At 48.5% G+C, this 115,343-nt stretch carries 100 protein-coding genes (2 of these 100 running past the window's edge); 85 read left to right on the top strand and 15 right to left on the bottom strand.

The window, feature by feature from the left end; all coding sequences use genetic code 11:
* The 6 genes in view from C7R92_RS10880 to C7R92_RS10855 are tightly spaced (at most 40 nt apart) and all read left to right on the top strand, a layout consistent with a single transcriptional unit that may run on beyond the window.
* Positions 1 to 315 carry the 3' portion of a peptide ABC transporter substrate-binding protein gene (locus C7R92_RS10880; RefSeq protein ID WP_106834266.1) on the top strand. The gene continues 1,353 nt to the left of window position 1, outside the view, so 315 of the gene's 1,668 nt are visible here — the last part of the coding sequence; the start codon falls outside the window, past its left edge; it ends in the stop codon at positions 313 to 315.
* Positions 316 to 336: 21 nt separating this feature from the next.
* A complete protein-coding gene (locus C7R92_RS10875) occupies positions 337 to 1,482 on the top strand; it encodes a branched-chain amino acid ABC transporter substrate-binding protein (protein WP_106834265.1) in 1,146 nt (381 codons plus the stop codon).
* Between the two features lie 40 nt (positions 1,483 to 1,522).
* A complete protein-coding gene (locus tag C7R92_RS10870; RefSeq protein ID WP_106834264.1) occupies positions 1,523 to 2,425 on the top strand; it encodes a branched-chain amino acid ABC transporter permease in 903 nt (300 codons plus the stop codon).
* Positions 2,426 to 2,428: 3 nt separating this feature from the next.
* Positions 2,429 to 3,436 carry a branched-chain amino acid ABC transporter permease gene (locus C7R92_RS10865; protein ID WP_106834263.1) on the top strand — a complete coding sequence of 336 codons (1,008 nt, stop codon included), beginning with the start codon at positions 2,429 to 2,431 and terminating at the stop codon, positions 3,434 to 3,436.
* On the top strand, positions 3,399 to 4,175 hold the full coding sequence (locus C7R92_RS10860) for an ABC transporter ATP-binding protein (RefSeq protein ID WP_106834262.1): 777 nt from the start codon (positions 3,399 to 3,401) through the stop codon (positions 4,173 to 4,175). Before C7R92_RS10865 ends, C7R92_RS10860 begins: the two co-directional genes overlap by 38 nt.
* Positions 4,172 to 4,888: an ABC transporter ATP-binding protein gene (locus C7R92_RS10855; RefSeq protein ID WP_106834261.1), complete on the top strand. Its 717-nt coding sequence runs from the start codon at positions 4,172 to 4,174 to the stop codon at positions 4,886 to 4,888. Before C7R92_RS10860 ends, C7R92_RS10855 begins: the two co-directional genes overlap by 4 nt.
* 639 nt (positions 4,889 to 5,527) lie before the next feature.
* On the opposite strand, the gene C7R92_RS10850 is transcribed toward C7R92_RS10855, so the two are convergent.
* A complete protein-coding gene (locus C7R92_RS10850) occupies positions 5,528 to 7,288 on the bottom strand; it encodes a sigma-54 interaction domain-containing protein (protein WP_106834260.1) in 1,761 nt (586 codons plus the stop codon).
* 134 nt (positions 7,289 to 7,422) lie between these two features.
* Here C7R92_RS10850 and C7R92_RS10845 point away from each other — a divergent pair, with 134 nt between their 5' ends.
* From C7R92_RS10845 to C7R92_RS10765, 17 genes are all read left to right on the top strand, one after another.
* Positions 7,423 to 8,616: an NAD(P)/FAD-dependent oxidoreductase gene (locus tag C7R92_RS10845; protein WP_106834259.1), complete on the top strand. Its 1,194-nt coding sequence runs from the start codon at positions 7,423 to 7,425 to the stop codon at positions 8,614 to 8,616.
* Positions 8,613 to 9,638 (top strand): 4-hydroxyproline epimerase, encoded by a 1,026-nt coding sequence (locus C7R92_RS10840; protein ID WP_069848238.1) that lies wholly within the window; start codon positions 8,613 to 8,615, stop codon positions 9,636 to 9,638. The genes C7R92_RS10845 and C7R92_RS10840 overlap by 4 nt, the downstream gene beginning before the upstream one ends.
* A 33-nt stretch (positions 9,639 to 9,671) precedes the next feature.
* Positions 9,672 to 10,556 (top strand): dihydrodipicolinate synthase family protein, encoded by an 885-nt coding sequence (locus C7R92_RS10835; protein ID WP_106834258.1) that lies wholly within the window; start codon positions 9,672 to 9,674, stop codon positions 10,554 to 10,556.
* A 13-nt stretch (positions 10,557 to 10,569) separates the two neighbouring features.
* On the top strand, positions 10,570 to 12,009 hold the full coding sequence (locus tag C7R92_RS10830) for an aldehyde dehydrogenase family protein (RefSeq protein ID WP_106834257.1): 1,440 nt from the start codon (positions 10,570 to 10,572) through the stop codon (positions 12,007 to 12,009).
* A gap of 43 nt (positions 12,010 to 12,052) precedes the next feature.
* Entirely contained in the window at positions 12,053 to 13,057 is a 1,005-nt protein-coding gene (locus C7R92_RS10825; protein WP_106834256.1) for a proline racemase family protein, read from the top strand.
* A gap of 153 nt (positions 13,058 to 13,210) precedes the next feature.
* On the top strand, positions 13,211 to 13,576 hold the full coding sequence (locus C7R92_RS10820; protein WP_106834255.1) for a YisL family protein: 366 nt from the start codon (positions 13,211 to 13,213) through the stop codon (positions 13,574 to 13,576).
* A gap of 158 nt (positions 13,577 to 13,734) precedes the next feature.
* The gene (locus C7R92_RS10815; protein WP_106834254.1) at positions 13,735 to 20,289 is read left to right on the top strand and encodes a carboxypeptidase regulatory-like domain-containing protein; all 6,555 of its coding nucleotides are present in this window, start codon (positions 13,735 to 13,737) and stop codon (positions 20,287 to 20,289) included.
* A gap of 145 nt (positions 20,290 to 20,434) precedes the next feature.
* The gene (locus C7R92_RS10810; RefSeq protein WP_106834253.1) at positions 20,435 to 21,328 is read left to right on the top strand and encodes a MurR/RpiR family transcriptional regulator; all 894 of its coding nucleotides are present in this window, start codon (positions 20,435 to 20,437) and stop codon (positions 21,326 to 21,328) included.
* 89 nt (positions 21,329 to 21,417) lie between these two features.
* The gene (gene nagB / locus C7R92_RS10805; RefSeq protein WP_106834252.1) at positions 21,418 to 22,182 is read left to right on the top strand and encodes a glucosamine-6-phosphate deaminase; all 765 of its coding nucleotides are present in this window, start codon (positions 21,418 to 21,420) and stop codon (positions 22,180 to 22,182) included.
* Between the two features lie 122 nt (positions 22,183 to 22,304).
* On the top strand, positions 22,305 to 23,057 hold the full coding sequence (gene hemQ, locus C7R92_RS10800) for a hydrogen peroxide-dependent heme synthase (protein ID WP_017252188.1): 753 nt from the start codon (positions 22,305 to 22,307) through the stop codon (positions 23,055 to 23,057).
* Positions 23,058 to 23,173: 116 nt separating this feature from the next.
* On the top strand, positions 23,174 to 24,847 hold the full coding sequence (locus C7R92_RS10795) for a YcdB/YcdC domain-containing protein (RefSeq protein WP_244195716.1): 1,674 nt from the start codon (positions 23,174 to 23,176) through the stop codon (positions 24,845 to 24,847).
* 97 nt (positions 24,848 to 24,944) lie between these two features.
* Positions 24,945 to 25,934 (top strand): aromatic acid exporter family protein, encoded by a 990-nt coding sequence (locus tag C7R92_RS10790; protein ID WP_083261649.1) that lies wholly within the window; start codon positions 24,945 to 24,947, stop codon positions 25,932 to 25,934.
* A gap of 225 nt (positions 25,935 to 26,159) precedes the next feature.
* Complete coding sequence (locus C7R92_RS10785) at positions 26,160 to 26,534, top strand: DUF2642 domain-containing protein (protein WP_106834251.1); 375 nt, start codon at positions 26,160 to 26,162, stop codon at positions 26,532 to 26,534.
* A 14-nt stretch (positions 26,535 to 26,548) separates the two neighbouring features.
* The gene (locus C7R92_RS10780) at positions 26,549 to 26,746 is read left to right on the top strand and encodes a hypothetical protein (RefSeq protein ID WP_106834250.1); all 198 of its coding nucleotides are present in this window, start codon (positions 26,549 to 26,551) and stop codon (positions 26,744 to 26,746) included.
* Positions 26,746 to 28,254, top strand: a complete 1,509-nt coding sequence (locus C7R92_RS10775) for a glycosyltransferase family 2 protein (RefSeq protein WP_244195715.1) — start codon at positions 26,746 to 26,748, stop codon at positions 28,252 to 28,254. Before C7R92_RS10780 ends, C7R92_RS10775 begins: the two co-directional genes overlap by 1 nt.
* Before the next feature lie 46 nt (positions 28,255 to 28,300).
* Positions 28,301 to 29,008 carry a glycosyltransferase family 2 protein gene (locus C7R92_RS10770; protein WP_106834248.1) on the top strand — a complete coding sequence of 236 codons (708 nt, stop codon included), beginning with the start codon at positions 28,301 to 28,303 and terminating at the stop codon, positions 29,006 to 29,008.
* A 4-nt stretch (positions 29,009 to 29,012) separates the two neighbouring features.
* Positions 29,013 to 31,193 (top strand): polysaccharide pyruvyl transferase family protein, encoded by a 2,181-nt coding sequence (locus tag C7R92_RS10765; protein WP_106834247.1) that lies wholly within the window; start codon positions 29,013 to 29,015, stop codon positions 31,191 to 31,193.
* 62 nt (positions 31,194 to 31,255) lie between these two features.
* On the opposite strand, the gene C7R92_RS10760 is transcribed toward C7R92_RS10765, so the two are convergent.
* Positions 31,256 to 31,444, bottom strand: coding sequence for a small acid-soluble spore protein H (locus tag C7R92_RS10760; RefSeq protein ID WP_069848211.1), 189 nt, complete (start codon positions 31,442 to 31,444; stop codon positions 31,256 to 31,258).
* A 145-nt stretch (positions 31,445 to 31,589) separates the two neighbouring features.
* Here C7R92_RS10760 and C7R92_RS10755 point away from each other — a divergent pair, with 145 nt between their 5' ends.
* The 5 genes from C7R92_RS10755 to C7R92_RS10735 all read left to right on the top strand — a co-directional run bounded on the left by C7R92_RS10755 (position 31,590) and on the right by C7R92_RS10735 (position 34,564).
* Positions 31,590 to 32,066 (top strand): MarR family winged helix-turn-helix transcriptional regulator, encoded by a 477-nt coding sequence (locus tag C7R92_RS10755; RefSeq protein ID WP_106834246.1) that lies wholly within the window; start codon positions 31,590 to 31,592, stop codon positions 32,064 to 32,066.
* Between the two features lie 76 nt (positions 32,067 to 32,142).
* Positions 32,143 to 33,327 (top strand): ArsA family ATPase, encoded by a 1,185-nt coding sequence (locus tag C7R92_RS10750; RefSeq protein WP_106834245.1) that lies wholly within the window; start codon positions 32,143 to 32,145, stop codon positions 33,325 to 33,327.
* Positions 33,324 to 33,518 carry a hypothetical protein gene (locus tag C7R92_RS10745; protein WP_106834244.1) on the top strand — a complete coding sequence of 65 codons (195 nt, stop codon included), beginning with the start codon at positions 33,324 to 33,326 and terminating at the stop codon, positions 33,516 to 33,518. The genes C7R92_RS10750 and C7R92_RS10745 overlap by 4 nt, the downstream gene beginning before the upstream one ends.
* A 30-nt stretch (positions 33,519 to 33,548) precedes the next feature.
* Positions 33,549 to 33,899, top strand: a complete 351-nt coding sequence (locus C7R92_RS10740) for a DUF6463 family protein (RefSeq protein WP_106834243.1) — start codon at positions 33,549 to 33,551, stop codon at positions 33,897 to 33,899.
* A 113-nt stretch (positions 33,900 to 34,012) separates the two neighbouring features.
* Positions 34,013 to 34,564, top strand: coding sequence for an NADAR family protein (locus C7R92_RS10735; RefSeq protein ID WP_106834242.1), 552 nt, complete (start codon positions 34,013 to 34,015; stop codon positions 34,562 to 34,564).
* 109 nt (positions 34,565 to 34,673) lie between these two features.
* On the opposite strand, the gene C7R92_RS10730 is transcribed toward C7R92_RS10735, so the two are convergent.
* Positions 34,674 to 35,831: a serine hydrolase domain-containing protein gene (locus C7R92_RS10730; protein WP_106834241.1), complete on the bottom strand. Its 1,158-nt coding sequence runs from the start codon at positions 35,829 to 35,831 to the stop codon at positions 34,674 to 34,676.
* A gap of 279 nt (positions 35,832 to 36,110) precedes the next feature.
* Positions 36,111 to 36,710, bottom strand: a complete 600-nt coding sequence (locus tag C7R92_RS10725) for a hypothetical protein (RefSeq protein ID WP_106834240.1) — start codon at positions 36,708 to 36,710, stop codon at positions 36,111 to 36,113.
* A gap of 213 nt (positions 36,711 to 36,923) precedes the next feature.
* Between C7R92_RS10725 and C7R92_RS10720 the strand changes: the two genes are divergently transcribed.
* From C7R92_RS10720 to C7R92_RS10635, 17 genes are all read left to right on the top strand, one after another.
* Complete coding sequence (locus tag C7R92_RS10720) at positions 36,924 to 37,646, top strand: amino acid ABC transporter ATP-binding protein (protein WP_069848194.1); 723 nt, start codon at positions 36,924 to 36,926, stop codon at positions 37,644 to 37,646.
* Between the two features lie 50 nt (positions 37,647 to 37,696).
* Positions 37,697 to 38,509, top strand: coding sequence for an ABC transporter substrate-binding protein (locus C7R92_RS10715; protein WP_069848192.1), 813 nt, complete (start codon positions 37,697 to 37,699; stop codon positions 38,507 to 38,509).
* 65 nt (positions 38,510 to 38,574) lie between these two features.
* The gene (locus C7R92_RS10710; protein ID WP_017252169.1) at positions 38,575 to 39,264 is read left to right on the top strand and encodes an amino acid ABC transporter permease; all 690 of its coding nucleotides are present in this window, start codon (positions 38,575 to 38,577) and stop codon (positions 39,262 to 39,264) included.
* Between the two features lie 27 nt (positions 39,265 to 39,291).
* Entirely contained in the window at positions 39,292 to 40,023 is a 732-nt protein-coding gene (locus tag C7R92_RS10705) for an IclR family transcriptional regulator (RefSeq protein WP_106834239.1), read from the top strand.
* Between the two features lie 129 nt (positions 40,024 to 40,152).
* Positions 40,153 to 41,202, top strand: a complete 1,050-nt coding sequence (locus tag C7R92_RS10700; protein ID WP_106834238.1) for an ornithine cyclodeaminase family protein — start codon at positions 40,153 to 40,155, stop codon at positions 41,200 to 41,202.
* A 33-nt stretch (positions 41,203 to 41,235) separates the two neighbouring features.
* Positions 41,236 to 43,221 carry an aminotransferase gene (locus tag C7R92_RS32835; RefSeq protein WP_106834237.1) on the top strand — a complete coding sequence of 662 codons (1,986 nt, stop codon included), beginning with the start codon at positions 41,236 to 41,238 and terminating at the stop codon, positions 43,219 to 43,221.
* A gap of 145 nt (positions 43,222 to 43,366) precedes the next feature.
* Positions 43,367 to 43,645: a hypothetical protein gene (locus tag C7R92_RS10690; protein WP_017252164.1), complete on the top strand. Its 279-nt coding sequence runs from the start codon at positions 43,367 to 43,369 to the stop codon at positions 43,643 to 43,645.
* An 800-nt stretch (positions 43,646 to 44,445) separates the two neighbouring features.
* Entirely contained in the window at positions 44,446 to 45,624 is a 1,179-nt protein-coding gene (locus tag C7R92_RS10680; protein WP_069848182.1) for an ROK family protein, read from the top strand.
* A gap of 24 nt (positions 45,625 to 45,648) precedes the next feature.
* A complete protein-coding gene (locus tag C7R92_RS10675) occupies positions 45,649 to 46,773 on the top strand; it encodes an extracellular solute-binding protein (protein ID WP_106834236.1) in 1,125 nt (374 codons plus the stop codon).
* 123 nt (positions 46,774 to 46,896) lie between these two features.
* Positions 46,897 to 47,973 (top strand): ABC transporter ATP-binding protein, encoded by a 1,077-nt coding sequence (locus C7R92_RS10670; RefSeq protein WP_017252161.1) that lies wholly within the window; start codon positions 46,897 to 46,899, stop codon positions 47,971 to 47,973.
* Between the two features lie 14 nt (positions 47,974 to 47,987).
* Entirely contained in the window at positions 47,988 to 49,715 is a 1,728-nt protein-coding gene (locus C7R92_RS10665; RefSeq protein ID WP_106834235.1) for an ABC transporter permease, read from the top strand.
* 54 nt (positions 49,716 to 49,769) lie between these two features.
* A complete protein-coding gene (locus tag C7R92_RS10660) occupies positions 49,770 to 52,289 on the top strand; it encodes an NEW3 domain-containing protein (protein ID WP_412678980.1) in 2,520 nt (839 codons plus the stop codon).
* A 120-nt stretch (positions 52,290 to 52,409) separates the two neighbouring features.
* The gene (locus tag C7R92_RS10655; protein ID WP_106834233.1) at positions 52,410 to 54,941 is read left to right on the top strand and encodes an NEW3 domain-containing protein; all 2,532 of its coding nucleotides are present in this window, start codon (positions 52,410 to 52,412) and stop codon (positions 54,939 to 54,941) included.
* A 109-nt stretch (positions 54,942 to 55,050) separates the two neighbouring features.
* Positions 55,051 to 56,559, top strand: coding sequence for an argininosuccinate lyase (argH, locus tag C7R92_RS10650; RefSeq protein WP_069848172.1), 1,509 nt, complete (start codon positions 55,051 to 55,053; stop codon positions 56,557 to 56,559).
* Positions 56,559 to 57,575 carry an N-acetylglucosamine kinase gene (locus C7R92_RS10645; protein WP_069848170.1) on the top strand — a complete coding sequence of 339 codons (1,017 nt, stop codon included), beginning with the start codon at positions 56,559 to 56,561 and terminating at the stop codon, positions 57,573 to 57,575. The genes argH and C7R92_RS10645 overlap by 1 nt, the downstream gene beginning before the upstream one ends.
* Before the next feature lie 10 nt (positions 57,576 to 57,585).
* Positions 57,586 to 58,323 carry a PIG-L deacetylase family protein gene (locus tag C7R92_RS10640; RefSeq protein ID WP_069848167.1) on the top strand — a complete coding sequence of 246 codons (738 nt, stop codon included), beginning with the start codon at positions 57,586 to 57,588 and terminating at the stop codon, positions 58,321 to 58,323.
* 143 nt (positions 58,324 to 58,466) lie between these two features.
* Entirely contained in the window at positions 58,467 to 60,992 is a 2,526-nt protein-coding gene (locus tag C7R92_RS10635) for an SEL1-like repeat protein (protein ID WP_106834232.1), read from the top strand.
* Positions 60,993 to 61,052: 60 nt separating this feature from the next.
* Here C7R92_RS10635 and C7R92_RS10630 read toward each other — a convergent pair whose 3' ends face one another.
* Complete coding sequence (locus C7R92_RS10630) at positions 61,053 to 61,433, bottom strand: RidA family protein (RefSeq protein ID WP_106834231.1); 381 nt, start codon at positions 61,431 to 61,433, stop codon at positions 61,053 to 61,055.
* Positions 61,434 to 61,500: 67 nt separating this feature from the next.
* On the opposite strand from C7R92_RS10630, the gene C7R92_RS10625 reads away from it, so the two are divergent.
* The 4 genes from C7R92_RS10625 (at position 61,501) to C7R92_RS10610 (ending at position 63,478) form a co-directional block, all read left to right on the top strand.
* Entirely contained in the window at positions 61,501 to 61,761 is a 261-nt protein-coding gene (locus C7R92_RS10625) for a hypothetical protein (RefSeq protein ID WP_208636196.1), read from the top strand.
* An 81-nt stretch (positions 61,762 to 61,842) separates the two neighbouring features.
* Positions 61,843 to 62,400, top strand: coding sequence for a nitroreductase family protein (locus tag C7R92_RS10620; protein WP_106834230.1), 558 nt, complete (start codon positions 61,843 to 61,845; stop codon positions 62,398 to 62,400).
* Between the two features lie 37 nt (positions 62,401 to 62,437).
* On the top strand, positions 62,438 to 62,785 hold the full coding sequence (locus tag C7R92_RS10615; protein ID WP_069848161.1) for a DUF1801 domain-containing protein: 348 nt from the start codon (positions 62,438 to 62,440) through the stop codon (positions 62,783 to 62,785).
* Positions 62,786 to 62,863: 78 nt separating this feature from the next.
* Complete coding sequence (locus C7R92_RS10610; RefSeq protein WP_069848159.1) at positions 62,864 to 63,478, top strand: PH domain-containing protein; 615 nt, start codon at positions 62,864 to 62,866, stop codon at positions 63,476 to 63,478.
* A gap of 231 nt (positions 63,479 to 63,709) precedes the next feature.
* Here the strand turns inward: C7R92_RS10610 and C7R92_RS10600 are convergent, their stop codons facing one another.
* Positions 63,710 to 65,404 carry a PucR family transcriptional regulator gene (locus C7R92_RS10600; protein ID WP_069848157.1) on the bottom strand — a complete coding sequence of 565 codons (1,695 nt, stop codon included), beginning with the start codon at positions 65,402 to 65,404 and terminating at the stop codon, positions 63,710 to 63,712.
* A gap of 215 nt (positions 65,405 to 65,619) precedes the next feature.
* Between C7R92_RS10600 and C7R92_RS10595 the strand changes: the two genes are divergently transcribed.
* The 15 genes from C7R92_RS10595 (at position 65,620) to C7R92_RS10525 (ending at position 79,723) form a co-directional block, all read left to right on the top strand.
* On the top strand, positions 65,620 to 66,228 hold the full coding sequence (locus tag C7R92_RS10595) for an ankyrin repeat domain-containing protein (protein ID WP_069848155.1): 609 nt from the start codon (positions 65,620 to 65,622) through the stop codon (positions 66,226 to 66,228).
* Positions 66,229 to 66,236: 8 nt separating this feature from the next.
* Positions 66,237 to 67,148 (top strand): oxamate carbamoyltransferase subunit AllH family protein, encoded by a 912-nt coding sequence (locus C7R92_RS10590; RefSeq protein ID WP_106834227.1) that lies wholly within the window; start codon positions 66,237 to 66,239, stop codon positions 67,146 to 67,148.
* Positions 67,130 to 68,674, top strand: a complete 1,545-nt coding sequence (fdrA, locus tag C7R92_RS10585; RefSeq protein ID WP_106834226.1) for an acyl-CoA synthetase FdrA — start codon at positions 67,130 to 67,132, stop codon at positions 68,672 to 68,674. The genes C7R92_RS10590 and fdrA overlap by 19 nt, the downstream gene beginning before the upstream one ends.
* A 2-nt stretch (positions 68,675 to 68,676) precedes the next feature.
* The gene (locus C7R92_RS10580; protein WP_106834225.1) at positions 68,677 to 70,098 is read left to right on the top strand and encodes a YlbE family protein; all 1,422 of its coding nucleotides are present in this window, start codon (positions 68,677 to 68,679) and stop codon (positions 70,096 to 70,098) included.
* 85 nt (positions 70,099 to 70,183) lie between these two features.
* Positions 70,184 to 71,665 (top strand): cytosine permease, encoded by a 1,482-nt coding sequence (locus tag C7R92_RS10575; RefSeq protein WP_106834275.1) that lies wholly within the window; start codon positions 70,184 to 70,186, stop codon positions 71,663 to 71,665.
* Between the two features lie 18 nt (positions 71,666 to 71,683).
* Entirely contained in the window at positions 71,684 to 72,634 is a 951-nt protein-coding gene (arcC, locus tag C7R92_RS10570) for a carbamate kinase (protein WP_106834224.1), read from the top strand.
* Positions 72,635 to 72,661: 27 nt separating this feature from the next.
* The gene (locus C7R92_RS10565) at positions 72,662 to 73,114 is read left to right on the top strand and encodes a nucleoside deaminase (protein WP_106834223.1); all 453 of its coding nucleotides are present in this window, start codon (positions 72,662 to 72,664) and stop codon (positions 73,112 to 73,114) included.
* A 216-nt stretch (positions 73,115 to 73,330) separates the two neighbouring features.
* Positions 73,331 to 74,386 carry an ankyrin repeat domain-containing protein gene (locus tag C7R92_RS10560; RefSeq protein ID WP_106834222.1) on the top strand — a complete coding sequence of 352 codons (1,056 nt, stop codon included), beginning with the start codon at positions 73,331 to 73,333 and terminating at the stop codon, positions 74,384 to 74,386.
* A gap of 521 nt (positions 74,387 to 74,907) precedes the next feature.
* Positions 74,908 to 75,537, top strand: coding sequence for a YcdB/YcdC domain-containing protein (locus tag C7R92_RS10555; RefSeq protein WP_244195714.1), 630 nt, complete (start codon positions 74,908 to 74,910; stop codon positions 75,535 to 75,537).
* Positions 75,538 to 75,680: 143 nt separating this feature from the next.
* Positions 75,681 to 76,247 (top strand): SLOG family protein, encoded by a 567-nt coding sequence (locus tag C7R92_RS10550; RefSeq protein WP_106834221.1) that lies wholly within the window; start codon positions 75,681 to 75,683, stop codon positions 76,245 to 76,247.
* 363 nt (positions 76,248 to 76,610) lie between these two features.
* Positions 76,611 to 76,730 carry a polymorphic toxin-type HINT domain-containing protein gene (locus C7R92_RS33270; RefSeq protein ID WP_328138458.1) on the top strand — a complete coding sequence of 40 codons (120 nt, stop codon included), beginning with the start codon at positions 76,611 to 76,613 and terminating at the stop codon, positions 76,728 to 76,730.
* A 129-nt stretch (positions 76,731 to 76,859) separates the two neighbouring features.
* Positions 76,860 to 77,147, top strand: coding sequence for a barstar family protein (locus C7R92_RS10540; RefSeq protein ID WP_106834220.1), 288 nt, complete (start codon positions 76,860 to 76,862; stop codon positions 77,145 to 77,147).
* A gap of 273 nt (positions 77,148 to 77,420) precedes the next feature.
* The gene (locus C7R92_RS10535; protein WP_106834219.1) at positions 77,421 to 77,933 is read left to right on the top strand and encodes a hypothetical protein; all 513 of its coding nucleotides are present in this window, start codon (positions 77,421 to 77,423) and stop codon (positions 77,931 to 77,933) included.
* Positions 77,934 to 78,136: 203 nt separating this feature from the next.
* Positions 78,137 to 79,024, top strand: a complete 888-nt coding sequence (locus C7R92_RS10530) for a sugar nucleotide-binding protein (protein ID WP_106834218.1) — start codon at positions 78,137 to 78,139, stop codon at positions 79,022 to 79,024.
* A 6-nt stretch (positions 79,025 to 79,030) separates the two neighbouring features.
* The gene (locus C7R92_RS10525) at positions 79,031 to 79,723 is read left to right on the top strand and encodes an aspartate/glutamate racemase family protein (protein WP_106834217.1); all 693 of its coding nucleotides are present in this window, start codon (positions 79,031 to 79,033) and stop codon (positions 79,721 to 79,723) included.
* Between the two features lie 94 nt (positions 79,724 to 79,817).
* Here C7R92_RS10525 and C7R92_RS10520 read toward each other — a convergent pair whose 3' ends face one another.
* Positions 79,818 to 80,288: a pentapeptide repeat-containing protein gene (locus tag C7R92_RS10520; protein ID WP_106834216.1), complete on the bottom strand. Its 471-nt coding sequence runs from the start codon at positions 80,286 to 80,288 to the stop codon at positions 79,818 to 79,820.
* Between the two features lie 231 nt (positions 80,289 to 80,519).
* Between C7R92_RS10520 and C7R92_RS10515 the strand changes: the two genes are divergently transcribed.
* The 7 genes from C7R92_RS10515 to C7R92_RS10485 are packed head-to-tail and all read left to right on the top strand — an operon-like array spanning position 80,520 to position 88,288.
* Complete coding sequence (locus tag C7R92_RS10515) at positions 80,520 to 81,596, top strand: putative 2-aminoethylphosphonate ABC transporter substrate-binding protein (RefSeq protein ID WP_106834215.1); 1,077 nt, start codon at positions 80,520 to 80,522, stop codon at positions 81,594 to 81,596.
* 17 nt (positions 81,597 to 81,613) lie between these two features.
* Positions 81,614 to 82,663 carry a putative 2-aminoethylphosphonate ABC transporter ATP-binding protein gene (locus C7R92_RS10510; protein WP_106834214.1) on the top strand — a complete coding sequence of 350 codons (1,050 nt, stop codon included), beginning with the start codon at positions 81,614 to 81,616 and terminating at the stop codon, positions 82,661 to 82,663.
* A 5-nt stretch (positions 82,664 to 82,668) separates the two neighbouring features.
* Positions 82,669 to 84,378 carry a putative 2-aminoethylphosphonate ABC transporter permease subunit gene (locus C7R92_RS10505; RefSeq protein WP_106834213.1) on the top strand — a complete coding sequence of 570 codons (1,710 nt, stop codon included), beginning with the start codon at positions 82,669 to 82,671 and terminating at the stop codon, positions 84,376 to 84,378.
* Positions 84,379 to 84,381: 3 nt separating this feature from the next.
* Complete coding sequence (gene phnX / locus C7R92_RS10500) at positions 84,382 to 85,176, top strand: phosphonoacetaldehyde hydrolase (protein ID WP_106834212.1); 795 nt, start codon at positions 84,382 to 84,384, stop codon at positions 85,174 to 85,176.
* Positions 85,173 to 86,291 (top strand): 2-aminoethylphosphonate--pyruvate transaminase, encoded by a 1,119-nt coding sequence (gene phnW / locus C7R92_RS10495; protein ID WP_106834211.1) that lies wholly within the window; start codon positions 85,173 to 85,175, stop codon positions 86,289 to 86,291. Before phnX ends, phnW begins: the two co-directional genes overlap by 4 nt.
* A gap of 19 nt (positions 86,292 to 86,310) precedes the next feature.
* A complete protein-coding gene (locus C7R92_RS10490) occupies positions 86,311 to 87,474 on the top strand; it encodes a saccharopine dehydrogenase family protein (protein ID WP_106834210.1) in 1,164 nt (387 codons plus the stop codon).
* Between the two features lie 25 nt (positions 87,475 to 87,499).
* Positions 87,500 to 88,288 (top strand): DeoR/GlpR family DNA-binding transcription regulator, encoded by a 789-nt coding sequence (locus tag C7R92_RS10485; protein ID WP_106834209.1) that lies wholly within the window; start codon positions 87,500 to 87,502, stop codon positions 88,286 to 88,288.
* 56 nt (positions 88,289 to 88,344) lie between these two features.
* Here the strand turns inward: C7R92_RS10485 and C7R92_RS10480 are convergent, their stop codons facing one another.
* Positions 88,345 to 89,991 (bottom strand): AraC family transcriptional regulator, encoded by a 1,647-nt coding sequence (locus C7R92_RS10480; RefSeq protein ID WP_106834208.1) that lies wholly within the window; start codon positions 89,989 to 89,991, stop codon positions 88,345 to 88,347.
* 126 nt (positions 89,992 to 90,117) lie between these two features.
* Positions 90,118 to 91,104, bottom strand: coding sequence for an ABC transporter substrate-binding protein (locus tag C7R92_RS10475; protein ID WP_106834207.1), 987 nt, complete (start codon positions 91,102 to 91,104; stop codon positions 90,118 to 90,120).
* Between the two features lie 274 nt (positions 91,105 to 91,378).
* On the opposite strand from C7R92_RS10475, the gene C7R92_RS10470 reads away from it, so the two are divergent.
* The 7 genes from C7R92_RS10470 (at position 91,379) to nagA (ending at position 99,879) form a co-directional block, all read left to right on the top strand.
* Complete coding sequence (locus C7R92_RS10470) at positions 91,379 to 92,353, top strand: ABC transporter substrate-binding protein (protein ID WP_106834206.1); 975 nt, start codon at positions 91,379 to 91,381, stop codon at positions 92,351 to 92,353.
* A gap of 129 nt (positions 92,354 to 92,482) precedes the next feature.
* Complete coding sequence (locus tag C7R92_RS10465; RefSeq protein WP_106834205.1) at positions 92,483 to 94,075, top strand: AraC family transcriptional regulator; 1,593 nt, start codon at positions 92,483 to 92,485, stop codon at positions 94,073 to 94,075.
* Positions 94,076 to 94,206: 131 nt separating this feature from the next.
* Positions 94,207 to 95,262 carry a FecCD family ABC transporter permease gene (locus C7R92_RS10460; protein ID WP_106834204.1) on the top strand — a complete coding sequence of 352 codons (1,056 nt, stop codon included), beginning with the start codon at positions 94,207 to 94,209 and terminating at the stop codon, positions 95,260 to 95,262.
* 2 nt (positions 95,263 to 95,264) lie between these two features.
* The gene (locus C7R92_RS10455) at positions 95,265 to 96,296 is read left to right on the top strand and encodes a FecCD family ABC transporter permease (protein WP_017252095.1); all 1,032 of its coding nucleotides are present in this window, start codon (positions 95,265 to 95,267) and stop codon (positions 96,294 to 96,296) included.
* A gap of 205 nt (positions 96,297 to 96,501) precedes the next feature.
* Positions 96,502 to 97,536 carry a VOC family protein gene (locus C7R92_RS10450; RefSeq protein ID WP_106834203.1) on the top strand — a complete coding sequence of 345 codons (1,035 nt, stop codon included), beginning with the start codon at positions 96,502 to 96,504 and terminating at the stop codon, positions 97,534 to 97,536.
* A gap of 48 nt (positions 97,537 to 97,584) precedes the next feature.
* The gene (locus tag C7R92_RS10445) at positions 97,585 to 98,664 is read left to right on the top strand and encodes an NAD(P)H-dependent flavin oxidoreductase (RefSeq protein ID WP_017252092.1); all 1,080 of its coding nucleotides are present in this window, start codon (positions 97,585 to 97,587) and stop codon (positions 98,662 to 98,664) included.
* A gap of 45 nt (positions 98,665 to 98,709) precedes the next feature.
* A complete protein-coding gene (nagA, locus tag C7R92_RS10440; protein WP_106834202.1) occupies positions 98,710 to 99,879 on the top strand; it encodes an N-acetylglucosamine-6-phosphate deacetylase in 1,170 nt (389 codons plus the stop codon).
* A 90-nt stretch (positions 99,880 to 99,969) separates the two neighbouring features.
* Here the strand turns inward: nagA and C7R92_RS10435 are convergent, their stop codons facing one another.
* From C7R92_RS10435 to C7R92_RS10420, 4 genes are all read right to left on the bottom strand, one after another.
* Entirely contained in the window at positions 99,970 to 101,091 is a 1,122-nt protein-coding gene (locus C7R92_RS10435) for a Ger(x)C family spore germination protein (protein ID WP_106834201.1), read from the bottom strand.
* Positions 101,088 to 102,185 (bottom strand): GerAB/ArcD/ProY family transporter, encoded by a 1,098-nt coding sequence (locus C7R92_RS10430; protein ID WP_106834200.1) that lies wholly within the window; start codon positions 102,183 to 102,185, stop codon positions 101,088 to 101,090. Before C7R92_RS10430 ends, C7R92_RS10435 begins: the two co-directional genes overlap by 4 nt.
* Entirely contained in the window at positions 102,163 to 103,632 is a 1,470-nt protein-coding gene (locus tag C7R92_RS10425; RefSeq protein ID WP_106834199.1) for a spore germination protein, read from the bottom strand. The genes C7R92_RS10430 and C7R92_RS10425 overlap by 23 nt, the downstream gene beginning before the upstream one ends.
* 211 nt (positions 103,633 to 103,843) lie before the next feature.
* A complete protein-coding gene (locus C7R92_RS10420; RefSeq protein ID WP_106834198.1) occupies positions 103,844 to 105,700 on the bottom strand; it encodes an SgrR family transcriptional regulator in 1,857 nt (618 codons plus the stop codon).
* A 148-nt stretch (positions 105,701 to 105,848) separates the two neighbouring features.
* Here C7R92_RS10420 and C7R92_RS10415 point away from each other — a divergent pair, with 148 nt between their 5' ends.
* Positions 105,849 to 107,078, top strand: coding sequence for an MDR family MFS transporter (locus C7R92_RS10415; protein WP_106834197.1), 1,230 nt, complete (start codon positions 105,849 to 105,851; stop codon positions 107,076 to 107,078).
* Here the strand turns inward: C7R92_RS10415 and C7R92_RS10410 are convergent.
* Positions 107,059 to 107,430: a VOC family protein gene (locus C7R92_RS10410; protein ID WP_069848308.1), complete on the bottom strand. Its 372-nt coding sequence runs from the start codon at positions 107,428 to 107,430 to the stop codon at positions 107,059 to 107,061. The two genes, C7R92_RS10415 and C7R92_RS10410, sit on opposite strands and share 20 nt — an antisense overlap.
* A gap of 98 nt (positions 107,431 to 107,528) precedes the next feature.
* On the opposite strand from C7R92_RS10410, the gene C7R92_RS10405 reads away from it, so the two are divergent.
* The gene (locus C7R92_RS10405) at positions 107,529 to 108,455 is read left to right on the top strand and encodes a serine/threonine protein kinase (protein WP_106834196.1); all 927 of its coding nucleotides are present in this window, start codon (positions 107,529 to 107,531) and stop codon (positions 108,453 to 108,455) included.
* Here the strand turns inward: C7R92_RS10405 and C7R92_RS10400 are convergent.
* Positions 108,436 to 110,466: a VWA domain-containing protein gene (locus C7R92_RS10400; RefSeq protein ID WP_106834195.1), complete on the bottom strand. Its 2,031-nt coding sequence runs from the start codon at positions 110,464 to 110,466 to the stop codon at positions 108,436 to 108,438. The genes C7R92_RS10405 and C7R92_RS10400 overlap by 20 nt on opposite strands.
* Before the next feature lie 550 nt (positions 110,467 to 111,016).
* On the opposite strand from C7R92_RS10400, the gene C7R92_RS10395 reads away from it, so the two are divergent.
* The 5 genes from C7R92_RS10395 to C7R92_RS10375 all read left to right on the top strand — a co-directional run.
* The gene (locus tag C7R92_RS10395) at positions 111,017 to 113,185 is read left to right on the top strand and encodes a transcriptional regulator (RefSeq protein WP_106834274.1); all 2,169 of its coding nucleotides are present in this window, start codon (positions 111,017 to 111,019) and stop codon (positions 113,183 to 113,185) included.
* Positions 113,186 to 113,335: 150 nt separating this feature from the next.
* A complete protein-coding gene (locus C7R92_RS10390) occupies positions 113,336 to 113,761 on the top strand; it encodes a membrane-associated protease 1 (RefSeq protein ID WP_069848092.1) in 426 nt (141 codons plus the stop codon).
* A gap of 102 nt (positions 113,762 to 113,863) precedes the next feature.
* Entirely contained in the window at positions 113,864 to 114,310 is a 447-nt protein-coding gene (locus tag C7R92_RS10385) for a J domain-containing protein (RefSeq protein ID WP_106834194.1), read from the top strand.
* A gap of 189 nt (positions 114,311 to 114,499) precedes the next feature.
* Positions 114,500 to 115,054 carry an FHA domain-containing protein gene (locus C7R92_RS10380; protein WP_106834193.1) on the top strand — a complete coding sequence of 185 codons (555 nt, stop codon included), beginning with the start codon at positions 114,500 to 114,502 and terminating at the stop codon, positions 115,052 to 115,054.
* A gap of 71 nt (positions 115,055 to 115,125) precedes the next feature.
* Positions 115,126 to 115,343, top strand: partial view of an FHA domain-containing protein gene (locus C7R92_RS10375; RefSeq protein ID WP_017252081.1) — the 5' portion only. The gene runs 313 nt beyond the window's last position; 218 of the gene's 531 nt are visible here — the first part of the coding sequence; it begins with the start codon at positions 115,126 to 115,128; its stop codon lies beyond the right edge, outside the window.

Genomic DNA, 115,343 nt, shown 5'->3' with positions numbered 1-115,343 from the left:
GGGCGTCTTGGCTGGTCGGGTGACTTCAACGATCCGATCAACTTCCTGGAGCTGTTCAAGGAAAAGGACGGAGGAAACAACGATACGCGTTGGGAGAATCCGAAGTTCAAAGAGCTGTTGAACCAGTCAGCCACAGAGAGTGATCCGGAAAAGCGCAAGGCGATTCTGCGTGAAGCCGAACAAATCATGATGGACGAAATGCCGATTATGCCGATCTACTTCTATACGCATACATGGGTGAAGAATGACAAGGTAAAAGGAATCTTCCAGGATGGTCTAGGTGCAATCGACTGGAAATGGGCATCAATCGAATAATATTCGAATGGGGGATGGGCTATGAAAAAATGGGGAAGTGTGATCGTCGCAGCGATGTTGACTCTAACGCTTACTGTAGCGGGATGTGCCAATCAAGGATCTTCTACTGGTGGTGCAGACGCTAGCGAGATACTCGTCGGCGTGATTTTACCAGTAACTGGTAATAACGCAACGGATGGAAAAGACATGCAAAACGCCATCGAAATGGCTGTCAAAAAAATAAACGACAGCGGTGGAGTTGTTGGAAAAAAATTGAAGGTCGAAGTGGCTGATGATGGTTGCGATCCACAAATGGCGACGACAGCAGCCAATAAGCTGGTCTCCCAAAACGTAGTGGCTGTCGTCGGTGGCTACTGCTCAGGCGCGACACTCCCCTCATCGGGTGTATTCAAAAACGCCAACATTCCCATGATCGTTCCCGCAGCCAACTCAGCCAAATTACCTGCTCAAGGCTATGACACCCTCTTTTTGATCAATGGCCTAACCCCAGATCAGGCACAAACCGCAGCGGATTACATGGCAGCGAACCAGGCGAAAAAAGTTGTGCTCATCCATGATAATTCTGCCTACGCGAAAGACTTGGCTGATTTTGCCAAAGCGTCCGTTGAAAAATCCGGCGGTACTGTCATTGCGTATGAAGCAATCAATCCAGAAGAAAAAGATTTCAGTGCGCTGGTAACCAAAATAAAAGGCCTCCAGCCGGACGCGACGTATTTTACCGGCTATTATGCGGCAGGCGGACTCATGGTCAAGCAATTCAAGCAAAAAGGCGTATCTGGTCTGTTCTTCGCAGGCGATGGCTCATTCAGTGAGGACGTCATCAAGATTGCAGGCGCAGACAATGCGGAAGGGCTTTTGATTACTGCGACACCTACAGCAGAATTCATCGAGGGAGCAGAAGCTTTCACTTCTGATTACAAGCAGACGTACAACAACTTGGCACCGGGTCCTTTCTCTGCGTTGAGCTACAATGCGGTCAATCTACTGGCAGATGCGATCGGACGAGCGAACTCGACTGATCGTGACGCCATCAAAAAAGCGATCAAAGAAACAAAAGATTTCAAGGCACTCGGTCAAACAATCTCGTTTAACGCCCAAAATACGCTGGATAACTCCAACTTCGCCGTCTTGAAGGTGACGGGTGGCAAGTTCACGTTAGCGAAGTAGGACATACGTCAATCTTGCTTCAAATAAGGATGGTGGAGGAATGGACATTCTCGTCCAAACGCTGGCGGACGGACTGGTCATCGGTGCTTTTTACAGTTTGATTGCATTGGGCTACACGATGGTTTTTGGCATTATCAAGCTGCTCAATTTCGCGCATGGCGATTTGTACATGCTCGGTGCATTTGTCGGATATACCTTGCTCAGCGTGCTCGGCGGAGACTCTTCCGGAGGAGGCTTGATGGGAATATTGATTGTCTTGTTGCTGACGATGGTGATTGTCGGCGTCATCGGGATGGGGATCGAGAGGGTGGCTTATCGACCGCTCCTGTTGGCTCCACGACTTTCTATCCTGATTACGGCAATTGGTGTCTCTCTCTTTTTGGAAAACGGCTCGATGATTGTTTGGGGCGCGCAGTATCAAGTGTATCCCTTGCAGCTTTCTCACGACGGCATTAGCCTCTTAGGGGCCAAAATCACGTATGTCCAAATCGGTCTTGTCTTCATCTCTGCGCTTTTAATGCTGGGCTTGCATCTTTTCATCAATCGCTCCCTGTACGGCAAGGCTATGCGGGCGATTGCGCTCGATCAGACGGCTTGTCATTTAATGGGCATCCATGTGCATAAAGTCATTGGCTTGACCTTTTTCATTGGTGCTTCGCTTGCAGCAGGTGCAGGCACGATGGCAGGTGCTTATTACGGAACCGTCAATTTCATGATGGGCTTTGTCATTGGACTCAAGGCGTTTACGGCGGCGGTTTTGGGGGGGATTGGCAGCATTCCGGGCGCGATGTTGGGTGGGCTGCTGCTCGGTATGATGGAGACAGCCGGAACATTTATTTTCGGCGGTTCATGGAAGGACGTCGTGGCGTTTTCCTTGTTGATCATGATTCTCGTATTGAAGCCAACGGGGATTATGGGTGAGAAAGTGACAGAGAGGATGTAGCGGATGAATCCATCTCGAAAAAAAATCGCTGTTGTCCTGTTGCTCGCCGTCGCGTGTGTACTGCCTTTTCTGTCCAATAACTACTGGCTGGATGTTGCGACACTTGCCTTGTTCTACGTTGTCTTGGCCCAGGGGTTGAATGTGGTAGTCGGCTTTGCTGGATTACTCGATTTGGGCTACGCCGCCTTTTTTGCGGTAGGCGCTTATACGACAGGCATTCTGATGACGGTGTATCAATGGTCGTTTTGGCTGACCTTGCCTGTGGCCATGGTATTTGCGGCTATTGTGGGTGTGATCATCGGTGCGCCGACACTTCGACTGCGCAGTGACTACTTGGCAATCGTCACCCTCGGGTTTGGGGAAATTATTCGTATTTTAGCGATCAATCTTACTATTACCGGATCAGCTTCAGGCATTTACGGAATCCCGCGTCCTTCTATTGGGGGCTATGTTCTTGGAGGACAGATCGACTTTTACTATTTGAACTTGATCATTGCCGTTTTGGCGGTCGTGGCTGTAAAACGGTTGGGCACATCCCGCATCGGCAGGGCGTGGATGTATATCCGCGAGGACGAGGATGCTGCCGAGGCGATGGGCATTAACCGGATCAATATGAAGCTGCTGGCGTATTCGATCGGAGCTGTCATCGGGAGTCTGGCTGGTTCTGTTTTTGCTGTCAAAATGAGTGCGATTGCGCCGCTCAGCTTTAGCTTTACCCAGTCCATCATGATACTTCTGGCAGTGGTATTGGGAGGCTTGGGCAGCATTCCTGGCGTCGTCTTGGGCGCCGTGCTGGTCATTGCCTTGCCGGAGCTGCTGCGCTCAGTGGAAGATTGGCGGTATTTGATCTTCGGCGCCGCGCTGGTCGCGATGATGCTGTTTCGCCCCCAAGGACTGTGGCCTGCCCGCTATGAGATGAAACGAGGCGCTAGACGTAGCAAGACCGAGGAGGCTACGGAAGGGGGCAGTGGTAATGACGTCAAGCTTGACAATGAAAAATGTAACGCTTAAATTCGGAGGTCTGACTGCGGTAAACGATTTGTCTTTTGATATCAGCCGAGGCTCGATCAGCAGTATCATTGGCCCGAATGGAGCGGGGAAAACATCCGTCTTCAACATGATCACCGGATTTTACCGTCCGACTGCGGGGCAGATCATCCTTGCAGGCAACCAGCTCGTAGGAAAAAAGCCAAGCCAAATCACACGGCTCGGCATGGCGCGAACGTTTCAAAACTTGCGGCTGTTTCCGAATTTGACGGTCTTGGATAATGTCAAATCAGGCATGCACAGCCGCACGAGTCAAACCGTCTGGGGAGCACTCTGGCAGACAAGGGCACAGCGCCGAGAGGAACAGTTGATCGAGGATACGGCAAGGGACTGCCTTCGCTTCGTGGGGATGGAAGACAGTTGCTGGCGCATTGCCAAAAACTTGCCGTATGGCGCCCAGCGGTATTTGGAAATCGCGCGGGCCTTAGCTACCAAGCCGCGAGTGCTGCTCCTCGATGAGCCTGCTGCGGGGCTGAATTATGAGGAGAAGGAAGACCTGATTGCTTTGATTAAGCGAATCCGCACCCATTACGAGTTGACAGTGTTGATTATCGAGCACGATATGGGTTTGATCAAAAAAATCTCGGAAAAAGTAATCGTCCTCGACTACGGACAGAAGATCGCAGAGGGAACTCCCGAGAATGTGCTCAGCAATCCGCGTGTCGTAGAAGCCTACCTGGGAAAGGAGGAGGAGGCGATATGACACCACTTTTGACAATCCGCGGCATTCATTCGTTTTACGGGAAAATTGAAGCGCTTAAAGGCATCGACCTACAGGTACATGAAGGAGAGATTGTCGCATTGCTAGGAAGCAATGGTGCAGGCAAGAGCACGACACTCAAAACGATTTCTGGAATCGTTCGACCAAGCAGTGGAGATGTCTTGCTTCATGGACAGAGTCTCGTAGGCTGGGCTCCTCACCAAATTGTCGAGGCAGGCATCATCCATGTACCAGAAGGCAGGCGGATTTTTGCTGGCTTGACTGTGCGTGAAAACTTGGAGCTAGGCGGTTTTACACAGCGAAAAGAGAAGGCGGCCATCGCAGAGGGGATTGAGCAGGCTTTCGCGCTGTTCCCTCGATTGAAGGAGCGGAGTGAACAAATGGGAGGAACGCTGAGCGGAGGCGAGCAGCAAATGCTCGCAATCTGCCGCGGTCTCATGGCACGTCCAAAGCTCTTGATGTTAGATGAGCCGTCGATGGGGCTCGCCCCGATTATTGTGGTTGAGATCATGAATATAATCAGAGAAATAAACAGGCAAGGCACGACGATCCTTTTGATCGAACAAAATGCCAAGGCAGCGTTGAAGCTTGCTCATCGCGGCTATGTAATGGAGACAGGGCGCATCGTCATGGAAAATAAAGCAGACGTGCTTCGGGCCGACGATACAATCGTCAAGGCGTATTTGGGCGCGTAAGTAAGTGCCCGATGACAAAGGAGGAATCAAACATGGAATTGATCCGTATTTTGTCTGAGGTGTTGCCGCCTAAAGAGGGGCGACGTTTTCCTGGTTTTTGTTCGAGGTGGCGTGCGTTGTTTAAAAAGAGGCTGTAGTGGGGGGAAGAAGCGTATTTCCAGTCTGCGCTTCGGCCTACGCCCCGCAAGAGGGGATTGACTGCCCGCTTCGGAATGAATGGCGGGAGCGCTTCAAACGTAGAAGTTTCGAAGACGTATTCCATAAGTGAAGCTTAAATTCCCCGCCATTCCTTTCTACGCTAGGTAGGGCTCCAGAGGCGCTTGGACTGGAAATCCGCTTCTTCTTACGCGGCTTTTGTAAAACATGATTGCAAGTCGATTCAAGAAGGATAATTGACTGTTCGCAAAGCATTGACTTTAAAAACGAACCACTAGTTCTTCACAGTCATAATTCGATAACGCAAGAAGGAATCTCCCTTGAGCTGACCCAAAAAAGATTTGAAAAAGCAGGACCACACCTAACTGCTCGAAAGCCCTGTCACATGTTTGGAAGGAGACCGCCCGAACGAAGAGAGGATACAGGCGACTGGAAAACATGTGGCAGGGCTTCCCCCAACACAACCGTTATGAGACAACGTTTTTACTTCCCCAATTTGTTATAGAGCGTGGCCCGCGATATGCCAAGTCTTTTCGCAGCGGCTTGCTTGTTGCCGTTTTCCAGCTCGATGGCTCGCAAAATGACACGGCGCTCATGCGCTTCGATTTCTTCTTGCAGAGAAAAGAGATCGGGAGGGAGCTCAATCGGTACCTGTTTCGTCTGACCTTGCAAGGAATACGGCAAATCTTCTTCTTTAATAATACCGTCTGTCGCAAATACCACCAATCGCTCAATGGCATTTCGCAGCTCGCGAATGTTGCCTGGCCAGTCGTATTGGAGCAGGTTTTGCATCACATTTTGCGAGATGGCATGAATGGGACGGTTGTAACGTAAAGAGAATTCATAGAGAAAAAAGTGGGCGAGTTCAATCGTATCTTCAATGCGTTCTCGAAGAGGAGGAATTTTCAGCGTCACGACATTGAGCCGATAGAACAGGTCTTGGCGAAACTTTCCTTCCTTCACTAACTCCTCCAAATTTTTATTCGTGGCGGCAACCACGCGGAAGTCCGCCTCAATCTGCTTGGTCCCTCCGACCGAATAATATTTTTTCTCTTGAAGCACGCGAAGCAGCTTCACTTGCATATCGAGCGGCATTTCTCCTACCTCGTCGAGAAACAGCGTTCCACCACGTGCTAGCTCAATCATTCCTTTTTTCCCTTTTTGATCCGCACCAGAAAAGGCACCTTTCTCGTACCCGAACAGCTCACTTTCAAACAAAGTAGGCGAAATCGCACCGCAGTTGATGGCGATAAAGGGCGCATTGGAGCCTTCCCGTACATCATGCACGGCTTTGGCGAAAAGCTCCTTGCCGACGCCACTTTCCCCTGTGATCAAGACGGTTGCTTGTGTAGCGCTGAGCTTTTGGATCATGGACTTGATATGGCGAATGGGGAGACTCGTTCCCTTGATCTGTGCAAATGGATCAGGGGTCGGACTGAGCTTCGCCATTTCTTGCTGTAAGTGGTTCACTTTTTTGTTGGCGTTCAACAGCTCCTGATTCAGTCGGACCTGGCTCGTGATATCGGTTTCCGCCGCGACAGCACCGATGATTTTGTCATGCAAATAGATCGGATTGGTATTGATGAGCACGACGAGATCCTCCCGCGGCTGATGCTGATGACGGTAGAGAGACTGTCCGCTTTGCAGAGATTTGAGCGTTTCGAGCATCTCGAGCGGGAAAAATTCGGTGATCGGGCGACCAATCGTTTCTTTTGCTTTCAAGGAAAAGATTCGTTCAGCCCCTTCTGTCCAAACCATCACACGTGCTTTTTCGTCGATGACGGATATAGAAGCGTCCATGGTCTTGATCATCGTCTCGAAATACGCTTCCAAGATCTCGTACGAGGAAAAAATGGCTTGTATGACTGCACCTCGATGAAGGTAGCCGATAGGGACTCCGGGCTGTTTTTCGATCAGGAGATAGTTGTGAGTAGCTAGCAGGTGGATAGCGTCGGCCAATGTTGAATCCAGTGTCGTCACAGCAGCTGGTTCCCAAGGGGCTTGTGTGCAATCGATCGTCAAGTTGACGGTTAAATGGGAGGAATTGGCCACATACCAGGTAGCTTGACGCTGGACAAATACAGGAATGGTTTCGTCCAACTGAGGAGGGAGAAGCTCTTGGGCGTTAAAAATCCGCAGGTTTGTCTGTATCAACTCGGTTAAGGCAGGAAGTTTGTGATTCAACTCGATCATCCCTTTTAAAAGAGGTAGTTCAAGTGTATAAAATTTTGAACATTTTCTCATTTATTATACATTCGCTCTTTCGGTTGTCAAAGAATTTAGACGAAATATTTTGGGAATCTCACTTGGAACGATTGGCATGGCTTTTGCAAAAAAGAGTAAGAGAGTAGCAGAATACGCATTTGAGGAGAATCAGCATGACAGTACAAACCCATGTGCAGATTGCGGTAATCGGCGGTGGCATAATCGGTGCGGCGATTGCGTATTACGCTGCGAAGGCTGGATTGGATGTCGTTGTCCTGGAAAAAGGCGAGCTGGCATCAGGGACGTCCTCACGCTGTGACGGGAATATTTTAGCGATCGACAAGGACCCCGGCTTTGACAGTCAGATGTCCCTGAAAAGCCAGATGCTCGTTGATCAGCTGAGCCGGGAGCTGGACCATACGTTTGAATATCGGGCCCCGGGAAGCATTCTCGTCTGCGAATCAGAGGCAGAGATGGAAGCCGCTCATGAATGGGTGAGACGGCAAAAGGAAGTCGGACTGCCGTTTCGGATGCTGGACCGATCAGATATTCGGCAGGAGTCGCCTAACTTTGCCGACGACTTGCTGGGAGGCTTAGAGTGCGCCACCGATTCTACCGTCAATCCGTACATGCTGACCTTTGCCCTGTTTGAAGGAGCGAAAAAGCATGGAGCGAGGATTATGCGCCGTACAGAGGTCAAGTCGCTAAGACGTGATCAGGCGACGGGGACGTTTCACATCGGGCTTGGTACAGGCAGCATGACAGCCAAGCAGGTCGTCAACGCCGCGGGAGTATGGGCGCCAGTCATTGGCAACATGGTCGGGGTGGATATTCCGATCGTTCCGCGCAAAGGGCATTTGATCGTCGCCTCGAGACAGATGCCTGTCGGCGTGCGAAAGGTGATGGAGTTCGGCTACCTCATCTCGAAGTTTGGCGGAGTGCGACAAGTAGACGAGGAGACAGAGAAGTATGGAGTCGCGCTCGTATTTGAACCGACAGAAAGCCAGAACTTCTTGATTGGCTCCAGTCGTCAGTTTGTAGGCTTTGATTCGCGGATTGATCTGAATGTCGTCAGGTGCATGGCGAGAAGAGCACTGCGCTTTTATCCGAAGATCGCCGACTTCGCCATCATCCGCACGTATTGCGGTTTGCGCCCGTGGACAGAGGACCACTTGCCGATTATTTCTCGCGTAGAAGAAGTTCCTGGTTACTTTATCGCGGCTGGTCATGAAGGAGATGGAATCAGTCTGGCTGCCGTCACAGGCAAGCTAGTGTCCGAGATGCTAGTCGATCAGACAGACACCATTATTCCGACAGAGCCGCTGCGCTTGGAACGGTTTACGAAAAAAGGAGTGTTGCATCCATGAAAGCAACGAGGGTGTTTACCACCATTGACACGCATACCGGGGGAAACCCTACCCGGACGGTAATCAGTGGTCTGCCAAAGCTTACTGGGGCCACGATGGGAGAAAAAATGCTGCAGATGAAGGACAAGTATGACTGGATTCGCACGTTTTTGATGTATGAGCCGCGCGGGCATGATGTGATGTCGGGTGCCTTGATTGTTGACCCATGCCATCCAGATGCGGATGTGGGAGTGATCTATATCGAGACAGGCGGATACTTGCCGATGTGCGGCCACGATACGATCGGTCTATGCACAGCGCTGGTGGAGACAGGCATGATCCCCGTGACTGAGCCGGTGACAAAGCTTACGCTCGATACGCCAGCAGGACTGGTCGAGGTAGACATACAGGTAGAGGGAGGAAAAGCCAAGGAAGTATCGTTTGTGAACATTCCAGCCTTCCTCTATCAGCAAGATGTGACGGTAGATGTAGAAGGGATTGGAGCGGTGACCTGCGATATTGCGTACGGTGGAAATTTTTATGCCATCACAGATGCACGCAAGCTCAATCTCGAACTGACGCCAGCCCATGCATCCACCATTGTCGATACGGCTGTCACGATTCGAAAAGCGATTAATCAGGCCATGGAGATCGTTCATCCAGAGAAGCCGTTTATTCGCGGACTGACCCATGTGGAGTTCTTTACGGCCCCTGACAATCCGGGAGCGGATGTGAAAAATACCGTCGTCGTACCGCCGGGCGGAATCGACCGATCGCCATGTGGAACGGGCACTTCCGCCAAGCTGGCGACTCTGTTTGCCAAAGGGGAGATCGGGATAGACGAACCGTTTGTGCATGAGAGCATCGTCGGTTCTCTGTTTACAGGAAGAGTGCTGCAGGTGACGGAGGAAGGGGAGCTGCCTGCTGTCATCACCCGAATTGCAGGCTCGGCCTGGCTGATGGGTAAGCATACGATTTTTTACAATCCGGAAGACGAGCTGGCGAATGGCTTTTTGCTCATACCAGCCGCAACTGATCATTAAAACACAAACCCAAACGTGAGAGGAGAATGAAAAATGGCAAGATTTGAAGGAGTGTACGTGGCGATTGTCACACCGTTTACAAGCGACTATGAGGTGGATTACAAACGCTTGACGGAATTGTGTGACTGGTTGATTCAGGAGGGCGTAGACGGACTGGTTCCGTCCGGTTCGCTGGGAGAATACGCGACAATGACAGGAGAAGAGCGGGCAAAAGTCATTCATACCGTGATCGCTGCCGCAAAAGGTCGAGTACCGGTGGTTGTAGGCTCTGCTGCCCCGTCTACCCGTCAAGCAGTGGAATGGGTGCAATTCTCCAAGGATGCGGGAGCAGCAGGTGTAATGGCCTTGCCTCCGATTAACTACAAGCCATTGGAAAATGAAGTGTTTGCCCACTATGAGGCACTGAACACAGTCGGGCTGCCGATTATTGCCTACAACAATCCTCACGATTACAAAATCGACCTGACACCGGATATTTTGGCAAGACTGGCGAAGTTTGAAAATATCGTCGCGGTGAAGGAATTCTCCGGAGACGTACGCCGCATGCAGGACATTCTTGCCCTGACGGATTTAGAAGTCATGGTCGGTGTAGACGATCTCGTCATGGAGGGTGGCTTGATCGGGGCGACAGGCTGGATCTCAGGTGTACCGAATGCACTGCCAAAAGAAGGAGTGGAGCTGTTCCGTCTGGCACGGGCAGGCAAGCTCGCCGAGGCACAGGCGCTATATCGTCGATTGTTGCCGTTGTTCCACTACGACGCGAGTCCACAATTGGTACAGTCGATCAAATACATGATGGAGCTGGCAGACTTCCCAGTAGGACCGACTCGTCCGCCGCGTTTGCCGTTGTCTGAAGAATACTACGCGGGCATTAAAAAGGCGTTTGACTACGCTGTCGGCGCTGCAAGTGGACGATAGGGGGACGGGCAGAATGCACAGCAAAAACTGGATTGGCGGCGAATGGATGACGCCGTCAGGGAAGGAACTAACGGTCAAGAACCCATCGCGTATCACAGAAGAAGTCGGCGTTCTGCACCTGTCTGATCGGTCACATGTTTTTGCCGCTGAACAGGCAGCTCGTGCGGCACAGATCGGCTGGGCAAAACAAACGGGGGCGGCTCGTGGCGAAATCCTTTTTCAAATGGCTGCCGCACTAGAGGCAAATGCAGACAGCTTGGCACAGCTGGCAAGCCGGGAAATGGGCAAGCAACTTGGCGAGATGCGCGGAGAAGTGGCGCGCGGGGTCAGTCTGTTGCGCTATTATGCCGGAGAAGGGATGCGTTCCAACGGCAACCTGATTCCCTCTTCAGATACGAACGTTCTGCAATACAGCCGTCGTATCCCGCTCGGAGTCGTGGCGGTCATCACTCCATGGAACTTCCCCGTTGCGATCCCCATCTGGAAGATCGCCCCTGCACTCATTTGCGGGAATACAGTCATCTGGAAGCCAGCGGAAAATGGTTCGCTCACAGCCACACGACTAGCTGAAATATTTGCGGAAACAAAGCTGCCTGCGGGTGTGTTGAATCTGGTAATTGGCAAGGGCCGAGAGATCGGCAATACACTCACGAATGAAGCCGAAGTCGATGCAGTCAGCTTTACTGGCTCATCTGAAACAGGCAGACAGATTGCCATCGCGTGCGCGGGTCGCAATATCAAGTATCAAACCGAGATGGGCGGAAAAAATGCGGCAGTCGTTTTGGCTGATGCTGATCTGGATAAAACGGTTCCGATTTTGCTCAGTGGCGCGTTTCGATCGGCTGGTCAAAAATGTACGGCTACCAGCAGGATCATTGTAGAAAAAACGATCTATCAGCCACTGGTCGAGCGATTGCAATCGGCTATGGAGACGTGCCGGGTAGGAGATGCCAGCGATCTGGAAGCGTATTTGGGGCCAGTTGCCTCGGCTGCACAGTATGAGACGGTTGGGCAATACATCGCATTGGCTAATGAGGCAGCAACAGTCATTGCCCAAAGCCCATCATATGCAAAAGAGGAGCAAGGCTATTACATCCGTCCCCAAATTGTCGAGGGTGTCGCTGCCAATCATCGCCTCGTTCAGGAGGAAGTGTTCGGACCATTGGCTGTGCTTTTGACAGCAGACGGTTTTGACGAGGCAGTAGAGCTGTGCAACCAGTCTGTATACGGACTGAGCGCTTCGCTGTTCACCCGAGATTTGGCGAGTGCCCATCGCTTCTTGGATATGGCGCAGGCGGGAATGGTTCGTGTCAATCAGGAGACGGCAGGTGTGGAATACCAGGCTCCGTTTGGCGGCATGAAGCTGTCCAGCTCACATACACGGGAGCAGGGTCAGGCGGCGCTTGATTTCTACAGTACGACGAAAACATGCGCGATCAAATACGCGTGGTAATCCATCGAGCTTTTCGCCAATCGCATAAAAAGGTGAGGATGTTATGCACATCAATCAGTTGTTTACGACAATCGAGGTCCATACCGGAGGGGAGCCCCTGCGCATCATAACAGGCGGCATCCCACCGCTCGCGGGCGAGACGATTCTGGAGAAGCGCCGCTATTTTCGGGAGGAGCTGGACTATATCCGGCGGGTCCTTATGTATGAGCCGCGCGGGCATCATGGGATGTACGGTTGTGTCATGACAGAGCCTGTCAGTCCAGATGCGGCATTTGGAGTGCTGTTCATGCATAACGAGGGCTACAGTACCATGTGCGGGCATGGAATCATTGCGGTTGTGACGGCTGCCATTGAGACTGGAATCCTTCGGCTGGAAGATCCAACAGAGCGTATTGTGATTGACAGTCCAGCAGGAAGAATCATTGCACACGCTAACGCGGAAGGATCGCTGGTCCATTCCGTCTCGTTTGAAAATGTCCCCTCTTTTGTTTTGGCACAAGACGTTCCTATTGAGTGGGGAGGACGTACCTTTTCAGTGGACATTTCTTTTGGCGGAGCATTCTATGCAGTAGTACAGGCGGAAGATATCGGGGTTCAGGTAGAAATGGAGCAATTGGCCGAGCTGCAAGAGTGGGGCAAGCGAATCAAGGAACAAATCGAGGCGACAATGGAGGTTGTTCATCCGTTGGAACCTGAGCTTAAAGGCATCTACGGGGTGATTATCTCGGATAAGCCGAGAGTGAAAGGATCAGACCTGCGCAACGTGACGATTTTCGCCGACAAGCAGATCGATCGCTCACCATGCGGTACAGGTACTGCGGCTCGCGTAGCCACTTTGCATGCGCGAGGCAAGCTGTCCGCTGGAGAATCATTTGTCCATGAAGGAATTGTCGGGAGCCAGTTTATCGGCAAGGTGGTAGCAACCACACAGGTGGGGAGCTATCCGGCTGTCATTCCGAGCATAGAAGGCAAGGCGTTCATCACAGGTCTGCATCAATTTGTCGTGGACCCTACGGACCCGCTGAAAGACGGATTTTTACTGCGATAGGATCGTTTGCTAGAAAAAAGAGGTTGCTGATCACAGGTAGCCTCTTTTTCATCCCCCAAAAAGCCTAGTCACAATACTGCCACGCATTGGGACATCAGCATTTTTCCCCTTCTTCTGGTATAATGGACAAGATTGAATTTAGGAGTAAAGGGGTTGGATTTTTTGCCGTACAAAGCGTTAATTGAAGCGCATGTGGGTAGCTGGGAAGTCGCATTCGTGCTCTTGATCGTTGCCTACATCCTGTATCGTGTGGGTAAAGCAAAAGCAGGCAAGATCGTACATATGCTGCTCAGACTCATGATGGTCATCATTCTTGTATCGGGAGCTTGGATGCTTTTCGTGGGTCACGCAACAGATTTCTATTTCTACATGAAGGGCATCATCGCGGTTATCGCCTTTGGTTTGATGGAAATGTCTCTGGGCAAAGCAAAGCGACAAGAAGGCAGCATCGGCTTCTTCATCGGCTGTATTGTCGTTTTGGTGCTGGTTATTCTGCTTGGCTATCGCGTATTTATGTAAGATAGGCAATACAGGAAGGAAAAGGGTTTCCTCGCAAGAAATATTTGCGGGCGAAAGCCCTTTTTTTGTTGGGACGGGCACGGACAAGCCAATTAGCAAAGGGAGGGCGGGGCCATATCACTCTATGTACATATGTTAGAGGGGAGAGGTGAGGAAAAATGGCCTATCCTTCTGACAGTCGATTCATTCCGTTTACACTCGGCGGAAGTCCTTTCGGAGACGTCCCAAACGATGAAAATCCCGGCTCTGTCGACATGGTAGGAAACGCTACGTTTCCCGTTGCCTTTTTGGCGTATGATGGAACAACTCTTTATTTTCGGATGAGAGTCAACGAAGATCCAAGAAATTCACAGAAAACAGGCTTTCAAAATTTTGCCTGGGGATATTTAATCAATACAACGGGAGTGGCTGGCACATACCAATGGATGTTGGGCGTGCAAGGCTTGCGTAATCGTATTGTGTTGATTCAAAACACGATTGTTGAATTCAACTCGTGGACGGATCAGGCAGAGGGCACAAACGGCAGTGGAGCGCCGAACTGGCAAGCGCCGATTGTCAATTTTGACACGGCTCGTGTGCGGCTTACGAATGACGGTTCTAATTTTAGCGGCAATCCAGATTTCTTCATTGATCTCGTCATGCCAGCAGCTACGTTTTTTTCAACGATCAGTGTTACCTCTCTTACTTCCCTTCGTTTTCTTCCGTTTACCTCTACCAATGACAACAATTACAACAAGGACTCTCTGCGGACCAGTGAAGGTTTTAGCTTTGTCAATTCCTTGAGTAATACGACTACGATAGCGACGGGAGACGTACGGGCCAGTCTCGCAATCGACAAGCAGCTAACAGCAGGACCGGCAGTCGTTACCACAGGACAACTATCGCAATGGACGGGATCGATCAGTGTTACCAATACGGGGAAGAACCAGGCAATGACAGTCGTTGTCAACGATTTGATTGAGCTGGATCAGGTAACGGCTTTTACAGTAAATACAACAAGTATCGGCTCTGTCATCTACAATCCCCTCACGAAGGTGCTCAGCTGGACGATCGGCAATTTGGCCGCTGGTTCTACTGCCAGCTTGTCATTTACGGTCAATGGGGTTTTCGCGGTCTCTCCAGTCGGAACGCGGCGGTTAAACACAGCGACAGTCACGGGCGTAGACAGCTTCTCTGGCGGGATGCTTTCTCCTGTTCAGGATAATATTGTCATCACGGTTAACTTGGCTGGAAGTGTTGCTGGCGTAGTCCTTGACCAGTCCACGAACTTGCCTGTGGCAGGTGCGCATGTCGAGCTGTATGATTCGATTCCCGTACTAATCGGAACGACGACAACGGACACAGATGGTGCCTATTCGTTTACTGGATTGGCTCCTGGTCTGTATTCTGTGTCGGTGACCGCGCCGACTTATGACCCAAAAATTCAGTTCGTGAGCGTTTTAGCAGGGCAAACCACAAGATCAGACATTCTGCTTCCTCCGAGTCCAGGTCAGGTGAATGGGACGATAACAAATACCGGATTGGCACCCATATCAGGGGCAGTGGTAAAGCTCATTAATACGACAGGTGTGACCGTAAACCAGACAGTGACAGGGGGAGGGGGGACCTATTCGTTTACCAATGTCGTGCCGGGTGCCTATACCCTTGCAGTCAGTGCGGATACATTCCAGCCAGCAACAGTCGCAATCAATGTCATTCGAGCCCAGACGACTACACAAAATGTAGTGCTCCAGACATCCGTTGCCCAGCTATCCGGTCTGGTGACAGGTCCGGGTGGTATACCGATTGCAGGGGCATTGGTGGAAGTGCTGAACCAGACAGGTATTACGCTGACGGAAACGACAACAAATGGAGCTGGCACGTATCTGCTGACCAAGCTCGCAGAAGGTGTTTATCAAATCCGTGTCAGTGCCGCAGGCTTTTCCACACAATTAGCTGGAATCAGTCTGCAAGCGGGCGATGCCAAAGTCCTTGATTTTTCTTTGACGACTGCATTTGGAACGGTAAGTGGAACCATTTCCGATGCGCAAACGGGTGAGGAAATCCCAAATGCGAGCATCAAGGTGGTAACTCGTTCGGGAATTGCTGTAGGAGAGACATTAACCGACGTGAATGGAGACTACTCCTTATCTTTACTAGGTCCCGAAACCTATGTCCTTACGGCTGCTGCTGAGGGGTATGCGGGCCAAACAGTGGGGATAGAAATCATTGCTGGAGCTACTACAACGGTTGACCTCCAATTGGAAAAGCTGGCAGGGGTATTGAATGGGACTGTCTCGGACACAGGGAGCAATCCGCTTGGTAATGCCACTGTCATTGTTATGAAGGGAATCGTTCCTGTGGCGCAGGCCATTACCGACAGCGCTGGCACCTTTTCCTTCCCGCACTTGGCCCCAGGCACGTATACCGTAACCGCTTCGGCTTCTGGTTATTCCACTGTTGTGTTGGGGGCAACTGTACTGCCTCAGGAAATAGCGTCCCTTGCTTTTGTCCTGCAAGCTTCTCCGGGATCAATCGCAGGACAGGTGGTCGACAGCGGCAATCAGCCGATTCAGGGTGCCACTGTCATCATTAGGGAAAATACGGCAGCAGGTGCAGTTGTCGCTACGGTATTGACTGATGGAAACGGACAGTATGTGGTACCTAATTTGCTACCGCAGGCGTACGTTGTCATCGTATCTGCTCCAGATAAAACGACAGTGATCATAGGGGCAGTCGTCACCTCATTGACGACAACAACGGTGAATGTACAACTGGCAGATTTGCCGGGAAGCATTTCAGGTTCGATTTTCGATGCTACGTCGGGTCTACCGATCACAGGTGCTTCGATAGAGGTTAGCGTGTTGAACCAAGCTGGGGCAATCATCGCCCATGCAAATAGCGATCTGTCTGGAAATTACGTGATCACAGGGCTTGCACCCGGAGTTTACACCATTACCGCTCGTGCAACCAATTATGAAACGAATAGTGCTTCCGCCACTGTACTTGCGAATACGAATACGCCTGTCAGTTTGTCGTTGTTTGCGAGTCCGGGTGAGATCCAAGGACAGGTGCTCGCTGCAGGGACTTTACAGCCGATTACTGGTGCACAGGTAAATGCACTCGATTTCAATGGCTCCGTCGTGCATTCGGTATACAGCGATAGTCAAGGAAGCTTTGTTATCACGGGCTTGGCAGCAGGTCAATACGTCATCAGGGCTTTAGCGGATGGCTTTCAAACCAATCATGTCGGAGCCGTTGTGCTCGCGAATACAACTACTCCTGTCCAGCTTCAGCTCAACCAGGATTTCGGTTTTATTAGCGGGACAGTAGCACCTGTCGTACCGGGAACCAGCATTCAATTGTTTGATATCAATAACCTGTTGATCGGTACTGTCGTCGCAGATGGGAATGGGGCATTTTCATTTTCAGGGGTCGCACCCGGCTCTTATATCCTTACAGCTACCGCTCCTGGCTACGCTGTTCAATCTGTTGGGGTGATCGTACAGCCTGGGCAGACGACCAACGTTTCATTTGCGCTTACCCCGAATCCGGCCAGTATTTCTGGAACCGTGCTAGACACGGGGATGCAGCCGATTGTCAATGCCGTTGTCTGTATACTGGATTTGAATGAGACGACAATAGGCTTTGGCTATACGGATTCAAACGGTGCCTATATAATTGGCAACCTGCCTGCTGGATCATTTGTCGTGGTGGCAAGTGCCCCTGAATATGTTACAGGCTCGGTTGGTGTTACACTTGGACCCGGTGAAAATAAGACCGGAGTAGACTTTACCCTTGAGGCAAATGCAGGAGGGATTAGTGGACAGGTGACGGATGCGACAAATCCCGTGATAATCATTGCAGGCGCCGTTGTACTGATTCGTTCCATAAGTAACGGAAATGTAGTGGCTACAGCAAGTACCGACCAGACAGGTAGCTATTTGATTCAACATCTGTTGCCTGGTGCTTATACCGTCACGGTAAGCGCGCCTAGCTATGCTGATCAATCAGTAGGGGCCAATGTAGTCAGTGGAGAAACAACGGGGGCGAGTGTGGCGCTCTTGCCAATGCCTGGGTCCATCGTGGGAAGTGTCATAAACAGCTTGGGTGTACCTGTTATGGGAAGCGAGATCAACGTCAAGCTGATGGATAGCAATCAAGCCGTCATACAGAGCTTGCTCGCGAATGAATCGGGTGTATTTTTCATTGGGAGTGTCGCTCCCGGTGTTTACACCGTTATCGCGTCAGCGCCTGGCTATGCCGTAGGAAGTATCGGCGTGATCGTGACGGCCAATACGGCAACTTCAACGACTGTTACGTTACCTGACTTGCCTGCGGGTATCTCGGGTGTGGTGACCAATCAGATGACGGGATTCGGGATTCCGGGAAGCACCGTGCTCATTACGGATGGCCATGGCGTTGTGCTTGCTCAATTATTGACAGATGATCAAGGCAATTTTTTGGCAGAGAAGCTTCCGCCGGGTGTCGTAAATGTAACCGTTTCTGCGCTGAATTTTGTATCTGTCTCGCAGGCAGTTATTTTGCAAGGAGGCATGACCACCAACTTTCAGCAGCAATTAGTTCCCAATCCCGGAAGTTTATCCGGTGTTGTGACTGATCTGGAGACGGGCTTGCCGATCATTGGTGCAACGGTAATCGTCTTCGACAGCACCCGTGCCGCTGTGGGCTCCGTATTGACTGATGCAACGGGTAACTTTTCACTTGATAGGCTGGCTCCCGGAGGGTACACCGTCAATGTCAATGCAACTGGATATGCAAGCGATGTGGCTGGCGCACAGATACAAGCAGGGGCTGCGTCTGTATTAAGCTTTGCGTTAAACGAGTTGCCCGGTGGGATAGCTGGTACAGTTCGAGAGGCAGGTACGGCCTTGCCGATTGCCGGTGCGGTCATTACTGTTCGACAGGGAAGTCCGTCTGGAACGATATTGGCTATTGTCCTGACGAATGCGGAGGGTCAGTACATGGTAAGTGGACTGTCTCCTGGGAGCTATACACTGATCGCAAGTGCTACAGGATTCGCCGCTGAGGCTTCAACAGCTATGGTCGGATTGGGAGCGACTACCGGTCTTGATTTTTCTTTGCAGAGTCTTCCTGCAAGCGTCACAGGAGAAATTAGTGACGCCCTTCTTGCCACGCCATTGCCGAATACGCTCGTCCGCTTGTTGGGCAACAATAACACGATTATCTTTTCAACCCAGACAGACGCTCAAGGTATATACTTCATGGATGGATTTGTGGCTGGAAATTACACCATTTTGGCAAGGAACGAAAGCTATCAGAGGGAGAGTGTCTCCTTTGATGTAGCTCCTGGGGGTACAGCTACAGTCAATATCCCACTGGACCCGAATCCTGGTGTTTTGCAGGGCACTGTCAGGGATGCACTTGATGGTACGCCACTGGTAGGGGCGGAAGTGTTGATCTTTTTCCCTGGCACAAACAACTTGTTGTCTCGGACGATTACGGACGGTCTCGGTCAGTTTAATATCGACGGCTTGGCGCCTCTAACCTATACACTTGCGATTAGCGCTCAAAACTACACTACCCAACCTGTTGGTGCGACGATCTTTTCCGGACAGACCACTACGATTGAAGTGGGGCTTCCCCCTTTTCCAGCTGCTGTAACGGGTCAGGTACAGGTATCTGGTGGAGGAGTTGTTTCCAATGCATTGATACAGGTGAAGGATTCTCACGGGACATTGTTCGGCAGTGCGATTACAGATGACCTGGGCAACTTCGCTGTTGGCAATCTGCCGCCAGGAACGTATTTCATAAGCGCAAGTGAAGACAACTACGCAGCGGCAACGCAGAGCATCACCGTGACTGCTGGACAGACACTTGGCGGAGTCATTCTGACGATGTCTCCTCAACCAGGCAGCATCTTCGGACAGGTGACCAATCAGTTGACGGGACTCCCGATCACAGGGGCAGCTGTTGCGATTCAGCTATTTTCTAACGGCTTGTTTGTGGCCAACACCGTTACGAACCAGAGTGGGCAATTCAAGGTGAATGGCTTGACGGCTGGCGTGTACAATGTCATCGCAAGCGCAGATGGCTTCGGTACACATTACAGTACAGTTACGGTCGCAGGTGGACAGACGACCGTAGCGACAGTAGAGCTATTGCCAATCGTGGGAACGATATCCGGGATTGTTCTCTTGCCGGACGGAACCCAAGCCAGCGGAAACAATATTCAATTATCGCTATTCAACTCAGCTCAGATTCGCCTGCAAAATATTCTGGCTGAGCCGGATGGAACGTTCCATTTTGTCAATGTCGCTCCGGGGAAGTATACCGTTATCGGGACCATCCCGGGCATTGGTACCGGTCAGGCACAAGCGGTCGTTTTGCCGAACCAAACAACCTTTATCATCATCCGCCTTTCTCAAACGGGTACGATACAAGGAACGGTTCGATCCGGTTTGACAGGTTTGCCAGTTGCTGGAGCGACCGTGTATGTGCAAACGGTGAATCAACCAATCAGAAAGACGGTGGTGGTCCAAACAGACAGCTTCGGTAGGTATAAGGTGAATGATCTTGATCCTGGCTCCTACTTGGTTGTTGCCAACGCGATGGGGAGTGGAGAAGCGAGAGGGACAGTGACGCTAGGTGCAGGGGAAATCGTGACGCTCGATCTGGTGCTGCTTCCAGCAGCAATGAGCGGATCTTTGCGGGTCGCAGCATGTCCGACCATTTTGTTTACCTCATTTTGACATTTTGGAGAATTACTCCACTAAAAATAATTAATATGGCGGATAACTCCTTTTTTGATATAATAGCTGTAGAAATACAGCTATTTTGTTTTGGGTAAAAACAACTGAGAAAATCCTGACATTTATTCAAGGGGGAGCGAGCCATATGGTGAAACAGCAGGAGGAGCTGTCCCATCCATTGACAGCTACCATCACGAAGACAAATACGCTTTTGCATATTCAGAGTCTCCTTCCCTCCTTTACGAAATCGGAGCAAAAGGTTGCCCACATCGTCCTACAGCAGACAGATAGCGTGATTTATTCTTCGGTGATTGACCTTGCCGAAAAGGCGGGAGTAGGTGAGACGACCGTTTTGCGATTTTGCAGGAAAATAGGCTTCCATGGCTATCAGGAATTTAAGCTGGCATTGGCGCAGGAATTGGTTCATCCAGTCAAAAACCTGCATGGCGAAGTAGGAGAAGACGATTCGCTGGATATCATCACGCACAAAGTAACCGCAACCAATCAACAGGCGATAGGGGATACCTCAGCCCTGTTTCAGCTAGAACAGCTGGAGCGCTGTGTAGACCTTTTGCAAAAAGCAAACACGATCCATTTTTACGGAGTAGGTACGTCAGCGGTAACAGCCCAGGATGCCAAGTACACATTCTTGCGGATCGGGCTTCGAGTGGACGCTTTTAATGAATCACATCTGCAAGCGATGGCTGCAGCGACTCTGGGACCGGGGGATGTCGCGATCGGCTTGTCTGTATCCGGCAGTACGAAAGACACCATTGATTCATTGAAAGTCGCCAAGCAGGCAGGCGCAACTTGCATTTGCCTGACGCACTATCGACGCTCACCGATTACGAATGTAGCGGACATTACGCTTTTGACCGCAGCGCAAGAAGGTCCGTTGCAGGGAGGCTCTCTCGCAGCCAAAATTGCACAGCTGCATGTTCTGGATGTTATTAGTACCACAATAACAATGCGCAACAAGGAAAAGGCCCTTTTATATAAAGAGAGAACAGCGAAGGCTGTACTGGAGAGAAAATACTAAAAAGGAAGTTCAAAAAGTCGTCTTTTGATCATGGAGTAGTACTGGGAGACTTTTTGAATTTATCTTATATTGGATAGGAGTGGTTGGAAATGAAGCTCGTGATCGTGAAAGATTACGCGGAGCTCAGCAGAAAAGCTGCTGAAATGCTCGTAAGCGAAGTAAAGGCAAATCCGAAGACCGTCTTTGGCCTTGCAACCGGAGGCACACCAGTAGGGATGTACCGTGAGCTGATCAAGCTGTCGCAAGCAGAGAGCATCGATTTTTCGCAAGCGAGCAGCTTTAATCTGGATGAATACGTCGGACTTTCCTCGACTCATCCGCAAAGCTATCGCTCGTATATGCAAGAAAACTTGTTCAATCACATCAATATTCCTGCGGAGAAAACATATGTGCCAGCTGGGAATACGACAGATCATTTGGCAGAATGTGCACGCTATGAGGAAGCGATTCGTTTGGCAGGCGGGATCGACATCCAGGTGCTGGGGATCGGCAATAACGGACATATTGGCTTCAACGAGCCTGGCTCCTCTGCGGAATCATTGACACGCGTGGTCCAGCTCACTGACAGTACGATTGAAGCAAATGCCCGCTATTTTGATAGTGTGGATCAGGTTCCGACTCAGGCAGTTTCCATGGGGATCAAGACGATTCTTGGCACGAAAAAAGTCGTACTGCTCGCAAGTGGAGAGGCAAAGGCTGAGGCAGTGCGATTGATGCTGGAGGGTGAGCCAACGGCAGATGTACCCGCTTCCTTATTGCAATTGCATCCGAATGTAACGGTCATTGTGGATCACGGGGCAGCGAGCAAGCTGACAACCTCCGTACTGGCAGGAACGAAACCAAGCGGCAGCTAATGCACCGCTTGGTTTTCATTTTTTCTTGTTCACCAATCTGTTCCGAATACGCACTTGTTCCTTATGCTATACTGGGAATGTTGCAAGAAGGTCACCAGATTTTTCAAAGGAGCTGATTTAGAATGAGCGCAAACGAAGCGTTGCTTACATTAGAAGGTTGGTATACGTATCATAATTTCCGCACCATCAATTGGGAAAAGTGGAAAGCAGCGTCCGCAGCAGAACGCCAAGAAGCGTTGGACGAGCTGAATACATTGATCCGTACATGGGAAGCGAATGAGGGCGAGAACCAAGGAAGCACGGCTGTCTATTCCATTCTCGGGCACAAAGCAGACCTCGTGTTCATGTTCCTGCGTCCAACCATGCAAGAACTCGATGAGATCAAAACAGCGTTCAATAAAACTCGCTTTGCTGCCTATACAGAAGCTCCTTATTCGTATGTATCCGTAGTAGAGCTGAGCAACTATGTACATAATCCAGGTGAAGATCCAAAAGCGAATCCGCACGTGCGCGACCGCCTCTATCCGATCCTGCCAAAATGGGAGCACATCTGCTTCTATCCAATGAACAAAAAGCGTGATCTGCAAGACAACTGGTACATGCTCTCCATGCAGGAGCGCCAAGAAATGATGCGTTCCCACGGCTTGATCGGTCGCTCCTACGCAGGTCGCGTGAAGCAAATCATCGGTGGCTCCGTTGGTTTCGACGATTGGGAGTGGGGCGTTACCCTCTTTGCCAACGATCCGCTGGAATTCAAGCATATCGTCTACGAAATGCGCTTTGATGAAGTGAGTGCACGCTTCGGTGAATTCGGCAACTTCCTCGTAGGAAACGTATTGAACGTAGAAACATTGGCGAAAAAGCTGGAAGTATAATCAACATCCCCAAAAATCCGCTGTGCGAGATAGTCGCATTGGCGGATTTTTTTATTTGAGCCTTTGTTATTCAGAAAAGGTAAAATTAGGCTGTTTTGAATTGGAGAGGTTGATTTGTGTTAGAACGTACTTCATCGTGGGGACTTTCACTCGGCGTGACATTGTCCATTTTGATGACGACTGTGTTCGCTACAGGAGCGGCTGGAAGTTTGGCTCCAGTCGTACATGCAGCCGAGAAGACACTTTCGGAGGAAGAGGCAATCGCGCTTGCCCAGAAGCAGTTGAAGAATCTTGGTGAGTACAAGCTGCTAAGTGCCGAATTCGTGGACGGCATTGAAATGTTATGGGGAAATTCAATATGGTATACCAAGTGGAGTAAGGAAAATGGTAGAAATTTTGGTGTTCAACAGGATGCAATATCAGGGGAAATATGGGTATATGAGTATCGTGGGGAAGAACGGGAATTGGATACAAATCAAAAGAAGCTTACAGAAGATCAGGCGTTTCAAGTGGCGACTCAATTTCTTAAGCAAGTAGCGACAGAAGAACAACGGAGCCGCTTATCCAAGCCCAATGAATATCCTGATTCGGACATTTTCCATACGCGTGATAAACCGGGAATAGATGTCAACTTTACTCGTATCGAAAACGGGATTCCTTTTCTGGAAAATGGGTTTCGACTGATAGTGGGCTATGATGGGGAAGTGATCTATTTTGAGCGGCGCTGGACAGAGGGGAAACTACCAGATGCTTCGAAAGTCATAGAGATAGCGGAAGCTGAGAAGAAATGGGATGAAGGGGCGACTCCAACATTTTTGTACAAGGATATGGCGTCCAGCTTTCGTAAGGAATCTGAATCATACCAGCTCGTTTATGAATTCCAGAGAATCGACCCACAATTTGTCGATGCCATCACAGGAAAGATGCTCGATTCGTATGGACAGGTTGCTAAAGAAAGGAAGATACAGCCTTTAGGGAAAATCGTTCCTCCAACCCCAACAGAACGAAAGCTCATTACGAAAGAAGAGGCGCAAAAAATAGCAGAGCAACAGCTCAAAAAGCTCCCTGGTACATACCGTTCGAATGGCAGGATCACTGAATCAAACTCAGGATCTGATGAAATGAGCTGGTTTTTCGAGTTTATTTCGCAACCAGGGGATGGTGAAAAGTCAGATACTGTAATAATAGCGATTGACGCCCTTGGAAATTTAGTCCATTACAGTGTGAATGCAAAAATCAGGTTCAACGAGGAGAGCAAGAAAATAGAAAAGGGCATTACCTGGGAACAAGCACAAGAGAGTGCACGAAAACTCGTACAAACATTCTACTCCGATCAGTTAGGAAAAATTTATGCGGTCGATTACGTTCCGCGAGAGAAAAGGATCAAAGAAATCTGGGAAAACGATGAACCGTATGAAATCGAATTTGGCTATCTGATCAACGGCAAACCGGTAGTTGATACCATCTTTCAAGTCGATGTTGACGCTGAGACAGGGGAAGCAGTGGATCTGTATAACCATTTTTATAACCATGGACCTTCGGGTGATTCATCTCTTCCCCCAAAAAATGAAGAGGCTATCGATCTGAATACGGCGAATAAAGTCGTGAAAGAGAACAAGAAGCTCATGCTCACTTACTTTCATCCAAAAGTAAGGGGGAGTTATGGAAGAGATAAAATGCTTGAACAACCACTCCTCGTCTATCGTTATGTGGGAGAGAAAGGGCTCGTCACACCAGATGGCAAGTGGCACAGTTTTGCAGAGGAGCGCAAGAGGAATAGACGCCTTTGAAAATTAACGAAAGCTTGTCTTTGGTTCCCCGGTACTTTTTGATACAGTATAGTGAGATGAAACAGCTAAGCATTTTTGACAGCGGAGGGGAACAAGACTGGGCTTTCTCAAGTTTAAAATTGGTTATCGTACGTTAAAAACAGCCATTGGAACGGCTATCTCGATTCTGATCGCCCAGCAGCTAGGCTTGATGTATGCTTCTTCTGCGGGGATCATTACGATCTTGTGTATCCAAGTAACAGTCAAGCAATCGTTTCAGACAGCGTGGAATCGGATTCTAGCTAGTTTATTGGGGCTGGGAATTGGGGTCTGCCTGTTTTCCCTTATGGGCTATACGCCGCTTGCCATTCTCCTTTTCATTTTGCTTTTCTTGCCGCTCGCAGTGCGATTTGGCATTCAGGAAGGCTTCGTCAACAGTATGGTTGTACTCATGCACCTGTATTCTTCCAAGAGAATTGACGGGATGCTACTGCTGAACGAGGTCGCTTTGCTCGTCATCGGAGTGGGTGTAGCCTTATTGGTCAATCTGTACATGCCGAGCCTCGATAAAGAGCTAAAAGGGATGCAAGTAAAGGTGGAGAAGCTGTTCAGCAAAATCTTGCGGGAGTTCTGCTATTACTTGCGTCACGGAGAAAGTGATTGGGACGGGAAAGAATTGATTGAAACAACAGGGGTATTGGAAACGGCGATTCGTTTAGCCTCGCGAGATGTTGGCAATCGATTGGGCCGCCGCAACGATTCGTACTACGAGTATTTTGTGATGCGACAAAAGCAGTTCGAGCTATTGGAACGCATGATGCCGATCGTCTCTTCCTTGGATCATCAGGTAACAGAGAGCCATCGGATCGCAGATTTTCTCGAGCGAATCAGCGCCTCGGTGCACCCGGGCAATACCGCCTACCGCTTTATCGACCAACTGCGCGTGATGCAAGAGGAGATCAAGGCAGCAGATTTGCCGCGAACGCGAGAGGAATTTGAGACGCGTGCCTCGCTGTTCTATCTTCTTCGAGAGATTGAGAGCTATTTGTTCATCAAGCATGAGCTAGGCAAAAACAGGGACGAAAAGGCTCAGACGGCAAAGAGTTAGACAAGCAATAGTGCGTAACTATGAAAGAATTGTAGAATATCGAGGGAGGGGCTGCGAATACGTTCGCAGTCTTTTTTTGTTTTTCGATAAAAATTCCGTGAACTTTTCATTAAAATCAAAAAATTGCACCGTTGTCCTAGTACGTTTTTGAACTTACTTGTATACGGTGTACAAGCGGCGAAAAATAAATCAAAAGAGTAGGATCAAGGAGATGAGAGTGACCAGATGAAATTAATTGTGAATGAAAAAGAGTTGAAAGAGTATTTTCAAGGGCTGCGGCGTCTCGTCTGGGGAAAAGAACGGACAGACGAAGGACACGCAAATGACAAGGAAGAAGCCATTCGCAGTTCGCTTCGCAAAGAGCTGTATGCAGATGAGTTCGCCGCATTTATGCAAGAAAACCACAGTGATTTGCGACGTGATTCTTTTCGAAAAGTGCTGCTGCGTTATTTGCATGAAACCGTTGAGCTGGGAACAGATGCAGGGAGTGTCACAGGCGTCCTGGATGAGGTTGGCCGGGACTATGCTGAAATCATAGAGTCAGGCGGTACTCGTGTGCTGATTCGTTTCGCGCAAATTAACTCTGTTCAAGAGGTGTAAGGAGGAGAAGACAAATGAACTATGCACAGAAATTGAGAACGTTTATAGGCGATAGCGTACAAGTCGTAACTGGATTTGATGTGGTTTCCGGTGAGTTGCTCGGTGTGACCAATTCGACATTAACCGTGCGTGCAGCAAGTGAGCCAGGCTATGGCAGCGGTCAAACAGTTGTATTTCAACTCGACCGCATCACGTATGTGCGCGTCGTCTAATGGCTGGGCGGCAAGGGAGAAGGGGCCAAGCGCCCCTTTCCATTCTCATTCCTGCCATGCATGGGACAGCTCATCTGCCAAAGCTGATTGCCGTTTGTAAGCAGCTTGCCCCACTGGAGATCATTGTGATTTCGAAATGGACCCTGGAGCTTGGCGCTGGTATTCGCGCCGTTTCTGCAGAGGATGCTGAGAATCTGTTTTCATGGAGGAGAGAGGCTGCGAAGCATGCGAGAGGGAGTGTCCTGCTTTTTCTCGGCGAAGAGCAAATCGATTCGCTGTCTGGATTGCAGCGCTTCTTGTTCCCGATTTTATATGGAAAGGCACAGGTCGTTTTGCCCCAGCATGATTCTCGGAACAGAAAGATGATAAAACCACAGCCCATCCACAGTTTTTCCTTGCTGGTAAATAACCTCTTCGGTCGCTCTGACCTGCGTGAAGCTTCCTTGCTGGACACACCTCACGCGATGACCAGAGAGGCACTTTCCAAAATCGGAGTGGAACAGTTGGCACAGCCTGCACAAGCCCACAAGCGGGCAGTTGTGGGCGGGCTGTCTATTACCGCGCAAATCATAGGAACGGGGACGGAAGAAAGGTTGTTTTTGCCTCAGCTCCACGGTTCGTTGCTCAAAGAGCTCTCTTTGTATGAAAAGCTGGTGATTGCCGAACAGCTTGATCTTGTCTCACATCTTCCTTTTCGTGGTGGATTGTCCGATGGAGGCAGGCGAAGAGATCTAGCAGAGAATGTGAGCGGTACAAACAGAGGTATACCAGTTACGCAGGTAGGGAAATGGCCCTTGCGACAAACAAGTCTGTACAGCGGGAAAACGGTATCCGTAATCATTCCAGCCCTTAACGAAGCAGCGACAATCCAGCAGGTGATCCGTGAAGTTCTTCGGCTGGAGCCAGTTGAAATTATAGTGGTCGTCAATGGCTCGGATGATCAAACAGCACAGCTTGCCCGTGAATGCGGAGCGACGACCGTAGAGTTCCCATACGCATTGGGAGTAGACACAGGACGGGCGATTGGGGCTAGTTTGGCGAAAGGCGACATCCTGCTGCTTGTCGATGCGGATGTGATCATGACCGCGCATGATTTGTATCCATTTGTACTCGCATGCCAGTGCGGCGTGGATGTTGCGTTGAATGATGTTTCTATTTTTTTGAATCAGCCTTGCGCTGACAACGTTTTTGTGGCTTGTCGCCAAGCTCTCAACTTGGCTTTGAATCGTAAAGATTTGGGGATCGGGTCTATGGTGACCGTCCCCTTTGCCTTACGCAGGGAGGCGGTTGCTCCGCTCGGGTGGCCCATACTGCTTTGCCCGCCTAAAGCACAAGCAGTATACGCACAGGCAGGTGTAAAGATGGAATTGGTTCATCAGGTGAACAGCTTCTCCTCCAACCGACTCCGGCCAGAAAAACACTTCGCCAGCTCCGGAATGCCCCCTGCCGTCGAACAGATTGCGGGTGACCACGTGGAAGCCATGCAGTTTCTGGTGAAAGGACGGTAGCGAGGATGCGATGTGAAATCAAGAAGACTGGAAGGAGGGAATGAAATTGGCAAAACAGCGAATAGAGGGTCTCGTAAGTGTCGTTATTACGAATTTTAACAGGGCTGCTTATATACGAGAGTGTCTGGACAGCATACTTCAGCAAACCTATGAGAATTGGGAAATTGTCCTGATTGATGATGCTTCGACGGATCAATCGGTAGAAGTCGCCAGAGAGTGGCTGGAACAAAATGAAAGGTTTTTTCCGGGAGACAATCAGGTACTGATTCATGCGCTCCCTCGCAATGTTGGCTTTGCGGGTGCCATCAACTGCGGACACTACATGAGCCGAGGTGAGTTCATCGCGAATCAGGACTCGGATGATTTCTCTCATGTCCTGCGCCTTTCGCGGCAGGTTGAGTATTTAAAAAGTCATCCCCAGATTGATTTGGTCGGTACGAATTATTACGCGTTTTCGTCCGATCACCCGGAAAAAAAGGAGCTTGCTACTTGGATCAAGTACGGCGATGACATTCGCAAGGTATATGGGAAAGGCGGACACTGTGTCTGTCACGGTACCTGCATGTTTCGGGGGCGCTTGTTTGATCAGGTTGGTGGCCCGACTCGTCGGATCGACGGTGCAGAAGACTACGAATTTATCGCCAAAGCCTTGAATGCGAGAGCAGACGTCAACAATATCGCAGAAGCGTTGTACTATTACCGAATCCACGCTGAGCAGCGTTCGGCGCACTATTATCGGAAAAAGGGGGTGTGAAAATTTGAATAGCAGTAATGATTGCATCTTGATGGTGCTGGATAATTTGGGGACAGGCGGAACCGAGACACATGTTCTTAGCATAGGCAAAGCGTTGCAAAAAAAGGGCGCCCAACTGTTTAATGCTGGCGGGAACGGCCCCCTCTATCAAGCGTTTGTCGATGCAGGTTTTTTAGTTGAACGAATCGACTCCGTATGGGAACCCCTCTCGGCACGCGGGCAGCATTTGATCGAGAGTTACCAGGGGGTTATGAAGAAGCATGGCATTAGCATCGTCCATGTGCATCAGACTCCTTCAGGCTTACTCGCCGCTACTGCCGCTAATCAGTTGGGCATACCCGTCGTATTTACCTTGCATGGCACGTACTATCCAAAGGATGAAGCGATAAAAGTGGCACAGCTCTGTTCCGCTGTCATCAGTGTGAGCAAACCTGTCCAACTATTCTGGGAAAAGCTAGGGGTGAAAACCACACTCATTTCCAATGGGATTGATGTGGAAGATTTCCGGCCTGACTCTGTAAAAATGGTGAAGCTGCCTTCCTTGCCGTCTGATGCCACAGTGGTGACATATGTGAGCAGGCTGGCTTGGCAAAAAGCAACGGTGTGCAACATGGTGTTGCGAGCAACCAAAACATTGCGTAGTGAAATCCCCAACCTGCATATCGTGGTGGTGGGTTCGGGTGCCCAGTCCATTCATGTACATGAGCTGGCAAAAGCGTTGAATAAAGCAGCAGGGCAGCCCTATATCCACATGGTAGGGGAGCAAACCGATGTCCGACCGTATTACGCAATCAGTGATTTGGTGATTGGAACAGGCAGGGTCGCACTCGAGGCGATGGCGTGTGGAAAGCCTGTGCTTGCGATCGGAAATCATGGCTACGTCGGTTTGGTCGCGCCTTCGTCTTACGATTTGGCTTGGGACTGTTACTTCGGTGACCACTCCTCTGTGCAGAAGCCATCTCCTCAGTTGATCGATAGCGCTCTGCGTCAAGCGTGCCGAAACCGGAGTCAGTTGAAGGAAATAGGAGGTCTAGGAAGAGCATGGGTCCAATCCAATTTTCATATCACGCAGAAATGTGCCTCCTTACTTACCATCTACGCTCAAGTGAAGAATGGGGGAGGTCAGACGAATATGAAAAAAGTCTTGTACGTAGGTTGGCTAGGGTTCAAAAATTTGGGTGACGAACTGATGTGGCATGCCTTTCACGATTTGTCCCGAAAATATCTCGACCCAGCAAAATACAAGGTGATTCCTTCGCTGCCAGGGGTTGACCTCAACGATTTAAGCGAATATGACACCGTCGTTTTGGGGGGAGGCTCGCTTCTTGTCCCCGGTTATGTGGATGTAGCCTATCGAGCAGTTGAACAGAAAAAGCGGCTATGGATCTGGGGGAGCGGATTCGATTCACAGGATAAGGTGCAGCTCGATTCCTCTGGCATATTAACGACGAAGCTCATGACAGGCAATGAAAAGATGAGCGAGACGCTGCAAAAAATCGCGGAACACGCTACGTTCTTTGGTGTACGAGGACCGGTTACTCTTCAATACCTCCAGCAAGCGGGAGTAGGCAAAGCATGGATCAGCGGAGACCCGGGAATGCTGCTCCTTCCTGCATCACCAGCAGCAGAGGTAGACAAAAGCAAGCGATTAACCATTGGTATCAACTGGGGGACATCCTATAATCGCATCTATGGGAAAAACGAGGACGCCGTAGAGGATGCGCTGGTGTATGCAGCCAAGAGGCTCATCAAGTTAGGCTACGATATCCATTTGCTGACGATGTGGGGACCGGATCGGGAAGCCATAAAAAGACTGCACAAAAAAATCGGCGATCCAACGCATACGATCCTCGACTTGGAGCTACACGACCATTCAAAAATGCTGGAGCTGATGAAAGGGTTTCAGGCGACGATTAACTTTAAGCTGCATGCCAATGTGCTGAGTGCCGCTGCTGGAGTTCCATTCGTCTGCTTAGCGTATCGCATCAAAAGCATCGACTTCGCTTACTCCTTGGGTCTACCGGAGCTCCTTGTCTCCACAGATGAGCCACTATTAGCGGAACGAATTCTCATTTGTACCTGGGATGCAATCGCACGCAGGGAGCAGATCGCAGCAAAAATAGCAGCCAGTCAAAAAAAGATGATGGAGCATTTGGAGCAGCCGTTTATCCAAGGTCTGCTGTAAATCAAAAGGGGACCTGTGATTCGCTACAGGTCCCCTCCTTCATTCATGAAAAGTGACGAAAATCAGTACTCACCGTGCTCCCGCAAGCTGGCTACAGGAACACTCATCTCCTGATCCGGCTGATTGAGCGGGTAAATCCTCGCCATGTCGTTGTCATCATCGATGTGCTGGATGTATACGGGTATTCCATCGCAGGTAACATTCGCCATAACGGGTGAAGAGGCGATTTCTTTCGCGCGCTGTTTATTCATTTTGATTCCTCCTGTCATTCGTAACAGCCTTAATATGTACGTCAGCCCAGCAAGGTATACTTTTTGCGCCTGTTGACATTCCCTAAAATATGTAATAAATTGAAGAGGAAATTACTACGAAATCGTACTAAAAGGAGTCACCGGTATGCAGCAACTATACGACCTCTTTCTGAAAACCGGTTTGCGTCCGTTCGCTTTTATGTCTGATACGATGCAGCTTGAAGAAAAACTGACTCGCTCCGATTTGTCGACTCTCCTCATATTGCTGTTCCGCGGAGATTTGACCATGTCAGAGCTAGCGCAAGAGATGGGGGCGCCGCTTAGTTCGATGACCAGCATCGCGAAACGGCTTGAACGCAAAGGATACATCGCGAGGGCGACCTCTGTAGAGGATCAACGGGTGAAGCTCGTCACACTGACACAACCAGGCAAACAGCTCGCAAAAGAATCGGAGCAAATGATGTTGGCGATGCTGGGCAGGCTTCAGGAAGCATTTACACCGGAAGAAATGGAGCAATTCACCACCCTTTTACTCAAGGCAGCCAAGGTATTTCAGGATGGAGGACCTGTCAAGCCGCGCGAAACAAAGGTTCGTTCCGTCAAGATCAACATTGAGGAATAGTCGGTTCGAGCCTGCTTCTTTTTTTGTCTAATTACTACGAAAACGTATTAAATGGATCGTGAAGGAGAGAGTCGAGATGAGAATCGTCATTTATACCGGAAAAGGTGGGGTTGGGAAGACGAGTGTCGCAGCAGCAACGGCTGTTAAGCTGGCAAAGCAGGGAAAGAGGACGCTCGTACTCAGTACGGATGCCGCACACAGTTTGGCAGATTCATTGGGGACTGTGATCGGACCAGATCCCGTACCAATCAGCGAAAATTTATGGGGCCAGGAAGTAAATAGCTTGCGGGAAACCGAGCGCAACTGGGGAGCCGTTCAGGGATGGCTGACAACACTGCTCGACAAAGCACAGCTGACTGATATAACAACGGAGGAGATGCTCGTTTTTCCTGGTATGGAGGAATTGTTCAGTTTGCTACAGATCAAGGAACACGCCATGAGCGGGCAGTTCGACGTCCTGGTAGTAGATTGTGCCCCAACCGGAGAAACACTACGTCTGCTCAGTTATCCGAACGTATTGAATTGGTGGTTGGAGAAAATTTTTCCGACGGAGCGCAAGCTGATCAAACTCGTTCGCCCAGTGGCCAAGATCGTCAACAAAGTGGAACTTCCTTCTGATGATGTGCTAGACAGTGTCGAGCAGCTCGCTCGGGGGCTGGAGGAAATGCAACGAATTGTTTTGGACCCAGAGATTACATCAGTGAGGATCGTCGTAAACCCAGAAAAAATGGTGCTTGCGGAAGCAAAGCGCTCGTTCACGTACTTGAATCTGTTCGGGTTCAATACGGATGCGATCATTGTGAATCGGGTGCTTCCGGATGAAGCGGGAGAAGGATTTTTTGCCCACTGGCGAGAGCTGCAACGAAAGTATGAGAACGAAATCGTGGAAAACTTTCAGCCGCTCCCGATTTTGAAAGCACCAATGATGCCAAAAGAAGTGATTGGGTTGCCCATTCTAGAAGAATTGGCTGACATCGTTTTTGGAACAGAAGACCCATCCGCCAAGCTTTATCAGGGCAGAACGGAACTGATTCGAGAAGTCGACGGCGAGATGCATTTGGAGCTGACGATTCCTTTTGTAGATAAAGCAGCCTTGGATTTAACGCAAACAGGGGATGAATTGACCGTAAATGCGGGTGCCTACAAGCGAAAAGTCATCTTGCCACGAGTATTAATGGGACGACAGGTTACGGGAGCGAAATATGCGGAAGATCGGCTGATCATTCGTTTTAGCGCAAGGGAAGGGGCTGCCCAACATTGAGACGTACTGGATTGAATCGGGTGCTGACGATTTTCGGGAATATGGAACAGCATGAAACCAAGCGACATGTGAAAAATGCCTGCAAAGAATGGCTACTCGCATCGCGGTCAGTGATCGACAGCATGATCGATGCGTTACAGGATGAACAGGAACGTCCGAAAGCTCATAAAATCAACATTTCCAAGGAATAGAATAGGCCAAATTGAGAGGAGAGAAATGACATGGTAAATGGGATCAAGCGCCAAATGGGTTTCACTCTCATCCTGACAGGACTGCTGCATACGGTTGTCGGACTTTTTTTCTACGCGGAGCCACTTCAGCAGATCGTCGCAAATGGCTTTTGGAATGCGGTAGGGCGAGAGGAAGATGCTGCTTTCTGGTTTATGATGTTTGGCTTTTTGTTGATTTTACTCGGATATATGGCGGATTGGGTGATGAAAAAGAAGGGAATGGAGCCGCCGGCTACCTTCGGGTGGACGATTCTTGGCATATGTGTGGTCGGGGTGATTGCCATGCCTGTATCGGGCTTCTGGCTAGCCTTACCACAGGCAGGCATCTTGCTTCGCAAGTGATGTAAGAAATTTGCGGATAGGTAGATGGTTCAGATAAAATGAATGTACCATTTTCCATATGTTTCAATATCCGAGGATGGGATTGTCTATAAAAGAAAGATGGGGATAACACGATGGAGCACATGTATAACGTCCAAACCTTAATCAAAGAATCGCAAAAAAACAGAGTGAAATACTTGTTCTTTTGGGGACATACACAGAAGGAGTCAGGCACTATCGATAAATCATGCTTCAGCCAATGGTATCCGGCCGCTTTTGTAGAGGACGGTATCACGTACTTGACCGCTGAGCATTACATGATGGCGAAAAAGGCTGAGCTGTTCGGTGATCTTGCCATTCGTGATGAAATACTCAGGAAAAGCCATCCAAAACAAGCGAAGGAATTGGGACGAAAGGTTCATTCCTTTGACGAGGCTGTGTGGAATGCGAACAAGACAGCGATCGTTCGCCAGGCAAACCTATTAAAATTCAGCCAGCATGCCGATTTGAAAGAATACCTCTTGGACACAGGTGACCGCATTATTGTGGAAGCGAGTCCTTATGATCGGATATGGGGAATCGGGATGGCCCACGATCATCCGCATGCGGAACAGCCCGAAAAGTGGCGGGGAGAAAATCTGCTCGGCTTTGCATTGGTGGCAGTCAGGGAGCAGTTACGTTCGTGATCCAGGTTGCCCATCTTTTTTGGGGGGAGCAAAACAGAAATAGACGTACAAATACGCCATTCTTTCCTATGATTATTCAGAAAGAATAGCGTATTTTTTCCTTTTTTACCTACTTGCTAAATTCTGCAAGTAACATATTTTTAAAGCTAGCTTTACCCAAATTGTTCAAATTGACGGTTAACATATGCTTGCCTCCAAGTGTACCCCCAACAAGAGTAATAAACCCTGGAATGCTACCTGTATGTCCCCATATCGAAACACCGTTTGGAAGCTTAGTTTCATAGATTCCAAGACCATATCCGCTGATTTCAGCACTTCCTGTAGGAACTGTAGTAAGCATTTCTTTTAATTGCTGTTCCTTCAGTAATTTGCCACTGAGTAAGAAAGAGAAGAATTTATTTAAGTCGTCGGCAGTAGAAATCATATCCCCAGCCGAGCTAGCTATACTTGGGTTATAATAAGTAACGTCTTTTAGCTCACTTGCTCTGTCTGGATGGAAATATCCACGGGCATGGTTGGTGCCTGGAATAACGCTCGAATTGCCAGGTAGGAATGTATTCGACAATTCAAGCGGTTCAATAATCCGATTTTCAATCTCTTCCGCATAGCTGTTTCCGGTTATTTTTTCAATAAGGATACCCAGTAATACGTATCCTGTGTCTGAATATGACCAGCCCTTTCCTGGGGCAAAGTCTGGAGGCAGAGAAAGCCCAATCTTTACTAATTCTTCAGCGGTATATGATTTTTTTGCATTCATCATATCAGCATCTTTGGATCTTAAGTACTCAGCGATACCACTTGTATGGTTCAATATCTGCCGGATAGTAATCTGGTTACCATCATATCCGTTTCCTTGAATGACACCAGGCAACCATTTTTCGATGGAGTCGTCTAGATTCAGGCGATTCTCTCCAGCTAATTGAAGTACAACTGTTGCGGTGAACGTCTTCGTCACGCTGCCAATGCGAAAGCGAAAATCTGTTTCCATTGGTTTCTTAGTGCTCAGATTCGATACCCCAGCGGCGTAACCCCATGTTTTTCCATCCTCATAAGTTTTAGCGAGTATCCCCGGGTTTCCAAGTTGCAATATATCCCGCATTGCTTGCTTGACGGAATTACGATCTCGTTGAGTGCTTGTTTGTAACGAACTAGATACATTTTGAGTGGGCTCTGCTTTTACAATTGAGGTTGGCGTTATGTATAACAGGGAACTTCCAGCTATTAAAAGGGCCAGACTTGCAAATGTAATTTGACTACGTTTTTTCATAAGGCATTTCTCTCCTCTATTTATAGTGTATAGGTGATTGCTTGTTCTTTTCCTTGAAACACTCTTGTTAAATGGTTTGTTTTTCATATATAAGTCATATCTGTTCCGCCTTTCACGCCGCGTTGTTTTTTTATCATACAGAATGAAAATCTCTTTTTTCTTACGCATTCCTTACAAATTACTTATGTTTAAAATAGCTTGACATTGTGCTGCATTACAATTTGTCTTTACACGAAAAAGTGGTTGAGCAGACATCGTGCTGCTCAACCACTTTTTTCTTTATTGCACAGAAAACGCAGCTTTGACCTGCTCCAAAGACATAACCATTTGCCCATATAGCTTCCCGTCCGGAGTTGCTGGATCATACGGATTGGACTGAGGCAAGGAAACGACGTATACCAGCCCATGTGTTTGTGCCAGTACATCACCCAGCGGCGGTCCTTCCAATTTGGACAGGTGATTCCAATGTGGTACCGTCATGACAAAAATGGTGAGGAGTGAGGATCGCTCCTCCTTTCGTTGATTGGGAGCGAACATAAAATGTGCTTCGTATTTCGTCGGCACATCCAGCTTGCCCTCCAGTGGCTGTTGGCGAGGGGGGCGCTTAGTCGTCGATGAGAACTCCTCCACGATGTAATTTCCGGTCCAAGAGGGAGGGATGGCAAACGTAAATGATTCGGTGATCGGGATCGGCACCGTGAACTGATTGTTTATGGTTCGACCTTTGATCTCATCGGTTGTCGGTCTTTTGACTTCCCACTCAGGGTCAGATGGAGCCGCTTGCTGTGGCGGTGGCGCTGCTTGTGGACCTGTCAGTGAACAGGCGGAGAGCAGAAAAATGAGGATGAGTCCTACATAGAAGTACGTTGCTACTTTCATCACGGTCCTCCTTTATGTATAAAACACTTCCGCTTATTCATTCCACGCAAGGAGGAAAACTATTCCATAGTCTTATCGTGAATATTTATTCAATAAAACATATTTTTCTTGAATATCAGAAAATATATAATTATAATTTAAATCAGAAATCATTTCCGGTATTCGGAAAAATTAATGCGCAATTCATCCGGGACATAAATGGGGGATAGCAGGATGATTGAGGTTAAGCAGCTTGTCAAATCTTTTGGCCCGTTAACCGTGTTGAAGGGCGTTACGCTCACGGTGGAAGAAAAGGAAGTTGTCGTCTTGCTTGGAGCCAGTGGTTCAGGAAAAAGTACTTTACTCCGATGTTTGAATTTTCTGGAATTTTATGACAGCGGAGAGATTCGAATCGGTGGTCAGCAAATTGATCCACACAAGACGAATCTGAATCAGTTCCGCGCCGAGGTCGGTATGGTTTTTCAGCACTTTAATCTGTTTCCGCACAAGACCGTTTTGGAAAACTTGATCGAGGCACCTGTTCACGTCAAAGGGATGAATGTAGCAGAGGCCAAACAATTAGCGTACGAGCTCCTAAAAAAAGTGAATATGCAGGATAAGGCCGATGTCTACCCGGACATGCTCTCTGGTGGACAAAAGCAGCGGGTTGCCATCGCCCGGGCGCTTGCGATGAAGCCGAAGATCATGCTTTTTGATGAGCCAACCTCTGCACTCGATCCCGAGCTCGTCGGTGAAGTGCTACAGGTCATGAAGCAGCTCGCCAAAGAAGGAATGACGATGATCGTCGTGACACATGAAATGGGGTTCGCTCGTGAAGTAGCAGATCGGGCGGTGTTCATGCACGATGGGCAAATTCTGGAGCAGGGACCACCGAGTGAATTCTTTGAGAATCCGCAGCATGATCGTACCAAGCAGTTTTTAGGAAGCATCCGTTAAAATCCGCTACATCTAAATAATATAGAGATGAAAAACAGGGGGAATCACCAATGAAAAAACGTGCAAAATGGTCCGGAATTTTGTTGTCCACGGTTCTAATGGGCTCGCTGCTACTCTCGGCTTGTGGATCACAGGCAAGCGCACCGGCAGCAGGTGGACAAGCTTCTGGAGACGGTGGGAAGAAAGATTTTACGTACGCTATGAGTGGCGTGTACAAGCCGTTTAGCTTCAAGGAAAACGGGCAACTGACTGGCTTTGATGTAGAAATTGGACAAGCGCTGGCAGAAAAAATGGGCATGAACGCAGTGCCGATCACCAATCCATTTGAAACGATCATCCCCGGTCTGGACGCGAAAAAATACGACGCTGTCATCGGGAGCTTGACCGTCACACCTGAGCGTCAAAAAGCTGTTCTGTTCACCAATCCGTACTACCGTTCCGGTTCGCAAATTTTCGTGCAAGAGGGCAATACCACCATCAAGAGCAAAGAAGATTTGAAGGGCAAAAAGATCGGCGTAGTAAAAGCATCCAACTACTTGGACTGGGCGAAAAAGCTGACCGATGAAGATAAAATCACGCAGTATGATAGCGATATCACCGCTTTGCTCGACCTGCCGACAGGACGCCTCGATGCCGTGATTACCGACCAGGTAGTTGGCTTGCGATTCATTAAAGAAGGCGGCGGAAAAGTAATTGACGTAGGCGAACCACTGAGCTTTGACGAGCAAGCGATCGCTGTGCGCTTGGGTGACCAGGAGGCAGTAGATCGCCTCAACAAGGCGTTGGACGAGATCGTTAAAGACGGTACCTATGAAAAGATCAGCCAAAAATGGTTTGGCCGCAATATCCTGCAAAAACAGTAAGTGGGCAACGGGGTGTCCCTGATGGACGCCCCCCTTTTTAACGCTTCATGTGAGGAGGATTGCACGTGATTATTGATATTTTTCTATCCAGTTATCCCCTTTTTCTAAAAGCGACATGGCTCACAGTTCAGTTGACGGCAGTTGCCCTGATGCTCGGTTGTGTGGTAGGTCTTGTCATTGCCTTTTTCCGGATATCCGATAACAAAGTATTGAACTACATCGCACACGTCTACATTACCGTCATTCGCGGGACGCCTTTGATCGTGCAAATTTGTATTCTGTACTTCGGCTTGGCAAATTTGGTGACGCTCTCGCAGTTTTGGGCAGGAGCCATCGCGCTGGCAGTTCATAACGGTGCGTATATTGCAGAAATTTTCCGAGGCGCCATCCAGTCCATTGACCGTGGGCAGATGGAGGCATCCCGATCACTTGGAATGTCGTACCCGTTGGCGATGCGCAGAATCATTTTGCCACAGGCGTTCCGTCGGGCGATCCCATCACTTGGCAATCAGTTTATCATCGGGCTCAAAGACTCATCACTGGTCGCCTACGTAGGGATGCAAGATTTATGGGGAACCGGTCTGGGTGAAGCAGCCTCCAACTACAAGCAGCTAGAGACTTATATGGTCGTAGGCTTGTACTATCTCGTATTGATCATGATCTTCTCATATTTCGTAAACAAACTGGAAGCACGATTAGCCAGAGGCAAAGCCCCCAATAAACAAGCGAAAGACAACACGAGTGTGGCGGCGTAACTCTTAGTCATGGAGGACGAAAGAAAGATGGTTCAATCAGTCGAACGGGCGATGAAAATTATTCGGGTACTGATTTCAGATGAAAAACATGCTTGGCCGATTTCGGAGCTGGCGAGCGCAACGGGTCTACCAATCAGTACGCTCCACCGTTTTCTCGAATCTATGATCCAGTTCGGATTGGTTGAACAGGACCCAGTCACCAAGCATTACAAGCCGGGATATACGTGGATGGAAATCGGTTTTATCCTGCATGAAAAGCTAAACCTGCGGGCTGTGGCGAGGCCTTTCATGGAGGAGCTGGCGAATGAAGTCGAGGAGAGTATCTTCCTCAACGTATTGGCGGGGACGGATTCGATGCCGATCGAAAAAGTAGAAAGTCCACTGAAAATACGCATAGACGAGAACCTGGGGGAGCGGATTCCTCTCACAATCGGCGCCCCTAGCAAAATCATTCTCGCGTATTTGAAGCAGGATGCGATCACGAAAGTCGTTTATGCCCAGCTTTCGCCAGACAAGCAGCCATCATTTTTGGAGCAGCTGAGTGAAGCGAAGAAAAGTGGCTATGCGATCAGCTACGAAGAGAAGACGGAAGGCACCATGGCAGTCGCTGCTCCAATCATCGGCTACGGAAATCAACTCGTCGGAGCGCTCTCGATCAACGCCCCGTGCTTTCGGGTGACAGAAGATCGATTGCCCCTACTCATCGAAAAAGTGAAACGCCAAGCTATGACGATTTCGGCAAGAATCGGCGGCGCATAAGTTAACCCTCCATTCCAGCATCTGTGGATGGAGGGTTTGCTTTTTTTATAGTAACCATTAGATCTTTCAATTTTTTCGCCTCGAAAAACTGTGTTAGTGTGAAAGAAACAGTGGGGAGGGGAGAGAGACATGTTTCCATTTCGCGTGATTAATCAGGAAACAACGGAAGATGTGCTGGATATGGCCAGTGTCATCGAAGTGGTAGAGCAAGCCTATCAAATGAAATCGAGTCAGCAGGCGACGTTGTTTCCACTCATTTTTCATGAGTTCGTAGAGGGCAGAGCCGACATGGATATCAAATCCGGTCATTTGCCGCAAGCCGATATATTTGGACTCAAGCTCGTCTCGTGGTTCGGTGACAATGACAAGAAAGGTCTGCCACAACTAGTCGGTACTGTGATGGTAGTAGACAGCCGAACTGGCGTACCGCAGGGGATTTTGAGTGGTGAGCACATTACTTGCATGCGTACGGGAGCTGCCGGAGGAATCGGTGCAAAGTATTTGGCACGTCCCGAATCGGAGAACCTGCTGATTGTCGGGACGGGACATCAGGCTCCTTTTCAAATCATGGCGACACTGATGACGATGACAGAGATCAAGCGGGTGTACATCTGCAATCCGCGATCACCAGAAAAGGCGCAAAGCTTTGCCGCCAAAATCAAAGAGAACCTCTTGACCAGATTCGTCTCCAAGTATGCGGGAGAAGAGTACGAGCGATATGCCTGCCGTTGTGACGTGGAGTTTATCGCGGTGGACAATCTCGAAGAAGCGACTAGACAAGCAGATATGATCATCACAGCAACCCCTTCACGTGAACCGATGATCCAAGCGGAGTGGGTAAAGCCGGGGACGCATATTACCTGCATAGGGGCAGAAATGGAAGGAAAACAGGAAATCGATGAACGGCTTTTTGCAAAAGCGCGCGTCTTCGTTGATGATGTCGGACAGGCTGTACGGGTGGGAGAGACAAAGGTAGCTGTAAAAAAGGGGCTGATAACAGAGGGCGATATCGCAGCAGAGATTGGCAATGTCATCCCCGGTCGTGCCCAAGGAAGACAACAGGTAGAAGAAATCACGATTTTTGATAGCACCGGGATCGCGTTCCAAGATTTACTGACAGCTGCACACATTTTGAAAGTGGCGGATAAGCGCGGTGTAGGAACGATCGTTGATCTGTAAGGGTGAAAGGATAGGATTAGGAGGGGAACGACGATGAGAATTGCACCTTTTAAAGTAGAAGAATGGATGAACGCCTACGAGATGGAGGCTGTTTACAATATTGCCGAAACATGCGTCGATTCGCTGACGGTAGAAGAGTTGATCCGCCTTTCCGATGAGCCGGAAGATTTTTTCCGCGAGATGGCCCAGAAGAAGCTGACGTACGGTCATATCGAGGGTTCGCCGGAATTCCGCAGCCTCGTCGCGAGTATGTATCAAACGATGAAGCCGGACAACATTTTGGCGATGAACGGGGCGATCGGAGCGAATTTTCTCACCTTGTTCTCGCTCGTTGCGCCTGGTGACGAAGTAATTACCGTTCATCCAACGTATCAGCAAATTTATTCGGTACCGGAGTCGTTCGGAGCGCAGGTCAAGCTGCTCAGACTTTTGCCGGAAAATGATTTTTTGCCTGATCCAGTTGAGCTGCGCTCGCTCATTACAGACAAGACCAAGCTGATCTGTATCAACAATCCGAACAATCCATCTGGAGCTTTGATGGGTGAAGGGTTGCTGCGAGAAATCGTAGAGATTGCCCGCTCCGTAGATGCTTACTTACTGTGTGACGAGGTGTATCGAAATTTGCACCAAGACCCGGAGGTTGTGGTACCATCTATCGTCGACTTGTACGAAAAAGGGATTGCGACAAGCAGCATGTCCAAAGTGTTTTCATTGGCGGGCTTGCGTCTAGGGTGGATTGCAGCACCTCAGGATGTGATCAAAAGCTGCTTCCAGCACCGCGATTACACGACCATCAGCTGCGGGATGCTGGATGATATGCTGGCTGTCCATGCACTGAAAAACCGCGACAAGATCATGGAGCGCAGCCTAAAGATCGTGCGGGACAACCTGCAGATTCTCGACAAGTGGGTAGCGAAGGAGCCGTTGGTCTCTTACGTCAAGCCGCAGGCTGGAACAACCGCAATGCTCAAGTACGAGCTGGATATCCCTTCGGAAACGTTTTGCATTGACCTGTTTAAAACGACAGGGGCGTTTTTGACACCAGGCAGTTGCTTCGACATGGAAGGGTGGTTACGAATCGGGTACGCCTGCTCGACAGAAGTGCTTCAAGTAGGTCTATCAAAAGTATCGGAGTTTTTGGAGTCACGCAATCTGAAGACATTTCAGGTCGTTGCCGAGCATTTGAACTTGACGAAGGCTGCAGAGCAACTCGGATACAGCCAGCCTACGATTACACTCCAGATTCAAGCATTGGAGCGGGAGCTGGGTCATCCTTTGCTGAATCGGGTAGGTAAGCGCACGTTTTTGACACCGGCCGGAAAAATAGTGAAACAACATACGGATCAGCTTTTCTACGTTCTCCAGCACATGGCGGAGGGACTTAATCACTTAGACATGCCTGTAGGACCGCTGGTCGTGGCGGCCCCGGAGTTTTATTGCATCCAATACATGCCCCAAATTCTGAAAGCATATGTAGAGACACATCCACAGGTCAATTTGCAGGTGATTTCATGCACCAGTCAGGAGACTTTGAAAAAAATACAAGCCCACGAGGCGGATATTGGGATCATTGCGGGCATCACCTCGCAACCAGGTATGGATTCCAGCGTCGTGGACTTGGAACAATTCACCTTGATTGCTTCTCCTGATTTGATGAAGGACAAAACACTGGCAGAGGCTCTCGTGACCTTTCCTTTTTTGTCTTATCAGGAGGGGTGCAATCTCGATGAATTTATTACCCAATGCCTGTTGGAGTTAAACTACATCCCACCCTCAGTCATTAAATGTAGCAGCGAAGAAACGATCAAACGGTCAGTCCTGAATCAAACAGGCATAGCCCTGCTCAGTAAGGTTCTAGTGGAAAAAGAGCTTCGAACAGGAGAACTAATGGAGCTGTACCGCTTTTCCAAGAAAGCAGAAACATCGCTGGTCTGTCTGGGTCGCCGAAGAGAAGAGCCTGCAATCCAGACCTTCATGGAACTGGTCAAAGACATCTGGTTATCCGTAAGAGAAGAGTAGTCATGACAAGGGGCTGTCTAAGGAGTCCCTCAAAAGTAAAGAAGCTGGGAAAAACGGTTTCGTTTTTCCTAGCTTCTTTTTCTGTGTGGAACGGCAATAATATTGTAAAATGAAAGAAGGCAAGAGAAATAGGAGATGACAACAAATGAGTAAGCAAGTAAACGAAAAGGAACTCGTTTCGCATTTAGCTACCAAAACAAAAGTAGATCCGCAAAAAATCATGATCGTACTCAAGCATGAGCAAGCGTACATGAACAGTGCGAAGGCAGATGCAAAAGGTGATGTCGACGTTGATTTTGATGATCTCGTAGATTACATCATGGGTAAGTCAGATGTGAAGCTGGATGAGATCACCGTCGAGAAGATCCTGGATGTAGAGATGGAATACTTGATTAAAAAAGGAATCGCTGGATATATAGACTAATAGAGGACGTCTGGTTATCAGGAAAAAAAGAGTAATGTTCCAAGCACATTCCCCTGTAGAGGGTGATGTGCTTTTTTATTCCCACAACACAAAAGGGTAACCATGGTAAATAATCTAAAAACCATCTGAAAAACGGTGGCTGCGGTGGGGAGAAGAATATTTCCAGTCTAGGCTCCAGGCTCCGTCCTGCTGGGGGCTGAGACTGTCCGCTCCGAAGAGATTCGCGGGGAAACGCAAAAGTGGTAGCCGCTTCGACGTAGGGGCACGTTGCGTTTCTTTTGCCCGCAAATCCCTTCTCCGCTCGGTAGGACTCCACAAGTCGCTACGTCTGGAAATATTCTTCTCTGGCGTAACTGATAACAATCTTCGTTCTTTTAAGGCTTTTAAAACCCGATTCACACGAAAAGCTTGTAGAGGAAACAGGAGAAATAAGCGAAGATCTTTGGTACACCGACCGAGACGGAATGCAAAAAGCGAAACACGATCTTAAGCGTCCACCTCTGAAACACATCTTGAAAGGACCACTTTGGACGCGGTTTCGCTTTTTGCATGGAGACGGGAAGTGAATCCCTCAGCGGGTGGGACAAGAATCTGAGCGTTTTCTCCTGTTTCCTCCCCACCACAACAGCGTGACGACTGAATTTTTTAGTATTTTTTAACAAGGGATACATGCACTAAAAAATCCAAAAAATATCTGAAAGACAAATGTAAATTGTTTGACTATTAGCAGTCACCGTGTCTATAATTTGGTTATCTTTGTTAGTAATGTTAACTAACTGTGTGGCGGTGATCGTAGAAGCGTGCAAGCTCCCAAAAAAACAGGTAATAGCAAACTCGTGAAAAAACTGAATAAAGAAGAAGTATTGCAACAGGTCGTCTTGCACGGGCAAATTTCCCGCGCAGATATCTCCAAGCAGACACATCTCAGCCGTCCATGTGTTTCCGCCCTCGTAGATGAAATGATCCAGGAAGGACTCCTACAAGAAGTAGGAATGGGCGATTCCAAAGGCGGTCGCAAGCCGATTTTGTTGGAGTACAACTATCAGGCATACGCCATTGCAGGCGCGATTTTTGAAGGATCTACCCTGGACATGGCCATCGCAGATATGAAAGGTGAGTTCTTGGCTCGCTATCGCAAACGGCTGGCACAACCAGCGAATGGCGAAACCGTCATCGAAGATTTGGCAGCCGGACTGGATCGCTTGCTGCGTGAAAGCGGCATCCCGCGAGAGCGTCTACTCGGAATGGGCGTCGGTTTGCAGGGAGTCACACAGCGTGGCAGTGGAACCGTCAGCTTTTCGCCCAGCACAGGATGGATGGGTTCACCGATTCAGCAGACCATCGAAGCGCGACTCGGACTGCCCGTCATTATCGACAATGACGTGAATATGATGACACTGGGCGAGTATGTCCGTGGAGCAGGGGTCGGCCATACCAACGTCGTCTACATGTATGTAGGAACGGGGATTGGGGCCGGGATCATTTTGGATGGACAGTTTTATCGGGGGAGTCGTGAGGCAGCAGGAGAAATCGGCTTCATGATGATCGGCCCGGTACATAATCGCCCGAATGGCGCGTCAGGCGTGTTTGAGACGCATTATTCGATTCCGGGTATCCAAGAGCAGGCTAAGGGATTTCTCTCTGACCTTCAGGAAGGGTCGAGTGTCATAGAAGAGCTGATCCGGCACGCCAAACAAAATGCAGAAGCAAAAGAGCTTCTTGCAGATGTGTATCGACATTGGGCGTACGGAATGGCGAACATCATCAGTATTTTGAACCCGGAAATATTGATCCTGAGCGGGGAGATGGTCCACGTCGATGGTGAAGGGGTGAAGCAAATTCACGAATGGCTGAGAGAATGGGTGCCCGAGGTGCCTAATCTTGAAAAAGCGAGTCTGGGGGAGCGAGCTGGTTTGATTGGTGCTGTCCATAGTGTTTTGGAAGCGTTTCCTTTCACACGACTGCTTGACAAAGAGTGAGAAGAACAAGAGGGGGAGTTCGTTTTGAAAAAGACAACTAGCAAGCTGAAAACATGGATGAAGGGCGTATTTGTCAGTTCCTTGGCTCTGACTGTGGCTGCGTGCGGCAGTGGAGGACAGGAAGCAAAGCCTGCGGACAACAACGCAGGCGGCCAATCAGGCACGGCTGCTCAACCTGCTGATTCATCGGGTGACCCACAAAGACTGGTGATTTACACCGGACGGGACAAAAACATTTTTGAAATCGTATTGCCAAAATTCAAAGAAAAGTACCCGAACATTGAAGTGGAAACACTCGAGATGGGTGCCCAACAAATTTTGGAGCGCGTTCGTGCAGAGAAGGCGAACCCGCAGGCTGACTTCTGGTGGGGTGGTACCCAATCTGCTCTAGCGACAGCAGCCAATGAAGATCTGCTGGAGCCTTACAAGCCGACTTTTGCAGACAAGGTTCCAGATTTGTACAAAGATCCTCAAGATCGCTGGTACGGCGAAATGCTTTTGCCAGAGGTTATCATGTACAACTCGCAGGTGCTGAAGCCAGAAGAAGCGCCGCAAGATTGGGACGAATTGATCGATCCGAAATTCAAAGACAAGATCGTTATCCGAAACGTACTGCCGTCCGGCACGATGCGTACCATTTATTCTGCAATGATCTTCCGTCAAGGGGCGGATACTCCTGAAAAAGGTTATGAATGGCTGACCAAGCTCGATGCCAATACAAAAGAGTACACGCAAGACCCGACAAACCTGTATTTGAAGCTGGATCGTCAAGAGGGCGTCATCTCCTTGTGGAACCTCCAAGACGTTCTGATCCAAAGCAAAAAGAACAACCATCCGTATGACTTCATTTATCCGAAGAGCGGGGCACCAATTCTCGTAGACGGCGTGGCTCTGGTGAAAGGCGCGAAAAACCAGGACGCAGCGAAAAAGTTCATGGAATTCTTGATGAGTCCTGAAATGGCTGCCCAATTGGCGAAGGAGCGCTTCCAGTTCCCATCTCGTACGGACATCAGCAAGGACGAATTGCCAGACTTCATGAAAAATCTCGAGCTGAAGCCAATGGAACTCGATTGGGCTGTCATGGCTGCAAAAGAAAAAGAGTGGATGCAGCATTGGGATGAAAACATCAAGGGCAAAGGCAAGAAGTAAGGAAGTTTTTTTTCAAGCAGCTAGGCGGGAAGGCGTTGTCCTTTCCGTCTAGTCACTTATAGAAGTTGTTTGAAAACGGACGCAGCTTGAAATGACTTGCGATGAAGGAGGAAACACAACCCGATGAGCAGCGTAACACTTGATCACGTTCACAAAAGGTTTGGCCAAGCAAAAGGGGTCGAAGATGTTCACATTCATATCGAATCAGGAGAGTTTTTTACTTTTCTCGGTCCGAGTGGCTGCGGCAAAACGACTACTCTGCGCATGATTGCCGGCTTTTATTATCCAACGGATGGCCATATCCGCTTTGGATCACAGGAGGTTACATCTCTTCCTCCCCATAAGCGCAATACCGGGATGGTATTCCAAAACTACGCGTTGTTCCCGCACATGACTGTTTTTGAAAATATCGCGTTTGGTTTGCAGGTTCGGAAAGTGAACAAAACAGATGCAAAAGAGCGCGTAGAACGGATCATGAAGCTGGTCCGTCTGGAAGGCTATGGTGAACGCCGCATTGATCAGCTTTCTGGGGGACAACAGCAACGGGTAGCACTGGCACGGGCGCTGGTCATCGAGCCGCAGATTCTGCTGTTGGATGAGCCGCTGTCCAATCTGGATGCGAAGCTTCGCGAAGAGACGCGTTTTGAGATCAAGAGACTCCAGCTGGAGTTGGGGATTACGACGATTTACGTTACGCACGATCAGGCGGAAGCGATGTCGATGTCAGACCGGATTATGGTCATGCAGAGCGGAGAGGTGCAGCAGATAGGCACACCGCATGAGATTTATCATCGTCCTGTAAACCGTTTTGTCGCTTCTTTTATCGGCGAGACGAATCTGTGGGAAGGGACAGTTACAGGCTTTGATGGCGACGAAGTACTGGTTCGCACGGCTTCTGGACAAATGCTCAGCGGATTTAAGAAAAACGCTTCTCCACGTGCACAGCTGTCAGTTGGGGAGAAGGTGACAATGTCGATCCGTCCTGAATCCGTCCTGGAGAGTACAGGCAACGAGGGACAAAATGTAGTGACAGGCTCTGTTGTCATGTCTGAATTTACAGGGGCGTGTGTCAATTACGTCACGGAGGTAGGAACGGAGAGCCTGCGCAGCATGTCCATCAACCTGGGACGACCGATTAAACAGCGCGGCGATGCCATCGGCCTACATATACCGAAAGAGAGCATTTATTTTGCCGGATAAGGGGGAAGAAGCTTTTGAGAGCAGAGTTGCAGCAAGCGCCGACAGCAGCCAGACGAAAGTCCATCACCGCTTCACCCGCCTTCGTCTACGTGCTGGTATCGCCACTCTTTTTAATATTATTGGCTTATGTCGTTTATCCATTGTTCGAAACGTTCGTTGCGAGTATCAAAATCGATGAAGAAATTACGTGGAAAAACTATATTCGCTTCTTCAGCCTAGAGCATACGGCCAACCTGGAAGCGTTGTGGAACAGTATCTACATATCGGTTCTGAGTGTCATTACATGCGGAATCGTTGGCGTCGCGATGGCGTTTTTATTGGAACGCTATGATTTTCCTGGACGAAAAATCCTTTCTGTTCTGGCTTTGGTTCCGATGGCGTTGCCTCCACTCATTGGCGTTCTCTCGTTTACCTTTTTGTACGGAGAGAGTGGAATCATTCCACGGGCGATCAAAGAGCTGTTCGGGCTTGCCCAGGTTCCTTTCTCGTTAAAAGGAATTTGGGGTGTGGTCGTCGTTCATACGTTTACGATGTACACCTACTTCTTCATGACGGCTACAGCAGCAATCAAGGGACTCGACCCGTCCTTGGAAGAGGCGGCAGCCAGTCTTGGAGCGAATCGCTTTACCGTTTGGCGGCGCATTATTTTGCCGATGCTTACGCCAGCCATGGTCGCGTCTTCTCTGTTGGTTTTCATGATTTCGATGGCTTCTTATACGGCGCCACTCATTTTCGGAATTGACCGGACAATGACGATGCAAATCTATCTGTCTCGCACCAATGGAGATTTGGACATGGCTGCGACACAGTCTACGATTCTTTCGATTGTTTCCGTGGCTTTTCTTTTGATCATGCGTTGGTACCAAGGCGCGCGCAACTACCAGAATTTGAGCAAAGGGGTCAGCGTGCACCGTACCGAGATCAAGAGCAAAGCAGGACGCTACACCACGATTGTGCTGTCGTTTATCGGTACAGTCATTCTGATGCTGCCAATTCTCGTATTGGTACTCATCTCCTTCTCGGTGGATGGTACCTGGACGGTGCAAATATTACCTCCAGAGTATACCTTGTCGCATTACATGGATTTATTCACGGATAGCAAGACATGGCGTCCGATTCTCAACAGCTTGCAGTTGTCTGCTATCGCGGTAATCGGGATTGTCATTTTCGGTGTAGCTGCGGCTTATGCCATGGTTCGCCTCAAGTTTCGCGGGAAAACGCTTCTTGATGTGTTGATCATGCTGCCATGGGCATTGCCAGGGACAGTTGTGGCGATCAACCTGATTGCAGCGTTCAGTGAGCCGAATGCATTCAGCTTTGGTCAGGTTTTGATCGGAACATTCTGGATTATCCCGTTGGCGTATTTTGTCCGACATCTACCACTTGTGTTTCGCTCTACCAATGCGACTTTGATGCAGATGGACCCATCTGTCGAGGAGGCTGCGCGGAATCTGGGTGCTTCCTGGTGGTACAGCTTCAGACGTGTCGTGTTCCCGATGGCTTGGGGTGGAATTCTCGCAGGTACGCTCTTGGCATTCGTTCAGTGTATCGGGGAGTTCGTGGCTTCGATTCTGATCTTCACACCGAAGACAACGCCATTGTCTGTCGCGGTATTCCAACGCATGTACAGCAATGAATTTGGCACCGCTTGCGCCTATGGTGTCTTGCAAATCGTGGTCATCATCATCGTGTTGTTCATCTCCAGAAAACTGACCGGAGATAAAGCGGGAACTGCCGTGTAAAAGCTGGATGCTTTCGTGAAAAAGGGGGAGCTTCACGTGGATGTCAGTGAATCGATGGACAAGAAATCACCGATGGTGCAGCCGACTAAATTGCCCTGCCCGCCCATTCCCGCATCTCTTCGCACCATGCAGGGGGAACACGGACTGCTCGATCTATGGAAAGCAATTAAGCCGCTCGCTACCATAGCCAGTGCCATGAACACAGGTGCCCATCCAGACGATGAGCACAGTGCCATGCTCGCTTACTTGGCGCTGGGGAGAGGCGTGTATACCACGAGTGTGATCGCGACGAGAGGGGAAGGCGGCCAAAACGAAATCGGCTGCGAGCAAGGTACCGCGCTTGGGATTATCCGCACGCGCGAACTGGAAGAAGCCTCATCTCTCGGCAATGTGACGCTTGGCATCTTAAGCGAAGAGCTGGATGATCCCATCCATGATTTCGGGTTCTCCAAATGCGCCGAAGAAACCTTCCGCAAATGGGGCGAAGAGGTCGTGTACGAGCGATTGATTCGAAAAATCAGGGAGCTGCGCCCCGATGTCGTCATCGCTTGCTTTGAAAATGAACCGACGACACACGGACATCACCGGGCGATTACGTTACTGACACAGCGAGCTTTCCACGAAGCAGCCGATCCACAGATCTTTCCGGAGCATAGGCAGGTTGGACTTTTGCCGTGGCAAATGAAAAAGCTGTATTTGCCTATCATGGACAACGATGATTATCACGTCGCTGTACCAGTGGGAGAATACGACCAAATCTACGGCTCATCCTATGTCCAGCTTGGTGAGCGATCGAGGTTTATGCATAAGACACAGGGCATGGGTGTTCATTACGACGAAGGCCCGACCTACAATTACTACCGCTTGGATGCATCTGTTTCCCCGGCACCGGAAAAAGAGCGCGACTTTTTTTTCGGACTGCCCTTCAGTTTTGCTGATCTGGCGCAGAGCATCGCTGCAAAAGGCGGGCAAGAACTCGCCGAAGTGCTTCACCGTATGCACGATGCGGCTACAGATATTTTGAATGCCTACCCACGTTTTGCTGAGGTGGCACAAAGGGTTCATCGCATGAAGGCTTTGCTTGCGTCTGCACAACAAGAAGTATGCAAGGCTCCACTCGATGAAGAAATAAAGATTGATTTGATGTATCGGCTAGGACTCAAGGAAGCGCAGCTAAACCGTGCCAGTGCCGAGGCTCTGTCTTTGGTCGTGAAAATCAAACCGGAGACGGGCGAGTGGGTGGCAGGTCAGACGACAACCGTCACCGTAACGGCTTACAACGGCGGCTCGCTTGAGGTTGAGCATGTGCAGCTGCGAATGCGTGTCCCCGCTGGATGGACGGCGAAACCACTCACGCCAACTGCGTTTCCACGACTTGCTTACAATCAGACGGTGTGCACCGTATTTGAGGTATCGATTCCTGCACAGACGGAGCTGTTCCATCCTTACAAGCCGTCCGTGCTCGATGTCGAAGTGCTCTATTTCGCCTTCGATACAGCCAGTACGATTCGCGTGGAGCCGGATAGCCGTGTAGCTGTGCTTCCGCCGTATGCCGTCACGCTGACACCGTCAGATGTGGTGCGAAACACGTTGCATACGGATGAGGCGATCCCGGTTAAGGTAACACTGAAACAGTACCGTCCGGGAAGCTCTACAGCCAAGGTCGCTCTCGTTGTCCCGGCAGGCTGGACAGCGGAGCCAGCCTATGTCGATGTCCCGTTTTCTTTCCGTAGCGAGACGAAAACGATTGCGTTTACTGTTCATACCACGCCACAAGTGAAGAATGGCAAATATCAGATCAGCGCTACGGTCGCGGGGACAGACGGTGTGACAGAGATCGCGCAGGATGTGCAGGTCATTGAATACCCGCATGTCGGCCGCACGTATTTCATCCGGCCTGCTACGCTGACTGTTCAAGCCTTTGACCTGGCCATCCCGAAAAATCAACGAATCGGCTATGTATCCAGCGGCTTTGACAATATGGATAAATACTTGCGCGCGGTTGGGGTGAATTGCCTCAATCTTGACGCAAACGAAATACAATCGGGCGATTTGTCCCGCTACGACACGATTGTTCTCGGCATTCGCGCATACGGATTCCGCCGCGAATTAATCGAGAGCAACCAGCGTCTTTTGCACTATGTAGAAAACGGCGGAAATCTCGTCGTTCAATATCACAAGCCGGAGGACAAATGGAAGCCGCACTTGGCACCTTACCCTATTTTTATCGGCGAGTCGCTGATCGATTGGCGGGTGACCAATGAGCAATCAGACGTCCGTATGCTGGCCCCTGACCATCCGATGTTCCAGGAGCCAAATGTGATTACCCAAGCAGACTGGGATGGATGGGTGCAGGAGCGCTCCATCTACAATCCTTCTCGCTGGGGAAGCGAGTATACCGAGCTGATTGCGACAAGTGATCCGGGAGAACCGGAGTTTCGCGGCATTTTCCTCACGGCGCACTATGGAAAAGGGACGTACACCTACAGCTCGCTTGCCTGGTTCCGCGAGATTCCACAGCTAGTCCCTGGCGCTTTTCGTTTGTTCGTCAACATGATCAGTCAGAAGCAGTAATGCCCCATCCACTCCGGGCCAACCGTGGGTCGATCCATGGCTACATCAATGAAATGCAAACGTACAGACCGCCATGATTGATATAGACATCAATCTGAAAATGGAATGGAGGAACGTTCATTGAGTAAGGGGAAACTTGCCAAGCTGTACACGATTACGACTGCAGCGGTGCTAGCCACGAGTCTGATTATGCCAGTAGCACCCGAGACCGCCCATGCAGACCGCGGGGTTGTCGACCTGTGGAAAGCCATCAAGCCGCTCACCACGATTGCCAGTGCGATGAACACCGGAGCGCATCCGGACGATGAGCACAGTTCGATGCTTGCGTATTTGTCGCTTGGCAAAGGGGTGGACACATCCAGTGTCATTGCGAACCGAGGCGAGGGAGGACAGAACGAGATAGGCAGCGAGCTGGGTAATGCGCTGGGGATCATTCGTACCCGCGAATTGCAGGAAGCTTCCAAAATCACGAACATCCATCTGGAGAACCTCAGTGAAAAAATCGATGACCCTATTTTTGACTTCGGCTTTTCCAAAAGTCCGGATGAAACTCTTCAAAAATGGGGGGAGGATGTCGCGTACGAAAAGCTCATCCGCCGTATCCGGACACTGAGACCCGATGTCGTGATTCCCGCATTTTTGAACGAACCTTCGACTCACGGTCATCATCGCGCGATTAATGTCATTACGGTACGGGCATTTAAGGATGCCGCAGATCCAAACGTTTTTCCGCAGCATGCAAAGGAAGGCTTGGCTCCTTGGCAGGTGAAGAAGCTGTATCTGCCTGCAAAGGAAAAGGATTACTCGGTCAAGGTGCCTGTTGGCGACTATGACGAAATTTATGGTGCCTCTTACGTCCAACTCGGCGAAGAATCCCGTTTTATGCACAAGAGCCAGGGCATGGGACGTCACTATGACGAAGGGCCAAGCTTCAATTATTACAAGCTCGATCAATCCATCGTAGAGACAAAAGACAAGGAAGCGGACTTTTTTACGGGAATTGCCTATTCGTTTGACGATTTAGCCAAGGAAGTTGCCAGACAGTCTGGAGGGGAAAAAGTCGCGGGTGAACTGAAAAAGCTGCAAAAGGATGCCGCAGAAGTCATTGCTGCGTACCCAAGCTTTGCCTCAGTAGCCAAGGAAGCACATGAAATGCTGGCGGATGTGGAAAAAGCGACGGCAGTAGTCGAAGCGTCCTCCTTGCCAACTGACACGAAAACAGACTTGCGCCATCGTTTGGGAGTGAAGAAATCCCAGTTGAATAAGGCTAGTGCCGAAGCGCTCTCGCTCGTAACCAAGGTTAAGCCTGAGACAACTGAGCTGGTAGCAGGCCAAACGACAAAAGTAACGGTTACGGCTTACAACGGCGGCCAAGCAAAAGTCGGGAAGATCAATCTCGCGCTGAATGTACCAAAAGGCTGGCAAGCCAAGCCGCAATCGCCCACCAGCTTTTCATCGCTCGGCTACAATCAGACGGTGAAAACGACATTTGATGTTACGGTTCCTTCTGATGCCGCTTTGTTCCAACCGTATGCCGCTTTCGCCATTACGGCAGATGTCAGCTACAGCTTCGCAGGCTCGACGGCGATTAGCCATGTGACACCAGCAGATGCCATTGCAGTTCTTCCATCTTTTTCTATGGTGCTGAGTCCAAATGCGACGGTTTTGAATACGCAGAAGCCAGAGGAGCCAATCCCGGTCAAGGTTACGGTGAAAAACTACAATCCAGGTGCAGCGAAAACAACCATTACTCTCGATGTGCCAAAAGGCTGGAGTGTAGAACCACAAGCAGCACCGCTCGCCTTTGAGGCCAAGGGAGAAACGAAGTCGGTTGCCTTTACAGTCAAAGCAGATGCTTCGGTCCAACCGAATAAGTATACGGTGACAGCAGTAGCATCTGGCAATGGTAAAGAGAGTCGACACGGCGCCCAAGTCATCCGTTACCCGCATATCGGCACGACTTACTTTGTTCAACCAGCGACGCTTGCGATCCAGGCATTTGACCTGAAGGTGCCGGAAGGATTGAAGGTCGGTTACGTATCCAGTGGCTTTGACAATATCGATCAGTATTTGTCCCAATTGGGAGTCAATGTGACCAATTTGTCGGCAAAAGACATCGAGTCTGGCGATTTGGATCAATACGATACGATCGTGCTGGGCATACGCGCTTATGGTTTCCGACCTGAGTTGATTCCTTCAAATGCACGCTTGTTGAAATACGTGGAAAACGGCGGAAATCTGGTCGTGCAATACCACAAGCCAGAGGATAAATGGAAGCCGGAGCTGGCTCCTTATCCGATCAAAATCGGTGCTCCGCTGATTCAATGGCGTGTCACAGACGAAAAATCCAAGGTAACAGTATTGGCGCCTGATCATGCATTATTCCATTCGCCAAACAAAATCACGGAGGAAGATTGGGACAACTGGATTCAGGATCGTTCCGCTTACAATCCTTCCGAGTGGGGCAAGGAATACACAGAGCTAATCTCCAATGGAGATGAAGGCGAGAAGGAATTTACGGGTACGTACCTCACTGCCAAGTATGGAAAAGGAACGTATACCTACAGCTCGCTCGTGTGGTATCGCGAAATTCCGTCACTCGTACCGGGTGCGATCCGATTGTTTGTCAACATGATCAGCCCACAGCAGTAATCATAGTAGAAGGGAAGGCGATCGTTCGGCGGTCGCCCCCCTCCTAAAAGAAGATCAGACGCAAAAATAGAAGCAGCATACGAATGGGTAGGAAGGAGATGCAAGAAAGATGAATTACAGAGATCGAATTTTTCAACAGGAGGGAGCCAGTTTCCCTGGCAAGACATACGTGGAGGCGGTTTTGGAGCCTGCATTCAATGAAGCGAAGCACCATTTGCTGCATCCGATGATGGCGATCAACAAGGCACATTTGATCATGCTTCGTGAACAAGAATTGCTCACAGACGATGAGGCCAAAAGAATTGCTGGTGCACTGTGTGGGATCGAAATGGAAGAGCTGCGCCAATCGCATTACACCGGACAGTTTGAAGATTTGTTCTTTCAGGTAGAGAGCCGTTTGCTGGAACTGGCTCCTGATGTGGCAGGAAATCTGCATCTGGCTCGCAGCCGCAACGACATGGGGATTACCATATACCGTATGGTGCTGCGTGAAAAATTGTTGGTGACCTTGGCTTCTGCCCTCTATCTGAAAGAGCATTTGCTCCTCTTTGCAAATGAGCATGTGGATACGATCATGATTGGCTACACGCACACACAGCAGGCACAGCCGACGACCATGGCGCATTACATCATGGCGGCTACTGACATGCTCAGCCGTGATATCAAGCGACTGATCCAAGCCTATCACACAGTCAATCGCTCACCGATGGGGGCAGCGGCCTTGACGACTTCTGGCTTTGCGATCAGCCGGGAGCGGATGCGCGAATTGCTTGGATTCGATGAGCTGGTGGAAAATTCCTATGATGCAGTCTGCGGCGCTGATTATTTGGGGGAAGTAGCGACAGCCGTACAATTGGCAGCGATTAATTTGGGGCGTACGGTTCAAGATATGCTACTGTGGTGCACACAGGAATTCGCGGGGTTAAAAGTCGCGAGTCCATACGTGCAGATCAGCTCCATCATGCCGCAAAAGCGCAATCCGGTTTCCTTTGAACATATGCGCTCTCTGTTGTCCAGTGCAGCAGGCAATGCGACGACAGTGCTTACGATGATGCACAATACGCCTTTTGGCGATATCGTGGATACCGAGGATGACATGCAGCCGTACGCGTGGCGGAGCATGGGAGTACTCGAGCAGATGTATCGCTTGATGGCGAGTGTTGTAGGTACGATGGAAGTGAACAAGGACGTCCTCTTGGAGCGGGCAAAGGGCAGCTTTGCGACCGTCACAGAGCTGGCGGATACATTGGTGCGCACGGATCAACTTTCGTTCCGCAAATCTCATCACATCGTGAGTCGTGTGGTAAAAGAAGCGATGAGCGAGCAACTCGCTGCAAACCAAATCAGCTTGGAGCTGGTAAACCGTGCAGCCGTGGAAGTAATCGGGCGGGAGCTGTCGCTCACAGCAGAAGAGCTCAGACTGGCGCTTGACCCCGTTCATTTCGTAATGATCCGCAAGCTTCCTGGTGGACCAAATCCAGAGGAAATGAAGCGCATGATCGCCGTTCGCCAAGCGGTTCTCCAGCAGGAAACAGAATGGCTGGCACAGAAGAAGCAGGCGAATGCGAATGTGATGAAAGGGCTTGATCAGATGACAGCTGAATGGAGTGTGGGGTAATGGCAGTGGTGCGAATACCTCTTCTGGCAGTGGACGGAGGGGGCACCAAGTGTCTGGCGGTACTGGTGGACCGCTCCAGAAATGAAATCGGTGCAGGACGCTCCGGTTCATGCAATTATCAAGGGATCGGGGAGGAAGCGGCAGCTCGTGAGTTGGTTGCCGCGATCAGCCAAGCTCTGGACGATGCGATCGCTCGTCAAACAGTTGCCCCCTTTATGAGCGGCACTTCGACACTGGATGGACCAATCGAATGGGAAATCGAGTGCGCGGTGTTCGGGATCGCTGGCCTGGACACAGAGTATGATCGACAGGTAATCTCGCGGATGGTGAGCAAGGTACTGCACCAGCTCGATATTCGCGTCCAGCACCTGATTGTGGAAAATGACGGATTTGCGGCATTGCTCGGTGCGACCGGAGGCAAACCCGGCATTCTGGTCATCGCAGGCACTGGCTCGATTGCCTTTGGTGTAAACGATGAACAGGAAACGGCGCGAGCAGGAGGCTGGGGGCATCGGGTCGGTGACGAGGGTAGCGGCTACTGGATCGGCAAGCAAGCGATTATGGCTGTATTAAAAGCAGCGGATGGCCGTGGCGAGCCGACCGTATTGAAGGAGCTGCTTCTCCCGCACGTTGGACTGGGACGCGTAGATGAATTGTTTAACTGGACGTACAGTGAGCATTATTCCGTAGAGAAGGTAGGAGAGCTGTCGCCGTTGGTCAGTCAAGCGGCACTTGCCGGAGATAAGGTGGCAGCAGCTATTTTGCAGGTCGCAGGCGAAGAGCTTTTCGATGCTGCTCGGGCTGTCATTGATACGTTGCAAATGAAAGCCAAGCCGTTTCAGATGATCATGCAGGGGGGCGTTTTGCAAAACGATGATCGCGTGCGAGAGATCGTCGTAGAGCGCGTCCGAGAGTACGCTTCGCAGGTCGTCATCGAAAATGCACAAAACGATCCGATTTACGGTGTCATAGCAAAAGGATTGGCTTATTTAGAACGCCAATCGGGCGGCAGGTGAGGTGCAAGAAATGAAAAAAGTAATGGTTGTCTTTCCCCATCCGGACGATGAGTCTTTTGCCTGCGGGGGAACGTTGGCAAAGTGCAAGGACGCCGGACATGAAACGTGCTATTTGTGCATTACCTCCGGCTGCAAAGGACGCAGTGGTCCATTCGATATCAATTGCCGAGAAAAGCTGGCAAAACATCGAGAGCTAGAGCTGAAAACAGCGGCGGAAGTGCTCGGAATCAGTCGTCTTGACTTGTTCCGGTACCCGGATGGTTCCTTGCAAAATGCCGATCTGGATGAGCTGGTGGGTAAGATTCGGGAAGCGATAGAGGAATGGAAGCCCCATGTCGTCGTGACGTTTCCGCCGGACGGGGTAACGGGTCATCCCGATCATATCGTCACGTGCGAGGCGACGACGCGAGCGGTCGAACAAGCGGAAGCGAGCTTGACTCCCGCAGAATATCCTGATCTGTACTATGTTTCGATCCCACACTACTACGATCATTGCCCGGATCATGGTCCAAAGCCAGCAGTTCCGATTACAGGCAAGGTCGATATTTCGGGCTATCGGAAACAAAAAGGAGAGGCGCTGAAGGCTCACTTGAGTCAGGAGTATTCCGTGAATCGCGCTTATCCGGGTGTGATCGATGGGGACTTTGGTGTCATTGGCTGCTATGAGTACTTTACTTTGGTGCGGTCAGCGGGCAAGGCGATCGAGCCGGTTAGTGTGGGTGGGAGTATTCCTCTCATTGACCTGTAATCTAAAAAGTAGAAAGGGCTGACCAGCATGATTTTTGCTTGTCAGCCTTTTTCGTTGGATAGAACATCAGTCGGATTGTTTTGCCCTGCTAGATTTGCTTACAATGTGATCAAGTGCAATTGGAAATCAAAGGGAGAGAAGACATGTCACACAGAGTCTATGTATATAACGTCAGTGAGCCCTCTCAAGCGCAAGACAACGACACGATGATGGTGGAATGGGGCTATGAGGTCCCACTACTCTTGCAGCCGCTCTTCATAGAAGGTGGTTCAATCGCCGGAAACAATTACAACAACCATACCGAGCCGGACAATTCCGGACTCTATTACGACGCGCAGACAGGCATCGAAAACGTGAAGCGATTCTACGATTTTCTGGAGAGACAGGAAGGGCTAATCCGTAACAAAGAAGCATTTTTATATGCGAGGAATCAGCTTCTGAGCTATCTGGAAAAACGAACGCTTCCGTATTTTCACATCGATGCCTGGGATGTATTCAATATGGATGACATCCCTCATGACGAGCAGGCGGAAATTTTGCGCGCCAATATTGCCCATAACAACGAGATCATGACAAAGGCAATGGACAACGATGACATCTCATTGATGAACTACTCCGAATTGATGGACGTGAACCCAGGCTTTCGTTCTTTTTCCGAGCTGCTCAATTATGAGGACTACCAATACGGCTGGGGACACATCTGGCAGCCTTATGAAGAGCATTCCGACGTGGAGATTTTTGAGGAAGCTGGCTTGCTTGGTCTAAAAGACGCAGAGGGAAACGTATTGCTCGCTCCTCAGTTCGATGCCTTTTACGATTTCGCTTCTGAAGATCTCGCTGTGGTCGCCCGAGATGGTAAATACGGCTATGTACATAAATCCGGGAGAATTGTCATTCCATTGGAGTGGGAGGATGCCTACGATTTTGAATACGGCTCTGCTGGTGCCATTGTCAAACGAAACGATCGATATGGTCTGATCAATCTGGAAGGCAAAACAATTGTCCCTACCGACTATGAAGAATTGGAACCGCTCGATTACCAACGATTTTATACGGCAAAGAAAGACGGAAAATGGGGCGTGCTGGGGGAAGCTGGTTTTGTAACGATAGATTTTGAGCATGAAGAAGCTTTCAAGTGCGGGGACGGATTTTACCATACAGCGGTTAAGGGCAGGAAAAATCAGAAAATCTTTAACGAATATTGGAAATACATCGGGGAATTCCCTCTGGCGGCGGTGGAACAGATCGACGAAGGGCTTATCCTCGTCAAACCACACAAGGATGCACGTCATAGCACCTTGTACAAAAGAGACGGCGCTGTCGGCGCATCCGGCTTCGATAAATTGAATCGGCAAACCCATTTTCCGAATCTACTTGTTCTACGCAAGGGAAAGAGGTACGCCGCTTATGGCAAGCAGCAGGAGAGCCTTCTGTTGCCGTATGAATACGATGAACTGATTGATTTGCAGGTTTATACGGAGACAAGGCAGGGCAATCAGGTGCTGGCCAAAAAAGATGGAAAGCTAGGCGTTTTTTATGGAGATGCCGATCAGCCAGCATGGTTATTCCCCTTAGACGATTATGAGAATATTTTTCGGCTGCATCAGGATGCGTATGCTTTGAAGAAAAATGGATTATGGAGCATTGCCTTATCGCCGGAAAAGCGATGGAGTGATTTTGAATTCGATTTGGTGGTGAAAAAGGCATTTGTCGGGGGTTTTGCTTATGCCTTCAAGGGTCACGACGTTTATGTAGTAAGCGAGTACGGGCTGTCGAGGGCAGAGAAAACGCTCGTTCTGGAGGATGTAGAAGATCGTTATTCCAGCTATTATTTTGATGCTGAGGTTCGCAAGCGACTGCTGGCCTATGCCAAAGGGGAGCAATCGGATGTTGACAGTGTAGATCAGTACACGCCAGTAGAAACGTTGTACAATCTTGGCATGGAAGCGTATGAAGCAGGTGATTATGAGAAAGCCATTCTGTACGATACGCTTGCTGCTAAAAAGGGCTATGCCCCATCCATGAACAACCTAGCGCATATGTATTACAGTCTAGAAGGCTTCGAGGATGCTGATAAAGCTTTTTACTGGTATGAATTAGGGGCTGCGGCAGGCAACCACCATGCTATGAATGGATTAGGCTGTTGCTATCGACACGGGGTAGGCACGGAAGCTGATGCCGATCAGGCAATGTACTGGATGGGCAAGGCGGCAGAACATGGTCATGCGCTGGCTCACAACAATTTGGGGGCCATCTATTATGACGGAGAACTGGTGCCGCAAGATTTGGACAAGGCCCTCTGGCATTATGAGCAGGGGGAGTTATTGGGCTCGCCGGTTTATGGTTGGCTTGGCTATCTTCACGATTCAAAAGCAAACTACGAAAAGGCGCTGCATTATTATCACCAAGATTACGAAGTAGGCGGCGATATCAGTGCCTATAATTTGGGGATCTTCTACTATAATGGCTACGGTACAGCCAAAAATATCGACGCCGCTATCACTTATTTTCACGCTGCTTTGGAAAGAAACTACCCGCATGCGCATCTCGAACTGGCAAGGATTTACCGGAATGAAGAACAATTTACGGACGAGCTCCTGGTGAAAAAGCACATCGAAGAAGCGGAAAAGGCAGGTCTTGATATTCCTGAGGAGCTTGCACAATCGTAGAAAAAGCAAAAAGCGGATCGACAGGAAAAGTCGTCGGTCCGCTTCCAACTAACCAGCATGCTAAATAATGGCTTCCACTTCAATTTCAACGAGCAGACGCGGGTCAATCAATGCCTTGACCTCAACCATCGTAGCGACAGGCTGAATCTCGCGGAAAAACTCCCCGTGTGCTTTTCCGATCTCTTCCCACTTGCTGATATCCGTTACAAACATTCGTGTTCTGACCACATGAGACAAATCGGCATCTAATTCTCGCAATGCTTTCTCAATCGTCTCCAGGATGAACCGCGTTTGTTCATAGGCATCGCCCACACCAACGACTTCCCCGTCCTTCATGGCGGTTGTGCCAGCCACTTCAATCCGGTCGCCGATTCGGATTGCGCGACAATAGCCTACAACCGGTTCCCAAGGTGAACCTGTGAATACTTTCTTTCGATTCATAGTAGAAAGCCCCTCTCTTTTCCGCAATAATTGGAATATACTACAAAAAGGAAGGCGAGTGGAGCGGATGATAGACTTTTTTTTCACCCTTTTTTCCAAGTACAAGTGCTTGATACACACCGCGTTTGGTCATGTAGAATACATCCGCGTGGTAAACAAGCTAAGTGCTCATGGCATTCGTTTTCGGACACGCAGTCACTCTCAAGCAGTTCGTCATTTAGGGGGAGACATGGGGATGTTGCCCCAAGAACAAGACCATAAGCAGTATGACATCTACGTGGCGAAAGAAGATGAACACCAAGCACATTTGGCGATTCATTCCCGTTGATGGATACCTATACGATCATGACAAGCTCTTATATAATGAGTGGGATCAGTAAGAAAATGGTACACCCGAGGAGGAACCAATATGTCCGTACTAGAGGCACTCAAAAGCAGAAGAGCCGTGCGTAACTATATTCCAAAAGAAGTAGAAACAGAAAAAATCCAAGCGCTGCTAGATTGCGCAGTGTTAGCGCCGAATGACCGCTTGCGTCAGCCGTGGCATTTTTACGTGATCAGAGGAGAAGCAAAGCTGCGGTTCGAGGAAATCGCGAAGGAATTTTTGCTGGAGCGTTTTCCGACCAAGCCGAATCTCGTGCAGGATTCCTTGGCCGTCCTGGAAAAAACACCGCTCGTCATTGTCGCGACTGCTGATGTGATCCTAGGAGATGAAGCATCTTCAGAGGATAATGAGTACGCGGTTTGCTGCGCGATTCACTCCATGTGGCTGGCAGCGAAGGAACTCGGACTTGGCATGGTATGGCGCACAAGAGGAGTCGGCTTGGTTCGCGACGAGCGCTTGCTGCAATTCCTCGGATCGCCTGAAAATAAAAAGGTCGTGGGCACGCTGTTCATTGGTTATCCCGAGGCAGATGCGCCTGAGACGAGTCGGGTGGCGGCGGAAGAAAAGACGACCTGGCTGTAATCAAGCACCATCACTTTTGGGAAGCGGAGGACTATTCATGAATCAGCAAGTAACGGATTATATCCAAAACATAACCAATGAATCTCAGGTAGAAGTTTGCAATCGGATTCGCCAGCTCATCCATGAAAATATCCCGAATGTAGAAGAGCAGGTGAAGTATAAACAAGCCTTTTATTCCATTCAGGGCAAGCAGACATGTGTGTATTTTCCGGCAAAGGATTGGATTCATGTGACGCTGTTTCAAGCGGCGAATCTGGATGCTCCAGCTGGCTTTTTTGAGAAGTCTGATCATGCTGACCGGAAGACCATCAAAATACGGAACGGAAAAGAATTTGATTTTGATGTTCTTGCAGGCCTCCTCAAAAAACTGGGTGAAGCGCAGTAGTTGTTTGCAACTAAGTCTCCCCACGCACGTATAAATGGATAAGGTTAGACCGTACATATCGAGGGGAGCTGTTTCATTATGTTTGGAAAGCTTGCGGCAGACGCGCTTGGCTTGAGCAATGTGGGAATCGTGGTAAAACCAGCAGATTACGACAAGGTGGATGCTGATGATTACATCATGCACGAGGACAATGAGAAAATTTATTTTTTGATCAAATCAAAGTCCGACGAGTATTGCTTCACCAATCTGGGGCTAGTTCATCTGGATGGAACGAGTGCCACCAGCAAAAAACGCATGCTGCGCCGCTATTCCTACCATACACACCCGATCTCTGACGTGTATCTGGAAACAGCCGGAACCGTCGATTTGGATGTAGAAATCAAGTTCACCATGGGCAATGAGCACTACTCGATCGATGTCAACAAAAAGCATTTGGAGGAGCTAAAAGACCTCTACAAAGCTCTTGTGAAGATCGCATCGATTATGCACGATAACGAATTTGCGCTCCAGCATGCAAAAGAAAGCCTCCACGTCGCCCAAAGCACACTGGGCCGCGTAACAGGCCAGCAAGCAGACGTAGCTTCACAATTCAAGTCCATCAACCAATACACCTTCGATTGGCTGGAAGACATCCGATACAAGTATGTCGTGAAAGACTTTGGGAAAGTCTTTGAAAAATACATTCAAAACTAAAAAGGAAGAGCCTCTTTCAAAGAGGCTCTTTTTGTATTTTAAGCGAAATCTTCGACAAGCCCCTACTCTTACGAGTAGACCAAACCGGGTCAAACAAGCAGCTGTACGGGAAGGTGTGTCACATGTTTGGAAGGAGACCGCCCGAACGTAGTGAGGATATAGGCGACTGGAAAACATCTGGCACCCCTTCCTCCCGACCACTACAGCCTGATGACCAAGCTCTTTCAAGCTTTACTCCTTGTGCAAAAGCTTGCCGATCTTGAGCGCCAGCTGGATTTGAAGCAGTTCCTCCGAGTTTTTCAAATCCATGTTCAAAATCTCCTTGATCTTCTCGATTCGATAAATAAACGTATTGCGGTGAATGAACATCGCTTTGGCTGCTTCACTGACGTTTTGATTGTACAGAAAGTAATTGTCCAAAGTCACCATGAGGCTCGTGCCGAACTCTTGATCATGCTCGTACAGTTTCCCCAGTCGCTTCAAAAAGAAGTCTTCCAGTTCAATGTCCTTAATGTTGGAATCCAGGAAATGATAGACGGAGTAATCATCGAAATGAGAGACGTCGCCCTTGCTGTTGAACTTCTGCATCAGGCGGATCGCTTCATGTGCTTCGGAAAAGCTTTTATGAAGCGAAGCGATGTTTTTATATTGACGTCCCACCCCAATAAAGAACAAGGTTTTCTTGATTTTATCCACGAGAGCGCTGTACAGCTCATTGGCGAATTGTTTGGCTTCACTTGCAGACACCACGGGTTTTTGCTCATTTTGTCCGATAAGGATGATGATCCGATTGTTTCGATAAAAGCAGGTGATTTCTCCAGGAGCTTTGCTCGAATGGTCATAGACGAGATCGACGCATTTTTTGGCGATCCGATCCAGCTCGTACTTGCGATCGATTATATCCTCCAAATTTTCCAGCTCAACCGGCTCGATATTAATAACCATACAAAAATACATGTAGCTCGATTGCAGCCCGTGTAAATCGCACAACGTTTGAAGGGAATCAGCCGACGTGATTTTTCCCGTTAATAGATCATCGAAAAAGTCTTGTCTGATCTTCAGCTTCACTTCCTCGATTTCCCTCGCCTTGATCCGCTCCAGCGCCACGATGGTGGACGCCTGTTCCAGCACAATGTAGTCAAATTCAGTTAGCTCCCAAATGGTTTGCCAGACGACGATGTATCCATAGATGTGATTGGCCACAGCAACAGGTAGAATCCTGCATTTAATCTCATCATCCTTTACATGGTAGATACGCTTGATCGACTTTTTGATCTGGCTAATATTTTTCGGGACGGACTCCGTGAAGTCACGGGTAAAAACAGGTCTGTTTTTGATCAAGGTCAGGCAGGAGTCAAGCGGAATCGGATTGTGCCAGATTTCCGTGTAATGAAGCAAATGCCAGTCCTGATCCAGAATAAGGATCGGGTTGTTGATCGTCTCAGACAGCTCGGAAGCAATGCGATCCAGTCCGCCACCTTCCAGCGCAATGCGAAACAGTGCGTTATGCATGTCCAATGTTTTGCGGTTCAACAAATCATAACGCCCAGAGGCTTTTTCGTTAATAATGGCAATTACTTTAGACAACGTGTATTCAAAAGGCAGGGCCAAGAGCGGCAGCCCGTACTTGTTGGCATGATCAATCATGTTTTGCGGGATTTGATCGAAATAGCGATGCATCTTGATAACGAGCCCGGAGCAGTTGATTTCCGCCAGCTCTTTGATGATTTTATTTTGTAATTCAGGATTGTCCTTGAAAATATACCCGGTGGAGAGCAGCAGTTCGTTGGAAGACAGCCAGTCAAAAGCATCCGGGTTTTCCATAATATTGACGATGGAGATAATGTTGTTGATGCCTTGCTCTCCGGCGATGATTTTGATGCCGTCTATGGATTGAATGGTAAGCAAATCCTTGATGGTCAGCACCCTGTTCACTCCTTTGCCACAAAGGGATTCCTGTAATTGTGCAATGTGCACAAGTGAACCTCAGTTTTTTTAGTTTCGATACACAATGACGATTCCATTCACCATGTCTAAAATAATGATGTAAGTACGAGGGCTTGTCTAATTGTTTTTTAAAAGAGCAAGCGCCGAGCCAATCTTGGCGGGTTGTTCAATCACGAGATCATGGAGGGCTTACTATGACAGACAAAAGCGTAGTACAAGCATTTCTCGAGGCAGCGGCTGAGGGGAATATCGAAGCACTGAAAAAGCATTTGGAGCAGGGCGTAGATATCAATGCAAGAAACAGACAAAAGCGTACAGCGATTCTGACTGCTGCCATGAACGACAAATTGGAAGCGGTATCGTTTTTGGTAGAGGCGGGTGCAGATGTAGATTTGCAGGATGAGACATGCTTCAACCCGTTCTTGTTCGGATGCATCAACGGCAAGCTGGAGCTTGTCAAAATGATGATCAAGGCAGGAACAAACCTGGAGCTGTTGACTCGTTTTGGTGGAGTAGGGATTACACCAGCGTGCGAAAAAGGCCATGTGGACATCGTACGTGAGCTCGTAACGACGACTGACATCAACGTAAACCATACCAACTTTGTGGGTTGGACACCACTCATCGAAGCGATCATCCTCAATGATGGCGGTGAGAAGCAACAAACGATCATCAAGCTGTTGATTGAGCATGGCTGCAATGTACACATGGTAGATAAATACGGCGTAACACCGCTTGAGCTTGCGAGAAGAAAAGGCTACACCGAGATCGAAAAAATCTTGCTCGAAGCAGGAGCAAAGTAAAGCGTCCCATGTACATCCAGGCGTTATCTGGCGATGCCGGTTTCCTTGAGCGTTTGGCACGAGCAAACTTTAGCGGGACCGTACACAGTTTTTTTGAGCGAACGATTAATCTGACATGCAGCGAAAACGGGGAATTGTACACCATTGGAAACTATCAGCTAGACAATGCACCGAACACGCTCATCATTGATAGAAAAGGCTTTTCAGAGCTGGGGCTGTCAACTAACGCTCCGGTTATGACCGAAAATAACACGCTCGTTATCGGAGCGAATTTACGAATATGGATTCAGCAAGCAACAAAGTGGGAAGGTGAGCTTCCTTCCTATCCTTGTGACATAGAAGGCGTAGATGTATTGCGCAGAAATGTGGCGTTCACGAAAAACTACGTGGACGTATACGGCAAGACGGGGGGCATGAAAATGTCCTCCCACCCTGCCAGTCCGTTTGAGAAAGAGATGTCCCGTATGCTGATCCAGCGTGCAGGCATGCTTTCCGACGATCTGGCGAACAACCGCATAGAGTCAGCTACTCGGCATGCGATAAGTCTTATCGGACTGGGGCCGGGGTTAACGCCCTCAGGTGACGATTTTTTAGTGGGATTGTGCAGTGTATACAAAATGCGAAACATTTCCTCTTGTTTGTCATGCCCATTTTTCGATGAAATCGTCCGTACGTCCCAAGTATTAACGAACGAAATCAGTGCGATCACGCTGAAAAAAGCAGCCCATGGACAAGTAAGAGAGTCGCTAAATGACTTACTTTCATGCATGGTGTCCGGCTCCATGAAAGAGCTTGTCCCTGCTTTAGACAAAATCATCGGGATCGGCTCGTCGTCGGGTACGGATATCCTGCTTGGCATCCTATGTGGTTTGGAACGAAATCTAGAAGCTGGAGGTAACGTATGTCTACCAAAGTCGTAATCAAGCAAAGCACGTATTTTGACTCGGTATCCCTGATGTCTCTCTCTACAAAAGCAAATCAAATTGAAGGTGTCGAACAAGCGGTTATTGCGATGGGCACCGACATGAATAAAGAGGTATTGAAAAACGTAGGCTTGCTCACACCTGAGCTGGAAGCAGCGAAAACGAGCGACCTGATGATTGTGGTGAAGGCGGCGACAGACGAGCTGTGCGAGAGCGCTCTCATCGCCATCGATGAACTGTTCAAGAAAAAAGGCGGCAGCAAATCCGCAACGGAGATCAAATACTCCACGATTGATTCAGCGGCAGCCAGCATTCCAGAGGCGAACCTCGCTGTGATCTCTGTAAACGGCGCGTTCGCGGCGAGAGAAGCGAGAAAAGCGTTGGAAAACGAACTGCACGTCATGCTGTTCAGCGACAACGTGAGCATTGAGGAAGAGATCGCTCTGAAGCAATTCGCGCATGAAAAAGGCCTTTTGATGATGGGACCTGACTGCGGGACGGCGATCATCGGCAATGTAGCGTTGTGCTTCGGAAATGCCGTGAGAAAAGGCAACATCGGGATCGTAGGTGCATCGGGCACAGGCAGCCAAGAGGTAAGCGTGCGTATTCACGACTTCGGCGGCGGTATCACGCAGCTGATCGGTACAGGCGGTCGCGACCTCTCCGAGCAAGTCGGCGGCATCATGATGCTCGACGGAATCAAAGCACTGGAAGAGGATGAGGCGACAAAGGTTATCGTGCTCATTTCCAAACCACCAGCACCGAGCGTTCAGGAAAAAGTATTGGCGCAAGTGAAAAACTGCAAAAAGCCTGTGGTTGTGTACTTCATTGGTGGAGAAGAAACGCCAGTTCTGGAAGCGGGCGGGCATTTTGCAAAAACGAGCAAGGAAGCAGCCATCAAAGCAGTTGTACTGGCAGGTGCCAACGAAGACGAGCTCAACAAGCGCGCCCTCAACTGGCCACTGATTGAAGAAGTTCGAGCAAAACTGACACCTGAGCAAAAATACGTTCGAGGTCTGTTCTGCGGCGGTACACTGTGCGATGAAGCGATGTACCTCGCGATGGACAAGTATGAAGACGTATACAGCAACATTCAAAAGAAAGCAGACTACAAGCTGAAAAATATCCATGAGAGCAAGGCTCACACTTTCCTCGACATGGGCGATGACGACTTTACAAATGGCAAGCCGCACCCGATGATCGATCCTTCCACGCGCATCGCGAGATTTTTGGAAGAAGCAAAAGATCCTTCTGTCGGCGTGATTTTGATGGACTTCATCCTTGGCTTCGGTTCCCACGAAGATCCTGTTGGTGTCATGCTGCCAGCGATCATCGAAGCAAAAGCACAAGCAGCAAAAGAAGGCAGACACATGGAAATCTTGGGCTATGTGCTGGGGACTGACCTCGATACACCGAACTTCGACGAGCAAGTGAAAAAGCTGATGGATGCGGGCGTAACGATTGCGAGCAGCAGCACGAATGCAGGTCTTCTGGCTAGAGAATTTGTTGCGAAAGGGGAATAATCATGAGCAAAATCAATGAGCTGTTTAACGGAAAAATTCATGCGATCAACGTAGGGATCGAGTTTTTCAAAGACGATATCATCAAGCAAAATGCGAATGCGTCTCATCTGGATTGGAAGCCTCCAGGCGGCGGAAAGCCTGAGCTGATCAACGCTCTCGACAGACTAGAAAACGCTGCTGTCGCTCGGAAAATCGCTGCGGCAAACAAGCTGGCGGTAGAGCGCATCATCAACTCCCAGCCGATGCTTGTTGGCTTCGACCAAGCGATCAATGTGGTGCCAGGCATGACAAAAACCACGATTCTGCACGCGGGTCCGCCCATTACGTGGGACAAAATGTGCGGCGCGATGAAAGGTGCCGTAACCGGAGCAATCGTATTCGAGGGCTTGGCAAAAGACATCGAGGAAGCTGAACAGGTAGCTGCTTCCGGCGCAATCACGTTCTCTCCATGCCACGAGCATAACTGCGTAGGCTCCATGGCAGGTGTCACATCCGCTTCGATGTTCATGCATGTAGTCAAAAACAAAACGTACGGCAATGTCGCGTACACCAATCTGAGTGAGCAAATGGCGAAAATTTTGCGCATGGGTGCCAACGATGAAAGTGTCATCGCCCGTCTGAACTGGATGCGCGATGTATTGGGACCAATGCTGCGTGATGCGATGAAGATTGCAGGTGAAATCGATCTGCGTCTCATGCTGGCGCAAGCGCTGCACATGGGCGATGAATGCCACAACCGCAACAACGCGGGTACGAGCTTGTTGATTCAAGCACTGACTCCATACATCTTGGAGACAGATTTCACCAAAGAACAAAAACGCGAAGTATTCGATTTCGTAGCAAGCAGCGATTACTTCTCCGGTCCGACATGGATGGCGATGTGCAAATGCGCGTTAGATGCAGCACATGGAATCGAGAACAGCACGATTGTCACCACAATGGCGCGTAATGGCGTAGAGTTCGGTATCCGTGTAAGTGGTATGGCTGGCAACACTTGGTTCACAGGACCTGCTCAAAAGGTAATCGGTCCCATGTTCGCAGGCTACAAGCCAGAGGATTCCGGTTTGGATATCGGAGACAGTGCGATTACAGAAACGTACGGTATCGGCGGCTTCGCGATGGCGGCAGCTCCAGCAATTGTTGCGCTCGTAGGCGGTACGGTTGAAGAAGCGATCGGATTCTCCACCACGATGAAAGAAATCACGACAGCAGAAAATCCAAACGTCACGATTCCTCTCCTGGACTTCCGAGGTGTAGCAACAGGTATCGATATTCGTCAGGTGATCCAAACGGGCATCCTGCCAATTATCAACACTGCCATTGCGCATAAAGACGCAGGGATCGGCATGATCGGTGCGGGTATTACGTATCCACCGATGGAAGCTTTTGAAAAAGCATTGCTCGCAGTAACAAAAAACGGTTAGCTAATTGCTTTTCATCCTAGGTGACTCAGCTTTCGCAGCAAAAGAAGGTTGCGAAAGCTGGGTTGAATGAGGAAGGTGAATGAACATGGGACAGGCAAACGTAAAGGAATCATATGAAGAATTCAAGTCCTATGGATACGCGGACGATATTTTGCCAAAGACTTCCGAAAATCGAGATTGGGGCACCTTTAACTACGTGACCGTGTGGATGGGCGCTGTGCATAATCTCATGTCGTACATGACTGTAGCCGGATTCTTTGTCCTCGGATTATCCGTTCCGCAAGTCTTGTGGGCAGTCATGATTGCTGCCTTGATTGTCTCGGCTGGCTATGTGTTGAATGGCTATGCGGGACAGAAATACGGGATTGGCTATTCGATGCTTTTGCGCAGCTCTTTTGGTGTAAAAGGCTCGATCATTCCTGCTATATGTCGCGGGCTTATCGCTGGTGTTGTGTTTTTTGGGACAAAAACAATTATTGGCGCACAATCCTTTAATGTCATTTTTGAGAAAATATTCCCTGGTTATATGAATATGGTTCCAGGCTTTGATTTTCTCGGATTAGATTTCCCGACGATGCTTTCTTATGTGATCCTCTGGGTCATTACAGTTGGATTGTTTTTAGGTGGAATGAAAATTCTCAGTCTGTTTAGTAAATGGTCTTCACCGATCATCTATATTTTCATTGTAGGTGCAGCGATTTGGGCGATCAGCGTTGCTGGCGGATTTGGTCCGATCTTTGCTTATGCTCCTGCCAAACCGATGGAGAATTGGCTTGTATTTATCGCATGTGTAAGTGCATTGGTATCGAACTGGGGTGGCCCGATTGTAAATATTGCAGACCTTACGCAAAGGGCAAAACACCCGAAAGCTCCGATGATTGGTCTGCCGCTTGGAATGATTACATCCTACATCCTGTTTGGAATTACGTGTGTAGGATTGTTGGTTGGAACGCAAATTGCGTTTGGCATCAAAGACTTTAATGTCGTCGCTGCCATTGATCAAATTGGGAATCCTGTTGCCGTCATTGTCTTGTTGCTGGCACTGAATATAGGTTCGACGAGCTATGTTGTGTTTGGGAATTTGCTTCCATCTGGACTACAGATGACAGCGCTTCTTCCGAAAATGTTTACAGTGAAATCAGCGGCTATCTTAACAGCTGTATTGGGGACTGTCATTTTACCTTGGAAGCTGGTGAATGGTACCGCCGCGCTGTATATGTTCTATAGCTTTATCGGCTCCATGTACGGTCCGATTACGGGGATCATGCTGGTTAGTTTCTTCATTGAAAGAAAAAGAAAGCTGGATTTATCCAGCATCTACGTAAAACCAGGTGAAAACGGAGAATACAAAAACGGCGTTAATATGGTGGCATGCGGCGTATTGATTGTCAGCTTCTTGATTACGCTATCCGGCTCTTTCTTGCCAAATGTGCCACTATTGGCAAACATCAGCAAGTCTGCTTTCCTTAGCGGGATGATTATCTCCAGTGTTCTCTATGCATTGAGCTATAAATGGAACAAATCAAGTGCGATCACGCAGCGTGAAACCACTGCAAAAGTATCTTAACCAAAGGAGAAGTGCCCAGTGGAAAAACTCGTAATTGTTGCTATCGGCGGCAACTCATTAGTGAAAGATAATGGTCGCAATACCATTCAAGACCAATATGAAGCCGTATGTGAAACCGCGGCAAATATCGCGGATATGGTGCAAGAAGGCTACAACGTTGTCGTTACTCATGGCAACGGACCGCAGGTTGGATTTGCTTTGCAAAGATGCGAAATCGCGAATGAAGTGTCCGGGATGCCTACGATCCCGCTGGTCAATTGCGTGGCGGATACGCAGGGGGGAATCGGCTACCAAATCCAGCAGGCACTCACCAACGAATTCGCCAAAAGAGGAATCAACAAAAAAGTGGCGAGCGTCATCACACAGGTAGAAGTTAGCAAGGATGATCCGAACTTCGAAAATCCAACGAAGCCAGTCGGCTCCTTCTTCACGCTAGAGCAGGCGGAAGAGATGCGCAAAGAGCGTCCGGACTGGGTATTTATCGAGGATTCCGGTCGTGGCTACAGAAGAGTGGTTCCTTCCCCGAAGCCAATCGACATCGTGGAAAAAGACGCAATCAAATCGTTGATCGAAGCGGGATATGTGGTAGTCGCTGTTGGCGGCGGCGGTATTCCGGTTGTGAAAACGGGCGAAAATACGTACGATGGGATTGATGCTGTCATCGACAAAGATTTTGCTACCAGCTTGCTGGCAGAGCAAATCGATGCACAGACATTGATCATTACGACAGGTGTCCCGCAGGTATGCATTCACTTCGGCAAGCCGAATCAAAAGGCGCTGGAGCGCATCACCGTAGAGGAAACGAAGCAATACGTTCGTGAAGAGCACTTCGCAAAAGGCAGCATGCTGCCAAAAATCGAGGCCAGCCTGAGCTTTTTGGAGAAAAACGGATCAAGCGTGATCATTACGAACCCAGAGAGCTTAAAGGATGCCATTACGAACAAAGCTGGGACGCACATCGTAAAATAATGACCTCTTGAGGGAGGGTGCAAGACAATGGATTACATGAAGCTGGCAGTGGAAAAAACGATGGAAGGCATGGACAACAAGCTCGGCGGACCTTTTGGAGCGTCTGTGGTGAAAGGGGACGAAATCATCGCCGTATGCAGCAATCGCATGATGGCCGATATGGACCCTTCCCAGCACGCAGAAATGGTAGCCATTCGTGAAGCGTGCAAGATCTTGGGCACGATGGATTTGACAGGCTGCGAAATTTACGCGACATGCGAGCCTTGCCCGATGTGCGTGGGGGCTATCATTTGGTCCGGCATCAAGGTCGTTCATTACTGCTCGACTGCGGAGGATGCGCATGAGAATGGTTTTTCGGATAAGCATCTGCGCGACTATTTTTCCGGTAAGGATCAGAGCGTTTTGAACATGATCAAGGTCGAGAAGCGTGAGGACTGCGATCAGCTGTTTACCCACTTTCATCAGTTGAACAAAGAGTAGAAGGTAACTGAATAGCAGACAAGAAACACGGATGTTCAGAGCATGAAAAAAGGGCCTATTAAGGGCCCTTTTCTTTTTTGTTATTCCCCTAAATTTAACATGTTTGATGCCATCTCATTTTGTTCAATCTGAATATAGTGCAGCTAGTCGAGCTGCGTTATGAAGGGAAATGACTCCTGATTATGGTATAATCTACCTAATCAGGAGGTAAAAGATATGTCAATAAAAATGAAACGGAGTTTACTCCTAGCTTTAGTTTTGGTGATTTGCGTGAGTATATGGACGATTGTCATACAAAATATGACAGGTTCGAATTCATTATCAAAGCCAGCCTTAACTTCTACTAATCAACAACAGAAAACGATTGTTAATGAGGAACTACTTATTAAGGAACCGGAGCCTGAAGATAATCAAGAACTTCCAAATCAGCAAGAAGATACTGCTAGTAGCAATCCTAATTATAGAGTACCTAGTAAGGTGGAGCAGCCATCAATAAATACTCTTCAAGAACCCGAGGTATCTATGAATCTCGATTATGAACAAGTTGTAAGAGTTGGCCCGAATGTTAAAATTGTGGCCATTTCAGATGATAAGATGGCTTCTGAAGAAGCAAGACAGGCAAGAAAAGAATTAGAGGCTTTCGTTCCTCAATTCAACGCACTATTTTTCATTGATGCCGCTTCTGAGAATGAAATAGATATTCTAAAATTATTTTTGAAAGCTGGAATGGACCCTGATGCATATGTAGAAGTGAAAGAAGGTTCCAAGAGTACTGCACTCGATTTAGCAGTTTCAAACGGCCACTTTGATGCTTCAAAGTTACTTCTTGAAAACGGGGCAAATCCGAACTTACTGATAGAAATTAAAGGAGGTTTCAAGAGTACTGTACTCCAAACAGCAGTTTCAAACGGCCGACTTGATCTTGCAAGGTTACTTCTAGAAAACGGGGCAAATCCGAACTTACTGTATGATCAGTTCACAATAATCACCTTAGCAGTAGCAAAAAATAATTATGACATGGTAAACGAATTACTTAAGTATGGCGCTGAGCCTGATTTAAATTATCAGAACTTTAGATCACCACTAATGCGTGCAGTTCAAGATAATCGCTTACATATTGCAAAGTTGTTATTGGAACATGGAGCAGATCCTCTTCTTGCTACACAGTATGCCCCAGAACACCCGACCAAGTTGGGGAGTCCGATCGCAGAAGCAAGAATGTTGGGGAATCGTGAAATGATTGATTTGCTAGAAGCATTTATACGTGATTAGAACCAGAGATTGTTATCAATCAAACCTCATTTTCAAGGGATCATGCTCAATCGTCCTAATCTGAAAGAAATGATTTGCGAGGCTCGTGTCTGGTAGCATTGCTAGGTTTCAATGCATACCTGTGGCAGCAAGCAAGCCTGAATCGAAAAAGCAGTCGTCGACAAAGGCCGTGCAGACGGCTTCTAGCAAACAACCAAAGAAAGCGGTCAAAAAGCCTTCAACCCATCGAAACAGTCGGATGGTCCAGACGTTCAGATAAGCTTTACAGTTGAACCAACTACGATACATTATGAAGAGACGACTTATACAACAAGGAGCAGCTACGGCGGTGGGTCGTTCAAGATGCGGCTCGAATATAATCCGTATACGGGATGTTATTTCACATGTTCCTCATGCAGGAACATTTTTTTGCAAAAAATGGTAGAACTTGAATTTAATAAGGAATAGTTGTCCAATTAGATTAATACATAACCTGGAGGTGGAAACCAATCTCCCTCATGCCTGGTGGAAAAGCAGTAAAGGTGAAAAATGAGCAGGAGGCAACGCGGATTTACGAAAGCGAGTTTGGTATCAGCTTGAACTTAAGTACATTCAAAGGCTACAGAAGCGAAACGGAAAGGGTCTATGTTTCCCCTGATGAAAATGAGGTTTTGTTTACGAAGGATGGCGTTGTGATCGGTTTTATAAGCTATTCGAACGCCAAACCCCAAAAAGGGAAGGCAACATTGTCCGAAAAGCAGGTTCTTGAGAAAGCTGTTCAGTTCATGCAAACATATCTCAAACAGGAAGAGAAGGAGTTCTACTACAGGGTAAATCCTGATAGGGAGAATCCACATAAGTATGTAGTAGAGTTTGTGCCATCTGTTGAGGGACTTCCGCTGGTATACGGACGAAGCATTGATGTTGGTGTGAATGGAGTCACAGGGAAAATCACCGAGTACCATCAAAAGCTCGACCAAAAGCCTGCCAAGCTCCCGGATAAGAGGAAGGCTGTCTCCATAGATGCAGCAGCCAAAGCCTTGCTGGCGAAACCCACTAAGCTGTTATACATCTACCCATTCATTAATGGAGAAAGGTTGGCCAAACCGGTTCTTGCCTATTCCATTGATGGTAATGATATCAATGCCCTGACAGGTAAGGTCGAAGAGTAGGTAGAATGAAAATCTTCCACGACAGTTAGAACACATCATTTGTGATAATATAAGAAAAATATGAGACGGAACACGAATGAATAGGCAGCGAGTGAAAACAAATCTATTTTCTGCTAGAGTTCTTTTAAACTAGAGGTGGCAACATGTTAAAACGGTTATTTGTTTCAGGATACAAGGCTCACGAGCTGGGCATTTTCGATGAAAAAAATCCGGGGTTAGCCATTATTAAGAAAGCACTGAAGCGGGAACTTGTAAGATTCCTTGAGGAAGAACTGGAATGGGTCATCATATCAGGTCAGCTCGGGGTAGAAATGTGGGCAGCCGAAACTGTTCTGGAATTGAAAAAGGAGTATCCACATCTAAAACTGGCGGTAATTACTCCGTTTTTGAATCAAGAGGAAAAGTGGAAAGAAGAGACCCAGGATTACTACCGAAATATTGTGATGCAAGCTGACTATATCAATAGTGTCTATCAAACACCTTACCAGGGAGTTTGGCAGCTTGGAGAGAAAGACAAATTCTTGCTATCCAATTCAGACGGTATCTTGCTCGTTTACGATGAAGAAAACGAAGGCTCTCCGAAATTTCTAAGTAAGCTCGCCGCAAAAAAATCGGATATGTGCGATTATCAGTTATTTCGAATTAACGCATATGACCTTCAGGCCATTGCAGAGGAACAGCAACAAGAATTATACAATGACTACTTCTGAACAAAGAAACCAGCTATGAAAAGCTGGTTTTTATTCTTGCATAGTGGCTCCCGTTTATCCAATATTGGTCTATTGCTTTAATCGTCCATTGTCTGGGGCGAACAATCATATTCATGTCACACCCTATCAACAAAAGGGGGCCTGTCGGGGGTCCCTTTTGTTATTCCAGACTAATTTAGATAACATCTTTTTCTGAATGAATTGACGAAGTAAATGATGTCTATGATTGTAATTGTTATATAGCTGGGACTAAGGTTCTCACAGATAAAGGTGAGAAGGCATCGAGAAAATCGAGGTAGGTGACAAAGTCTTAGCTAAGGATGATAAAACAGGGGAGATGGATTATAAGGAAGTGAATTAGCTATTGAAAATATTGAGGTTAAGAGGGAACGCGCAACGGTTTATAATTTCATGGTAAAGGACTTCCATACCTACTTCGTTTCAAATCTTGGAAAATGGACGCATAATTCATGTGTAGATTGAAATGCAGTCGCTAAGTATATTAAAAAGGCATGGGAAGTTACCGGATAACTATATTACTAAAGATGAAGCAAGAGCATTAGGGTGGGAATCAAGGCAATACCGATAACTATCAAATAATTTGGGGGCAATATGAAAACTATACAAATTAACGGTGAGGAGTTTACTTCTAGGGATACTTTACACAACATCTTAAGAAGTAAACTAGTAGAGCCTGAGCATTATGATCATACGTATTGGGGAAATAATCTCGATTCGTTATGGGAATGTTTAACTGCGTGGATTGAATTACCTCTAACGATTGAATGGTTGAATTATGAAAAAAGTGTTGAATATCTAGGCGATTATGCAGAAAAATTACTCCAAGTCTTTACTGATGCAGAGAAAAATGGCAGAGGATTTAAAGTGATAGTAAAATGACAACTGTTTTGAGTTCAAATTAATATGAAGGATCTTGAGGTAATATGTTATCTCAAGGTTTTTTCAATTGCACGTGAAGCGGTTTGAGTAACTTAAGTATATAGAAAGCTGATGAAATAGGAGAGATGGCTTATTTTGAACCAGAACAGCTCTTCCAAAAAAGATGTAATCGATCCTAACTAATATGTTCCAACTCACTTTCAATATATTGATCCTCTTACAGGGAGAACTAGATCAGACCAACATTTCTATTTCAACGATTAGGAGGATAGCATGGAACTTAACTTAATAAAATCAATTGGAATGTTAAAACATAATGTGTCAACTGAGGAAGTTGCTCAAATTCTTAGTTTTCTAATAGAAAACGATTCCTTCCTGTTATTTTCTTTCTATGAAAGAAATCTTCTTTTATTCGAGTTAGAGATTCAAGAATTCATCAATGAAAGACGTCTATTTACTAATTCCGAATGGGTATTGCCGTGGGAAGAGACAATTCCTCACTGGGACCAACCAAATAATACACCACCAAAAATTATTTGGTTCTCAGTAAAGACAAAGGACGAGATCATAAAAGCGATAGATATCGACAGTTTATTTCGATGTGTTGTAGTGAAGGAGGGCGACGATTTTTATAAATACTCGAATGTGATATTCCAACAAGAATATTATGCAACTTTTGATGAAGAAAATTTTGAGCATTATATTGGGTTTACGAACAAGGTTGAATTTCGTGACGCCACATGGTCAGAATTGAAGAACCGATTTCATGTAAACGTAGTTGAATAGAGTAGCGGACCTTGATGGATAAATTCTACAAGGTCCTTGGGTGACTTTTAAAAAACAACTTTTAACTACTAGTAGTTTTTGATATGACGGATTGTAATATGAAGTACGACAGCTAAAAAAATGAAAGCTTTGGGGTTTTGGACTATTTATGCCTTGGGGGATAGTGGTATATTGGATCATAACGGAAATGGAGGGAGACAGCCATGGCGAAACACCGAGTATTGTTGCTTGGGGGAAGCGGCTACTTGGGGAGTCAAATCTATCAGGAGCTTTTGCAGGACGAGGCTATTGAACTCATAGGTACATGCTTTTCGGCATCAACTGCTGGTCATCTGCTCCAAATCGATGTAACTGATCCTCCTTCTTTTACAGCGAGGTTGCAAGAGTTTTCACCACATGTTGTCATTTGGGCGTTGATGAGTGCAACAGATGAACGAGAGCTAATAGAAAAAGGCATGGATGCCCTGCTTTCTCAGTTGCCAGAAAAGAGCAAATTGATCTTCGTCTCCACAGACGGTATTTTCGGAAAAGGCACAGGCTCTTATCGGGAAGAAGATCAGCCCGAGCCATTAGATGAAAGAAACCCGTTAGCTACTTATTCGAATGCCAAAATACGGGGAGAAGCACGCATTCGCGAGCGGCATCCCAACCATGTCATCGTGCGAGTGGGCCCGATTTATGGTCGAAATGCGGCTGGGCAATGGGATAAACGCATCGCTTCGATGTGTGCGGATCTGGAAGCTGGCAGAGAAGTAAGCCGATCAGGCAATTTGTACAAGACGTTTATCCATGTGGAAGACGTAGGGAATGCCATCCACGAACTGCTGCACGGCTCTTACCTCGGAACGCTTCATCTCGGTCCAGCAAAGAAAGAGAGTTATTATTCTTTTTACAAAAAGGTGGCTCTGGCATTAGGGCTGAATGCTGATGGTGTAAAAGAAACCTGGTTAACAGAAGCGGATGCGCAAGAACGAGGAATAGCATTGAATACTTCATTGAATACGAAAAAGGCGCATGAACTGCTACAGACCCGTTTTCGTCAGGCGGGATGGGAAAACGCAAATGGCAACGATAGCGACAAAGGAGAGTAGAAAACAATGAAAACAATCGGATTAATTGGCGGCATGAGCTGGGAGTCCTCCTTGGTCTACTACCGTTTGATCAATGAAACCGTCAAGGAGAGGCTGGGCGGTCTGCATTCGGCGAAAAGCATTATGTATTCCGTTGATTTTGCCGAGATCGAAGAAATGCAACGTGAAGGAAGATGGGAAGAAGCAGGAGAGCGGATGGCGAGTGCGGCGAAAAGTCTGGAAGCGGCAGGCGCCGACCTGATCGTTCTTTGTACAAATACGATGCACAAACTGGCGTATGCCATCGAGGAAGCGACCAGTTTGCCGTTTCTTCATATCGCGGATGCGACAGCCCAAGCGATCACGAACCACGGGCATAAACGAGTGGCACTGCTCGCGACGCGATTTACGATGGAGCAGGAGTTCTACACAGGGCGGCTGCGTGATGTACACGGATTAGAGGTACTGCTGCCGGATGAAGAAGAGCGAAAACTCGTCCATGACATCATCTATCACGAGCTGTGCGTCGGAACCATTCGCGAGGAATCCAAGCGTACATATCAGGCGATCATTGAGCGATTGGTCAAGGAAGGTGCTGAGGCAGTCATCCTCGGTTGCACGGAAATCGGTCTGTTGATCACAGCCGAAGATTGCACGGTCCCGGTATTTGATACGACTGCGATTCATGCAGAGGCGGCTGTGGAGGCTGCTTTGCAGTAGAAGATAGGCAAAAAACAAAAGACTTAGCGCATCCCATTTTCTACCTGAATGGATGACTGAGTCTTTTTTTGTGCAAACGAAACGTGAATGTCCTTTATTTGTCCTTGATTAAATCCGAAATCAAGATTCCGTTTATTTTCAACCCAGTAATATCGCAATCCGTTATCTCCACATTGGATAAATCACAATTTTTGAATTGCCCACGAGTAAGGCTACAGCTGTGAAAGCTTACTGGTTTATACTGCCCATCGGGATCATAATTCCCATCTCCCTCATTCGGAAGAACCACGTTATGAAATTCTGTTCCAAACAAATGTGCCTGATCAATAACAGCGTGGCTAAGATTAGCATGCTGAATGTCTAAGCCTGACAAGTTTGCGTTCGAGATTTTGATTCCACTCATATTCACATCATTCAAAGTCATTTGACTCATATTTACGTTGTTGATTTTGGTCTTTGCCAAGCTGACATTATCCATATCAAGTTCCTCAGCTCTAACCTCCTGCCATTTAGAACCTGATATATCCGCCATTTGCAAATCCAACGGTTCCACCTTTAGGTTCATCCTCATATCCCCCTTTGAATTATGAATGAAGGCATTTGTAACTTCGACATACGCCTTGTATTTCCTTTATTACCCAGTTGTTTTTATTTGTGTTAAAATCCAACTAAACACAACTAAATACACATAAAAACAATCTATTAACGTTTCGTTCACATCCGCTTAATATTTTCCCCGTAAGATTGGTTTCGTAGGAATCAAGCAATGAACAATCCGCAAAGAGGAGAGGTTCTCATGAAAAAATGGCATTATCCTTTACTTGCTTCCGTTCTATCAATCGCGTTTTTAGCAGGATGTGGACAATCAATAGGGTCGCAACCAAACACACAAGCTTCCAAAGCGGAAAGTACAACCGCCTCAGGAGAGATTACTGTTTATACGGCGCTGGAGGATGACCAGATCAAAACGTATTTGGAATCCTTCAAAGCAAAATATCCAGATGTAAAGGTCAATATCGTCCGTGATTCTACAGGGATCATCACAGCAAAGCTGCTGGCGGAAAAAGACAACCCACAAGCAGACGTCGTATGGGGAACAGCAGCGACAAGCCTACTCGTACTCGAACAGCAAGGCATGCTCGAGGGGTATTCGCCAAAAGGAATCGAGAAAGTATCCCCGGAGTTTAAGGATTCCAAGGAACCTGCAAGCTGGGTAGGAATCGATGCGTGGGAGACAGCGATCGCGGTCAATACCAAAGAGCTAGAAAAACGCAATTTGCCTATCCCACGCTCATATGAAGACTTGATCAAGCCGGAGTACAAAGGATTGATCGTGATGCCGAATCCAGCGTCTTCTGGAACTGGGCTACTCACGATTAACGGAATCATGCAACTGAAAGGCGAGCAAGAAGGCTGGGCGTACCTTGACAAGCTGCATGCAAATATGGCGATCTACACACATTCAGGCTCGAAACCAGCGAAAATGGCCGCATCGGGTGAATATCCAATTGGCATTTCCTTTGGCTACCGTTCGATTACCGAGAAGAAAAAAGGTGCACCCGTTGAAGTCGTCTTTCCAACAGAAGGCTCGGGTTGGGATGTAGAGGCGAATGCCTTGATGAAAAAGAGGGAGATCAAGCCAGAAGCCAAGCTGTTCTTGGACTGGGCCATCTCTGATGAAGTCATGAAAGCCTATAACCAGAACTTCGCCATCGTCAGTGTCAAGCAAGAAGGCGCGACACTCCCGGAAGGTTACGCAGTAGATCCAATCAAGCAATTAATCAAGCTCGACCTGAATCAAGCCGCACAAAATCGTGACAACATCTTGGGTGAGTGGGAAAAACGATACGCGACCAAGAGTGAACCTAAGTAAGCAGCGAGGAGAACAGCATGACACAATCCTATCTAACCATTCAAGGGGTCAGTAAACGCTTTGGTTTGTTTGCCGCATTGGAGCACATTTCCATCGAAATTGACAAGAATGAATTTGTTTGTCTGCTCGGTCCCAGTGGCTGCGGTAAAACGACATTACTGAGAATGCTGGCTGGATTGGAGCAGCCGACGACAGGCAAGATGATCCTGGGAGGCAGGGAGATTACTTCCCTGCCACCAGCGAAACGAAACATTGCGATGATGTTCCAGTCGTACGCCTTGTTTCCCAATTTGACGGCTGCCGAAAACATTGCCTTTGGCCTGCAAGAAAAGAAGCTGGGGAAAAAAGAGATCGCAGCCAAAGTAGAAGAGGCGCTAGACATGGTAGATTTGTCTCATGCCGCCGCCAAATATCCCAGCCAGCTCTCAGGCGGTCAACAGCAGCGAATTGCCTTGGCGCGAGCGATTGCACTATCGCCGGATGTTCTGCTTTTAGATGAACCATTATCCGCATTAGATGCAAAGGTAAGACAAAAGCTGCGCCGGGAGATTCGGCGCTTGCATGAGCAGTACGGCATGACAACAGTGATGGTCACGCATGACCAGGATGAGGCATTGACCATGGCTGACAAGATCGTCGTCATGGATCACGGCGAGGTCGTTCAGGTAGGTACACCCGAGGAGATCTATAACAAACCAGCCACTCCGTTTGTTGCTGATTTTATCGGAGCGATCAACTTTTTTGAGTACAGTCGCTTTGAGAATGCGCAATCTGATCCGAATCGCTTACTTGCGATCAGACCGGAGCATGTGCGGCTTTTGCAGAACGAGTCCGAATGTGCCATACCTGCGACTATTTCCGAGATAGAATTTCGCGGTGCTTTTTACCGAATCTTTCTGGAGTGGCAAGAGGAAGGTCAGATAAAAAAAGAGCATCTGACAATCGATTTGATAGCGGCCGAGGCACAAAGACTTGGAATTGCCCGAGACAAAAAGGTGTGGCTAGAGTTTCCGTTGGAGAATTTGCTGACCTTTGAGCATGCGCTAGCCATAGAGGAACAGGGGTGAGCAGCATGAAGGAAATGACATCGCTCTTCGATGGAAAAGCCATGCAAAAGTGGCTCATCGCTCTCGTTGTTCTTGGATTGTTAGCGAGTGTTCTGTTGCCACTTGGCCAGTTGTTTTCCAAAGCATTCTATAACAAGAACGGTCAGTTCATCGGCCTGGACAATTTCGTTACGTACTTTTCGACCCCAGCACTGGCAGGGTCGCTGAATAACACCTTGTATATTTCTACGATGACGACGCTGATCGCAGTCACACTCGCTTTTCTGTTCGCGTATGCCTTGACGCGTAGCGGGATTCGCGGAAAACGAGTCTTTCGGGCGATCGCGCTGCTGCCGCTGTTTGCACCCACGATGATGCACGGAATCGCCCTGACCTACCTCTTTGGGAATCAAGGGCTGGTGACGACGGGAATCTTCGGGTTGCTCCCGTTTCAATGGGACATCGATCTGTACGGCCCAGTGGGGATTATTTTGGCGGAGATCGTCTATGTTTTCCCGCAAGCGTATTTGATTCTCGCTGTTTCTCTTGCTTTTGCCGACTATCAGCTGTACGAAGCGGCGGATACGCTCGGAGCGAACCATTGGCGCAAGTTTTTTGTAGTGACGATTCCTAGCGTGAAATACGGTATCGTCAGTGCCTGCTTTGTCTGTTTTACTCTCTCGTTTACTGACTTCGGAGCACCAAAGGTTGTCGGCGGACAGTTTTCCGTACTGGCGACAGACGTCTACAAGCAGGTCATCGGTCAGCAAAATATGACGATGGGAGCAACGGTTGGGCTGCTTTTGATTATTCCCGCTCTCGTGGCGTTTGTCGTGGACCGGATTGTTGAGCGGAAGCAACACGCGGCTGTAACAGCCAAGTCCAAACCGTATCGAATCAAGGAGAATCGTTTGCGTGACTTGTTTTATTCCATTCTTTGTGTGAGCGTCAGCGGATTTTTGCTGCTCCTCATGGCTACGGTGGTGCTGGCTTCTTTCATCAAAGTATGGCCGTATAATCTGACTTTCGGCTTGGATCATTACGACTTTTCCAACGTTGCTGGAGAAGGGATCGAGCCACTGTGGAACAGCATTCTTGTCGCCTTGCTGACGGCAGTGATCGGGACGGCGGTCACGTTTATTACCGCCTACACGATTGAAAAATCCCAAGTGTGGAAGGGGCTTCGCCAAGCTGGATACTTCCTGTCGATTCTCCCGCTGGCATTGCCGGGGATGGTCATTGGACTAGCGTACATTTTCTTCTTCAACAATCCGTCGAATCCATTTCACGGTATGTACGGAACGATCTGGATTTTGATTTTGGCGAACGTTATTCATTTTTTCGCAGTCGGCTTCATTACAGCAACGAGCGCGTTGAAAAAGCTCGATCCCGAGTTCGAGCAAGCGGCAGAGTCCATGGGGATCTCGCAGACAAAGCTAATGTGGCGCGTCACGATTCCCGTCTGTATGCCGGCGATTGTCGAGATGGCGGTGTACTTTTTCATCAACTCGATGGTGACGATCTCGGCGGTTGTTTTTCTGTACGCAGCGGATTTCAAGTTGGCATCTGTCTCCATCGTCAACATGGATGACGCCGGGGATGTGGCTCCGGCAGCAGCGATGTCGGTATTGATCGTCTTCCTCAACATCATCGCACGTGCTGGTGCAGAATGGATCGCATCCAAACTTCGCAAGCGGACAACAGGGTCCTACCAAGAGAAAGGTCAGGTGGCATAAAGCATGAAAGCAGTAGTATTTGATTGGGCAGGAACGATGGTAGATTACGGATGTTTCGCTCCGTTAGCTGTCTTTTTACAGGTGTTCAAAAAACGGGGGATTGAGCTGACAGCAGCAGAAGCACGCGAACCGATGGGGATGCTCAAGCGCGATCATATCCAGGCACTTTGCAAAATGGAGCGGGTAGCAGCGCTATGGCAAGAGCGTTACGGTCGACTTCCAAATGAAGCGGATGTGGACGAATTGTACGCTGACTTCGAACCGATGCTGATGGAGACGCTGCATGAGTACGCCACTCCTGTTCCGGGAGCAATTGAATTGGTAGGACGACTTCGCGAGCAAGGAATCAAAATTGGCTCGACCACAGGCTACACGAGGGACATGATGAATGTTGTAGCAGCATCGGCTAAGCAACAGGGCTACGAACCAGACGCACTTGTCACCCCAAGTGAAGTGCCTGCTGGACGTCCATTTCCATGGATGTGCTATCAAAATGCGATTCTACTGGACGTATTTCCAATGAACGAGATCGTCAAGGTCGGTGATACGACGAGCGATATGAAAGAAGGAAGAAACGCCGGGATGTGGACCGTTGGCGTCCTGAAGGGTGGAAGCGAACTCGGCCTGTCCTTGGAGGAAGTGAAAAACATGCCACAGGAAGAGCTGGATAAAAGACTGGCTATCGCAACAGAACGACTGATGGCGGCGGGTGCGCACTACGTGGTCGCGGAGATCGGATGCTTGGATGAGGTGCTAAAAAACATCGAGATGCTTCATGCAGAAGGAGAGAGACCATGAATCAGACACGACTAACCGACAATTCGTACTTGTTGCTCACCCCCGGACCATTGACCACTTCATCAACCGTACGCGAGGCAATGCTGCGGGATTGGTGCACGTGGGACCGTGATTACAATGAACTCGTACAGGCAATCCGCCAAAAGCTCGTCCGATTGGCAACCTCCCAGGTAGAGGTTTATACGAGCGTCTTGATGCAAGGCAGCGGGACCTTTTGTGTGGAAGCGGTGGTGAGCAGTGTGATTCCCGCAGACGGCAAGCTGCTCGTCCTGACGAATGGCGCATACGGGGATCGGATCGTGGAAATGGCACAAGTCCATGGAATCGCAACAGAGGTAATTGACTTTGGTGAAGTGACAAAGGCCGATGCAGAAGCTTTGGAGAAAAAACTCGCGGCAGATGCAACGATTACGCATGTGGCTGTGGTGCATTCGGAAACGACTACCGGCATGCTTAATCCCATCAAAGAAATTGGTGAAGTCGCCAAGAAGTACGGAAAAGTCTATATCGTAGATGCGATGAGTAGCTTCGGTGGCATTCCGTTGGATGCAGCACAGCTCTCGATCGACTTCCTGATCTCAAGCGCAAACAAATGCATTCAAGGCGTGCCTGGTTTCGGCTTTGTCGTTGCCAAAACGTCAGCGCTCATCCGATGCAAAGGGATTGCCCGTACGCTGTCCCTCGATTTGTACAGCCAGTGGAAGACGATGGAGGAGCAAAACGGAAAGTGGCGCTATACTTCTCCGACTCATGTCGTGCGAGCCTTTTATCAAGCACTGATAGAGCTTGAGGCAGAGGGGGGAGTTGAAAAACGGTACGAGCGTTACAAGCGAAATCAGCAGTTACTCGCAGAAGGCATGGAGCGTATCGGTTTTCGCATCCTGTTGCCAAAAGAATCACAATCGCCTTTCATTACTTCCTTTTATTATCCCGAAAGCGAGGCGTTCACCTTCGCGGAGCTGTATGAGCGTTTGAAGCAGGCAGGTTTCGTTATTTATCCGGGCAAAATCTCGCAAGCGGACACGTTTCGGATAGGCAATATCGGAGAAGTTTCCCCCGAAGATATTGAGAGATTAATCGCTGCGATGGAAAACAATCGTTTCTGGCTGGAATAAAGAAAAGGAGGCTATCGTGATGAAAGTGTTTTGCTTGGGTGGAGCGGGAAATATTTGTCGGGAAGCTGTGCTCGATCTCGTGTTGCATTCGGATTTTGAGCAGATCACGATCGGTGATTTTAATGAAGAAGAAGGTCGCAAGGTAGTCGAGTGGCTGAACGATCCTCGCGTAGATTTTGTTCCGGTAAATGTACGCGATCATGCGGATACGGTCCAAAAAATGCGCGGTTACGACATCGTCATGGACGGAACCACGATCACACTGAACGGCCTGTCTACTGCTGCGATTGCGGAGGCTGGCTGCCATGGCATCAATTTGAACGGTTTTGGGGAAGAAAACGCCTCGGATGCGATCTTCCGCGACCATGGGAAGACCTGCCTGCCAGGCTTTGGCATGACGCCTGGACTGACCCAAATGATGGCGATGCATGCAGCGAACCAGCTCGATGAAGTCGACGAAGTGCGTGTCAGCCACGGTTCCTTTCGCCCGATTGCCTTTTCCAAATCGATCACAGAGACGACGACCTATGAGTATGATCCAGATTTGCCAGGGCGCGTCGTCTATGAAAATGGCGCATTCATTCAAGTCCCGCCATTTGCTCGCCCACGCGAGATAAAGCTTCCTGAGCCATATGGAAAAACCATTCAGTACATCATTCCTCATGCAGAAACGAAGACGCTAGCACAGGCTTTGTCTCCAAAAGGAGTAAAGCTAATCGAGGTCCGGGGAACATGGCCGAAGCAAAACATGGAGCTGGTCAAATCCCTCTATGATTATGGCTTTTTACGGAACGATCCCATCACAGTAGGGGAAACAAAGGTGGGAATCCTTGATTGTATCTCCCAATACCTCTACAATTCTAGGGAGGGAAAAGAGACGGAATTATACGGGTATTCGCTTCATGTCGAGGTAACAGGTACCAAGGGCGGCCGCAAAGTAGGGCACACCCTGTACCATACACATCCGGCATCAGACGGCTCTGTAGCTGACTGGGCAGGGCTGCGCTCCTATACCCGCAACGTAGGAATCCCGCTGGCGATTGCGACTGAGCAGATCGCGAAAGGAAATGTAAAAGCTATTGGCGTCATTACACCAGAAGAAGCATTTGATCCGGCTGTGATTTTTCACGAGCTGGCAAAACGTCAGATTTACATCCATGGAGAAAAGATCGAACTGACGTAAAGCACGAGATAGGGGGACATTCGGCGTGTCGTTGTTCGGGGAAGAGCGTAAGCAAATCATTTTGCAGTTGATCAATTCCAATGGCAAGGTGCGGACCAATGAGCTGGTCGAAAAGCTGCAAGTATCGTCTGAGTCTATCCGCAGGTATTTGGAAGAGCTGGAAGCGGAGAAAAAGCTGAAGCGCGTCTATGGCGGGGCAGTAAAGCTGACAGTGGAGCGCTCCGAGCCCTCTCATTTTGCCCGTGAAGTCTTGCGAGTGGAAGAAAAGAAACGGATTGGGCGGCTGGCAGCGGACTTGGTGCAAGATAGCGATACCATTGTCATCGATGAAGGGACAACGCCTTTGCAAATGATCAGCTTTCTCGTGACGAAAAAAGATTTGACGATCCTCACTAGCTCGATCACGGCGCTGAATCGATTAATCGAGTACCAAAACAATGGAATGCTTGCGGCAGATATCTACTTCCTGGGTGGAAAGGTGAGCGCCAAGCATCATCGGGTAAGCGGGACCTATGCAGAGAAGATGATGAAACAATTTTATGTGGACAAGGCGTTTATCGCGGCTGACGGCATCCTGCTCCATAAAGGCTTGACCTGCTATGAGCCAGATCGAACGGAACTCGCCCGTTGTTTCATCGAAAATGCCAATGAAAGCATTGTGCTAGCGGACCATTCCAAGATCGGTGTCAGCACATTGTGCAAGATCGCAGACTTAGGAGAGGTCGACATCGTGATCAGCGATATGGCAGCACCAGCAGAATGGAATAAAGGACTCCAAGCAAGAAACGTAGCATGGATGGTAGCAGAGGAGTAGTAGTAAGAGTAAGCAGGCCAGCGATTCCCCACGACAGGGAAGCTGGCCTGTTTGCTTCAGGAAGAATGGCGCAGCAAAAGTGGCAGCATTTGCAGCAATCTCTCTCTGGTAAGAGCAGCGCCCCAATTCCATTTTTGCGCTTCTACAAAATAGACATAGCCGTTCTGAACGGCAGGCAGACTCTTCCACCTATCACTTTGCATCAATTCAGAAGTAGCCTGACGCGATTCGGTGTCTTCGGACAGCAGCATAAAGATCCGATCGCCTGCGTACAGGGGGATGTCCTCCTCTCGAATTTCGATAAAGCCGTAGCCAGCTTGCAGTACTTCTTGAATTTTATCCACAGGAGAAAAACCGTTTGGATGGTAAAGGGCGGAGGAAAGTCCTGAAGTGCCCATTACGAACAGACGCCCGCCATGCTCATGGATAAAGACGGATGCAGTCTCACCAGGCACAAGCTCGGAGCGGAGCTGATTCCACATGGTGGTAGCATTCGTGTGGTATTTCCTGAGCCATTCCCGCGCCTCGTTCTTTTTCCCCAGCCAATCTCCGAGTGTATGCAACCGTTCCTCCAGCGAAGCAAATGAATTAAACGTGAGCGTTGGGGCAACCTGGTTCATCTGCTTGTATTTGTCTTCTTCTGCGTTCGCGAAAATGATCAGATCTGGCTTCAATGACTTCAAATGGTCATAGTCAACGGGAAAGTCGATATCCTGCATGTGTTTTACCTTGTCTCGATAGATGGTTCGTTCCATCCAGGTAAAATTCCCTCCGACGATATTTTCAACATGGAGTGCGAGCAAATCATTAAACGTCTCCCCAATATAAAGGATGCGTTGTGGCTGAAGGGGGATCTCTACCTCATGGCCTGTCCAGTCCTGCACGAGCACCATGCGGTGAGTCAGCCTGGAATATTGCCTTGGCGTGTAACCGGTCGTCTTTCGAAAGCGACGATTGAAATAATACTCATCCATGAAGCCGACCTGCGAGGCGATGTCCCGCAATGAATCGTTCGAGCTTTTCAGGAGCTCTTTCGCATGATGAATACGCAGCGCTGTCACATATTCCAAAGGCTTTTTACCCGTCAACTGGCGAAAGAGCTGCGTGTACTGCCACGACGGCACATTGGCTAGTTGTGCCAACTGCTTGACCGTCATGTTCTCTTGATAATTTTGTTGGATATAACGAATGCTGTTCTCGACCTCTGTGCTCTTGCTAGGGATAAGGTCAGGAGACAGATTTTGCTCCAGCAAAAATCCGAGTAGCTTCTGGAACCGCAATTGCTGCCAATAGCTGTCCATTTCAGAAGAAGTTGATTTGCCTAAGAGCAAAGTGTCACATAAGCGCAAGAGCCGGGCAGAGGGGTGAGCGGACAGCTCGATACGGCCATCAAGCAATGCGTATGGGTACGGTAGAGGTCTATTGTCTGGATCGAACGAGATGACGGTAAACGAGATTTGGTAGCACTCAGTCGCGCTGTCGTACAAGGATTCGATCGCAAAAGGAGTAGACGGTGAAAGCAAAAAACACTTTCCTGCCAAAGGTGAAATCGTTTGATCGTGAATACGGAGGCTGCCGTAACCTTTTGTGAAGAAGAGCAGGGTATGGAAGGGAGTGGGTGAAGGACAAGCCGTCCGCTCTACTTGACACAACTGAAAATGAAGGGAACCGAGCGGGGAATGAGGTGGTATAGAGTGAAGCATCGGTTATGCCCTCCTTTTTTATATGAGAATAATTATCACTCGTTTTATCAATCGTATACAAAAAAAAGAAGCTTTTCAATCATTGTTGAAAAGCTTCTCATGTTTCATTCAGGCGGACATGATGGACTACTTCGCCAGGATTTCAGGAATCCTTTGCAGGAGCCATTCTCTTGTTGTCGCATCACTGCTAGATTTTTCGATGTCGATAAAGTAGACATAACCGTTTTTAACAGCAGGAAGGTCCTTCCAGATACGTGATTTTAGCAGCTCCTGCGTTGATTTCTCAGCTTCCTCGCTCGCAGTATTCAGAATAAAGATACGATCTCCCGCTATTTCGGGCAAACGTTCCACAGAGATGAGTTCAAATCCTTTTTGTGCATCGAGTATTTCCTGAATGGGCGCAGTGGGCTTGAATCCGTTTGTATCGTAGAGGACTTGGGAAAGCCCTGTTCTTGCCATGACAAACAGCCGATCACCCGGATAATAGGTAAAGACAGAGAGGGTTTCTCCTTCTTTCATGATGCCAGACTCCTTCAGTTTCTTCCACATCTCCTCCGATTTGAGCTTGTAATCGGCAAGCCATTTGGTGGCTGCTTCCGGTTTCCCAATCATATCACCGAGCTGGGTCATCCGCTCTTCCAACGGGGCGAATGTATCAAAAATGACGGTAGGGGCGATTTTGGTTAGCTGTTCATATTCTTTTTCTTCGGTATTTGCATGGATGATCAAGTCGGGCTGTAATTCTAGGACTTTTTCGAGATTAATGGGAAAACCGACATTCTGGACATCGTGCAGTTGGTCTTCAAAGATTTGGTTGGTGTACCCGAATCCCCCAATCGGCTTCACGCCCAACGCGAGCATATCGCCAAATGTCTCACCGGAATAGATGATTCGTGCGGGGGAGACCGGGATGTTACCTGCATGCCCGAGATAATCAGTATATGGACGCGTTTGGCTTTTCTGACTTGCCTCGCTGCTCGTTGCGCTTGTTGCTTCTTGTCCAAGTGTGGAAGCGGTAGTTGCTTGCGAAGCGGATGGACTGCATCCAATGAGCAAGCTGCCAGCCAGTATGAAAATTCCTAACGTTCCGGTCATGTTGCGCATGTGTTTCATTTCTATTTTCCTCCAGTAGTCGTTTGAATCTGTTTGTTATCCAATGATAATCATTATCAGATATAGCTTAGCAGCTCAATGGACAAACGTCAGATAGGCATCATTGATTTTGTACAAAGAGAAGGATTTCACACGGACAGTTGTGGAGTTTGGACAAAAAATAATGGAGAAAATGCATTGTCAGATGGCGAGGAAACACATATGATCAGGATGCAAATAGTGAGAATGAGAATCAATTTTATAATCATCAACAGATGTGAGAGAGGGTAGAAAGATGGTAAGAACGGTTCGGAATGCAGGATTGGCATGGATGGCATTATTATTGATCATGATGCTCGTGTTAACTGCGTGTACAGAAAAAGCAGCGGAGCCAACATCCACTGAGCAGAAAGCACCGACAGAGAACACCGCTGCGAAAACCAAAGTGGTGAAAGACGCCTATGGCGATGTAGAGATTCCGGTAAAGCCACAGCGGGTAGCTGCTATTTATCAGGAGGACTTCTTGACAGCATTGGGTGTGACCCCGGTTGTCCAGTGGTATCACCCGGCATGGGGCAAACAGGATTACCTCGGGCTGGACGTGCCTCTTTTTGATATTACAGGAAGTATGGAAGCGTTGCTTGCAGCCAATCCGGATATTATCATTGTGGATGGCTACGCTGATCCCAAGAAATATGAGGAATTCAGCAAGGTAGCTCCTACGTACAAGCTGCCGGATGAACTCCGTAACGACACGATTGGAAGACTCAAGAAAATCGCCGAGGTGCTAGGCGTTCCAGAAAAAGCAGACGAAGCGATCCAAAAGTACAATGAGAAAATTGCGGATACCAAAGCAAAGCTAGAAAAGGCGATTGGCAATGAAACAGTAGCCGTCATTCGTTTGAACGTGGGAAATAAGCCGAATTTGGCCCTCTTCGGAGATGGCAATGTTTACACAGGCATGCTTTATAAGGAGTTGGGCCTTACGCCATATTCCGCTGCCAAAAATCAAGAAACACATGTGGTATTATCAGAAGAAGCCATCCCGGCTATCGATGCAGACCATATCATTGTTTTCCCGTCGAACGGCACGTGGAGTTCCGAAGAAAACAAGGATGCGCTCAAGATTTTGGAGAGCCCAATCTGGAAATCTGTTCCTGCTGTGAAAAAAGGCCATGTCTACCCAATGGAGCGGACACATTGGCAATCCGGCGCCATGCTGGCCAATATGAAGAAGGCAGACGACTTGGTCAAAGCGTTTGTAAAGTAATCGAGTTCAATAGAGAAAGCGCGTCATATCGGCTGATGCGCTTTCTTTTTCATTTGTGGAGCTTGTCCTCGGGATGTTTACTTATTATAATAATAAATGATAATCATTCTCACGATAAGGGTGAGGGAGATGAATAACGAAGCATCCGGGGCCAAGCTATCTCCACCATCATTCTTTGCAATGACGGCCATCCAAAAAGGTAATGTGGAAAGATGGCAGGACTATCAAGAGCCGGAAGACTACACGATGATTGTAGCGACAGACGGAGAAGGGCTCATTGAAATCGAATCATCGACTTATCGGTTCACTCGGGAGCGTTGCTGGATTGCAGCACCGCGTCAGAACGTTCGGATCAGTTGCACGAGTCATGTTCTCGACTATTATTATCTGACTTTTCGTGTCGTCCACACGGGAGCTCCGACGAAGGCACAATCTTCCGAGGCTTTTTTCTGTACGGGGGAGTTGACCTGCACGCCTTTTTCACGTGTCGTTGAATCGCTTGCGGAGATTTACAAGCATCGCGATGGCACGGAGGCGGTGCAACGATTTTACCATCACGTGCGGTTTGAGGAATTGCTATGCGTTTTGGCCCAGCAAAATGTACCAGGTAAAACAAGTTTGGACCCGAGGAGAGCTGTTGAACGTTCGATTGCGTATGTAGAGGAGCATTACCAGGAGCCGCTGACCGTAGAGCAGTTGGCAGAGGAAGCGCATGTGGCACGTTGGCGATACACACAGCTTTTCAAAGAAATAACAGGACAAATACCGCTTGATTACATCCATCACCTGCGGATGAATCAGGCGAAGCAGCTACTGCTCATGACAGGTGATCGGATCAACGAGATCGCCCAAAATGTCGGATTCAACAGCGAGTATTATTTCAATCGTCGTTTTAAGCAGAGTGTAGGGCTCACGCCAGGAAAATATCGCAACATTCATCGGGATGATTTACGAGTCGTCTCTCTTTATATGGAGGATTATTTGCTGGCTCTTGGCATTCGACCCGTCGTTCAATGGGCGCATACATATTGGGGGCAGCAGGACTATTTGGGCCTGCATGATGTACCGACCTACGATGTGCTGACAGATGACGTGCAGCTCTTGTCCAGTCGTGCCCCAGATGTCATTATGCTTCGGGAATGTACAGGCTGGAAGGAGAATGCGTATGCCAAATGTGCCCGGATTGCCTTCACATGCGTGATTCGGCAGTTCGGTCCTGAGTGGCGAAAAACATTGCGCACCCTTGGTGATCGGTTGGGCCGAAGTGAATTGGCAGAGCGGTCAATCGAGCAGTATGAACAAAAAGTAAGAGCTGCCAAAAATGTAATGGGACGCAGTCTCGAAGGGCAGAAGGTAGCCTTCTTGCGCATATCGACCGATGAAATCCTTGTGGAGAAAAACTACACATCGCAGGTGTTGTTTCAAGATTTGGAAATGGAGCCGGCTCCACTGGTAAAAAAACAATTTGCCAAGCAGGTGAGAGAAGGGGTATCGTGGGAAGAGTTGTCTACGCTGGATGCTGATCATATTTTTTTCGCCTTTGACAAATGGCATCAGGGAAAAACAGGTGCCGAACAGCTACAGCTCAACCATCCCGTGTGGCAAGCGCTTCCTGCTGTCCAAAACAAGCGGGCGTATCAAGTGGATTTCATGACCTGGATGAACCACGGTGTGATCGCCAACGGAAAAAAAGTCGATGATGTCCTCAAGGTGTTAGCCTAAATGTACAAAGATAAGTGCGCGTTTGTCCATTGACACTGTTTTCATACATCGCCTAAAATTCTTTTATGATAATAAGAATCAATATCATCAAAAACAACTCAGCTCCATACTAACAAAAAAAGGTGGCACGTATGAGTCAACACGCACATTCCCTGAAAGAGGGGAATAACGGAAAGCCGGTTGCGTTTCGCTCTCGCCCTTGGGCAGCGACGCTAATTTTGACCGGCGGAGTTTTCGCATTAATACTAGGGATGTTTTTGTCTGTGTCATTTGGAGCAGCCGACATCCACTTTGCTGTCGTATGGGAAGCTATTTTTCAATTTAATCCTGATATTACGCAACACCAAATTATTCAGGAGATTCGTTTACCGCGACTTCTCGGCGGTGCAATGGTCGGGGCGAGTCTCGCTGTTGCAGGTGCCATCATGCAAGGGATGACACGCAACCCGCTGGCAGATTCCGGATTGCTTGGTTTGAACGCAGGTGCCGGATTTGTTTTGGCTCTCTGCTTCGCCTTTTTCCCAGGTCTGCCGTTCATGTATCTGATTCTCTACAGCTTTTTGGGTGCTGGTGTCGGGGCAGGTATGGTTTACGGGATTGGTTCCTTGGCAAAAGGCGGCTTGACTCCCGTGCGACTCGTTTTGGCGGGTGCTGCATTGACCGCACTATTGTCTGCGTTAAGCGAAGGGATTGCCCTTTACTTTAAAATTGGACAAGATTTGGCCTTCTGGTATGCAGGCGGTGTGGCGGGAACCAAATGGTTTCAGCTTGAAGTCATGTTTCCGTGGATTCTCGCAGCCCTTATTGGTGCCATGATACTGTCGCGTTCCATTACGATGCTCAGTCTTGGAGAAGAGGTAGCAAAAGGATTGGGGCAGCGCACGGCGTTAGTGAAACTGGCAGGCATGATCATCGTTCTTATTTTGGCTGGATCAGCAGTTGCCGTTGTTGGGGCAGTAGGCTTTGTTGGATTGATCATTCCGCATATGACCCGCTTTTTGGTTGGGGTCGATTACCGATGGATCATTCCTTGTTCAGCCATTTTGGGCAGCTTGCTCGTCGTTTTCGCCGATTTGGCCGCAAGAATGGTAAATCCGCCGTATGAGACGCCGTTAGGGGCACTTATTGCGCTAATCGGTGTACCGTTCTTCCTTTACTTGGCGCGTAAAGAAAGAAGGGAGATGTAATCATGCAGCATATGGTTTCCCATTACCAAACCCGCAAAAGAAATAGAGCCTTTGCGGTTATGACGATACTCGCTATCCTCATTTTCATCGCGTTTATCATCAGTATGAACACAGGCTACATACGATTGTCACCAAGCGATCTGCTGATGACGCTGATCGGATCTGGAACAGACAAACAAAGCTTGATCTTGTTTGAATTCCGCTTGCCGCGGATTGTTATTTCCCTCCTGATTGGAGCAGGACTTGCCGTATCTGGGTGTATTATTCAAGGGATTTCCCGCAATGCATTGGCAGAGCCCGGTATTTTAGGGATCAACGCTGGTGCTGGCTTGATGGTAATGCTGTTCATTTCATTTTATCCCTCGACGTCTGCCGCACCTGTTTTTTTGCTGCCGGTGTTGGCTTTGCTTGGGGCCAGCGTGACAGCAGCGCTGATCTTCGTCTTGTCATATAAAAGACACAAGGGATTGTCTCCGACCCGTATTGTATTGACGGGGATTGCCGTGGCGGCTGGGATGAGTGCCGCGATGATCGTCTTGACGCTGAAGCTGAGTCCGGATAAGTACCAGTTTGTGGCGACTTGGCTCGCCGGTAGTATCTGGGGGACCAACTGGAAGTTCGTTCTTTCGTTGCTGCCCTGGATCGCCATTTTAATCCCCTATGTTTTTTACAAAGCACGTGTCATGAACGTGCTCAATTTGGGAGAAGAGTTGGCGAAAGGCTTGGGTGCACCCGTTGCCAAAGAGCAATTGAAGCTGCTGGCTGCCGCAGTCGGGCTTGCTGCTTCCTGCGTGGCAGTGAGTGGAGGCATCGGTTTTGTCGGGTTGATCGGTCCGCATTTGGCCCGCAGACTAGTGGGGCCAAAGCATGAGATGCTTTTGCCTACATCAGCGCTAGCGGGTGCACTATTGGTCATCGTGGCTGATACCATCGGACGCTGGATCATGCAGCCGTCAGAGATTCCGACTGGTATCGTTGTAGCCGTTATCGGTGCTCCGTATTTCTTGTACTTGCTGGCACGTTCAAAAGCATAGTTTCGCAAACTGTGGATTTGGCGAGCGTTTTCCCGTCTAGTTACGAGGAAGACGCTCGTTTTTGTATACAGCGAAGTGGAGATCAGGCAATTTGGGAATTGAAAAGAGGGAAATGTTGGAGGACAATGGGGGGAAGAAGCAACCGCCTTGTGTTTGCTATAATATCAGCATAAGCATGTATCGGGACGAGAAGGAGTAAAGGCATATGATCGATCGATTAGACCACTTGGTTTTGACGGTAAAAGACATCGAAGCAACCTGTCACTTTTACGAAAAAGTCCTGGGAATGAAGGCTGTAACGTTTGGCGACGGCAGGATGGCCCTGCACTTCGGCCAGCAAAAAATCAATTTGCATCAAAGCGGACAAGAATGGGAGCCAAAAGCGATGCATCCAGTCGCAGGCTCCGCTGATCTATGTCTTGTCACATCGCTTCCACTGGAGCAAGTCATCCAGCATATTCATGCATGCGGCGTCCATTTGGTGGAAGGACCTGTTCCAAAAACAGGCGCCATCGGGCCGATTCGTTCGGTGTATTTGCGTGATCCGGACCATAATTTGATCGAGGTCTCCCAGTACCTGCCACAGGAATCAGGGGCGGCTTCCCTTGTTCCTGCCATCAAGGAGATTTCCAAGAGATTGCAAGAACGTGAACGAGGGACGAGCGGCGCATACAGTGTCTTGCTCCCGCTCGTCAAAATGGCTGACAACCAGCTAGGCATTTTATTTGAAAAAAGAGCCAGTACGATGCGGCGACAGGCGAACGAGGTTTGTTTTCCGGGAGGGCGAGCTGAGAAGAGTGACGAATCCCGTTGGGTGACGGCTGCTCGGGAAACAAGCGAGGAGCTGGGTATTCCACTTGATCGGATTCATTTTGTAGGCGAACTGGATCAGGTGATTGGGCCAGGCTCCTCCATTATTACGCCCTTTATTGGATTCGTGGAAGGAATCCCTGACATGAAGCCGAATCCAGACGAGGTCGGAGAGGTCTTTATCCTTCCACTCGATCGGCTGTTGGCAACACAGCCAGCGAAGTATCTTTCCTCAGTCATGACCGAGCCCGAAGAGGATTTTCCTTATCATCTGATCCCGGGTGGCAAGCGATATCCGTGGCGAAAAGGGACAGTCGAGCATTTGTTTTATGAGGTGGACGGGCGTGTCATCTGGGGGTTAACCGCCCGGGTGTTGGCTCAGTTTCTTGAATGGATTCGCAGCGACGACCAATCAACTAGTAAACAATAAAAGCGGTTGTTCATTTTGAACAACGATAAGCTGAGGAGTGGATTTACCATGTGGACAAACAATCCTATCACTTCGCGTTTACATTTGAAATGGCCGATTATTCAGGCGCCAATGGCAGGGGGGGCGACCACACCCGCCCTGGTAGCCGCTGTCTCAGAAGCAGGGGGACTCGGAACGCTCGGTGCGGCGTATATGTCTCCTGAGCAGATTCGTGAGGCGATCAAGTCCATTCGGGCGTTAACGGACAAACCGTTTGGGGTGAATCTGTTTATCCCGGAAGATTATGATGCCGACCAGCCGATCGCAGAGAGCATTGCCCAGGCAATGAATGAGGTACGAGATCGACTGGGCATCCCACAAAATCCGCAGGTGACGCAATTTACAGAGCCGTTTGGTGAGCAGATGGCTGTCGTTTTGGAGGAACAGCCCGCGGTTTTCAGCTTTACCTTTGGTGTTCTGGATCATCGCTTGATGGCAGAGTTGAAGCAGCGGGGAATCACTGTCATCGGAACTGCGACAACCGTTCGCGAAGCGATTGCATTGGAAGCGAGCGGAGTTGATATGATTGCCGCCCAAGGTAGCGAAGCAGGTGGGCACCGTGGTTCCTTTTTGCCAGATTCACCGGGCAATATGATTGGAACAATGGCGCTCGTCCCGCAAATGGTGGATCGGGTCAAGATTCCCGTCATCGCGGCTGGAGGGATCATGGATGGTCGAGGGATCGCAGCAGCACTCGCGCTCGGGGCACAGGCGGCACAGCTCGGAACGGCTTTTCTGACGTGTAAGGAGAGCGGAGCACATGCCCTGCACAAGAAGGCCATTTTGGAGACGAGGGAAGAGTCCATCGTGATGACACGTGCTTTCTCTGGTAAATGGGCAAGGGGTATTCAAAATGAGTTTATGACAACGCTCGCCCCATTTGATCACGAGCTCCCGACCTATCCGGTACAAAATGCCCTGACCAAAGACATTCGAGCCGCAGCGGGCAAGCAGCAGCAAATTGCGTACATGTCGATGTGGGCGGGGCAAGCAGCTCCACTCAGCCAGGAAATTAGTGCGAGTGAGCTCGTTGAAAAGCTGGCAGCGGAGACGACGAGGATTTGCAGCAATCTGGGGCAACCCCAGTAGAATAAACGCGCAAAGAAAGCCACGCGAAAGACGGAGGAAATCAGAGTGAACCAGGAATACGCTCTCAAGGGGAACCTTGTCGCAGATGGACAGGAATTGCATAATGGTCTCGTAGTCGTGGGAAATGGAAAGATCACCTATGTTGGCAAGGCTGATGAGTATGGAAAAGCTTTGCCAAATCATGTGGTGACAGTAGAGGATGGCTGGATTTGCCCTGGATTCGTCGATATGCACATGCATGGGATTGATGGATACGACACGATGGACGGGACGCCGGAATCACTTCAGGCCATCTCGACTGCACTTGCACGGCATGGGGTGACGTCTTTTTTGGCGACGACGATGACAGCTCCTTATGATCAATTGGAGCAGGTGCTGGTAAACATCGCGCTGAACAGCAGGGAAGGGCTTCCGGGGGCAGAAGCGATCGGCATCCATCTGGAAGGCCCGTGGATCAATCCTCGTTACAAGGGAGCGCAAAAAGAAGAAAACATCGCGATCCCCAAGCTCGATGTAGTGCAAAAGCTTTACGGGTTATCAGAAGGTCTGATCAAGGTCGTGACGATTGCGCCTGAACAACCGGAAGCACTTGAAGCGATTGCATGGTTAAAAGAACGCGATGTCATCGTGTCTGCTGGACATACAGGCGCTACATTTGCCCAGGCGACGGAAGCGGTAGATGCGGGCGTGCGCCATTTTACACATTGCTTCAATGCCATGACAGGACTGCATCATCGGGAGCCGGGCGTAGTGGGCGCCGCGATGTATCATGAGCAGTTGAGCACAGAGCTGATCGCAGATGGCATCCATGTGCATCCAGCAGTCATGAAGATTTTATATCGGGTCAAAACGGCTGAACGTCTCGCCCTCGTCAGCGATTCCATGCGGGCAGCCGCGATGGGCGAAGGGACTTACGACCTTGGTGGACAAGAAGTTCACGTCCATGATAATCAGGCAAAGCTCGCAGACGGAACACTGGCTGGAAGCATCCTGACGCTGAATCGGGCGGTCGGCAATATGGTGACTTTAAGCGGTGTCTCTTTGCCAGATGCAGTGGAAATGGCTTCCCTGACACCAGCAAGCATCCTTGGCTTTGGCGAGCGAAAAGGACGTCTGGCGGCAGGGTATGATGCGGATATCACGGTATTGAATGCACAATTTGACGTGACGATGACTTTCGTTGGGGGCAAGGAAGTTTACCGCCAATTAAAATAGTTTCTTGTTGTTGCAAAAAAGCAGTCCAAGGTCGGTTGGATTGCTTTTTTGCGTAAGTTAATCTCTGAGAACAAGTTTTATTCCAATAAATTAATTGATAATCCCTTTTTTAGTAATGTCTACATGAATCTGAGGAGCAAAATGCACTTTTTGATAGTTGCTCCCCCAGTTTTCCTTCTGCCTCTTCCAAATTTCAGGATGAAATGCCATGAGTTGTCTGGCGATACCTAATCCATCGCAGCGGGCTTCTTGCATTTTTTGAAGTGTTTTTTTAGCTAAATCAGTCATCGCCTTAGATAGATGCTGGTTTAACTGGGCAATCATTTTCTTATCATTTAACTGATCTTTGGGATATTCTTCGACACCTACTGTCCATTTTAAATCCAGCGTAACCGAAATTTGATCGTCCGGTTGAACCAACACTTCCATCTTTCGCTTTGATTTATTTATTTGAAAGGTAATATAATCATGGCTGCCTTTATGGTCTTTCTGTGCACTTAATTTTTGTGTAAAACTCGTTATTTTCCCCATTCGGGCTTGCAACAATAAACACATGGTAGATTCATCAGGGCTCAGTACTCCTGTGAATCGTTGATCATGAAACATGGCAATACGGGAAATGTCCACTCGTTTCCCTTTTCGCACAAGGTAGGGAAGAACAAAATCCTCTCCAGGGTCGATGATCGCAGGGTAAATCGTTTCAAGGGTCACCTTGGGAATGGATGTAGTCTTTTCTTTACTCTTGATTAATTCATCAATTTCTTCCGCAATTAAGACATTCCCTACTTTCTTCAGGGAAAGGATGTCTGTCGCCTTTCCTTGCGTCACTGCGATTTTTGCGTTTAGAGCGCTCTTGGGATCGCGGTAAAAAACATCAAGAATTGGATAAATATCTTGTTTTGCCAGTTCTTCCCCAATGAGGATAACTCGATTCCTGTAACTGCGAAGCAGCCGGGATACTTGATTATCCGCTTTATCACGAGTATCTCTTGGCGTATTGCCGACTGCGTATATAATATCGTTAGCAGGACTCTGCTGCTCGCTCTGAGGCAAGTCTCGTATGACAATAGTGGTTAGGAGTTTTCCATTCGGCGCAAGGTCGAACCCTGCTCCATAAATCAAACGAGCATTTCGCAAGAGATCTTGGTCCCAACACCCAGCCATTAATAAGAAAACAACGAGAGCTGTGCTCGTAATGCACATCCTTTTCATCTGGTTAACGCACTCCTTTTCTTTGATAAATACGAGAAGAGGAGAAAGATCAAAGGAAGAACAACCACAAACAAATAATGTGAAGTCTTAAGGATTCGATCGTAGAGGTCGATAATCGATGGGTCTTCTGATAACAAAGCCAGAATAAAAACAATGAAAGCGGCATAGAAGACTGCCTTTTTATGTTCACCTCGGTGGAAGAAATGGCCTAAGCCTACTGATGCCATGTAAAGCCAAGAGGCAATGGCAGTGCTAACGATGAAAATCCATAGAGATAAAAAGAGTAAATCGATCCGTTGAATGATTTGGAAGGAAAATCCTTTCAGCATATACAGAAGAGGCTCCGAAATGGCGGGCATGATCGCCGGACTGAAAATGACCAAGTTGGTAAATACCTCGAAGGTGTAAAAAAGTACAATCAGCATATTGCCAACAGAAGCTGCCTTTAATTTCCCTCCGCTTTTCCCTTCAACAAAAGGATAAATCACCAACATCACTTCGTAACCGACTAACGGAAACAATGCTTCATTCGCAGCTTTGATGATATTTCCCCATCCCGCGTCCGTTATAGGGAACAGATAAGTAAAGTTCGCATTGGCATAACCGAACAAGGATAATAACACCATCACAATGATGGTAAACGAAGAGATGACAAACAGCCTGGCAATCACTTGAAGGGGCTCTTTAACCAAATAGATACAAGTGAGGAGAGTGAGAAGTAATAAGGCCCATCTCGGTGTTGCTTGGAGCACCCACTTTCCTACGATTTCGGCAAAAAAGCTTAAAATCGTTCCCGCAGAGAGCAAAAAGTAACCAATATAGGCCAATCCAAGGAGACTTCCAAGAAGCTTTCCCGTGATTTTGGGCAAGAAACTGAATAGCGTATCGGAAGGAAACCGTCTGCAAAGACCCCAAAGAATGACAATAATCACTTGTACTATCAATCCCGCGATTAAGGTTGAGATCCATCCGCCTCCCTTGGCGGCTGCTTGCATTTTATGAGGAAGCGTTAAAATTCCAACTCCCACTTGAGATTGGATAACAAAAAACATGAACTGCCCTTGGGTGATTCTACTCTGTTCCGGGATCATCATGTTCCCACCCTCTTGAATATCTTTCTTGGCTTACGCTTTTTGGATGCGGGTCATGGGGACGTTGATTCAAGCTCCAGATTGGAAAACGTACAAATGTATCCTTCAGGTCTTTGATTCGAAGAGGCATAACAGGCGCAAAATAAGCTGTACCAAAGGACTCTAATTTACATAAATGAATTAAGAGAAAAAGCAATCCAAACATGATCCCGATCAAACCGAACATCGCGGCAAGAATCATCAGGGGGAAGCCTAGAATACGAGATGCCGTACTGATCTCATTGGAAGGGGCCACAAATGAGGATATAGCGGTTAAAGCAACAACGATAACCATGGGATACGAAACCAATCCAGCTCGTACGACCGATTCACCGATGACTAAGCCGCCGACAATGCCGATCGTTTGGCCTACTCGGCTCGGCAAACGAATCCCTGCTTCACGTAGCACTTCTAATGTAATCTGCATGAGAAAAGCCTCTACGATGGGAGGAAACGGAACTCTGTCAATGCTGCTTTTTACGGTATAAATCAAATCGGTAGGAAGAATTTCAGGGTGAAAGCCAACAACAGCAATATACAGGGCAGGGACCAGAAAAGAGGTGATAAAGCTAAACAAACGAATCAGTCGCAGGAACGATCCGACAATCCACCTGCTGTGATAATCATCTGGGGTTTGATAAAAAGCAAAGAAAGTCACAGGCAAAATTAACGCAGACGGGTCTTCATCAGATAAAATAACGACACGGCCTTCCATGAGATGGGCTACAGCCCGATCCGGCCTTTCTGTAAATAAGATTTGTGGAAAAATAGAAAATGGCTTGTCTTCAATCAGTTCGGCAATGAATCCAGGTGAGAGAGTGTTGTCCATCACAATGGAACGAAGTCTGGAATCCACTTCTTTAACCAGATCTGGATTGGCCAAATTCTGCATAAAGAGAAGAGCCAATTTTGTTTTGCTTTCCGTTCCGACCTGATAATAGCGAGCAACTAGGTTCGGATTTTCAATACGCTTTCGCACCAGATACAGATTCGTGATGAGGTGCTCAATAAAACCATCATGAGCGCCGCGAATAACACCCTCGTTTACCGGTTCCGAGATACTTCGTTTATAATCAGCCGCGACTCCGACTACGAAAGCATCTGCTGTACCTTCAAGCAACAATACGCAATTTCCTTGAACTAACGCCTGGGGCAACTGGCTCAGATCTGACTTTCTTGTAATGTTCACAGAGGTAATGATTTTATCTAAGGTTCCTTCTTTATTTTCTTCTAAGGGCTGAATGATCTCTTTTTGAATTCTCTGTTGGTCAGAAAGGGACTCCAAAAAGACGATGAGGCCCTCCAATTGATGAAACTGAATGCTCCGCCACTTCAGATCACTTGAATGAAACAACTGGTTTTGAATGTACTCCTTGTTTTCCTGCAAGGAAGGAGATACGTCTATTTTCATGTGATCTGCCCGCCTGTTCGAAATTTTTACCTGTAAATATCCGGCATTTTACTGCGCTTAGTTGCAATTAATGTAACCATTAAAATATGCTTTATTCCCAAACGCCAAAAGCCCTCTTATTTAACAAAAACAAATCGGCGGAGTCTAGGAATGAAACTCTTCTCTTCCTAGTCCGCCGTTGTTTTCTTTGATGGGACCAATTTATGCCTACTTATCGCTTCGTTTCCTGCAACACATCTGGCTGAAACCAGATCTTATGAAAGTCCAGCCAGCCCGACGAGTTGATCGACACACCTCGCAAAGACTTGTGAAAGAACGTAAGCGTCTTTTTCTGAACCAGATACAAGACAGCATAGTTTTCCTTGATCATCACCTCAATCTTGGCGAGGTGGTGTTCCCGCGCAAGTCTGTCTGGTTCCTGCAAAGTCAAACAAATCTCCTTGTTGATCGCCCGAGCCAATGTTTCATCAAATGCGGGGAGAAAGTAATTTCTTTGCAAATACATCTCCAGCTCGCTAATTTGATCGCTGCTAAACACATTGCCGTACAGCTGGCAGTCATGTTCAGGCAAACAATCACGATTCGAAAACTCCCATGGTTCTCTCACGGCGACTTCCAGATGAATGCCATAATCACCGCATCGTTGTTGAATCCATAGTGCATCTTCTTCATGGTAGGCTGTGGTCACGAGACGCAATGTTTCTCCCTGATAGTCGCTTTCCTGTAGCAGGGACATGATTTCAGCATGGCAGAGCTGCTCGTTCTCTCTCGCTCTTACCTCCCTTAAAGCAGGGTGATACGTGCGGAAGCCTTTTGCCGGGTGTATGCGATCTCCGCCCAAATCGGCTATCATTTGATTCCGGTCAATTAGCCTATCCAGAGCTTGGCGGAACTTGATATGATTGTGCGGACCGCTCTTCCACTGGTTAAAAACAAGCAAATTGCAGCAGGAAAAAAACGCCTCCGTATCGCACCAGTCCTGACCATCCTGAATGACTGCTTCCTTCAATGCTTGTGCTTTCGACTGGACCCCGTGCGACACCATCACTGACGCCCAATTTGGTTCTTTTAGGCGCCCCATATCCAACTCGGGGAAGATCAAAATTTCCACACGATCCAACTGCGGTCTCCCGAGAAAATGAGCTGGAAATGCCTCTAGAATACAGATCCCCTCGTCAAGGCGGGTTAGTTGAAAGGGGCCGGTTCCAATTGGCTTTTCTCCAAAGTCTTTTTCATCCTGCCGAACGATTTCTTCTGGAACAATGCTTGCGTGAATCGTTGCCAGTAGCCGCAGCAGCAAGTAATTCGGTTCTTTTAGCAGGATGTGCACGGTTCGCTGGTCCATAGCCTCAATCAGTTCTATGTCACGAAACATCCAGCTTGCTTCATACGTGTCTGGATGAAAACGTAGTCGATTCAAGGAAAACACGACATCATGGGCAGTCAATTCCCGTCCATGGTGAAAAAGCACGTTCTTTTTCAAATAAAAGGTCCACTGCTTGGCATCTGGGCTGCTTTCCCAAGAATGGGCGATGGAAGGCAAAATAGACCGACTGTTCAGATCATAATGGACGAGCGTATTGAATAGCTGTCCCGCCAAATGGGCATCGAAGTGATAATAAGCGTGACCAGGGTCCAGCGTCACAATCGTGCGGTACACCGGAAAGCGGATGATATCTTGGGAACGGTTCGATACCGAGTGGTTGGAGAAGCCCATTCCTTCCGAGAGCCAATCCATGATCTGGTCTTTGACGGCTGCTTTGCCGTAGCGATTCATGAGCTCCATCGCTTCTTTGACGTCGCCCTTGTCTATTTGCAGCTTGACCTCGGCGAGGAGGATCTCATCAGAATCAGTATGAAGCGTCATGACCGAGACATTTCCTCGCCCACGTCCCGCCTTCCATTCGACCCACCCTAGCTCGACTAGCTTACGGACAATCAGCTTGGCGTAGCGAGGCGTGCAGTGCCAAATCCCAGCCAGCCTTTCGATGGTGACAGGGAACGGTTTCCCGATTTCTTCTTGATGAAAAAACGAACGAAGCTCTAAAAAATGCAGAACGGTAACCATGCAGGCCCCCATTTCTCATATAAAAATGCATGTGCGAAAAGGTGATCAGATTCAATCAAATCAAACCCTTTTTCCCCTTTTTCTAGATCCATATACTGAAGATAACACGAGAGATAACAAACGGGAATGGGAAAGAGAGATGGGGAGAATGAGATTTCATCCGGTGGCATGGGGTGTCATTATCGGAACCTTTTTGTCACGCACAGGCTTTTTTATGACGCTTCCGTTTTTGGGCATTTATTTAGGAAAGGTAAAAGGAATTGATCCGGCGATCGTTGGCTCGATCCTCGCACTCAGCTTGCTGGTTGGAACGATTAGTAGCTTTGCTGGGGGAGCACTGTCAGACCGATTGGGCAGATATCCAGTGATGATCACTGCGATGGGAGCTTGGAGCATCGTCTTGATCGGATTCGTTTTTGCGACGGAGACGTGGATGTTCTTTGGTTTAAGTGCCTGCAACGGCCTTTTTCGAAACGTATTTGAGCCGACTGCCCGCGCCCTGCTGGCGGATGTCACGCCGGATGATCAGCGGGCAGCTGTTTTCAATGCCAGGTATTTCGCGATCAACCTGGGTGGAGCAATTGGTCCGTTAATCGGCTTGCAGCTAGGTGCAGGAAGTACATCCTTGTTGCCGTTCCTCGTCACAGCCATCATTTTTGCCGTGTACGCAGCCATACTGGTGGTATTTATGATCATGTTCAAGGAACAACTAAAGAAGGACGTGGCTGCTGATCCGGTCACCATGAATCAGATGGCACGCATTGTTTTTACAGACAAAGTATTTCTTTACTTGTTGCTCGGGAATTTGTTCGTTGCTGGTGCCTACTCACATCTGGACACCACACTCTCCCAGTACATTGGGCATGATCGAATAGAGGCATATTCCTTTTTGTTTGTAGTGAATACTATCTCGGTTTTAGCGCTTCAATATCCGCTCGCGAAGTTTATGAAGCGGTACTCATCGATGACCGCGTTGAAGCTGGGCTGTCTATTGTTTGGGCTGGGGCTGTTCGGCTTCGGGCTATTTACGAATTTGTTTTGGCTCTCCGTGGCGATGGTGGTGTTTACGATCGGCGAAATCTTGTGCTTTGTCGTCGGAGATATCCTGATCGGGGAGATCGCTCCCCAGCATTTACGTGGAGCGTATTACGGCGCCAGCGGCTTTGCCTTCCTTGGACAGAGTGTGTGTGCGTGGGTCGGCGGGATATTGCTCCAGGTACTCGGCTTTGGACAAGGACCGCTCATCTTCGCCATCCTCATGCTGTTGACCTTTATCGCGTTTCCGTTCTATCAACGGGGCCAGTACGTATGGGAGCAGCGGCAACATCAAAGAAAAAGCTGTGAAAAATCTTCACAAGTTAGTTGTTCTTCTGGATGACTCCCCACATATTTCCGCTCGGGTCAAAAAACTTGAGCACCCATCCGAAGCCATCGTTTTGGTAGTGGGTAATCGAGACTTCATGGGCCTGCAAATATTCATGGAGTGCATGCACATCGGAAGTGGTGTACAAAAAAACAGGCATGGGTTGATGATCAACGGTAAAGGTTGCGGACGTCTGCTCATCTGTTTCCCATATCATCAAGGTGGGCCCCGCAGACAGGGCAAGAAAAGCGGAAGTACGATACCGCACCTGTAAGGAAAAGCCAAGGTGATTGCAGTACCAGACAATGGCCTCTTCCAAATTTTTTACGGGAACTTGTACGTGAAGCAACGATTCCAAATGTGCCATGATCAATCATTCCTCTCTCCATCTTTTTTCTTTATATTGCCAGAATCCCCCATCTTTCGTTATCATTTTTTGAGAGGAAAGATAGGGGAGGCCATGACATGGGACAGATAGAACGGGAAAGAGGTCTGAAAAAAGGCACGATCCTGCAAAAAGCTTATCGGATCAAAAAGACCATTTCCACAAGTGAGCTGTCGAATGTGTATGTGGTCTACCATATGAAAAGCAAGCGGACACTCATTCTCAAAGAGTTTTTCCCTCAAGCATTAGCTATGCGAGATTTGGATCACGTGAAGGTCATTTGTCGCAGACCATCGTTACAAACCAAATTCGACATGCTGCTAGACAGCTTTTGGCAAGAGGCGTCCCTGCACCAAGAACTGAATCATCCAACTATCGTCGGATACATCGACCATTTTGCTGAAAATGGCACAGGTTATCTCGTCGTTGAGTATTGCAAAGGGAAGACGCTGGATGAGTATGTATTAGCCCAAGCCGAGCTTGATCTGGGAGCATTTTTGCATCAGACGGTACTTCCGGTATTTGACGGATTAGACTATTTGCACAAAAAAGGCATCATTCATCGCGATATCAAGCCCAAAAACATCTTGGTCACCGAAGCTGGTTATCCTATGCTGATCGATTTTGGCTCCGCGATCTATTTCGATAAGGATGAACCTAAGCCGATCGTGACGACAGAAGGATATTCACCGCTTGAGTTTTACTCGGGTCAATCCAAGCAAGGAGTAATCTCGGATATTTACAGCCTGGCTGCCACGCTGTATTACTGTCTGACCAAAGAGCGTCCCGTTGATGTGGCGGCAAGAGTGATTGAGGATCGCTTGCCATCGCTTCGAACGATCAACCCTGAGGTTCCGCTGCTCCTGGCGAATGTCATTATGTGGGGCTTGGCCGTCGACTCGAAAAAAAGATGCCCCACACTCAAGCTGTTTGCGACAGCGATTCGTGCAGAGCATCTGATTTGGAAGGGAAAGGCGCGCTTCTCTTTTAGGAAGCTTCCTCACTAGACGTTTTCTTAAAGCGAATTTCGATCTCGGTCATCCGATCCTCGAAGGTCACATACACCTTGTCGTTGTATTGGAGGACGAGCTTTTTATGTCGGGGCATGGCTTCCTTGCCCCGCTCAACTGTGCAGTGACTATGATTGACCAAGAGTAGCGTCTGATTTTTTCCTGGCTGGAAGTAAATCTTCTGCGCTTCGGGCAAATGCTCATTCACATCCAAACTGGTGAACAGATCCTGCAACGTGATCCGCTGTTTCTTGCCAAAGGAGGCGAGAGGCCAAAACTTGACAGGAATGTCATTGCCGCTTGCCGTGTGCAGGAAATACCCCTCAAGACGACCCACAAAGGCAGGTTTAGGACGTGTAAGCAGGTAAACACCATAGCCGATCGCTGCTACGAGCAACACAATCATGCCGATGGTGATGTAGCGATCCCATACCGAGTGTACGGTAATGACGAGTGGACCTGTGACACTTGCTCCTTCCGCATCCGTGGCGGTGATGGTGATTTCTGATGTGCCGCTTTTCTCTGGTGAGAGCTTCAGAGCCGCGTCTTGAATCGTAGCGACAAATCGTTCGTCTGGATCAGCGGTGACGATGGTATAGGTCAGCTTGTCGTTATTGGCGTCGGTGAAGAACGAACCTAAATCGATAGCCTGCTCACCGTTTTCCTTCTCGATCGTCAACGAGGCAGCAACTGGCGCGATATTCGTGATATCAAAAACGCTTGTAGCCGTCTCGCGATAAAAGTCCGGGCCATTCATAAAAATTCTCCACTCGTACTTGCCTGTGTGAGGGAAGACGTAGTCGACTGTAAAGCTATCGCCAAGATTCTTCATCGGGACCTTTTCTTCTTTTTTTCCCGCGAGATCGGTTACGATCAGTTCTGCTTGCATGGATGCGTACACATCCTTGTCATCCAGTCGTTTGCCACCCTCCAGATGGTGGAGATAGGTAGTAAACGTGGCAGGATTCCCCTTGATCACAGGTTCAGGCTTGACCTCTACACCAGCCATCAAGCTGTAATTCCCCAGTAAATTGATTTTCACCAAATCCCCGGGTTTGCCTCTAAATTTTACGAGATAGTTTCCCTTCTTCGGCTTTTCTATTTTCATCAGGGAGTATTTTTTGGATTTCATAAAATGCACATTTTGCGATTGATAGTACACTTGCGATTCCAGCAGCGGATTGTTCGACAATAGGATAATGTTCGCTTCCTGCATGCTGGCGTTAGGAATGGTCACGGTCACTTCCTGCAAGCCCCCGGTAGCTGTCATGGCCGCCACTGATACGAGCTGCGATTGAATATGCTTGGCAAAAATCTGATTGAAGATTTCGGGCAGATCATCCGTACTTTGTGTGACAAAGGAAGTTCCGCCTGTTGCCTCTGCGATTTTTTTCAATTGATCCTTTTGGACGGAGCCATCGCTATTGAGGCCAATCGTATAGATTGGATAGCCTTGCGCTTTTGCTTTTGCGATAGCTGTCTCCACGTCCTTGTTGGATGCTGCCACACTCCTGCCACCCGCATTTTGCCGCAAATCTGTTCCCCCGTCTGAGAGAAGGATCAAAAATGGCTTGCGAGCTGGGTCCTTTGCTTTTTCAATCATATCTGCCCCTCTGCCCAAACCGAGTCCCAAATCTGAATACCCAGAGTAACGCAACCCTTGAATGGTTCGCTTGAGCTGTTCCCGATTTCTTGCTTCGGCCATGCTCGCTAGAGACTGAGCTTGTACAATCCGATCATTATAAGCGACAAAGCCAATGCGGGTACGCGTGGCTTCGCTCATATCAATGAACATACTCATGACCTCTGCGGCTGTTTTGCCAGGGTCCGTTTTGTTCATGGAATTACTCGTATCAATGACAAAGACCGCGTCTACTCCCGCATCTGCTGTTCCATTTGCCCCCGCAGTAAGAGGGGCGGACAAGAAGAGCATGGGAAGGAGCAGTCCAATGACCACCATTCGAAAAAGTGGCGGTAGAGAGAGGGTTGACTGACGATTTTTGTACATACATTCACCTTTTTTCTGAAAAAAATTTTAAAAAGTTCATACCTTACTAAAATGGGGCGATTTACCTATAAATGTTTGTTCGTATAAAAGATCGGTTTCCTATTGCCGATGTATATAAAAGTTAATAACACCCATTTATGTAAATATGAGGTGAATGCATAATACTCCCCAGCGGCAACTAGGGAGAAATATCTATCAGTCCTTGTGCTTCTTTCCTAGTAAGAGAGTGGACAAGGCTGTGCTTATCACCATTTTTTCGAAGAACTAGGAAAGGAGACTCTGTGTCTTCAGCATAAAACGAGAATCCAAGAAAAGGAAGATTTGTGGAATAAAATGGGTCTAAATACTGGGAATGGTCTTCGGGATATAGGAAAATCGTCACAATCCGAGGAATGTTGACAAATTATGCGGGCTACGTTTAATTTAGAGGCAAGATTTTTTGCTTGTTTTTGGTATAAATGTCACGATTTTCATTTTCTTTCGAGAAGCAGGACTCATCATCTATCAAGTAGGACTAAGTGGTTATGCAGACAACAGAAAGGGGCCATTTATGGACATTATTAACCAGACCAACCGAACCATGCTGTTCGAAGAGATCAACCCGGAAAAATTGGACCTGATCACTATTGTTGGAGATGTAAAAGGCATCGACAGTCTCAGTGACGACAAGATCAAGGAGATCAACGAGCACCTCCTCGTGCGCAGCTTCGATGAGTTTTTGGACAAGTTCTCCCCGAGCGTTTATTCGTTCTACAATGCAGCGAACCAAAAAGTGATGTACACCTTGAAAAAGCCTGACGGAATTGCAGAGGATGCGATTTCTGAGATCAAGATCGATCAGAGCAACGACTTCTTGAAAATGCTGTTTACCCTGATTGATACGAAGCGCAGCCAAGGGATCACAAACGTGGATTTCAAATTCGAGAATTTGCTCGATATGATTTCCCCGAAAAAAGTGATGGATGACATCCGTCAGGTGCGCAAAGAGATTCACTACTTGTACGGCCATTACGAAAAGCTCGATGATGGTGATCCGAAGAAGCTCGATCTCGGTGACAAGCTGAACACGATGTTCGAGGATGCCAGCAAAAACTACAACAACGTCATGGCGATGCTGCCGCTGGCAATTGAAGATATCAAAACACGACTGCTCTTGGGCGGCGCACAAGAAGAGAACCAATCCGAAGCGATTCAGATCGGGATGCTGACGATTGGGGAAGACGGAGAACTGAAGATCATCGAAGCACCGAAGAGTGACAGCCGCGAGCTGATGGTTCTCGATGAAAACAGCGGAAACGGACTGATGAACGTTTTCGAAGAGGATTACGAGTCGATCACTGAGACGCCATCCTCCTATGTAAAAGATCTCGTGGTGCGCACCTTCTGCCCGCTACCGACGGTACATACCGAAGTCAACATTGAGACAGAAGTACAGAACTACAATACGTATCTGGAGTTTTACAAAAACGCCAAGGACGACTTCGTAAAAACGGTGAAGCCTTTGGTTGAGAAAATTTTGGGCGTGAAGATGTTCTTCGATCAGTACGTGACCAAGAACAAAGGCATGCAGCCAGCTATGCTGATCACGAATACGAAGCTCGACATGCTCGTGAAGTCCAGCAACATTCCACGTCTGGAGACTTACCTGAACACGGTCAACGCGAAAAACGACTTCACGGATACGATCTGGTTCGGAATTGTTCCATCTGTTGATATGGATTCCGCCGGAAAAGCACAAGTGACTCGCGAGCGTTTCCGTGGGAACGAAAAAGTCGTCAAGCAGGACGGCAATACGATGGAATCGCTCACCATGCTGCTCCAAGTCGTCAAGGACTTCAAGGTACAAGTGTTCTTCAGCTTCAGTACAGGTGAAGAAACGACCTTCAACAGCATGGCGACTGCGGGTATTGATAAATACATCGACAAGTGCGGAATCCTGGTGCGCAAAGAATTCAGTGAATTCGCGATCCCGAGCATTCCGAACTTCACGATTATTCCGAAAGATAAATCAGGAGTTGTCATCGACAGCAGAATGCTGCAAACCGAAGACGGCGTGAAGCTGTCCCAGGAAAAAGAAGACATCCTGAAGCTGTGGATCGAGGGTGTTTATGTCGGTGCCAGCTATGTAGCTGCTGGTGTCGTGGCAGCGTACCAGTGTCCAGAGTACTTGCGTGAGACATTCAAAGTGGTTAGCCGCGAATATCCGGGTGTGCGCTTTGACATCGAAGCAGGTGAAAATGGACTGCGCGCTATCACGACAATGGCCAAAGAAATCTCTGGCTTCACCAACAACATTAAAGATTCCATCAACCGCAAAAACTTTGGATTCGTCTTTTCTTCGGAAAATGCACAAATCCAAGGCAAAGATATCAAGCGCATTACGGTGTACAAGGCACGCAGCCTCGCCATGGCAGAGGACGGCTTTGATTCCATCTACAAAACACTGGTCAGCACCTATATCGAGCGGATTCTCCGCTTCCAGACTGGTGATTTCAAACACGACAACATCGTGAAGTTCTTCAGTAACAATCCGAGCAGCCAAAAAAGCAAATGGCTGGGCACACGCGGCTTCGTGAACTCCATCATTCACGATGGTGATGACATGAGCTACATCATCGATGACAAGAGCAATCTGTGCCATATCGATCTGGTGTTCAACGGCAATGTGAAAAATCTGGAGGTCACCATCACCAAAGGAACGACTCCGGTCAAAGCATAGCATTGATCCCCTGGAGAGCTGTTTATGAAACTTTTTGACACATTACGAAGGTGGTTAGAGGTGTGTTTCCCAAAACGCACCCTTACACATAAGCCTCGAAGCCAATCAGGTATTTCGAGAGCAAGATTTCATTTCAAGGAGGTTTTATTCATGGGTTTTCGACTCAAAGTAGAAGGTTCTGAAACAATTGAGCTGGGCATGGACAACATTCAGACAGTAAAGTACGACACTGACACGCCAGACGATTCCAACGCGCGCTCCACAGATGTGGGTGCAACACTGAAACTGACTGGCAAAATCATCACTGCAACAGATGGTGACAGTGCGGATGACACCATGAAGCTGGCTCTCTGGTCTTTGGTACCAGCAGAAAAAGCGGATTGCTACCGCAAAGTAACACTGGAAGTAATCGCTGCTGATCAAGTGATCCGCAAAATCTACTTCCCGAACGCATTCGTAGTGGATTACAACGAGAGCTTTGGCGATACCGAGGGTGTAGGAACATTCAGCATCTTCATCAAGCAAAAGAAAGACAAAACCGAACACACCAAAATCGAAGGCGGCTACGCTGTTTAGGTTTTGAGAGAAGTAAGGTAGGAAGAGCCGTACCTCGAAAGCCGTGTTCGAGGTACGGCTCTACAAAATAACCAAAATCATTGCCAGACAGAGGGTGCATGCATGAAAAATTATTACGAGATTCTGGGGCTAACCAAACAAGCTTCCACGAATGACATCAAAAAAGCATACCGTCAACTGGCAAAGCAGCATCATCCGGATGTCAATGCCGGGAGCAGTGAGTCAGAGAGAATTTTTAAAGAAATTACCGAGGCCTATCAAACATTGCAGGACCCAGCCTTGCGCGAGGCGTACGACGCGCGTTACGAAGCTTTTCAGCAGAAGAAACAACAGACAGGCCATACAAGTGGCACGAAACAAGGGCAAAGCAAACAGCAAGCACAGACTGCATCGGGTATGAACTTCGAAGATGTGGGAAGCACCTTTGAACGATTTTTTGGATTTAATCCGAAGACAGGCGAGATGAACGACAGCATGAAGTCCGGCAAAAAAAATCCACTGGATACAACGGATATGTTTGAACAGTTTTTCCGCATGAAGAAAAAATAAGATGGAAAAATCGGGCTTGGATGACAGCTCTTTCATGACATAGAGGTAGTAGCAACCTGCTCCTGTCTTTGGATGGATGTCCATACATACACCATTCGCCCAAAGCTCGGAGCATTTTTCTTAAAAGGAAGTTCAAAAATTCGTCTTTTGAACAAGAGCATTTATAGGTAGTTGATTGGGGGGAAAGATGTGGCGAAGAAAAAAGGGTACCAAAAGTCCATCAGAGTGAAGCTCATAGAGCTGCTGATTTCCATTCTTGTGATTAGTGCACTCATTTATGTCTTTGGTTATACGGACAGCAACACTCTGAAAATTATTACAGGAATTGCCTTCGGACTCTTTTTGTTCGGGGTCATTATCGTCAAATTCGGAAGCCCCGACGAACCAGAGCCAAAGAAAGAGGATGGCGTCACCAAACTGGTTCTATTAGATGAAGAGGGAGAGAGCGTGAAGGAGTGGTTCATCCAAGGAGAGACATCCCTTTTGATCGGCAAAAGCTCCGCGCAAAACGAGGTCGACATCGACTTGGCGGACGCGGAATACGCTGCCTTGATCAGCAAGCAGCATGCGGTTCTGAATCAAGCGTCTGGGAATTGGTTCATCGAGGATATTCATTCCAAAAACGGCACAGGCATCAAGCAGCCGAACAAACGCGACAAGAGCAAGCTGGAGATTGAACAGCCGCATAACGTTAAGGCTGGCGACATCATTTACATAGCCAATACCCGATTGTTGTTGAAATAACAACGGGGGAAACAGCGCTTTTACACACATACATATCGTCCTTGCACGGAACGAAACGGGGGAGCAGAAGAATGAGTTTGACAAGATGCGCGAATGGTCACATGTTTAGCACCAGAAAACACGGAAGTACCTGCCCTTATTGCAGTATGGTCGTTGAGCCTGGGGCAAAGCCGGACAACAAAGCACCAGCGAGAGTGGCAGACGACGATAAAACGATGCCGTACCTGGGAGAAACAGAAGGGATTGAGCCTGTTACCGGATGGCTGGTATGTATTGAGGGGCCGCAACA

It is taken from the genome of Brevibacillus porteri (genome assembly GCF_003013475.1).
Lineage (GTDB): Bacteria > Bacillota > Bacilli > Brevibacillales > Brevibacillaceae > Brevibacillus > Brevibacillus porteri.
This window is presented reverse-complemented; position numbering and strand designations above follow the sequence as displayed.

Bases quoted from the DNA above. Each gene is read 5' to 3' on its own strand.
- C7R92_RS10875 (WP_106834265.1), top strand. From the start codon at position 337: ATGAAAAAATGGGGAAGTGTGATCGTCGCAGCGATGTTGACTCTAACG.
- C7R92_RS10870 (WP_106834264.1), top strand. From the start codon at position 1,523: ATGGACATTCTCGTCCAAACGCTGGCGGACGGACTGGTCATCGGTGCT.
- C7R92_RS10865 (WP_106834263.1), top strand. From the start codon at position 2,429: ATGAATCCATCTCGAAAAAAAATCGCTGTTGTCCTGTTGCTCGCCGTC.
- C7R92_RS10860 (WP_106834262.1), top strand. From the start codon at position 3,399: ATGACGTCAAGCTTGACAATGAAAAATGTAACGCTTAAATTCGGAGGT.
- C7R92_RS10855 (WP_106834261.1), top strand. From the start codon at position 4,172: ATGACACCACTTTTGACAATCCGCGGCATTCATTCGTTTTACGGGAAA.
- C7R92_RS10850 (WP_106834260.1), bottom strand. From the start codon at position 7,288: ATGAGAAAATGTTCAAAATTTTATACACTTGAACTACCTCTTTTAAAA.
- C7R92_RS10845 (WP_106834259.1), top strand. From the start codon at position 7,423: ATGACAGTACAAACCCATGTGCAGATTGCGGTAATCGGCGGTGGCATA.
- C7R92_RS10840 (WP_069848238.1), top strand. From the start codon at position 8,613: ATGAAAGCAACGAGGGTGTTTACCACCATTGACACGCATACCGGGGGA.
- C7R92_RS10835 (WP_106834258.1), top strand. From the start codon at position 9,672: ATGGCAAGATTTGAAGGAGTGTACGTGGCGATTGTCACACCGTTTACA.
- C7R92_RS10830 (WP_106834257.1), top strand. From the start codon at position 10,570: ATGCACAGCAAAAACTGGATTGGCGGCGAATGGATGACGCCGTCAGGG.
- C7R92_RS10825 (WP_106834256.1), top strand. From the start codon at position 12,053: ATGCACATCAATCAGTTGTTTACGACAATCGAGGTCCATACCGGAGGG.
- C7R92_RS10815 (WP_106834254.1), top strand. From the start codon at position 13,735: ATGGCCTATCCTTCTGACAGTCGATTCATTCCGTTTACACTCGGCGGA.
- C7R92_RS10810 (WP_106834253.1), top strand. From the start codon at position 20,435: ATGGTGAAACAGCAGGAGGAGCTGTCCCATCCATTGACAGCTACCATC.
- nagB (WP_106834252.1), top strand. From the start codon at position 21,418: ATGAAGCTCGTGATCGTGAAAGATTACGCGGAGCTCAGCAGAAAAGCT.
- hemQ (WP_017252188.1), top strand. From the start codon at position 22,305: ATGAGCGCAAACGAAGCGTTGCTTACATTAGAAGGTTGGTATACGTAT.
- C7R92_RS10785 (WP_106834251.1), top strand. From the start codon at position 26,160: ATGAAATTAATTGTGAATGAAAAAGAGTTGAAAGAGTATTTTCAAGGG.
- C7R92_RS10780 (WP_106834250.1), top strand. From the start codon at position 26,549: ATGAACTATGCACAGAAATTGAGAACGTTTATAGGCGATAGCGTACAA.
- C7R92_RS10775 (WP_244195715.1), top strand. From the start codon at position 26,746: ATGGCTGGGCGGCAAGGGAGAAGGGGCCAAGCGCCCCTTTCCATTCTC.
- C7R92_RS10760 (WP_069848211.1), bottom strand. From the start codon at position 31,444: ATGAATAAACAGCGCGCGAAAGAAATCGCCTCTTCACCCGTTATGGCG.
- C7R92_RS10755 (WP_106834246.1), top strand. From the start codon at position 31,590: ATGCAGCAACTATACGACCTCTTTCTGAAAACCGGTTTGCGTCCGTTC.
- C7R92_RS10750 (WP_106834245.1), top strand. From the start codon at position 32,143: ATGAGAATCGTCATTTATACCGGAAAAGGTGGGGTTGGGAAGACGAGT.
- C7R92_RS10740 (WP_106834243.1), top strand. From the start codon at position 33,549: ATGGTAAATGGGATCAAGCGCCAAATGGGTTTCACTCTCATCCTGACA.
- C7R92_RS10735 (WP_106834242.1), top strand. From the start codon at position 34,013: ATGGAGCACATGTATAACGTCCAAACCTTAATCAAAGAATCGCAAAAA.
- C7R92_RS10730 (WP_106834241.1), bottom strand. From the start codon at position 35,831: ATGAAAAAACGTAGTCAAATTACATTTGCAAGTCTGGCCCTTTTAATA.
- C7R92_RS10725 (WP_106834240.1), bottom strand. From the start codon at position 36,710: ATGAAAGTAGCAACGTACTTCTATGTAGGACTCATCCTCATTTTTCTG.
- C7R92_RS10720 (WP_069848194.1), top strand. From the start codon at position 36,924: ATGATTGAGGTTAAGCAGCTTGTCAAATCTTTTGGCCCGTTAACCGTG.
- C7R92_RS10715 (WP_069848192.1), top strand. From the start codon at position 37,697: ATGAAAAAACGTGCAAAATGGTCCGGAATTTTGTTGTCCACGGTTCTA.
- C7R92_RS10705 (WP_106834239.1), top strand. From the start codon at position 39,292: ATGGTTCAATCAGTCGAACGGGCGATGAAAATTATTCGGGTACTGATT.
- C7R92_RS10700 (WP_106834238.1), top strand. From the start codon at position 40,153: ATGTTTCCATTTCGCGTGATTAATCAGGAAACAACGGAAGATGTGCTG.
- C7R92_RS32835 (WP_106834237.1), top strand. From the start codon at position 41,236: ATGAGAATTGCACCTTTTAAAGTAGAAGAATGGATGAACGCCTACGAG.
- C7R92_RS10690 (WP_017252164.1), top strand. From the start codon at position 43,367: ATGAGTAAGCAAGTAAACGAAAAGGAACTCGTTTCGCATTTAGCTACC.
- C7R92_RS10670 (WP_017252161.1), top strand. From the start codon at position 46,897: ATGAGCAGCGTAACACTTGATCACGTTCACAAAAGGTTTGGCCAAGCA.
- C7R92_RS10660 (WP_412678980.1), top strand. From the start codon at position 49,770: ATGGACAAGAAATCACCGATGGTGCAGCCGACTAAATTGCCCTGCCCG.
- argH (WP_069848172.1), top strand. From the start codon at position 55,051: ATGAATTACAGAGATCGAATTTTTCAACAGGAGGGAGCCAGTTTCCCT.
- C7R92_RS10645 (WP_069848170.1), top strand. From the start codon at position 56,559: ATGGCAGTGGTGCGAATACCTCTTCTGGCAGTGGACGGAGGGGGCACC.
- C7R92_RS10640 (WP_069848167.1), top strand. From the start codon at position 57,586: ATGAAAAAAGTAATGGTTGTCTTTCCCCATCCGGACGATGAGTCTTTT.
- C7R92_RS10635 (WP_106834232.1), top strand. From the start codon at position 58,467: ATGTCACACAGAGTCTATGTATATAACGTCAGTGAGCCCTCTCAAGCG.
- C7R92_RS10630 (WP_106834231.1), bottom strand. From the start codon at position 61,433: ATGAATCGAAAGAAAGTATTCACAGGTTCACCTTGGGAACCGGTTGTA.
- C7R92_RS10625 (WP_208636196.1), top strand. From the start codon at position 61,501: ATGATAGACTTTTTTTTCACCCTTTTTTCCAAGTACAAGTGCTTGATA.
- C7R92_RS10620 (WP_106834230.1), top strand. From the start codon at position 61,843: ATGTCCGTACTAGAGGCACTCAAAAGCAGAAGAGCCGTGCGTAACTAT.
- C7R92_RS10615 (WP_069848161.1), top strand. From the start codon at position 62,438: ATGAATCAGCAAGTAACGGATTATATCCAAAACATAACCAATGAATCT.
- C7R92_RS10610 (WP_069848159.1), top strand. From the start codon at position 62,864: ATGTTTGGAAAGCTTGCGGCAGACGCGCTTGGCTTGAGCAATGTGGGA.
- C7R92_RS10595 (WP_069848155.1), top strand. From the start codon at position 65,620: ATGACAGACAAAAGCGTAGTACAAGCATTTCTCGAGGCAGCGGCTGAG.
- C7R92_RS10590 (WP_106834227.1), top strand. From the start codon at position 66,237: ATGTACATCCAGGCGTTATCTGGCGATGCCGGTTTCCTTGAGCGTTTG.
- fdrA (WP_106834226.1), top strand. From the start codon at position 67,130: ATGTCTACCAAAGTCGTAATCAAGCAAAGCACGTATTTTGACTCGGTA.
- C7R92_RS10580 (WP_106834225.1), top strand. From the start codon at position 68,677: ATGAGCAAAATCAATGAGCTGTTTAACGGAAAAATTCATGCGATCAAC.
- C7R92_RS10575 (WP_106834275.1), top strand. From the start codon at position 70,184: ATGGGACAGGCAAACGTAAAGGAATCATATGAAGAATTCAAGTCCTAT.
- C7R92_RS10565 (WP_106834223.1), top strand. From the start codon at position 72,662: ATGGATTACATGAAGCTGGCAGTGGAAAAAACGATGGAAGGCATGGAC.
- C7R92_RS10560 (WP_106834222.1), top strand. From the start codon at position 73,331: ATGTCAATAAAAATGAAACGGAGTTTACTCCTAGCTTTAGTTTTGGTG.
- C7R92_RS10550 (WP_106834221.1), top strand. From the start codon at position 75,681: ATGTTAAAACGGTTATTTGTTTCAGGATACAAGGCTCACGAGCTGGGC.
- C7R92_RS10540 (WP_106834220.1), top strand. From the start codon at position 76,860: ATGAAAACTATACAAATTAACGGTGAGGAGTTTACTTCTAGGGATACT.
- C7R92_RS10535 (WP_106834219.1), top strand. From the start codon at position 77,421: ATGGAACTTAACTTAATAAAATCAATTGGAATGTTAAAACATAATGTG.
- C7R92_RS10530 (WP_106834218.1), top strand. From the start codon at position 78,137: ATGGCGAAACACCGAGTATTGTTGCTTGGGGGAAGCGGCTACTTGGGG.
- C7R92_RS10525 (WP_106834217.1), top strand. From the start codon at position 79,031: ATGAAAACAATCGGATTAATTGGCGGCATGAGCTGGGAGTCCTCCTTG.
- C7R92_RS10520 (WP_106834216.1), bottom strand. From the start codon at position 80,288: ATGAACCTAAAGGTGGAACCGTTGGATTTGCAAATGGCGGATATATCA.
- C7R92_RS10515 (WP_106834215.1), top strand. From the start codon at position 80,520: ATGAAAAAATGGCATTATCCTTTACTTGCTTCCGTTCTATCAATCGCG.
- C7R92_RS10510 (WP_106834214.1), top strand. From the start codon at position 81,614: ATGACACAATCCTATCTAACCATTCAAGGGGTCAGTAAACGCTTTGGT.
- C7R92_RS10505 (WP_106834213.1), top strand. From the start codon at position 82,669: ATGAAGGAAATGACATCGCTCTTCGATGGAAAAGCCATGCAAAAGTGG.
- phnX (WP_106834212.1), top strand. From the start codon at position 84,382: ATGAAAGCAGTAGTATTTGATTGGGCAGGAACGATGGTAGATTACGGA.
- phnW (WP_106834211.1), top strand. From the start codon at position 85,173: ATGAATCAGACACGACTAACCGACAATTCGTACTTGTTGCTCACCCCC.
- C7R92_RS10490 (WP_106834210.1), top strand. From the start codon at position 86,311: ATGAAAGTGTTTTGCTTGGGTGGAGCGGGAAATATTTGTCGGGAAGCT.
- C7R92_RS10480 (WP_106834208.1), bottom strand. From the start codon at position 89,991: ATGCTTCACTCTATACCACCTCATTCCCCGCTCGGTTCCCTTCATTTT.
- C7R92_RS10475 (WP_106834207.1), bottom strand. From the start codon at position 91,104: ATGAAACACATGCGCAACATGACCGGAACGTTAGGAATTTTCATACTG.
- C7R92_RS10470 (WP_106834206.1), top strand. From the start codon at position 91,379: ATGGTAAGAACGGTTCGGAATGCAGGATTGGCATGGATGGCATTATTA.
- C7R92_RS10465 (WP_106834205.1), top strand. From the start codon at position 92,483: ATGAATAACGAAGCATCCGGGGCCAAGCTATCTCCACCATCATTCTTT.
- C7R92_RS10460 (WP_106834204.1), top strand. From the start codon at position 94,207: ATGAGTCAACACGCACATTCCCTGAAAGAGGGGAATAACGGAAAGCCG.
- C7R92_RS10455 (WP_017252095.1), top strand. From the start codon at position 95,265: ATGCAGCATATGGTTTCCCATTACCAAACCCGCAAAAGAAATAGAGCC.
- C7R92_RS10450 (WP_106834203.1), top strand. From the start codon at position 96,502: ATGATCGATCGATTAGACCACTTGGTTTTGACGGTAAAAGACATCGAA.
- C7R92_RS10445 (WP_017252092.1), top strand. From the start codon at position 97,585: ATGTGGACAAACAATCCTATCACTTCGCGTTTACATTTGAAATGGCCG.
- C7R92_RS10435 (WP_106834201.1), bottom strand. From the start codon at position 101,091: ATGAAAAGGATGTGCATTACGAGCACAGCTCTCGTTGTTTTCTTATTA.
- C7R92_RS10430 (WP_106834200.1), bottom strand. From the start codon at position 102,185: ATGATGATCCCGGAACAGAGTAGAATCACCCAAGGGCAGTTCATGTTT.
- C7R92_RS10425 (WP_106834199.1), bottom strand. From the start codon at position 103,632: ATGAAAATAGACGTATCTCCTTCCTTGCAGGAAAACAAGGAGTACATT.
- C7R92_RS10420 (WP_106834198.1), bottom strand. From the start codon at position 105,700: ATGGTTACCGTTCTGCATTTTTTAGAGCTTCGTTCGTTTTTTCATCAA.
- C7R92_RS10415 (WP_106834197.1), top strand. From the start codon at position 105,849: ATGAGATTTCATCCGGTGGCATGGGGTGTCATTATCGGAACCTTTTTG.
- C7R92_RS10410 (WP_069848308.1), bottom strand. From the start codon at position 107,430: ATGGCACATTTGGAATCGTTGCTTCACGTACAAGTTCCCGTAAAAAAT.
- C7R92_RS10405 (WP_106834196.1), top strand. From the start codon at position 107,529: ATGGGACAGATAGAACGGGAAAGAGGTCTGAAAAAAGGCACGATCCTG.
- C7R92_RS10400 (WP_106834195.1), bottom strand. From the start codon at position 110,466: ATGTACAAAAATCGTCAGTCAACCCTCTCTCTACCGCCACTTTTTCGA.
- C7R92_RS10395 (WP_106834274.1), top strand. From the start codon at position 111,017: ATGGACATTATTAACCAGACCAACCGAACCATGCTGTTCGAAGAGATC.
- C7R92_RS10390 (WP_069848092.1), top strand. From the start codon at position 113,336: ATGGGTTTTCGACTCAAAGTAGAAGGTTCTGAAACAATTGAGCTGGGC.
- C7R92_RS10385 (WP_106834194.1), top strand. From the start codon at position 113,864: ATGAAAAATTATTACGAGATTCTGGGGCTAACCAAACAAGCTTCCACG.